The 112,333-nt window shown below is 69.3% G+C and carries 110 protein-coding genes (1 of these 110 running past the window's edge); 22 read left to right on the top strand and 88 right to left on the bottom strand.

The features are described from left to right. On the bottom strand, positions 1–671 hold the beginning of the coding sequence (gene dop, locus ACZ6WN_RS13890) for a depupylase/deamidase Dop (protein WP_465865251.1). It extends 841 nt beyond the left edge of the window; the window shows 671 of its 1,512 coding nt (coding positions 1–671); it begins with the start codon at positions 669–671; its stop codon lies off the left edge, out of view. Between the two features lie 271 nt (positions 672–942). Here dop and ACZ6WN_RS13885 point away from each other — a divergent pair, with 271 nt between their 5' ends. The 3 genes from ACZ6WN_RS13885 to ACZ6WN_RS13875 all read left to right on the top strand — a co-directional run bounded on the left by ACZ6WN_RS13885 (position 943) and on the right by ACZ6WN_RS13875 (position 2,584). After that, positions 943–1,569, top strand: coding sequence for a GNAT family N-acetyltransferase (locus tag ACZ6WN_RS13885; RefSeq protein ID WP_465865249.1), 627 nt, complete (start codon positions 943–945; stop codon positions 1,567–1,569). 6 nt (positions 1,570–1,575) lie between these two features. Next, positions 1,576–2,196 (top strand): class I SAM-dependent methyltransferase, encoded by a 621-nt coding sequence (locus ACZ6WN_RS13880; protein ID WP_465865247.1) that lies wholly within the window; start codon positions 1,576–1,578, stop codon positions 2,194–2,196. A 136-nt stretch (positions 2,197–2,332) separates the two neighbouring features. Then, positions 2,333–2,584, top strand: coding sequence for a hypothetical protein (locus ACZ6WN_RS13875; RefSeq protein ID WP_336737615.1), 252 nt, complete (start codon positions 2,333–2,335; stop codon positions 2,582–2,584). 121 nt (positions 2,585–2,705) lie between these two features. Here ACZ6WN_RS13875 and ACZ6WN_RS13870 read toward each other — a convergent pair whose 3' ends face one another. The 11 genes from ACZ6WN_RS13870 to ACZ6WN_RS13820 all read right to left on the bottom strand — a co-directional run bounded on the left by ACZ6WN_RS13870 (position 2,706) and on the right by ACZ6WN_RS13820 (position 15,113). Next, positions 2,706–3,047, bottom strand: coding sequence for a hypothetical protein (locus tag ACZ6WN_RS13870; protein ID WP_465865245.1), 342 nt, complete (start codon positions 3,045–3,047; stop codon positions 2,706–2,708). Positions 3,048–3,116: 69 nt separating this feature from the next. Next, on the bottom strand, positions 3,117–4,157 hold the full coding sequence (locus ACZ6WN_RS13865; protein WP_465865244.1) for an aldo/keto reductase: 1,041 nt from the start codon (positions 4,155–4,157) through the stop codon (positions 3,117–3,119). Between the two features lie 120 nt (positions 4,158–4,277). Further along, positions 4,278–5,525 carry an ROK family protein gene (locus tag ACZ6WN_RS13860; protein WP_465865242.1) on the bottom strand — a complete coding sequence of 416 codons (1,248 nt, stop codon included), beginning with the start codon at positions 5,523–5,525 and terminating at the stop codon, positions 4,278–4,280. A 108-nt stretch (positions 5,526–5,633) separates the two neighbouring features. Next, complete coding sequence (locus tag ACZ6WN_RS13855; protein ID WP_465865240.1) at positions 5,634–6,143, bottom strand: flavin reductase family protein; 510 nt, start codon at positions 6,141–6,143, stop codon at positions 5,634–5,636. Next, positions 6,140–6,661: an NADPH-dependent FMN reductase gene (locus tag ACZ6WN_RS13850; RefSeq protein ID WP_465865238.1), complete on the bottom strand. Its 522-nt coding sequence runs from the start codon at positions 6,659–6,661 to the stop codon at positions 6,140–6,142. The genes ACZ6WN_RS13855 and ACZ6WN_RS13850 overlap by 4 nt, the downstream gene beginning before the upstream one ends. Beyond that, on the bottom strand, positions 6,658–8,007 hold the full coding sequence (locus ACZ6WN_RS13845; RefSeq protein ID WP_465865236.1) for an LLM class flavin-dependent oxidoreductase: 1,350 nt from the start codon (positions 8,005–8,007) through the stop codon (positions 6,658–6,660). Before ACZ6WN_RS13845 ends, ACZ6WN_RS13850 begins: the two co-directional genes overlap by 4 nt. Further along, positions 8,004–8,786, bottom strand: a complete 783-nt coding sequence (locus ACZ6WN_RS13840) for an ABC transporter ATP-binding protein (RefSeq protein WP_465865234.1) — start codon at positions 8,784–8,786, stop codon at positions 8,004–8,006. Before ACZ6WN_RS13840 ends, ACZ6WN_RS13845 begins: the two co-directional genes overlap by 4 nt. After that, on the bottom strand, positions 8,762–9,652 hold the full coding sequence (locus ACZ6WN_RS13835; RefSeq protein ID WP_465865232.1) for an ABC transporter permease: 891 nt from the start codon (positions 9,650–9,652) through the stop codon (positions 8,762–8,764). Before ACZ6WN_RS13835 ends, ACZ6WN_RS13840 begins: the two co-directional genes overlap by 25 nt. A gap of 8 nt (positions 9,653–9,660) precedes the next feature. Next, the gene (locus ACZ6WN_RS13830; RefSeq protein ID WP_465865231.1) at positions 9,661–10,734 is read right to left on the bottom strand and encodes an ABC transporter substrate-binding protein; all 1,074 of its coding nucleotides are present in this window, start codon (positions 10,732–10,734) and stop codon (positions 9,661–9,663) included. A 95-nt stretch (positions 10,735–10,829) separates the two neighbouring features. Beyond that, positions 10,830–11,321, bottom strand: coding sequence for a MarR family winged helix-turn-helix transcriptional regulator (locus tag ACZ6WN_RS13825; protein WP_465865230.1), 492 nt, complete (start codon positions 11,319–11,321; stop codon positions 10,830–10,832). 9 nt (positions 11,322–11,330) lie between these two features. Beyond that, positions 11,331–15,113 (bottom strand): ABC transporter ATP-binding protein, encoded by a 3,783-nt coding sequence (locus ACZ6WN_RS13820; RefSeq protein WP_465865228.1) that lies wholly within the window; start codon positions 15,111–15,113, stop codon positions 11,331–11,333. Positions 15,114–15,279: 166 nt separating this feature from the next. On the opposite strand from ACZ6WN_RS13820, the gene ACZ6WN_RS13815 reads away from it, so the two are divergent. Together ACZ6WN_RS13815 and ACZ6WN_RS13810 are read left to right on the top strand one after the other, a co-directional pair. Continuing rightward, complete coding sequence (locus ACZ6WN_RS13815) at positions 15,280–16,449, top strand: DUF2157 domain-containing protein (protein ID WP_465865226.1); 1,170 nt, start codon at positions 15,280–15,282, stop codon at positions 16,447–16,449. After that, positions 16,446–16,907: a GDYXXLXY domain-containing protein gene (locus ACZ6WN_RS13810; protein WP_465865225.1), complete on the top strand. Its 462-nt coding sequence runs from the start codon at positions 16,446–16,448 to the stop codon at positions 16,905–16,907. The genes ACZ6WN_RS13815 and ACZ6WN_RS13810 overlap by 4 nt, the downstream gene beginning before the upstream one ends. 6 nt (positions 16,908–16,913) lie before the next feature. Here the strand turns inward: ACZ6WN_RS13810 and ACZ6WN_RS13805 are convergent, their stop codons facing one another. Further along, a complete protein-coding gene (locus ACZ6WN_RS13805; RefSeq protein ID WP_465865850.1) occupies positions 16,914–17,834 on the bottom strand; it encodes an AraC family transcriptional regulator in 921 nt (306 codons plus the stop codon). Between the two features lie 166 nt (positions 17,835–18,000). On the opposite strand from ACZ6WN_RS13805, the gene ACZ6WN_RS13800 reads away from it, so the two are divergent. Beyond that, positions 18,001–18,753 carry an SDR family NAD(P)-dependent oxidoreductase gene (locus tag ACZ6WN_RS13800; protein ID WP_465865224.1) on the top strand — a complete coding sequence of 251 codons (753 nt, stop codon included), beginning with the start codon at positions 18,001–18,003 and terminating at the stop codon, positions 18,751–18,753. Positions 18,754–18,835: 82 nt separating this feature from the next. On the opposite strand, the gene ACZ6WN_RS13795 is transcribed toward ACZ6WN_RS13800, so the two are convergent. The 9 genes from ACZ6WN_RS13795 to ACZ6WN_RS13755 all read right to left on the bottom strand — a co-directional run bounded on the left by ACZ6WN_RS13795 (position 18,836) and on the right by ACZ6WN_RS13755 (position 25,881). Then, complete coding sequence (locus ACZ6WN_RS13795; RefSeq protein ID WP_465865222.1) at positions 18,836–19,678, bottom strand: alpha/beta fold hydrolase; 843 nt, start codon at positions 19,676–19,678, stop codon at positions 18,836–18,838. Between the two features lie 108 nt (positions 19,679–19,786). Further along, positions 19,787–20,341 carry an NADPH-dependent F420 reductase gene (locus tag ACZ6WN_RS13790; RefSeq protein WP_465865221.1) on the bottom strand — a complete coding sequence of 185 codons (555 nt, stop codon included), beginning with the start codon at positions 20,339–20,341 and terminating at the stop codon, positions 19,787–19,789. Next, complete coding sequence (locus ACZ6WN_RS13785) at positions 20,338–20,589, bottom strand: (4Fe-4S)-binding protein (protein ID WP_465865220.1); 252 nt, start codon at positions 20,587–20,589, stop codon at positions 20,338–20,340. The genes ACZ6WN_RS13790 and ACZ6WN_RS13785 overlap by 4 nt, the downstream gene beginning before the upstream one ends. Before the next feature lie 2 nt (positions 20,590–20,591). After that, complete coding sequence (locus ACZ6WN_RS13780) at positions 20,592–20,909, bottom strand: GNAT family N-acetyltransferase (protein ID WP_465865219.1); 318 nt, start codon at positions 20,907–20,909, stop codon at positions 20,592–20,594. A gap of 167 nt (positions 20,910–21,076) precedes the next feature. Beyond that, on the bottom strand, positions 21,077–21,577 hold the full coding sequence (locus ACZ6WN_RS13775; RefSeq protein ID WP_465865218.1) for a MarR family winged helix-turn-helix transcriptional regulator: 501 nt from the start codon (positions 21,575–21,577) through the stop codon (positions 21,077–21,079). After that, a complete protein-coding gene (locus ACZ6WN_RS13770; RefSeq protein ID WP_465865849.1) occupies positions 21,484–21,741 on the bottom strand; it encodes an AMP-binding protein in 258 nt (85 codons plus the stop codon). Before ACZ6WN_RS13770 ends, ACZ6WN_RS13775 begins: the two co-directional genes overlap by 94 nt. Positions 21,742–21,805: 64 nt before the next feature. Next, the gene (locus tag ACZ6WN_RS13765; RefSeq protein ID WP_465865217.1) at positions 21,806–23,488 is read right to left on the bottom strand and encodes an aldehyde dehydrogenase family protein; all 1,683 of its coding nucleotides are present in this window, start codon (positions 23,486–23,488) and stop codon (positions 21,806–21,808) included. 272 nt (positions 23,489–23,760) lie between these two features. Next, positions 23,761–25,125: a flavin monoamine oxidase family protein gene (locus ACZ6WN_RS13760; protein ID WP_465865215.1), complete on the bottom strand. Its 1,365-nt coding sequence runs from the start codon at positions 25,123–25,125 to the stop codon at positions 23,761–23,763. A gap of 129 nt (positions 25,126–25,254) precedes the next feature. Then, the gene (locus ACZ6WN_RS13755) at positions 25,255–25,881 is read right to left on the bottom strand and encodes a TetR/AcrR family transcriptional regulator (protein WP_465865213.1); all 627 of its coding nucleotides are present in this window, start codon (positions 25,879–25,881) and stop codon (positions 25,255–25,257) included. A 188-nt stretch (positions 25,882–26,069) separates the two neighbouring features. On the opposite strand from ACZ6WN_RS13755, the gene ACZ6WN_RS13750 reads away from it, so the two are divergent. The 4 genes from ACZ6WN_RS13750 to ACZ6WN_RS13735 are packed head-to-tail and all read left to right on the top strand — an operon-like array spanning position 26,070 to position 30,622. After that, a complete protein-coding gene (locus ACZ6WN_RS13750) occupies positions 26,070–27,485 on the top strand; it encodes an APC family permease (RefSeq protein WP_465865211.1) in 1,416 nt (471 codons plus the stop codon). Between the two features lie 60 nt (positions 27,486–27,545). Further along, positions 27,546–28,799, top strand: a complete 1,254-nt coding sequence (locus ACZ6WN_RS13745; protein WP_465865209.1) for an acyl-CoA dehydrogenase family protein — start codon at positions 27,546–27,548, stop codon at positions 28,797–28,799. A gap of 16 nt (positions 28,800–28,815) precedes the next feature. Next, positions 28,816–30,144: a flavin monoamine oxidase family protein gene (locus tag ACZ6WN_RS13740; RefSeq protein ID WP_465865208.1), complete on the top strand. Its 1,329-nt coding sequence runs from the start codon at positions 28,816–28,818 to the stop codon at positions 30,142–30,144. 4 nt (positions 30,145–30,148) lie between these two features. Then, entirely contained in the window at positions 30,149–30,622 is a 474-nt protein-coding gene (locus tag ACZ6WN_RS13735; RefSeq protein ID WP_465865207.1) for a hypothetical protein, read from the top strand. A 134-nt stretch (positions 30,623–30,756) separates the two neighbouring features. Here the strand turns inward: ACZ6WN_RS13735 and arc are convergent, their stop codons facing one another. The 3 genes from arc to ACZ6WN_RS13720 all read right to left on the bottom strand — a co-directional run bounded on the left by arc (position 30,757) and on the right by ACZ6WN_RS13720 (position 34,892). Next, on the bottom strand, positions 30,757–32,520 hold the full coding sequence (arc, locus tag ACZ6WN_RS13730) for a proteasome ATPase (RefSeq protein ID WP_091041342.1): 1,764 nt from the start codon (positions 32,518–32,520) through the stop codon (positions 30,757–30,759). Positions 32,521–32,669: 149 nt separating this feature from the next. Further along, positions 32,670–33,671: a tRNA (adenine-N1)-methyltransferase gene (locus ACZ6WN_RS13725; protein ID WP_465865206.1), complete on the bottom strand. Its 1,002-nt coding sequence runs from the start codon at positions 33,669–33,671 to the stop codon at positions 32,670–32,672. 48 nt (positions 33,672–33,719) lie between these two features. After that, complete coding sequence (locus ACZ6WN_RS13720) at positions 33,720–34,892, bottom strand: site-2 protease family protein (RefSeq protein WP_465865204.1); 1,173 nt, start codon at positions 34,890–34,892, stop codon at positions 33,720–33,722. 78 nt (positions 34,893–34,970) lie between these two features. Between ACZ6WN_RS13720 and ACZ6WN_RS13715 the strand changes: the two genes are divergently transcribed. Next, entirely contained in the window at positions 34,971–35,852 is an 882-nt protein-coding gene (locus ACZ6WN_RS13715; protein ID WP_465865202.1) for a RecB family exonuclease, read from the top strand. Positions 35,853–35,916: 64 nt separating this feature from the next. Beyond that, positions 35,917–38,181 carry an acyltransferase family protein gene (locus ACZ6WN_RS13710; protein ID WP_465865200.1) on the top strand — a complete coding sequence of 755 codons (2,265 nt, stop codon included), beginning with the start codon at positions 35,917–35,919 and terminating at the stop codon, positions 38,179–38,181. Positions 38,182–38,184: 3 nt separating this feature from the next. On the opposite strand, the gene ligD is transcribed toward ACZ6WN_RS13710, so the two are convergent. Beyond that, on the bottom strand, positions 38,185–39,150 hold the full coding sequence (gene ligD / locus ACZ6WN_RS13705) for a non-homologous end-joining DNA ligase (protein ID WP_465865198.1): 966 nt from the start codon (positions 39,148–39,150) through the stop codon (positions 38,185–38,187). A gap of 103 nt (positions 39,151–39,253) precedes the next feature. On the opposite strand from ligD, the gene ACZ6WN_RS13700 reads away from it, so the two are divergent. Next, positions 39,254–39,769: a SigE family RNA polymerase sigma factor gene (locus tag ACZ6WN_RS13700; protein ID WP_465865196.1), complete on the top strand. Its 516-nt coding sequence runs from the start codon at positions 39,254–39,256 to the stop codon at positions 39,767–39,769. Then, positions 39,766–40,578: a hypothetical protein gene (locus ACZ6WN_RS13695; RefSeq protein WP_465865194.1), complete on the top strand. Its 813-nt coding sequence runs from the start codon at positions 39,766–39,768 to the stop codon at positions 40,576–40,578. Before ACZ6WN_RS13700 ends, ACZ6WN_RS13695 begins: the two co-directional genes overlap by 4 nt. Positions 40,579–40,585: 7 nt before the next feature. Here the strand turns inward: ACZ6WN_RS13695 and ACZ6WN_RS13690 are convergent, their stop codons facing one another. The 15 genes from ACZ6WN_RS13690 to ACZ6WN_RS13620 all read right to left on the bottom strand — a co-directional run bounded on the left by ACZ6WN_RS13690 (position 40,586) and on the right by ACZ6WN_RS13620 (position 57,993). Beyond that, positions 40,586–42,034 (bottom strand): RsmB/NOP family class I SAM-dependent RNA methyltransferase, encoded by a 1,449-nt coding sequence (locus ACZ6WN_RS13690; protein WP_465865193.1) that lies wholly within the window; start codon positions 42,032–42,034, stop codon positions 40,586–40,588. Further along, on the bottom strand, positions 42,018–42,938 hold the full coding sequence (fmt, locus tag ACZ6WN_RS13685) for a methionyl-tRNA formyltransferase (RefSeq protein ID WP_465865192.1): 921 nt from the start codon (positions 42,936–42,938) through the stop codon (positions 42,018–42,020). Before fmt ends, ACZ6WN_RS13690 begins: the two co-directional genes overlap by 17 nt. Further along, a complete protein-coding gene (gene def / locus ACZ6WN_RS13680; RefSeq protein ID WP_465865190.1) occupies positions 42,938–43,483 on the bottom strand; it encodes a peptide deformylase in 546 nt (181 codons plus the stop codon). Before def ends, fmt begins: the two co-directional genes overlap by 1 nt. A 55-nt stretch (positions 43,484–43,538) precedes the next feature. Then, the gene (locus tag ACZ6WN_RS13675; protein WP_465865189.1) at positions 43,539–45,608 is read right to left on the bottom strand and encodes a primosomal protein N'; all 2,070 of its coding nucleotides are present in this window, start codon (positions 45,606–45,608) and stop codon (positions 43,539–43,541) included. A 187-nt stretch (positions 45,609–45,795) separates the two neighbouring features. Beyond that, positions 45,796–46,995 (bottom strand): methionine adenosyltransferase, encoded by a 1,200-nt coding sequence (gene metK, locus ACZ6WN_RS13670; RefSeq protein WP_465865187.1) that lies wholly within the window; start codon positions 46,993–46,995, stop codon positions 45,796–45,798. 126 nt (positions 46,996–47,121) lie between these two features. Continuing rightward, positions 47,122–48,333 carry a bifunctional phosphopantothenoylcysteine decarboxylase/phosphopantothenate--cysteine ligase CoaBC gene (gene coaBC, locus ACZ6WN_RS13665; protein WP_465865185.1) on the bottom strand — a complete coding sequence of 404 codons (1,212 nt, stop codon included), beginning with the start codon at positions 48,331–48,333 and terminating at the stop codon, positions 47,122–47,124. A 70-nt stretch (positions 48,334–48,403) separates the two neighbouring features. Continuing rightward, entirely contained in the window at positions 48,404–48,730 is a 327-nt protein-coding gene (rpoZ, locus tag ACZ6WN_RS13660; protein WP_465865184.1) for a DNA-directed RNA polymerase subunit omega, read from the bottom strand. Positions 48,731–48,737: 7 nt separating this feature from the next. Next, the gene (gene gmk / locus ACZ6WN_RS13655) at positions 48,738–49,373 is read right to left on the bottom strand and encodes a guanylate kinase (RefSeq protein WP_465865182.1); all 636 of its coding nucleotides are present in this window, start codon (positions 49,371–49,373) and stop codon (positions 48,738–48,740) included. Then, a complete protein-coding gene (mihF, locus tag ACZ6WN_RS13650) occupies positions 49,370–49,690 on the bottom strand; it encodes an integration host factor, actinobacterial type (RefSeq protein ID WP_168381123.1) in 321 nt (106 codons plus the stop codon). Before mihF ends, gmk begins: the two co-directional genes overlap by 4 nt. A gap of 164 nt (positions 49,691–49,854) precedes the next feature. Continuing rightward, entirely contained in the window at positions 49,855–50,304 is a 450-nt protein-coding gene (locus ACZ6WN_RS13645) for a hypothetical protein (RefSeq protein WP_465865180.1), read from the bottom strand. 126 nt (positions 50,305–50,430) lie between these two features. Continuing rightward, a complete protein-coding gene (pyrF, locus tag ACZ6WN_RS13640) occupies positions 50,431–51,258 on the bottom strand; it encodes an orotidine-5'-phosphate decarboxylase (protein WP_465865179.1) in 828 nt (275 codons plus the stop codon). After that, complete coding sequence (locus tag ACZ6WN_RS13635) at positions 51,255–52,295, bottom strand: quinone-dependent dihydroorotate dehydrogenase (RefSeq protein WP_465865178.1); 1,041 nt, start codon at positions 52,293–52,295, stop codon at positions 51,255–51,257. The genes pyrF and ACZ6WN_RS13635 overlap by 4 nt, the downstream gene beginning before the upstream one ends. Before the next feature lie 79 nt (positions 52,296–52,374). Then, positions 52,375–55,710, bottom strand: a complete 3,336-nt coding sequence (carB, locus tag ACZ6WN_RS13630) for a carbamoyl-phosphate synthase large subunit (protein WP_465865177.1) — start codon at positions 55,708–55,710, stop codon at positions 52,375–52,377. A gap of 3 nt (positions 55,711–55,713) precedes the next feature. Further along, positions 55,714–56,850: a glutamine-hydrolyzing carbamoyl-phosphate synthase small subunit gene (gene carA / locus ACZ6WN_RS13625; RefSeq protein WP_465865176.1), complete on the bottom strand. Its 1,137-nt coding sequence runs from the start codon at positions 56,848–56,850 to the stop codon at positions 55,714–55,716. A 156-nt stretch (positions 56,851–57,006) separates the two neighbouring features. Continuing rightward, on the bottom strand, positions 57,007–57,993 hold the full coding sequence (locus ACZ6WN_RS13620) for an AIM24 family protein (protein ID WP_465865175.1): 987 nt from the start codon (positions 57,991–57,993) through the stop codon (positions 57,007–57,009). A gap of 109 nt (positions 57,994–58,102) precedes the next feature. Between ACZ6WN_RS13620 and ACZ6WN_RS13615 the strand changes: the two genes are divergently transcribed. Further along, positions 58,103–58,363, top strand: coding sequence for a hypothetical protein (locus tag ACZ6WN_RS13615; RefSeq protein WP_465865174.1), 261 nt, complete (start codon positions 58,103–58,105; stop codon positions 58,361–58,363). A gap of 133 nt (positions 58,364–58,496) precedes the next feature. After that, positions 58,497–59,531: a PDDEXK nuclease domain-containing protein gene (locus ACZ6WN_RS13610; RefSeq protein WP_465865173.1), complete on the top strand. Its 1,035-nt coding sequence runs from the start codon at positions 58,497–58,499 to the stop codon at positions 59,529–59,531. 3 nt (positions 59,532–59,534) lie between these two features. On the opposite strand, the gene ACZ6WN_RS13605 is transcribed toward ACZ6WN_RS13610, so the two are convergent. Then, positions 59,535–60,122, bottom strand: a complete 588-nt coding sequence (locus ACZ6WN_RS13605) for an NUDIX hydrolase (RefSeq protein WP_465865172.1) — start codon at positions 60,120–60,122, stop codon at positions 59,535–59,537. A gap of 126 nt (positions 60,123–60,248) precedes the next feature. Here ACZ6WN_RS13605 and ACZ6WN_RS13600 point away from each other — a divergent pair, with 126 nt between their 5' ends. Next, positions 60,249–60,440 (top strand): type II toxin-antitoxin system VapB family antitoxin, encoded by a 192-nt coding sequence (locus ACZ6WN_RS13600; protein WP_465865171.1) that lies wholly within the window; start codon positions 60,249–60,251, stop codon positions 60,438–60,440. Here the strand turns inward: ACZ6WN_RS13600 and ACZ6WN_RS13595 are convergent. The 12 genes from ACZ6WN_RS13595 to ACZ6WN_RS13540 all read right to left on the bottom strand — a co-directional run bounded on the left by ACZ6WN_RS13595 (position 60,424) and on the right by ACZ6WN_RS13540 (position 70,708). Continuing rightward, on the bottom strand, positions 60,424–60,747 hold the full coding sequence (locus tag ACZ6WN_RS13595) for a hypothetical protein (protein ID WP_465865170.1): 324 nt from the start codon (positions 60,745–60,747) through the stop codon (positions 60,424–60,426). The two genes, ACZ6WN_RS13600 and ACZ6WN_RS13595, sit on opposite strands and share 17 nt — an antisense overlap. 220 nt (positions 60,748–60,967) lie before the next feature. After that, a complete protein-coding gene (locus ACZ6WN_RS13590) occupies positions 60,968–62,590 on the bottom strand; it encodes an ABC-F family ATP-binding cassette domain-containing protein (RefSeq protein WP_465865169.1) in 1,623 nt (540 codons plus the stop codon). 141 nt (positions 62,591–62,731) lie between these two features. After that, positions 62,732–63,082 carry a DUF2200 domain-containing protein gene (locus tag ACZ6WN_RS13585; protein WP_465865168.1) on the bottom strand — a complete coding sequence of 117 codons (351 nt, stop codon included), beginning with the start codon at positions 63,080–63,082 and terminating at the stop codon, positions 62,732–62,734. 10 nt (positions 63,083–63,092) lie between these two features. Beyond that, positions 63,093–63,854 (bottom strand): methyltransferase domain-containing protein, encoded by a 762-nt coding sequence (locus tag ACZ6WN_RS13580; protein WP_465865167.1) that lies wholly within the window; start codon positions 63,852–63,854, stop codon positions 63,093–63,095. 11 nt (positions 63,855–63,865) lie between these two features. Beyond that, on the bottom strand, positions 63,866–65,158 hold the full coding sequence (locus ACZ6WN_RS13575; protein ID WP_465865166.1) for a dihydroorotase: 1,293 nt from the start codon (positions 65,156–65,158) through the stop codon (positions 63,866–63,868). Beyond that, on the bottom strand, positions 65,155–66,096 hold the full coding sequence (locus ACZ6WN_RS13570) for an aspartate carbamoyltransferase catalytic subunit (protein WP_465865165.1): 942 nt from the start codon (positions 66,094–66,096) through the stop codon (positions 65,155–65,157). The genes ACZ6WN_RS13575 and ACZ6WN_RS13570 overlap by 4 nt, the downstream gene beginning before the upstream one ends. Then, a complete protein-coding gene (pyrR, locus tag ACZ6WN_RS13565) occupies positions 66,093–66,668 on the bottom strand; it encodes a bifunctional pyr operon transcriptional regulator/uracil phosphoribosyltransferase PyrR (RefSeq protein WP_357339185.1) in 576 nt (191 codons plus the stop codon). Before pyrR ends, ACZ6WN_RS13570 begins: the two co-directional genes overlap by 4 nt. 63 nt (positions 66,669–66,731) lie before the next feature. Next, positions 66,732–67,742, bottom strand: a complete 1,011-nt coding sequence (locus tag ACZ6WN_RS13560) for an NADPH:quinone reductase (RefSeq protein WP_465865164.1) — start codon at positions 67,740–67,742, stop codon at positions 66,732–66,734. A gap of 24 nt (positions 67,743–67,766) precedes the next feature. Further along, positions 67,767–68,948: a MinD/ParA family ATP-binding protein gene (locus ACZ6WN_RS13555; RefSeq protein ID WP_465865163.1), complete on the bottom strand. Its 1,182-nt coding sequence runs from the start codon at positions 68,946–68,948 to the stop codon at positions 67,767–67,769. A gap of 174 nt (positions 68,949–69,122) precedes the next feature. Further along, on the bottom strand, positions 69,123–69,536 hold the full coding sequence (gene nusB, locus ACZ6WN_RS13550) for a transcription antitermination factor NusB (RefSeq protein WP_465865162.1): 414 nt from the start codon (positions 69,534–69,536) through the stop codon (positions 69,123–69,125). A 3-nt stretch (positions 69,537–69,539) separates the two neighbouring features. Further along, positions 69,540–70,106, bottom strand: a complete 567-nt coding sequence (efp, locus tag ACZ6WN_RS13545) for an elongation factor P (protein WP_160022946.1) — start codon at positions 70,104–70,106, stop codon at positions 69,540–69,542. Between the two features lie 149 nt (positions 70,107–70,255). Beyond that, positions 70,256–70,708 carry a type II 3-dehydroquinate dehydratase gene (locus ACZ6WN_RS13540; protein WP_465865161.1) on the bottom strand — a complete coding sequence of 151 codons (453 nt, stop codon included), beginning with the start codon at positions 70,706–70,708 and terminating at the stop codon, positions 70,256–70,258. A 150-nt stretch (positions 70,709–70,858) separates the two neighbouring features. Between ACZ6WN_RS13540 and ACZ6WN_RS13535 the strand changes: the two genes are divergently transcribed. From ACZ6WN_RS13535 to ACZ6WN_RS13520, 4 genes are all read left to right on the top strand, one after another. Then, positions 70,859–71,464, top strand: a complete 606-nt coding sequence (locus tag ACZ6WN_RS13535; RefSeq protein WP_465865160.1) for a TetR/AcrR family transcriptional regulator — start codon at positions 70,859–70,861, stop codon at positions 71,462–71,464. 35 nt (positions 71,465–71,499) lie between these two features. Further along, a complete protein-coding gene (locus ACZ6WN_RS13530) occupies positions 71,500–72,657 on the top strand; it encodes an acyl-CoA dehydrogenase family protein (RefSeq protein ID WP_378910651.1) in 1,158 nt (385 codons plus the stop codon). A 63-nt stretch (positions 72,658–72,720) separates the two neighbouring features. Beyond that, on the top strand, positions 72,721–73,110 hold the full coding sequence (locus ACZ6WN_RS13525) for a helix-turn-helix domain-containing protein (protein ID WP_465865159.1): 390 nt from the start codon (positions 72,721–72,723) through the stop codon (positions 73,108–73,110). Positions 73,111–73,157: 47 nt separating this feature from the next. After that, positions 73,158–73,619, top strand: a complete 462-nt coding sequence (locus ACZ6WN_RS13520) for a VOC family protein (protein ID WP_465865158.1) — start codon at positions 73,158–73,160, stop codon at positions 73,617–73,619. On the opposite strand, the gene ACZ6WN_RS13515 is transcribed toward ACZ6WN_RS13520, so the two are convergent. From ACZ6WN_RS13515 to ACZ6WN_RS13405, 23 genes are all read right to left on the bottom strand, one after another. Continuing rightward, positions 73,582–74,397, bottom strand: a complete 816-nt coding sequence (locus ACZ6WN_RS13515; RefSeq protein WP_465865157.1) for a hypothetical protein — start codon at positions 74,395–74,397, stop codon at positions 73,582–73,584. The two genes, ACZ6WN_RS13520 and ACZ6WN_RS13515, sit on opposite strands and share 38 nt — an antisense overlap. Positions 74,398–74,776: 379 nt before the next feature. Further along, positions 74,777–75,874, bottom strand: a complete 1,098-nt coding sequence (aroB, locus tag ACZ6WN_RS13510; RefSeq protein WP_465865156.1) for a 3-dehydroquinate synthase — start codon at positions 75,872–75,874, stop codon at positions 74,777–74,779. A gap of 2 nt (positions 75,875–75,876) precedes the next feature. Next, positions 75,877–76,392, bottom strand: a complete 516-nt coding sequence (locus ACZ6WN_RS13505) for a shikimate kinase (protein ID WP_465865155.1) — start codon at positions 76,390–76,392, stop codon at positions 75,877–75,879. Further along, on the bottom strand, positions 76,392–77,570 hold the full coding sequence (gene aroC, locus ACZ6WN_RS13500) for a chorismate synthase (RefSeq protein ID WP_465865154.1): 1,179 nt from the start codon (positions 77,568–77,570) through the stop codon (positions 76,392–76,394). The genes ACZ6WN_RS13505 and aroC overlap by 1 nt, the downstream gene beginning before the upstream one ends. A 46-nt stretch (positions 77,571–77,616) precedes the next feature. Then, a complete protein-coding gene (locus ACZ6WN_RS13495) occupies positions 77,617–78,294 on the bottom strand; it encodes a prepilin peptidase (protein ID WP_465865153.1) in 678 nt (225 codons plus the stop codon). Next, positions 78,291–79,139, bottom strand: coding sequence for a shikimate dehydrogenase (locus ACZ6WN_RS13490; RefSeq protein WP_465865152.1), 849 nt, complete (start codon positions 79,137–79,139; stop codon positions 78,291–78,293). Before ACZ6WN_RS13490 ends, ACZ6WN_RS13495 begins: the two co-directional genes overlap by 4 nt. Before the next feature lie 13 nt (positions 79,140–79,152). Continuing rightward, the gene (gene mltG, locus ACZ6WN_RS13485; protein ID WP_465865151.1) at positions 79,153–80,463 is read right to left on the bottom strand and encodes an endolytic transglycosylase MltG; all 1,311 of its coding nucleotides are present in this window, start codon (positions 80,461–80,463) and stop codon (positions 79,153–79,155) included. A 176-nt stretch (positions 80,464–80,639) separates the two neighbouring features. Continuing rightward, positions 80,640–81,110, bottom strand: coding sequence for a Holliday junction resolvase RuvX (gene ruvX / locus ACZ6WN_RS13480; protein ID WP_045548824.1), 471 nt, complete (start codon positions 81,108–81,110; stop codon positions 80,640–80,642). Next, complete coding sequence (alaS, locus tag ACZ6WN_RS13475; protein ID WP_465865848.1) at positions 81,110–83,794, bottom strand: alanine--tRNA ligase; 2,685 nt, start codon at positions 83,792–83,794, stop codon at positions 81,110–81,112. The genes ruvX and alaS overlap by 1 nt, the downstream gene beginning before the upstream one ends. 8 nt (positions 83,795–83,802) lie before the next feature. Further along, complete coding sequence (locus tag ACZ6WN_RS13470) at positions 83,803–84,117, bottom strand: DUF6167 family protein (RefSeq protein ID WP_465865150.1); 315 nt, start codon at positions 84,115–84,117, stop codon at positions 83,803–83,805. Then, complete coding sequence (locus ACZ6WN_RS13465; RefSeq protein WP_465865149.1) at positions 84,114–84,677, bottom strand: hypothetical protein; 564 nt, start codon at positions 84,675–84,677, stop codon at positions 84,114–84,116. Before ACZ6WN_RS13465 ends, ACZ6WN_RS13470 begins: the two co-directional genes overlap by 4 nt. 12 nt (positions 84,678–84,689) lie before the next feature. Beyond that, a complete protein-coding gene (locus ACZ6WN_RS13460; RefSeq protein ID WP_465865846.1) occupies positions 84,690–86,021 on the bottom strand; it encodes a replication-associated recombination protein A in 1,332 nt (443 codons plus the stop codon). A 50-nt stretch (positions 86,022–86,071) separates the two neighbouring features. Further along, positions 86,072–87,064: an ABC transporter permease gene (locus ACZ6WN_RS13455; RefSeq protein WP_465865148.1), complete on the bottom strand. Its 993-nt coding sequence runs from the start codon at positions 87,062–87,064 to the stop codon at positions 86,072–86,074. A 111-nt stretch (positions 87,065–87,175) separates the two neighbouring features. Then, the gene (locus ACZ6WN_RS13450) at positions 87,176–88,987 is read right to left on the bottom strand and encodes an ABC transporter substrate-binding protein (RefSeq protein ID WP_465865147.1); all 1,812 of its coding nucleotides are present in this window, start codon (positions 88,985–88,987) and stop codon (positions 87,176–87,178) included. Between the two features lie 47 nt (positions 88,988–89,034). Then, entirely contained in the window at positions 89,035–90,036 is a 1,002-nt protein-coding gene (locus ACZ6WN_RS13445; RefSeq protein WP_465865146.1) for an ABC transporter permease, read from the bottom strand. A 231-nt stretch (positions 90,037–90,267) separates the two neighbouring features. Continuing rightward, the gene (locus ACZ6WN_RS13440; RefSeq protein ID WP_465865145.1) at positions 90,268–91,455 is read right to left on the bottom strand and encodes an ABC transporter ATP-binding protein; all 1,188 of its coding nucleotides are present in this window, start codon (positions 91,453–91,455) and stop codon (positions 90,268–90,270) included. After that, a complete protein-coding gene (locus ACZ6WN_RS13435; protein WP_465865144.1) occupies positions 91,455–92,540 on the bottom strand; it encodes an ABC transporter ATP-binding protein in 1,086 nt (361 codons plus the stop codon). Before ACZ6WN_RS13435 ends, ACZ6WN_RS13440 begins: the two co-directional genes overlap by 1 nt. Before the next feature lie 15 nt (positions 92,541–92,555). After that, positions 92,556–93,572: an ABC transporter permease gene (locus tag ACZ6WN_RS13430; RefSeq protein ID WP_465865143.1), complete on the bottom strand. Its 1,017-nt coding sequence runs from the start codon at positions 93,570–93,572 to the stop codon at positions 92,556–92,558. 163 nt (positions 93,573–93,735) lie between these two features. After that, the gene (locus ACZ6WN_RS13425) at positions 93,736–95,442 is read right to left on the bottom strand and encodes an ABC transporter substrate-binding protein (RefSeq protein WP_465865142.1); all 1,707 of its coding nucleotides are present in this window, start codon (positions 95,440–95,442) and stop codon (positions 93,736–93,738) included. A 96-nt stretch (positions 95,443–95,538) separates the two neighbouring features. Continuing rightward, positions 95,539–96,552, bottom strand: a complete 1,014-nt coding sequence (locus tag ACZ6WN_RS13420; RefSeq protein WP_465865141.1) for an ABC transporter permease — start codon at positions 96,550–96,552, stop codon at positions 95,539–95,541. 244 nt (positions 96,553–96,796) lie between these two features. Then, a complete protein-coding gene (gene aspS, locus ACZ6WN_RS13415; protein WP_465865140.1) occupies positions 96,797–98,581 on the bottom strand; it encodes an aspartate--tRNA ligase in 1,785 nt (594 codons plus the stop codon). After that, positions 98,578–99,927 (bottom strand): histidine--tRNA ligase, encoded by a 1,350-nt coding sequence (gene hisS, locus ACZ6WN_RS13410; RefSeq protein ID WP_465865139.1) that lies wholly within the window; start codon positions 99,925–99,927, stop codon positions 98,578–98,580. The genes aspS and hisS overlap by 4 nt, the downstream gene beginning before the upstream one ends. Beyond that, entirely contained in the window at positions 99,924–100,619 is a 696-nt protein-coding gene (locus ACZ6WN_RS13405) for an MBL fold metallo-hydrolase (RefSeq protein WP_465865138.1), read from the bottom strand. Before ACZ6WN_RS13405 ends, hisS begins: the two co-directional genes overlap by 4 nt. A gap of 188 nt (positions 100,620–100,807) precedes the next feature. Between ACZ6WN_RS13405 and ACZ6WN_RS13400 the strand changes: the two genes are divergently transcribed. After that, a complete protein-coding gene (locus tag ACZ6WN_RS13400) occupies positions 100,808–102,046 on the top strand; it encodes a DUF349 domain-containing protein (protein ID WP_465865137.1) in 1,239 nt (412 codons plus the stop codon). Positions 102,047–102,151: 105 nt separating this feature from the next. Here ACZ6WN_RS13400 and ACZ6WN_RS13395 read toward each other — a convergent pair whose 3' ends face one another. The 11 genes from ACZ6WN_RS13395 to ACZ6WN_RS13345 all read right to left on the bottom strand — a co-directional run bounded on the left by ACZ6WN_RS13395 (position 102,152) and on the right by ACZ6WN_RS13345 (position 112,260). After that, positions 102,152–102,313 (bottom strand): hypothetical protein, encoded by a 162-nt coding sequence (locus ACZ6WN_RS13395; protein WP_465865136.1) that lies wholly within the window; start codon positions 102,311–102,313, stop codon positions 102,152–102,154. Positions 102,314–102,414: 101 nt separating this feature from the next. Then, the gene (locus ACZ6WN_RS13390) at positions 102,415–104,730 is read right to left on the bottom strand and encodes a RelA/SpoT family protein (RefSeq protein ID WP_465865135.1); all 2,316 of its coding nucleotides are present in this window, start codon (positions 104,728–104,730) and stop codon (positions 102,415–102,417) included. A gap of 62 nt (positions 104,731–104,792) precedes the next feature. Continuing rightward, positions 104,793–105,359: an adenine phosphoribosyltransferase gene (locus ACZ6WN_RS13385; protein WP_465865134.1), complete on the bottom strand. Its 567-nt coding sequence runs from the start codon at positions 105,357–105,359 to the stop codon at positions 104,793–104,795. Then, positions 105,356–106,588 carry a protein translocase subunit SecF gene (gene secF / locus ACZ6WN_RS13380; RefSeq protein WP_465865133.1) on the bottom strand — a complete coding sequence of 411 codons (1,233 nt, stop codon included), beginning with the start codon at positions 106,586–106,588 and terminating at the stop codon, positions 105,356–105,358. The genes ACZ6WN_RS13385 and secF overlap by 4 nt, the downstream gene beginning before the upstream one ends. Then, positions 106,588–108,291, bottom strand: coding sequence for a protein translocase subunit SecD (secD, locus tag ACZ6WN_RS13375; protein ID WP_465865132.1), 1,704 nt, complete (start codon positions 108,289–108,291; stop codon positions 106,588–106,590). The genes secF and secD overlap by 1 nt, the downstream gene beginning before the upstream one ends. A gap of 7 nt (positions 108,292–108,298) precedes the next feature. Then, on the bottom strand, positions 108,299–108,667 hold the full coding sequence (yajC, locus tag ACZ6WN_RS13370) for a preprotein translocase subunit YajC (protein ID WP_465865131.1): 369 nt from the start codon (positions 108,665–108,667) through the stop codon (positions 108,299–108,301). A gap of 87 nt (positions 108,668–108,754) precedes the next feature. Then, entirely contained in the window at positions 108,755–109,837 is a 1,083-nt protein-coding gene (gene ruvB, locus ACZ6WN_RS13365) for a Holliday junction branch migration DNA helicase RuvB (RefSeq protein WP_465865130.1), read from the bottom strand. Between the two features lie 6 nt (positions 109,838–109,843). Continuing rightward, complete coding sequence (gene ruvA, locus ACZ6WN_RS13360; protein WP_465865129.1) at positions 109,844–110,446, bottom strand: Holliday junction branch migration protein RuvA; 603 nt, start codon at positions 110,444–110,446, stop codon at positions 109,844–109,846. Beyond that, positions 110,447–110,977: a crossover junction endodeoxyribonuclease RuvC gene (gene ruvC / locus ACZ6WN_RS13355; protein WP_465865128.1), complete on the bottom strand. Its 531-nt coding sequence runs from the start codon at positions 110,975–110,977 to the stop codon at positions 110,447–110,449. A 147-nt stretch (positions 110,978–111,124) separates the two neighbouring features. Beyond that, the gene (locus tag ACZ6WN_RS13350) at positions 111,125–111,367 is read right to left on the bottom strand and encodes a DUF6458 family protein (RefSeq protein ID WP_465865127.1); all 243 of its coding nucleotides are present in this window, start codon (positions 111,365–111,367) and stop codon (positions 111,125–111,127) included. Between the two features lie 125 nt (positions 111,368–111,492). Next, positions 111,493–112,260: a YebC/PmpR family DNA-binding transcriptional regulator gene (locus ACZ6WN_RS13345; RefSeq protein ID WP_465865126.1), complete on the bottom strand. Its 768-nt coding sequence runs from the start codon at positions 112,258–112,260 to the stop codon at positions 111,493–111,495. Positions 112,261–112,333 lie beyond the last annotated feature (73 nt).

The following is a 112,333-nucleotide window of genomic DNA, read 5'->3' as shown; positions in this document are numbered from 1 at the left end:
ATCGGCCGCTTGAGCGTGGTCTCCAGCCCGACCTCGACCTCGAAGAAGTCGGCGCGCTGGGAGATCTGGAAGCCGTGCTTGGGGCGCTCCTGGCCGATCCCGACCCGGCCGGCGCCGGCGAAGACCTGCCGGGAGACGAAGAACGGGGTCAGATGCTTGACGATGTCGGCGAACGCGGTCGAGCGGCGCATGAGGAAGTTCTCGTGCGCCCCGTAGGAGACACCCTTGTTGTCGGTGTTGTTCTTGTAGAGATGGATCTGCGGGTTGCCCGGCAGCCGCGCGGCGGCACGGGAGGCGTCGAGCATCACCTGCTCGCCGGCCTTGTCCCAGCGCACCGCGTCCAGCGGGTTGGTCACCTCGGGGCAGGAGAACTCCGGGTGGGCGTGGTCGACGTAGAGCCGCGCGCCGTTGGTGAGGATGACGTTGGCGAGCCCGAGATCCTCGTCGGTGAGCTGGCTGGGGTCGGCCACCTGCCTCGACATGTCGAACCCGCGCGCGTCGCGCAGCGGCGACTCCTCCTCGAAGTCCCAGCGCGCTCTCCTCGCCTTCAGGGTCGAGGATGCGTACGCATTGACGACCTGCGAGGACGCCACCATCGGGTTGGCCTGGGGCTGTCCGGCCACGGAAATTCCGTATTCGACCTCCGTGCCCATCACCCGTCGTACGCTCATCCCGCCACCTCCGTAGCGCAAGCGCAAGAATACGGACGTGGCGGCATGAGGCCGATTGTCGCTCGCTGACGCTCGCTCATGCCTGCAAGGCTACCGGCCACGTGCACGAAGGCACGTGAGCATCCACACGCCACGCTGAGGTTGACGGAAGTTGTTCGGCTGGACGGAACCAGGAGGATTCCCGCACGTGAGATGCTATGCCTGCTCGGCCTCCTCCCGCGGTGGTGGAGGCGGCGCAGACGGCGGAGACGGGTCATGGTGAGGTTGGACCATGGGCACTCCTGAGATCCGGCGGGCCACCGCCGACGACCTCGACGACATCTTCTCGATCTGCCTGCTCACCGGCGCATCGGGCGAGGACGCCACCGAGTTCTACGACGACCCGCGGCTGCCGGGAAACATCTACGCCGCTCCCTACATCGTGCTGCGCCTCGGGCTCGGGTTCGTGGCGGTCGACTCCGAGGGCGTGGTGGGCTACGTCGTCGGCACCCCGTTCACCCGCGCCTTCGAGAAGGAGTGCGAGGAGGACTGGTGGCCCGCCCTGCGGGTGGTCAACCCGGATCCCGGTCCCGACCACGACCGCACCGACTGGAACGCCCGGCTGCGCTCCCTGATCCATCGGCCGGTGCGTACGCCCGGCGAACTGTTGAGCGAGTTCCCGGCACACCTGCACATCAACCTGCTCCCCCGCGCCCAGGGCCAGGGAGTCGGCAAGGAGCTGATCGGGATGATGCTCGGCGCCTTCCACGTCGCGGGCGTACGCGGCGCGCACCTCGGCGTCAGCACCGCCAACACCCGCGCCGTCGGGTTCTACCGGCGCGTGGGGTTCACGACGATCGCCGAAACCGAGGACACTCTGCTCCTCGGGGTGCAGTGGACCGGGGAGATGGAAGAGTGAGCTTCCATGGGACTCTGGGAAGCGCGGGTGGTGCCGCACATCGTGGATCGCGCCTGCGGGATCGCTCAGCTCGACCCGCTGCGCGAGAGGGCCTGTGACGGTCTCCGCGGCCAGGTCGTCGAGATCGGCTTCGGCAGCGGGAGCAACATCGGCCTCTATCCGGCCGAGGTCACCGAGATCGTCGCCGTCGAGCCCTCCGACGTCGCCTGGCAGCTCTCCTCCTCGCGACGCTCGGCATCATCGGTCCCGGTGACCCGCGTCGGCCTCGACGGCGCCCGGCTCCCGCTCGCCGACGCCTCGGTCGACACCGGGCTGGTCACCTTCTCGCTGTGCACCATCCCCGACGTCGCGGGAGCGCTCGCTGAGCTGCGCCGGGTTCTGCGTCCCGGCGGCACCATCGGCTTCGCCGAGCACGGTCTCTCCCCCGACCCCGGCGTCGCCCGCTGGCAGCATCGCCTCGACGGCCTCCAGCAGCGCCTCTTCGGCGGCTGCCACCTCACCCGCGACATCCCGAAACTATTGGCCGACCAGGGATTTCAGGTCGATCTCCTACAGCAGGACTACCTCCCTGGACCGGCCGCCTCCAAGCCGTGGGGATACGTGTCCGCGGGTCGCGCTTCAGCGTGACGCGGCGCACATTCGCGTCACTTTGACGATACCCTGCCGCAGCCGTCAAGATTTCTACCAAGCGAATCTTCGCCGCAACTCGGGACCAGCGAACCCGGGCCACCGCATGCACGTTTGAGAAAGCCTTCGCACCCTCGTGACCGATCTTTGGTCCTACGCCCTGACCCTTCTCGGAGTCGCCGGAACGGCGCTCGTCGGCAGAAAGGTCTGGTGGGCGCAGCACTTCCTGCTCATCACCCAGATCCCCTGGACCGCCTTCGCCCTCGTCACCGGGCAGTTCGGCTTCCTGCTCGGCGTGGTTCTCAACTCCGCCATCTACGTGACCAGCGCACGTGAGTGGCAGCAGCAGCGACCTCAGCGGGCCCCGGCCCCCACCACGGCGCCCTGAGGGTCGCTCGGGCGGGCTGTCTGTTCGGCAAGGTATGCAGCCGAGCCAGCACCCCCCTAGCGGAGTTCCGCACGGGGAGTGCCGTGTTTCCTGCATACCTCGACGAACAGACCCACCGACCTCAGCGCTTGCGCGTACGCAGCGCGTGGGCGACGTTGACGCCGACGAGCCCGACCCAGGAGATCACCAGGGCGCCGAGGTTGTCGGTGACGCCGAGGGTGATGCTGATCGGGATGCCGGCCACGGCCGAGCCGGCGCCGAGCACGAACTGGAAGACCGAGGTGCGCGACTCGTTGCGCTCGGCGAGCGTGCGGGCGGCGGCGGTGGCGCCGACCCGGTCCTGGACGGTCTTCTCGATCCGGTCGGCGAAGCCGGCGACCAGCTCTGCGTCGAACGCATCGCCCAGCTCATGGCGGGCCTCCAAGCCCGCCTCGACGTCCTTGCGACCCATCTCATCTGCCACGTCTGCGACGATACCGCCGTACGGCATGCCCGCGACGCCGAATATCGGAGCGCTCCACCGGGACCTCGGTCACGATCTGCGCCGCTGGGAGCTGTCGGCCAAGGCGGGGGGACGGTAGCCCCGGTCCGCCTCGTTGACCGTGGTTCCGGGCGGCACGATCTCATCGATGCGGTCCAGGATGTCGGCACTCAGCGACACCTTCCCCACATCGAGCTGAGACTGCAGCTGCTCCAGGGTGCGCGGGCCGATGATCACCGAGGAGATGACCGGGTGCTGGAGCACGAAGGCCAGCGCCAGGTGGATCAGGGAGATGCCGGCTTCGTCGGCGAGCTCCTGCAGCTGCTGGACCTTCTGCAGCTTGAGCGCGTTCTCGGGGAGAGTCGGATCATGACGAGCAGGCTGACGCCGCGCTCGGCTGGACACGACCGGGGCGTCCCCGCCGTGCCGACCCGAGAGCCAGCCGCCGGCCAGCGGGCTCCACGGCAGCTGGCCGAGGCCGTAGCGCTGCAGAGTGGGGAACAGGTCCCGCTCGTTGTGGCGCACCAGCAGCGAGTAGGGAGACTGGTCGCTCACCGGCCGCTCCCGGTTGCGCCTCTCGGCGGTCCACTGCGCCTCCACGATCTGGGACGGCAGGAAGGTGGTCGTACCGAAGTATCGGATCTTTCCCTGGTGCACGAGGTCGGAGAGTGCCGAGAGGGTCTCGTCGATGTCGGTCTCGGGACGCGGCCGGTGGATCTGGTAGAGGTCGATGTGATCGGTCCGGAGCCGGCGCAGCGAGCTCTCGACCTCACGGATGATCCAGCGGCGCGAGTTGCCCTGCTGGTTGGGGTCGGTGTCCGACATCGACCCGTGGAACTTGGTGGCGAGGAAGACGTCGTCGCGGCGCCCGGCGAGGGCCTTGCCGACGATCTCCTCCGACTCGCCCCGTGAGTAGACGTCCGCGGTGTCGACGATGTTGATCCCGGCGCCCAGGGCGGTGTGGATGACCCGGATCGAGTCGTCGTGGTCGGGGTTGCCGTTGGCCCCGAACATCATGGTCCCCAAGGTGAGCGGGCTGACCCTGACGCCGGTACGTCCCAGCAGACGGTAGCTGGAGGTCTCGATGGTCATGTGTTCTCCTCATTCCTGCGACAGCGGAAGCTGGTGCGCACGCCTGAACATGATTCAATGCACTGAATTACTCGACAACTATGCGGACCGTTGAAGTAACCGTCGGCCCGGTGACTCCCGTCACGTCCCAGGCTCGGCCAGCGGCGCGGCGTACACACGCTCGAGCGCCGTGGCGCCCCCGGCCATCGACAGGACCCGTCCCGGAAAGCTGGTCGCGACCACCGAGCGAACCGGGTCCTCGCAGGTCAGAGAGCGGACGGCGACCTCCGAACGCAGCAGATCGAGGAGCCCCGGAACCCTGTTCACACCGGCCTCGACGACCGTGAGCACCTCAGGGTTGAGCAGGTCGACGAGGGTCGCGGCCATCCGGCCGACCGTACGCACCCGCTCCTCGAAGAGCCGTGCCACGGCGGCGTCGCCCTCTCCGGCCAGCCTCACGAGCTCCCGGAAGTCGGGATCCTCGGTCAACCCCGCCGCCCGGGCGCGGCGCACGAGGGTCTCCTCGGACACCTCTGCCTGGAAGCAGCCCGTACGCCCGCACCGGCACGGCTCGGTGCTGCCGTCGACGGCGACATGGGCGATCGCACCCGCCGCCGAGCGAGCTCCCTGGTGCAGCGTGCCGCCGCTCGCGAAGGCGATGTCGACGACGTTGCCCACGAAGAGGTGGACGATGCTGGACCTGGCCCGCTGAGCATGCTCGCCGAACAGCTGCTCGGCATGGACCAGCGCGCGGGAGTGACCGTCGACGGCGACCCGTAGCCCGGTCCCCCGCGCCAGCATCTCCCCCAGGCGTACGTCGCGCCAGCCGAGCAGGCGATGCTCGACCACTCGCCCGGCGTCGGCGTCGACCCACCCTCCGGCAGCCACCCCCAGGCCGAGTACGTCGCGTCCGCCCGCCTCGCGGGCGACGACGTCGTTGACGAGGTCCACGAGCCCGGCCAGCACCACGTCCGCGGACCGGTCAAGATGCTCGACCTGACGCTGGACGACCAGTCGACCGCGCAGGTCGTGAAGCGAGACCGTCAGCCGATGCACCGCGATGTGGGCGCCGACCACGACGGCGCTCCCGGTGTCGATGTCGACGGGGATGTGCGGCCGGCCGACACCCGGCGGACCCGCGGCCTCGGGCGCCTCGCGCAGCATCCCTCGCTCGATCAGCTGCCCCGCGAGGCCGGTGATGGACGCCGCGGAGAGCCCGGTCAACCGCGCGATCGAGCTGCGGGCGACCGGTCCGTGGTCGAGCACCGCGCGCAGCACGGCACCGGCGCTGCCCGATGCCCGCCGGTCGGCACGTAGGGGCAGGTCCACCCGGCGCGTGGACCGGCGCCGCACCGGGGCCGGTCGATCAGCGCTCGGCTCGGACGACACGACTTCACCACCTATTTCGACCTACTTACTTGACTAACAATCCTCCTCGAAACCTCGGACGTCGGTTCGGTCATCCATCATGCGGACCGGCCACCAGCGGCGTGGGGCTCAGGCAGGCGTCGCGAGGCGCCCGAACGCGGAGCGGTGGAACACGAGCGGCTGCCCGGCGTCCGGATGCTCGATCGCCTTGACCTCGAGCAGCACGATGATGTGGTCACCGGCCTCGACCTCCCGGTGGATCTCCGTGTCGAAACGGGCGATGCCGTCCTCGACGACCAGGGCTCCCGCGTCGGAGGTCGAGGTGAGGATCCCGTCGAAGCGGCGCTCGGGCTCGCCGCTGAGCTGCCGGGCGACGGCACCGTGATGCTCGGCCAGGACGGTCACCCCGAGCCGGCCGGCCCGGCGCAGGTCCGGCCACGTCTTCGAGGTGGCGGCGATCGAGAAGGACACCAGCGGCGGATCCAGACTCTCCGAGCGGAACGAGGAGGCCGCCAGCCCCACCGGAACACCGTCCACGACGGCAGCCACGGCGACCACACCCGAGGGGAAGATGCCGAACGCCCTGCGCAGCTGCGCAGCGTCGAGGTCCTGGTTGGTCGGGAACGGTGCCTGGCTCATCCGCGGACCTCCAGCAGCGCCTCGATCGTCGGCCGGGTGGCGTCGAGCCAGCCGGCATAGGCGGCCGGGTCGTCATGGTCGGCGTCGATCACGTAGACGCCCCGTCCGGGCACGGTGGCACCGAGCTCGGTGAGGACGGGGCGGAGCGTGAGCTCCGGCGCGAGCGCGTGAGCGGGTCCGGCCCCCAGCATCAGTGGCACCGCCAGCCCGGTCAGGCCGGTGCCGCCCGCGAACCGGTCCAGGAACACCTTGAGCAGACCGGTGTAGGCGGACTTGTACGTGGGTGAGGCGACGATCACGAGGTCGGCCTCACCCACCTGCTTCACCAGGTCGGCGACCGCGGAGCTGCTCCAGTCGAGGATCTCCGCACCGAGGTCGGCGAGGTCGACGACGATGTCGGCGTCGCGACCGAGGAGCTCCCGGTGCAGCAGGACCGCCGCGGCCAGCGTACGGCTGGCGGGTCTGGGGTTGCCGACCACGACAGCCGTGGTGGGGGCCGGCCGGACGCTCCCGGTCATGCCGTCGCCTGCTGCTCGCTGTGGACCCGGTTGGCCGGACGGGCCAGGCCGTAGCGGTCGCGCAGGGTCTCGCCCTCGTACTCGGTGCGGAACAGACCACGGTCCTGGAGGATCGGGACGACCGTGTCCACGAACTTCTCCAGGCCGCTGGGAAGCACCGCCGGCATGATGTTGAAGCCGTCGGCGGCTCCGTTCTCGAAGTAGTGCTGGATGGTGTCGGCCACCTGGACCGGCGTACCCGTGAACGTACGGTGGCCGCGGCCGCCACCGAGGCGGGCGATGAGCTCGCGCAGCGTGAGGTTCTCCCTCCTCGCCAGATCGACGATCAGCGTGTAGCGGCTCTTGGCGCCCTCGATCTCGTCCTCCTTGGGCAGGAGGTCGAGCGGGAGCGGCTTGTCGAGGTCGAGCGTGTCGGGGTCGAGGTTGAACCGGCTCGCCAGATTCCGCTTCTGGTGCTCGGGGTTGATCAGCCGCTCGAGCTCTTCCTCCAGCTCCCGTGCCTCGGCCTCGGTGTCGCCGATCACCGGCACGATCCCGGGAAGGATCTTGATGCTCTCGGCGTCACGACCGTGGCCGACGGTGCGGGCCTTGAGGTCGGCGTAGAAGGCCTGGGAGTCCTCCAGGGTCTGCTGAGCGGTGAAGACCGCTTCCGCCCAGGCCGCGGCCAGCTCCTTGCCGTCCTCGCTGGAGCCGGCCTGGACGAGCACCGGCCAGCCCTGGGGTGGACGCGGAGAGTTGAGCGGGCCGTCGACCCTGAAGAAGCGACCCCGGTGGTTGATCGCCCGGACCCTCTCCTTGAGCGTGTGGACGCCGGCCTCCTTGTCGGCCACGGTCGCATCGTCGGCCCAGCTGTCCCAGAGCTTGGTGACCACGTCGATGAACTCGTCGGCGCGGGCGTAGCGCTCCGCGTGGGCCGGCACGTCGTCGAGGCCGAAGTTGCGGGCGGCGTCGGCACCGGCGGTCGTCACGATGTTCCAGCCGACCCGGCCGGCGGAGGCGATGTCGACGCTCGCGAAGCGGCGCGCGAGGTTGAACGGCTCGTTGTAGGAGGTCGACGCGGTCGCGATCAGACCGATGTGCTCGGTCGCGCCGGCGATGGCCGTGAGCAGGACCGTCGGCTCGAGCTTTCCCGGTGGCCGCCGAGACGGGTCGTTGCTCTGCACCGGGCCGTCGGCAAAGAAGATCGAGTCGAGCTTTCCGCGCTCGGCGATCTGCGCGACCTTCTTGTAGTAGGCCACGTCCCAGATCGCGTACGGGTCGGACTCGGGCAGCCGCCAGGCCGCCTCGTGGTGACCGACGTCCATGATGAAGGCGTTGAGGTGGAGCTTCTTCTCGGGCGTGCTCATGCGGGGGTCTCCTCGTGGATGGTTTCGGGTGCGCCGTCCTCGCTGACGCCCAGGGCGGTCAGCAGCTGCGCGCGGTACTCCTGGAAGCGGGGATGACCTGCCGGGTGACCGTCGGGCAGGTCGATGGTCAGATCGAGCGAGAAGCGGCCCTCGTCGATGACCAGCACGCGGTCGGCGAGGTGGATGGCCTCGTCGACGTCGTGGGTGACCAGCAGGACGGCCGGGCTGTGCTTGCCGAGCAGCTCACGGAGCAGGCCGTGCATCTTGATCCGGGTCAGCGCGTCGAGCGCACCGAACGGCTCGTCGGCGAGCAGCAGGTCGGGCTCGCTGACCAGCGACCGCGCCAGCGCGGCCCGCTGCTGCTCACCACCGGAGAGCTCGTGCGGCCACGCCTTCTCGCGTCCGGCGAGACCGACCTCGGCAAGCATCTGGCGGCCCCGCTGCTTGATGCCCGCGCCACGACGACCGAGCGTCACGTTGTCGAGGATCCGCGCCCACGGCAGCAGCCGGGAGTCCTGGAAGACCAGCGAGACCTCCTGCGGTGTCCACAGCTCGCCCGAGCCGTCGACGTCGTAGTCGAGGCCCGCGACGGCACGCAGCAGCGTGGACTTCCCCGAGCCGCTGCGCCCGATCAACGCCACGAACTCGCCCCGCGCGATGGTCAGGTCGACGTGGTCGAGGATCGTGCGGTCGCCGAACGCCCTGACCAGCCCCTCGACCCGGACAGCCACATCGGCCGTGACCGCACCGGTGGTCACTTCTGCAGCGTGTGTCGCCACGACAGCACCTTCCCTTCGAGGAGACGCACGAGCGCGTCGGAGGTGAAGCCGAAGATGCCGTAGACCACCAGACCGACGAGGATGATGTCGGACTGCGCGTACTGCTGGGCCTGGGACATCATGTAGCCGACCCCGGAGGTCGCGTTGATGGTCTCCACGACGATCAGCGCCATCCACGAGCCCACCACGGCGAGCCGGAAGCCGATGAAGAAGCCGGGGAGGGCGCCCGGGATCAGCACCTTCCGGATGTAGAGGAGCTTGGACAGGCGCTGGGCTTCGGCGAGCTCGACGAGCCTGCTGTCGATGCCGACCAGCGCTCCGTAGGTGTTGATGTAGATCGGGATCAGGACGCCGAGCGCGACGACGGTGACCTTGAACTCCTCGCCGATGCCCAGCCACAGGATGAGCAGCGGGATGAGCGCCAGGTTGGGGATGGCCCGCTTGACCTGAAGAGTGCCGTCGACGAACGCCTCGCCGACCCGGGTCAGACCGCCGACGACCGCGAGGACGACACCCGCCGTGGTCCCCAGGAAGAGTCCCAGGAGCGCACGGTGCAACGACGCCGCCACGTTCTCCTGGAGCCGCCCGCTCTGGAGGAGCTCCCAGGCCGTACGTGCGACCACGTCCGGGCCGGTGAGCAGGCGGGGGTCGAGCAGACCGGCCGAGGCCGCCGCCTGCCAGACGGCGACGACCAGCAGCGGGCCGAGCAGCCGCGCTCCCGGGACGGACTTCGCCCGTCCGAGGCGGGACTTCCTGGCGCGGTCCTTGACCTGGACCAGGCCGGCCTCGTTCGGCACCTCCGACGGGCGCCGACCGACGGGTCGGGCGAGGCTTGCGACGGAGCGTACGAGTGCAGTGTTGGACATCTCCTACCTCATCTCGTGTACTCGGCGTCGACGAACTGGGCGGGCAGACCTTCGAAGCGGAAGTCGAAGAGCTCCTTGGCGTCGAAGGTCTTGATGAACTCGCCCTTCGCCAGCAGCTCGATGGTCTGCTGACCCCAGGTCACCGCGTCGTCCCACTTCTTGGGGAACAGCGGCTTGTTGGTGTCCTTCCAGATCAGGTCCGCCTCCGCCGGGCTCACGCCCTGGTCCTCGACGTAGAAGGCCTTCTTCCAGGCCTCCGCGTTCTCCCAGGCCCAGACCTGCGCCTGGGACCAGGCTCGGACGTAGTCCTGGACGGCGAGCAGGTTCTCCTCCTTCGCGAGCACCTCGGTCGGCGACCAGAGCACGGTCAGCAGGTCGACCTCCTCGGCCTTGATCGCCCGGGCGCCGTCCCGCTCGTAGTCGGCGAGGTACTTGGCGGCGTCGGCACCTCCGGTGACCGCCACATCGACCTGCTTCGCCTGGAGCGCCGTGAGGAAGCCGGTGCTCGGGAGCGCGACCAGCTCGACCTCGTCGTAGCCGATCCCCGCGGTGTCGAGCGTGCGCAGCAGTACGACGCCCTGGGCCTGGCCCTGGGAGAAGGCGAGCTTCTTGCCCCTGAAGTCGGCGAACTCCTTGATGTCGGTGCCCGGGGCGGTCGCGAAGACGTAGGTGGGCTTCGGCTTCTCCGCCAAGGCGACGACCTTGGCGTCGAAGTCGATGTCGTGGGCCTGGATCGGCGGGATCAGCGCGTTGCTGGCGAGGTCGACGGCACGGGCACGGAAGGCCTGGATGACGTCAGGCCCCGCGCTGGCGTTGACCCACTCCTCGACCTTGAACCGGAGTGGGTCGACGGCGGCTCCGGCCACCTCGAGCTGGAGCTGGGTCGACCGGCCCGCGATCTTGAGGCTGGTTGCGGCAGCCGGAGCGCCGCTGGGCAGAGGCTTGGTCAGCGCGCTGGTCGCCACGCCGGCTTCGCTGGAGGGGCCGCAGGCGCTCAGCACCGTGGTGCCGAGCACCGCTCCTCCGACGAGTCCGAGGAAGCTCCTGCGGCCGAGCGAGTGATGTGGAGTAGGGGTGATCATGCAAATATGATCAACTCACTCGACTTAAGCGACAACAATGCGCCTTTTTGAAATATGTCGAACGCGAGTGATCTACATCACACCGTTTCCTTCGACTAGGCGCGTTCCTTCCCGCGAGCGACGTCGGCGATCGCCTCCAGCGCCGGAAGCGCCGCACGAAGAGAGGCCAGCGAGTCGGCAGGGAGGTCGGCGAGGAGCTCGGCGAAGATCTGTGCCCGCCGGTCGCGCTGCTGCCGGGCGACCGCACGGCCGGCATCGGTGACCTCGGCGTGCACGACCCGGCGATCCTCGGCGTCGGGGACCCGGCGCACCAGGCCCCCCGCCTCGAGCTTGCCGAGCACCCGCGAGAGCATCGTGGGATTGATCCCCTCGAACTCGGCCAGCTCGGCGAGCGGGATGGAGCCCTTGCGGGCGATGGTGAACAGCACCATCATCTGCGTGCGCGGCACGTCGTCGCGGTTGGTACGCCGGTCCAGAGCTCGTACGGTGCGGTGCAGCGCCACCCGCAACCGGGTCACGCTCTCCTCGTCGAACCCGTCGAACCCGTCGAATCCCTGGACCCCGTCGATCCGCTCGGCGCCGGACACCGCACCCACCTATCCCTTCATCACCGCGGCCTGCCCGACCACGGTGTGCTGCGCCATCGCTGCCCACAGGTCGGCGTACCGGCCGCCGGCGGCGAGCAGGTCCTCGTGGGTGCCATCCTCCACGATGGCACCGTCGTCGACCACCAGGATGCGGTGCGCCGCTCGAGCCGTCTGCAGCCGGTGCGCGATCAGGATCGTCGTACGCCCGCTGGAGACCAGGCCCATCGCCCGCTGGACCCCTGCCTCGGTGGCCAGGTCGAGGTTGGCGGTCGCCTCGTCGAGCAGCAGGATCGCGGGATCGACGAGCAGGGCCCGGGCCAGCGAGAGCAGCTGCCGCTGTCCCGCCGAGAGCGACCGGCCCTGTTCGGAGACGGGGGTGAGATACCCCTGCGGCAGGTTCGCCACGAACTCGTGCGCACCCACCTCCCTGGCGGCCCGCTCGACCTCCAGGTCGGTCGCCTCGGGCCGGCCGTAGGCGATGTTCGACCGGATCGTGCCGGAGAACAGGAACGGCTCCTGCGGCACGAAGCCGAGCTGGTGACGGTAGGCGGGCAGGTCCAGCCGGCGCAGCGGTGTCCCGTCGATCGAGACCACTCCCTCCGTGGCGTCGTGGAAGCGGGCGACCAGCTTCATCAGCGTCGACTTGCCGGCACCGGTGGTGCCCACCAGCGCGACGACCTGCCCCGCCGGGATGGTCAGCGAGACGTGGTCCATCGCGGTGAGGCCTGTGGAGGCGTAGGCGAAGCTGACGTCGTCGAGGGAGATCTCCCCGCGGATCCGCGAGGGTGTGACCGGGTGCTCGGCCTCCGGCGTCTGGCTCGGTGTGCTCAGCAGATCGTCGAGCTGGCGCACGGCCACCTGGGCCTGCAGCCATTGGTCGAAGACGGTGGAGAGCTGCCGCATCGGCGCGAAGAACTGGTCGAGATAGAGCAGGAAGGCGATCAGCACCCCGGAGGTGAGGTCGCCGCCGGCGATCTGGTGCGCGCCCACGGCCAGCGCGACCGCCTTGGCGATGCCGGCGAGGAAGTCGACGAACGGAAAGAACCGCGCCATCAGCTCGAAGGAACGGGCCCGCGCCTCGAAGTAGCGCTGCGAGAGCCGCCCGAACCTGGCCTCGTTGGCCGACTGCTGGCCGTACGCCTGGCTCACCGTCACGCCGGAGAGGCTCTCCTGCATGTCGGCGTAGAGGATCGAGATCCGCTCCCGGGCGACCAGGTACGCCCGCGAGGACGCCTTCTGGAAGAGCCACCCGGTGATCACCAGCGGGATGAGGACGGGCGCCACCGCCAGCGCGAGACCGGGGTCGAAGAGGGCCAGCACGATGGCGATACCGAGGCAGCTGACCAGGCTGACCAGCGCGGTGACCAGGCCCTGCTGCAGAAGATTCGAGAACGCCTCCACGTCGGAGGTCATCCGGGTCATGATCTTGCCGGCCTGGTTGCGCTCGTAGTAGTCCAGCGAGAGCCGCTGCAGATGGGCGAACGTACGCACCCTCAGCCCGAAGAGCATCCGCTCGGCGGTGCGCTGGGTGAAGTAGGTCATGAACCGCTGGTTGCCCCAGATCACCCCTTGGAGGACCAGCAGCACACCGCTGATCAGCCACAGCGTCCTGACCGAGTCGGCGACGACGCCGTGGTCGACACCGAACCGGATCAGCGCCGGCGCCGCCAGCCCGCTGACCGCGTCGAGCAGCACCAACCCCGCGGCGAGAGCCAGCGGTTTCCGGTACGGCGCGAAGACGTGCCACATCGAGAACGACTTCACGGGCGCCTGCATCGCGGCCACGTCGACCTCCGGGTCTCCGGCCAGCGCAGGCAGGTCATCGACCCTGGCGAGCAGCTGCGGGGACACGGTGGCCAGCGAGGCGAGCCGGGCGGAGGAGTCGGTCCCCGGCCCTCCGGCGGTGCCGCTGCTGCTCGCCGACGCGGCGCTCGCGAAGACGCTGACCTTCGCCGCGCCGTCCCGGGCGACCCCTGCCGGCCACGCGCGCGGGTCGATGTCCTCCACCGGCGCCTCGTCCGGCGTCACGTCCTCCGCGTCCGGTCCGGCGAGCAGCTCTCGGAAGAGCTCCGAGCGCTCCAGCAGGTCCTCGGTGGAGCCTTGGTCGACGACCCTGCCCCGGTCGAGCACGACGACCCGGTCGGCGAGCTGCAGGGTCGAGGGCCGCTTGGCGATCAGGATCGTCGTACGCCGCGAGAGCACCGCGTCGAGGGAGTCATGGATCGCGTGCTCGGTGCGTGCGTCGATCGCCGAGGTCGCGTCGTCGAGCACCAGCACCCGCGGGTTGGCCAGCGCGGCCCGGGCCAGGGCGATCCGCTGCCGCTGACCACCCGAGAGCGTGAAGCCACGCTCACCGACGACCGTGTCGTACCCGTCGGGCAGCCCGGCGATGAAGCCGTGCGCGTGTGCGGCGACCGCCGCACGCTCGATCTCCTCCGCGCTCGCGCCGGGCCGGCCGAACGCGATGTTCTCCCCGATGGTGGTGGAGAACAGGAAGCCCTCCTCGAAGACCATGCCGACATTGCTGCGCAGCGAGTCGAGCCTCAGGTCACGCAGGTCGGTGCCGTCGAGCGTGATCGCGCCGGCGACCGGGTCGTAGAAGCGCGCCAGCAGCAGGGCCAGCGTCGACTTCCCCGAACCCGAGGCCCCGACCAGGGCGACCCGCTCCCCCGGTTCGATGCGGAGCGTGACGTCGCGGAGCACCGGATCGCCGCCCGGGTAGGCGAAGTCGACGTGGTCGAGTGCGATCCGGCCCTCGGCGACCTCGAGCGCCACCGCGGACGGGTGGTCCCGCACGGCCGAGGTCGACTCCAGCAGCTCCATCACCCGCGCCGCGCCCGCCCGCGCCTGCTGGGAGGTGGCCATGATCGTCGAGAGGAAGCGGACCGGCGTGACCAGCTGCACGACGTAGCTCGCGAAGGCCGTGAAGACCCCCAGGGTGACCTGTCCCTGCATCACCAGCCAGCCGCCGAAGGCGAGGATCGCGATCTGGGTCAGGCCCGGGAAGACGTCCATGGTCGCGCTGAAGCGGGCGGTCATCCGCGCGGTTCGGATCCGCGAGCGGAACAGGGTCGTCGCCTCCTCCTGGAGGGCCTCCTGCTCCTGGGCCTCCTGGCCGAACGCCTTGACCACGCGTACGCCGGTGACCGCCTCCTCCACGACGCCGGCGACGGCACCCTTGTAGAGCTGATCGGTCCAGCTCGCCGGGAAGAGCCTGTCACGGAACCGGATCGTGACCAGCAGGAACAGCGGCACCGCGACCACCATCACGACGGTCAGCAACGGCGAGAGCAGCAGCATGCCGAGCAGCGCGACGGCCAGGAGCGTGATGTTGCCCCAGAGCATGCCGGTGTGCTGGATGTACATCTGGATCAGGGTCAGGTCGCTGGTCGCCCGAGACATCACGTCACCGGTGCGGAACCGGTCCCGACCGGTGCCGTCGAGGTGCTGGAGGTGGTGGTGCACCGCACGCTGAAGATCCCGCTGGCTGCGCGCCGCGGTGATGAAGCCGAGCCTGCGCCGCAGATACTGGAGCCCGAAGCCGACGGTCACCGCGACGACCAGGATCGCGATCCACAGCGTCAGCGACCGCTCCTGACTCAGGATCGCGTCGTCCACGATCACGCTCTGGATCACCGGGATGACCCCCAGCATGGTCTGGGCGATCACCGAGACGGCGATCGCCGCCCGGATGCGGATCAGGTTGTCACCGAGGTACGGAGCGAGCAGCTTCAACGTACCGACCCGGTCGGACGCCCCGGCGGGGCGCTGGTCGGGATTCCTGCGGACCATCTGGTCACCACCTAATATTTGCCTATCGGCAAGCATATGGCTCGCAGGCACTCGCGGTAAATAAAGTCGAGCGACTTAGTTTTCTTTTGCCCGAGACGCAACGCCTCCGACGAGTTGAGTACGTGGGCTCACGCGACGCACCCCCGCGGGCCGCTGCAATGGTCCTATGGACACCGGAGCAAGACCCGTCGCGCCCAGGCGGCTCGACTGGCTGAACGACGAGACCGCCCGCTGGGTGGACGAGGGCATCCTCGCCGAGGAGGCCGCGGACATGATCCGAGGACAGTACGTCGCCTCGAACACCGGCTCGCTGACGCGGATCATCTCCTACCTGGGCGGAGCGTTCCTGGGCGTCGGGCTGCTGTGGCTCGTGGCGACCAATCTCGACGCGCTCTCGCCGCTGGTGCGGTTCGTCGGGATCGTCGTCGTCTGGCTCGCGTTCACGGTCGCCGCCGAGACGCTCCCTCTCCCCCGACCGCTGCGCGGCGCGTTCCGCGGCATCGCGGCGATGAGCTTCGGCGGTGTCGTCCTCCAGGCCGAGCAGAGCCTCCAGGTGCCGGCGTACGAGCCCTCCCTGGTGGGGTTGTGGGGGCTCGGGGCGCTGCTCTACGCCTACGCGAGCAACGCTCTGGCGCCGCTGGTCGTCGGCATCGTGACGACGATGGTCTGGTTCGACTGGCAGGTGGTGGCGAGCAGCGAGAGCGTGTTCGCCGGGGTCTTCGCGGTGCTGGTCGGGGGCGTGGTCGCGACGGCGCTGGCCGCGCTGCACGATCGACGCAGGGAGCCGTTCGCGCAGGTGTGGCGGCTGGCCGGAAGCGTACTCGTCCTGGGTGGCCTCTTCGTCGCCGCCGTCCCGCAGATCGGCGATCACGACCTGGCGTGGAGCCCGACCCTCCTCGTGGCGCTGGTGGCCGCCGTGCTCCTCGTCGTCGTCGCGGCGGTGCGTACGGACGGGCTGTCCAGGTGGGAGGTGCTGGCTTCGGCCCTCATCGTGCCGATCGGGCTGGCACTGGTCGCCTGGGACCCGCAGGTCGACGACCTCGGCTCCGTGTCGGGCCAGGCGTGGCTGTCCGCGTTCGTCAGCATCGCGGTGTACGTCGTCGTGGCCGGTGCGGTCGCCGTCGACGGCTCGGTGCGCAGCCGGACGCTGCTCGTCGTGCTCGCCACCGGCGCGCTGGTCGTCTTCACGACCATGCAGAGCTTCGCGGTCTTCGCCCCGATCATGTCCGGCGCGACGCTCTTCCTGATGCTCGGCGTGCTCCTGCTCGTCACCGGCTTCGTCTTCGACCGCGCCCGCCGAGGCGTGGCCGCCAACCTCAGTGAGGCCCTCTCATGAACGCTCGCACCCGGGTGGCGCTCGTCTGCGCCCTCAACCTCGGCCTCGTCGGCCTCGCCGTCGCCGGCCAGCTCTCCGCCCGTGTCACCGGCGAGGAGATCCGGCTCCGCGTCGAGCCGGTCGACCCGATCGACCCGTTCCGCGGCGCCTACGTGGACCTCTCCTATGCCGGGATCAGCGCGCGTACGACGAAGGAGACCGGCGATGCGTACGTCTCGCTGGCACGACGTGGCCAGGTCTGGGAGGCCACCGGCGTCACCACCGCCCGGCCCAGCGAGGGGCCGTTCCTGAAGTGCCACGACGACGGCTGGCGGCTCAGCTGCGGTATCGAGAGCCTCTTCCTCCCCCAGGACCGCGCCCAGGAGATCGAGACCGAGGTCAACGGCGGCGACGCCGTCGCGGTGGTGAAGGTCGACTCGCGCGGCCACGCGGCCCTCATCGCGGTCCGGACGCCCTGACGATCCTCACCCTCCGACCTCGGCCGACCTGCGCGCCTGGGCACGGAACTGCGTGGGCGATGAGCCGACCACCCGGCGGAACGCGGTGCTGAAGGCACTCTCGGACCGATAGCCGGTGGCTCGTGCGAGCTCGGAGATCGACAGCGCATCGCGGGAAAGAGCGTCGCGGGCCAGGCTCATCCGCCACTGGATCAGGTACTCCAGCGGTGGGACCCCGACGTGGCTCTTGAAGGCCTGGGCGAACGCGGAGCGTGACATGTGGCTGATCTCGGCGAGCTCGTTGAGGTCCCAGGGGTAGGCCACGTCCGCGTGCACCGCGCGAAGGGCGGCGCCGATGCCGTCCTCGTTCAGGGCGCCGAGCCAGCCGGTCGGCCGGTCTGTCTGCCCGGCGTGCGCACGCAGCATGTGCACGAGCAGGATCTGGGCGAGGTGGTTCTGGACCAGCGGGCCGCCTGGAGCGGTGAGGCCGACCTCGGTGGCCAGCAGGTCGATCAGCTGACCGAGGCGGTTGCCATGCGGATCGCCGGCGCGCACGATCACCAGCGGCGGCAGGAGATCGGTCAGGAGGGCCGCATTCTGGTGATCGAACTCGATGTGCCCGACGCAGAGATAGAGATCGTCCTCGGAGGCCGGGCCGATGCGGACGAACCCCTCCTCGGCACTCGCCCACACCTGCTCCGCGGGGCGCGGGCTGGCATCGGGCGTGCTGGCCAGCACGTACGGCGGCGGGTTGCCCAGCATGAAGGTGTCGCCCTCCTCCAGGAGCACCGGTTCATGCCCTTCGAGGATCAGCCAGCAGGTGCCGCGTACGAGACCACCGATCCGTACGTGCAGGAACGTGTCGAAGCTCAAGGCCCACTCCCCCGTCGCCTGAAGGCTGGGGCCGACCACCGTGCGGGGCCTGAGCAGTCCGATCGCGTCGGCCACTGGATCTCGGAAACCGAGCACTACCACCACCTCCTGGACGATGCGTAAAGAATACCGGACTCTGACTTATGGATCTTCCAGCAAAGCGGCTGCACTATCGATGTCGTAGGTAGATCACCTGCACACGAGTACGCCCTGCACGGGGCGAGTGATGGAGAAGACTCACATGGGACAGCTGGACGGCAAGACGGCAGTGGTCACCGGTGCGAGCAGCGGGATCGGCCTCGCCACCGCGGTGAGACTGGCCGACGAGGGCGCGTACGTGTTCGTCACCGGGCGGCGCGAGACCGAGCTGGAGGCCGCCGTCAAGACCATCGGACCGGATCGTGCAACGGGGGTCACGGGCGACATCTCCGAGCCGGCCGACCTGGACCGGCTCTACGATGCGGTCCACGCCCGCGGCACGGGGGTGGACGTGCTGGTGGCGAACGCCGCGGTCGGCACGTTCGTGACGTTGGAGCAGACCACCGAGGAGCACTTCGACCAGACCTTCGGGGTCAACACCCGAGGCACCCTGTTCACCGTGCAGAAGGCGCTGCCGCTGCTCAACGACGGCGCCTCGGTCATCCTGGTCGGCTCCACGGCGGCCGATCGTGGCATGGAGGCGTTCGGAGCGTACGCCGCGTCGAAGGCTGCGGTCAGGTCTTTCGCACGGACATGGTCGGCCGAGCTCAAGCACCGCGGCATCCGGGTCAACGTGGTCTCCCCGGCATGGATCGAGACCCCTGGAGGCACCGCGGCCTTCGGCGACGAGGAGACCGCCCGCGCCATGAAGGAGCACGTCGCCGCGACCGTGGCCAAGGGCCGCATGGGCCGGCCCGAGGAGGCTGCGGCTGCCATCGCGTTCCTCGCCTCGGAGCAGAGCAGCTACATCGTCGGCTCGAACCTCTACGTCGACGGCGGAGCGAACCAGACCTGAGCACGGACCCGAGCCCGCTTTCCGAGGTCGTGGAGGGCAGCCGTCCCGCTGCCCTCCACGATCGGTCCACACCAGGTGATGCTCACTTACGGAGGAACTCCGCGAGCGCTGCGTTGACCTCGTCGGCGTGGGTCCACAGCAGGCCGTGGGGAGCGCCCTCGACCTCGACGTAGTCGGCCCCGGGGACGGCGGCGTGGAAGCGGCGTCCGGTGGCGTCGATGGGCAGGATGTTGTCCTTGGTGCCGTGCAGGATCAGTGTCGGCTTGCCGGCTTCGCGAACCGCTTCGACGTCGCTGCGGAAGTCCTCGATCCACGAAGAGACGACCGCGTACGCGGCCACCGGAGCACTACCGACGGCGACGTTCCAGCTGCCGGTGACGGCTTCCTGGCTGATCCGAGAGCCGAGGTTCTCGTCCAGGTTGTAGAAGTCGTTGAAGAACTGGGTGTACCAGGCGTAGCGGTCGTTCTTCGCGGCCGCGGCGATCCCGTCGAACACGTCCTGCGGTACGCCTTCGGGGTTGTCGTCACGCTGCACGAGGAACGGCTCGAGGGACGCGAGGAAGGCGAGCTTCGCGACCCGCTCGTGTCCGTACCTGGCGATGTACCGCGCAAGCTCACCGGTGCCCATCGAGAAGCCGACGAGCACGACATCCCTCAGGTCGAGCGTCTCGAGGACCGTGTTCAGGTCGGCGGCGAACGTGTCGTAGTCGTACCCGCTGTCGACCTTGGACGAGTTCCCGAAGCCGCGCCGATCGTAGGTGATCACGCGGTAGCCGGCAGCGAGCAGCTCGCGCGTCTGCTTCTCCCAGCTGTGACCGTTGAGCGGATACCCGTGGATGAGCACCACCGGCTGGCCGGTTCCCTGATCCTCGTAGTACAGCTCGATCGGCGCGCTGTTCTCCTGACCCACCGTGATGAAAGCCATCATCTCCCCTTCCTGTACGACCAGCGCGAGGCTGGCAGCTCGTTGACCTCATGGACAGTGTGCCTCCAGGCGAGCGATCCCGATGGGGGTTCCGCCCGCGGCTGGAGCTCAGAGGTCTTCGGGCGGGGCCATGCGGTAGACGAACTCGCCGAGACCTGACTGCGCGATCGCGAAGAGCGTGCCGGCGAGACCCTCCTGGGTGGCGGCCATGCTCAGGTCGCCCAGGCGGACCGCCTCGAACCCCGCATCGTGGCTGAGCCGGGCGACGACATCGTGGGCCTGGTCGTCACCGGCCCACAGGCCGCTCGGGCGTACGCGGGCGTCGGCGACCCGGCCGAAAAGAGAGGCGAAGTTGGTGCTGAACGCCTTGGCCGTCGGTCCGCCGGTGACCGACTTGACGTACTCGGCGTTGGAGGAGAAACCGGCCGGGGGCCGCACACCGCCGTAGAGGTTGGTGGCGTCGAGCACGGTCTTGCCCTCGAGCCCGGTGACGGATGACAGCGCCGCTTCGACAGCGGCGCCGGGGACGGCGAGCAGGACGGCGTCGGAGGCACTGGCGTCACCGCCGCCACGCCCCAGCCTCGTCACCTGGTGACCGGCACGTTCCCACAGATCCGCCAGGCCACCGCCGATGTTGCCGCGTCCGATCACCGTGATCTTCATGCTCGCCACTCCTTGTCCTGGTCGCCCTGGTGCTCGTGGAGGCGGAGCGCGCCCGAGGGGCAGCGGCCGATCACGTCCCGCAAGGTCTGTGCGGTCTCCGCCGAATCAGCGTGGGTGGGGTCGATCCACGGCCGTGCGGCCGTGTCGAAGACGCTGGGCATGCCGCGTACGCACTCGGCGGCGTGCCGGCACACATCTGCGTCGAAGGAGACGTCGACCACGGGGCCGGTGTAGGTCTTGCGCGCCATCCTCAGTCCGTCGCCGTCGATGCGGGGACACGCTTCACGAGGGAGATGTACTCGGGGTGGCGGCCGATCCAGCCCTTGATGAACGGGCACAGCGGCATCACCTTGCGCTGGCTCGTGTCACGTACGTCGTCGAGCGCGAACCGGGCGATCGCCGCGCCGACACCCTTCCCCTCGAAGGCGGGGTCGACCTCGGTGTGGGTGAACACGATCAGGTCGGTGGCGAGGATGTACTCGGCGAACCCCACCACGGATCCGCCCACACGCGCTTCGTAGCGCAGGCGCTCGGGGGCATGGGCGACCTCAACATCGATTTCCGTCATCTCTTGTCCTTGCTCGGGGGCCTGCATGCTTCGTGCGCCATCGGGACAGCACCTGTATCTGTTTGCACAAGCAATGATATGAGGAAGGTGAGGCAAATCAAGGAGCGTCACGACGGTGTCGCTGCGCGGCGGCGACCGAGAGAGGCGACGCCGGGATGCGCCCGGTGTCAGCGACCTCGGCGGCGAACCGGCGGCCCGACCTCGGCCTGGGCGATCGGCGCGAGCGCATCGGCCAAGGCGAGCAGATCGAGACTCTGAAGGTGGTCCATGACGTGCCGGCGGACGCTCTCGAGGTGCGCGGGCCAGGCCTGCTTCAAACACTTCAGACCGGCCGGGGTCAGGCATGCGAGCTGGCCGCGACCGTCTGCCACCGAACGCATCCGCTCGACCAGACCGCCCCGCTCCAGCCGCTCCACCACCCGGGTCAGCCCGCTCACCGAGATCGCCACATAGTTGGCGAGCTCACTCATGCGCAACGAACGCTCGGGAGCCTCGGACAGGTTCATCAGCACGGTGTACTCGGTGAGGGTCAGCCCCTCTGCCTGCATGAGGTCGGCATCGAGCACCCGCGGAATCACCACAACCGCACGCGCCAGAGCGCGCCAGGCCGCCTCCTCCTCCGGCGAGAACGGGGCAACCTTTCCAGCCGTCGTACGCCGATCGTCCATACCGTCGAGGCTAGCGTGCAGTTGCTTGACGTGGGCTGGACACCGCGCGCCGTGAGCAGGTTGGCCACCTGGTTGGCGGCATGATGCAGCTCCAAGTGGGTCATGCTCGCAGGGCCGCACACCAGAGCGATGCGATCTGGGTACGCCGCGGCGCTCCGTTCCATCAACGTGGCGAGGTTGTACGGGGGCATGTCTCGTCAGTCTCCTGGGTTCGGTTGGTTACGACGTCTAGCCGCGGAGGGCCGAGGCGAAGATCGCCGGGAGCTTGCCCCAGCTGGGCTTGGCTGCGAAGTAGGTCAGCCGCCGGGCCGTCACTGCGGCGGTGCGGTTGGTGACGAACCACGGTGGCCGCGGCGAGATCGCCATGACCCCGGTGAACACCGAGCGTGGGAACGGTCGGAACGGCCCTCGTACGACGGTGCGTTCGGTGTGTGCGAGCAGCAGGGCGTTGTGGACGATGCCGATGCCGCTCTGCGCGTCCTCGAGCGTGTGACCGGGGAAGGCTCCCCAGGTCGCGCGGGCGGTCAGGTAGCCGACGCCGGTCCAGGCGTTGATCGCGACGGTGCCGTACCGGAGCTCGGCCACTGCTCGGGTCAAGGTCTGTCCCAGCTGCCGGATCGTGCGCGGGTGGATGACGATGTTGGCGCCCAGGGTGCCCGCCAGCTGGTTGTTGGCGAAGTCGACGGCCGTGCCGAGGAACTCCTCGGCGTCACCGGGCAGGTGGGTGATCGCCAGCACCGGTCCGAAGTATTCGGTAGTGAAGGCCGCGTCACCGGCGGCCGGGACGTTATTCAACAGGATCCGCCGGCCGTCGCGGACCTCGGTGGCGTCAGGGTGCTCCTGGACGGCCGCGGCGCACCGCTCGTCGCTCCCCGGGTAGTAGGCCGCACGGCCGGACGCCTTCGCATAGGCCTGGTGGAGCGCCGCGAGGAAGTCGTCCTTCTGCGGCCAGTCCGCGCTCAGCACGAGCACCTGCGAGGCGATGCAGTTGTAGCCGTTGTTGTGGAGCTTCTGGGTGACGATGTGCTCGGCCTGGAACTCGAGGTCGCGCCGGGACCAGCGGCCGGGCACCACGATGGTCGGAGAGACCCCGCCGAGCTCGCTGGTGATCGGCTTGTCGAGCTGGACATTGCCACGCGCTTGGCGCGCCCGTCCCTCCTCACCGGGGCCGAACACGATTGCGTCGTGCGAATTCACGCTGCCCGTGATGTGCACGTGGTCGATGCCGGTGTGCGCCACGGCAGCGGACCCGACCTCGACGCCGCCGGTGATGATCCGCACCAGACCGAGCTCGATGAACCGGGCGAACACGTTCTCCAGGACCGGCAGCAGCGGGTCGGTGATCGGGTTGAGCTTGAGCAGGACGACGCGGTTGTGGGCGTAGAGCTCGTAGAGGGTGTCCAACGGGGCGATCGAGAAGATGTTGCCGGCGCCGAGGACGACGCCCACACCACCGCTCTCCCCCGGGGTCAGCTGCCCGAGCCCGGCCGCCTGCTCCAGCGTCTCCCTGCGTACGCCGGGGCGCGACCAGACCTCGGCGCTGAACCCGTTGAGGAGAAGTCGGTCGAACACGCTGTGGGGCAGCACTCGGACCGCCGTACGATCGCCCGGGGCCGGTGATGTGTGGAAGCCGTCGAGGGGGCTGTGACCCGACTCGAGTGCCGATAAGGAGGCTGACAGCGCGCCGATGCCGCTGAGCAGGGCGTAGGGGCCACTGAGCCACTCCTCCCCGGCAAGAGGTGAGCCGGCGGGCAGGCCCTTGATGTCGCAGGCGACGTCGATCCACTCCTGAGCGTGCCGCCGCGCGGCCTCACCGGTGGCGTCCAGGAGGTCACGGCGCTCGCGCAGGCTCAGGGTGGTCCACGTGTGGGCCCCGTGCCGGAGCTCCTCGACGAGGCTGTCGAGGGACATTCCGGAACCAGTTTCAGTAATCATCTTCAGACTTACCCTTCAATCGATCGAGCACTTCGATGTCCCTGCGCCTGCCCGGTAGGGCTGCGCTCAGGATCGTCATCCACTGGCGGCCGCCATGAGCTCGTCAAGACGTTCGGCGGGGAAACCAGGGCTCCGGTGTCTGTTGCGGCCGATCATCGTCGTGCTGGCGGCCAGCACATCGCCGCCACCGACCACGTCGGCTCATCGGCGTCCATCCTCATCGTCGCTGCTTCCTTCGGTCGTCGTGCCTAGGACCCGTCGGGCCGCTCCGCCAGGATCTCGTCGGCGGTCCGACGTCCCGATCGCACAGCGCCTTCCATGTAGCCGCTCCACTCGGTGGCGTACTCGGCACCGGCCCAGTGGATCCGGCCGATCGACTCACGGAGCACGGGTCCGTAGCTCGTCCAGACGCCGGGCCCGAAGCCGGCGCCGTAGCAGCCTCGGGTGAACTCCTCGGCGCTCCAGTCCTTCTCCAGGTAGTTGTCGGGCTTCAGGGCCTCCGCGCCGAAGTACCGCGCGAAGCACTTCAGCACCGCGTCTCGACGCTGTGGGGCGGACAGGCGCTGCCACCGTCGCGCCTCGCCTCCCTCGACGAAACCGAGCAGGACGCCGATCTCGGCCTCCGGCGGAGACACATCGAAGGTCACCTTGATCGGGCCGTTGTCGGAGATTGCCTGGCCGTTGAGGCCCTTGTCGCGCCAGAACGGCGTGGCGAAGCTCGCGAAACACTTGACCACGGTCCCCGCAGGGACACGCTGAGTCAGCTGATCGCGCCAAGCCGGGAGGACGGGGTCGTACTCCAGCCGCCCTGCCAGCGTCGGCGGAAGGGCGACGATGATGCGTCGTCCCGAGTAGACCTGGCCGTCCCTGGACGTCGCGGTCACGCCGTGGTCATGCTGGCCGACTCGGGCGACAGGCACCCCGAGGCGAACATCAAGGTCTGCGGCGAGGCGTTGCGAGACGAGCACCGACCCGCCGACGACCCTGTCCTTCTGCGCTCCCTTGTCGGTGGAGGCCAGGGTCTCCAGGTCGCCGTTGCTCGCGGTGTAGAAGAGCGTGTGGAGCAAGGACAGATCGGTCGAGTCCGCCGAGTAGAGGGCCTCGGCGAGGACGCGGAAGTACGAACGGCCGGACGACGTCCTCAGGTTGCGACGGACCCAGGACTCATACGTCTGGCCGTCGAGCTCGTCTGCTCTGGGGTGTGCCCAGGGCCGCTCCGGATCGACGCCACGAGCGAGCTTCTCGTACCGGGCGAGGCCCTGCGCCAGGTCGACGAGCGCGATCGGGTTCAGCTTCGGCGTCGCACCTTTCCTAGGAGGTAGGCGCGACTGCTTACCGCCGAGCTCCAGGACCAGTGTCCCGGCATCGTTCCAGGTCGGAAAGGTCGCCAGCCCCAGCTCCGAGACCAGCTTGTACATCTCGGTGTGGCCTTCACCCAGCCAGGTGCCGCCAAGTTCGATCGGGTGCCCATCCATGGTCCCGCCCTCGGTCCGGCCACCAACCCGATCCCGGGCTTCAAGGACCACGACGGACTTGCCGGCGGCGGTCAGCTTTCGGGCCGCACTCAAGCCGGCCAGTCCTGCTCCCACCACGATCACGTCAACATCGGACACCGCTTCACTCCTCGTATTCATTCAGTCGTATGACTGAGTTCAGACGATAGAACCGATTCCGGACTTGCACAAGGGGCGGCTACGACCCCACACGTACCCAGCGCACCCTCGCCTGGCAGCGCGTGTCGGTCAGGCGCGGTGGACTCCCGGCTGCCCGCCACCTATGCCCGCGACGGTGACCAGCATGTCGATCATTCCGGCCAGATCCTCCTGCGACCGAGCAGCATTGGGATCACAAACGTGCTGAAGGATAAGTCCGTCGATTCCGGCGACCACGAGCCGCGCAAGACGCGCGAAAGGCATCGCACACGTCTCCCCTGCGTTGCTGGCCGCCTGCTGACACCACTCAGCAACGACATTGGCGTAGCGCTCGTACTGCCACCGCGCCAAGCCTTCCTGCCCGGCCGCCCGGAGCGCGTAGGTCGTCAGCTCGTACTGCATGAGCTGCAGTCCGGTGTGCCCGGCCACAAGGCGGGACCAGAAGGTGCGGAGTCCGACTCGGATCGCGTTCTCGAGCCCGCCATGCAGATCCGCCGAGTCCTTGAGCACCTCGGCGATCTCTTCGACGACATCCTCGATGACTGCACGGAGCAGCGACTCCTTGTTGGGAAAGACGTACTGCATCGTCCCCAGGGGCACGCCGGCCTCCGCCGCGACCGCACGCAGCGACGTCTTCGCGACTCCATGCTGGGACAGCGCGATGCGGGCGGCTGCGATCAGCTGCCGTCGTCGGACTTCAGCTTCGAGATAGACCACTGGTTCCCTTCCTCTCAGTCAACTGACCGAAACTTTGCCACAGTCCCTTGCGGGATTGCTTCCTCGGTGCCTACGGTAACCACCTCACAGTCAGTCGCATGACTGAATTGGTCCCGTCGCGGAAGGAACCAGCGATGCCATCTCCGGAATCCACGAATTCTCGGAACCGACACCTCGATGAAGGTGCGATGGGCACGGCGGACATCGTGTTCTTCGTCTTGGCCGGCGTCTCCCCCATGGGCGTCGTCGTCGCCGTGCTCACGATCTCGGTGGCTCTGGGCAACGGCGCGGGCGTTCCGGGCGCCTACCTCGTCGCAGGGGTGATCCTGGCGCTCTTCAGCGCGGGATACGTGCGGATGAGCCGGCGCATCATCAACGTCGGTGGCTTCTACACCTTCGCTCGCGAAGGCTTGGGCGATCGCATCGGCGGCAGCACCGCATACGTCGCGCTCCTGGCCTACAACACGATCACGGTCGGTATCTTCGGAGCGCTCGTGTACTTCGGCGCCGAGGTGATGACCGAGCTCCTGGGCCTCACCGTCCCGTGGCAGGCCTTCGCAGTGGTCGCCTGCCTGGCCGTGGCGGCCCTGGCCTACTTCGAGGTCACCCTCAGTGCCAAGGTCCTCGGTGTCGCGCTCGGCCTTGAGGTGCTGGTGCTGCTCGGCTTCGACATCGCGGTCCTCCTCGAGAAGGGATTCCACGGCTTCTCCCTCGACGTCTTCAGCCCAGGCGTTGTCTTCGGTAGCGGATTCGGGATCAGCCTGATGCTCGCGTTCGGGTCGTACGTCGGATTCGAGGCCACCGCGCTGTACGGCGAAGAAGCGCGCAGTCCCCGACGCACCGTCCCGCGAGCGACGTACATCTCCTTGGGCCTGATCACCGTCTTCTACCTGATCACCACCTGGGCATCGATCTCGGCGTGGGGCGCTGATCAGGCGCAGTCAGCCGCCTTGGCCGCTGCGGGCGCCGGCACGCCGGAGACGTATCTCCTCGACAAGAGCACCGACCTCCTGGGTCAGGGCTATACCGACATCATCGGGATTCTGGTGATGACCAGTCTCTTCGCGGCCTTCCTCGCCTTCCACTGCAACACCGCTCGCTACCACGTGGCGCTGGCCCGCGACGGCCTTCTCCCGCGGGCCCTGGCCCGGACCCATCCCAGGTACGGATCTCCCGTCACCGCCAGCGGAGCGCAGCTGCTCCTGGTCGCCGTCGTCACCTTCGCCTTCACCCTCTCCGGCCAGCATCCCTATCTCGGCATGGGGCTCACCCTCTACGGGCTCGGCGTGCTCGGCATCGTCGCCCTCCAGGGCATCGCTGCCTTCTCGATCACGGGATTCTTCCTCCGTGAGCGCCAAGGCGAGTCGGTCGCCGGCGCGATCGTCGCCCCGGCCGTCGGTGGCCTCGGGCTGCTCGCGGGCCTGGTCCTGATGATCCGCAACTACCCGACTCTCACCGGCCTAGATCTCGCTTGGGTCAACGCACTGCCCTGGACGCTGCTCGTCGCGGCGGTGATCGGCGCGCTGGCCGCAGGCCGCCTGTCAAGAACGCGGGTAGGTGCTGAAGACCACGCATCCCAGGCAAGTGCCCGTTCCCGAAGCTGACGTCGGCACGCGTTGCCACCGACCCGTCACCCACCCCAACCACTCAGAGGAGATCCTCGCGTGACCATCACGACCACTCCGCCCAGCGTGACCACGACTCCGGTCGCACGCCAGGCCGACGAGCTCTACACCGACGTCCTGAGCCCGGCCGACGTACGCGAGGTTCGTGCTCGCGTACGCGAGATGGCCGACCAGGTGGTCGCCCCTGCGGCCCACGCCATAGCGGAGGGCGACGAACAGGTCGAGGGCTTCCCGCGCGATGTCTTCGACGAGCTCGCCCGGCGTGGTCTGTATCGGATCCCGTTCGGCGAGGAGGTCGGCGGAGACGGGCTGGCTCACCCCGCGGCCGCGACGGCGGTCGCGGTCGAGGAGCTCGCCTACCACTCCAACAGCATCGCGGCGGTCTTCGACGTGCACTGCATCCTCGCCGGGAACGCGCTGCGGCACGGGACCGAGGCGCAGCAGCAGCGCTGGCTCCGCCCCCTGGTCTCCGGCGAGATCGTCGGCGCGTTCGCCACCAGCGAGCCCGCGGCGTCCAGCGACCTGTCACCGAGCGCGATCCAGACCCGAGCGTTCTGGGCGGGGGACGAGTGGATCCTGAACGGCACCAAGCGCTGGATCTCCAACTCCCCGGTCGCCGCCTTCATCGTCGTTCTCGCCGCGACCGAGGACGGCCTGACCACCTTCATCGTCCCCACCGACGCGCCGGGCGTGCACGTGGGCACTCCGGACCGCAAGATCGGCAACCGCGGACAGCTGACCGCCGACGTCACCCTCACCGACGTACGTCTCGACGACTCGGCCGTCCTCGGTGGACACAACCAGGGTCTACGGATCGCGCTGCAGACCCTGACGTACGGGCGGATCGGCATCGGCGCCGCCGGCGTCGGCATGGCCCAAGCGGCGTTCGACCAGATGGTCTGGCAGCTGCAGAACCGTCACGCCTTCGGCAAGCCGCTCGGCGCCAACCAGCACTGGCAGTTCCAGGTCGCCGAGTACGCGACACAGCTCGAGGTCGCCCGCACCACCTACCTCAAGGCGGCTCTCCGCTTCGACAGCGGCGTCGCGTTCCCAGAGCCCGAGGCGGCCATGGCGAAGCTGCTCGGCACGCGGCTCTCGGTGGACATCGCCAGGGATGCCGTGCAGATCTTCGGCGGCGCCGGGTTCACCCGGGAGCGCGGCGCGGACGGCGCCACCTCGGTCGTGTCCGCGATCTACCGCGACAGCAAGATCGGCGAGATCTACGAGGGCGCCAACGAGATCCAGAAGTGGGTCATCGCCCGTCGGGTCCTCGGCCGCGACATCACCGGTTGAGAGGGAGAACAACACCATGACGCAGCAGCCAGAGGACTTCCGGACCGCCACGGTCGCCGTGGTCGGCGCCGGGATGTCAGGTCTCATCGCCGCCCGCGCGCTCTATCGTCAGGGAGTCGAGGTCGTCGTCCTCGAGGCCGCCGATCGTGTCGGCGGCCGCATGTGGGCCGAGACCACCGCGCTGGGATCGCGCCTCGACATCGGCGGCCAGTGGGTGGGCCATGGTCACCACCGGTTCGAGGCACTCGCCGAGGAGCTGGGCGTGACCCTGTTCCAGATGGACACCCCCAAGCAGCCCGACTTCGTCCACGGTCACGCACGCATCGCGCCGCTGGCTCTGCCGCTGCTCGCATCGGCCGCCGCGCTCCTGCGCTGGGAGCTGGCCGCACGCGGGCGGAGCACGCCCCGTCGCTGGTCGAGCCTGACCTTGGCCGGCTGGCTGGACGAGAAGGTGCCGTCAGGCACCGCCAGGCGCGCGCTCGAGGTCATCGTCGCTGCCTCGACCTGCGCCGACACCGACACCTATTCCCTACGCTCCTTCATCGACGTGATCCGCTACCAGGGCGGGCTCACCGGAATGACGAAGACCAGAGGAGGCGCGCAGGACAGTCTCGTCGTAGAAGGCGCAGGCACCCTGACGGATCGGCTCGCCCAGGAGCTCGGCCCGCGGGTGCTCACCGACAGCAGGGTCACGCACATCCACCATGACGACGACGGCGCGACCATCCGTACGTCCGCCGGAGTCGTGCGCGCCGACAAGGTAATCGTCACGGTGCCACCGCCGATGACCGCCTCGATCACCTTCGAACCAGCGCTTCCCACCGCTCGCCGACAGCTCGTCGAGAACACGGTCATGGGCACGGTCTACAAGGCGATCGCGGTCTACGAACGGCCCTTCTGGCGCGACCGGCGACAGCACACCGAGTTCATCGTCCTCGACGAACCGGGCGCCGCGGTGTTCGACACCTCACCTCCGGACGGCCCAGGCCACCTCTGCATGCTCGTCCCTGGACGCGAGGCCCGCACATTCGACGCGCTCAGCGAGGACCAGCGGAGATCCACACTCCTCGAGACGCTCCGGCACCACCTCGGCGATCAGGTACTCCGGCCGGTGGGCTGGCACGAGAAGGCGTGGCACCTCGACGAGCACGTCGGTGGCGGCTACGCCGTGCTGCCGAAACCCGGGACCGAGGATGCGACCTTCCCGTTCCTCCACGCTCCCGTCGGTCCGCTCCACTGGGGCGGCACCGAGACCGCCTCCGAGCACGCCGGCTACATCGAGGGCGCCATCGAGTCCGGCGAGCGGGTCGCGAACGAAGTCCACATGGCTCTCAGGGGAGCGTGACGAGATGAAGTTCTCCGACTTCCGCGACGGTTTCCGCGCGGAGCTCGCGAACCGCGAGTTCGCACGGCGCGCCATGGCGATCCTCGCCTCTCGCACGGGTCACCTCGAGTCGAGCCCGTTCTGGCAGGCCTACCACCGGCTCGAGGAGCACAACGCTCCCCGCTTCCGCGATGCCGCAGAGCGCATGCACATCCGGATCACCAGTCATCGGCTCGCTCGCACCCGCGGCTGGGTGGTGGGACACCTCCCCACCCCGCTCCTCCCCGAGTTGCTGCGGTTCGCCTACCCCCGCACCATCGAGTACGCCGAAGATCTGCGGCGGCTCAGCGAGGCGGGCCCCGCGGCCGAGCGCGAATTCCTCGACTACATGGTCCGGCAGGAAGACCTTCAGGTGCAGATGATGCATGCCTCGTTGCGCAGGGAGTACGCCCAGATCACAGAAATGATCGACTCTTTCCTGGCGCGTGAAGGCCGATAACGCCGTCCGCACAGAGCACGAACTCTGTGTTCGACCATCGAGGACGCCACCGCAGACGCTCGCGCAGCTGCAGGCCAGACAAACATCCGCCCGTGACCAGAAGAAGGTCACGGGCGGATGCTCGGATGATCCGTCTACAGGTACTGACCCGTGTTGGAGACCTGCTCGATCGAACGGCCGGGCTCGGTGCCCTGCTTGCCGGTGATGAGCGTGCGGATGAAGACGATCCGCTCGCCCTTCTTGCCGGAGATGCGGGCCCAGTCGTCGGGGTTGGTGGTGTTGGGGAGGTCCTCGTTCTCCTTGAACTCGTCCACGCAGGCCTGGAGCAGGTGCTGCACCCGCAGGCCCTTCTGGCCGGAGTCCTCGCCGGAGTCCAGGAAGGACTTGATGGCCATCTTCTTGGCCCGGTCGACGATGTTCTGGATCATCGCGCCGGAGTTGAAGTCCTTGAAGTAGAGGATCTCCTTGTCACCGTTGGCGTAGGTGACCTCCAGGAAGCGGTTCTCCTCGGACTCCGTGTACATCCGCTCGACGACCGTGCGGATCAGCTCGTCGACGGTGGCCTGCTTGTCGCCGTTGAACTCGCCCACGTCGGTCGGGTGCAGCGGCAGGTCGGGGACCAGGTACTTCGAGAAGATGTCACGAGCACCCTCGGCGTCGGGGCGCTCGATCTTGATCTTCACGTCCAGACGGCCCGGGCGCAGGATCGCCGGGTCGATCATGTCCTCACGGTTGGAGGCACCGATCACCAGCACGTTCTCCAGAGCCTCGACACCGTCGATCTCGGAGAGGAGCTGCGGGACGATGGTGTTCTCCACGTCGGAGGAGACACCGGTGCCGCGCGTACGGAACAGCGAGTCCATCTCGTCGAAGAAGACGATCACCGGGGTGCCGGCCGCGGCCTTCTCACGAGCCCGCTGGAAGACCAGGCGGATGTGGCGCTCGGTCTCACCGACGTACTTGTTGAGGAGCTCGGGACCCTTGATGTTCAGGAAGTAGGACTTGCCGTCCGCTCCCGTCTTCGCGGCGACCTTCTTCGCGAGGCTGTTGGCCACAGCCTTCGCGATCAGGGTCTTGCCACAGCCCGGAGGACCGTAGAGCAGCACACCCTTGGGCGGCTTGAGCTGGTGCTCGATGAAGAGGTCGGGGTAGAGGTAGGGCAGCTCGACCGCGTCCTGGATCTGCTCGATCTGGCCGGCGAGGCCACCGATCGACTCGTAGGAGATGTCGGGCACCTCCTCCAGCACGAGCTCCTCGACCTCGGACTTCGGCACCTTCTCGTAGACATAGCCCGATCGTGGTTCGAGCAGCAACGAGTCACCCGCGCGGATCGCGTCCTGCAGGAGCGGCTCGGCGAGGCGCACGACCCGCTCCTCGTCGGCGTTGGCGATCACCAGGGCGCGCTCACCGTCGGCGAGCAGCTCCTTGAACATCACCACTTCGCCGACCTTCTCGAACTCCATCGCGGCCACGACGTTGAGCGCCTCGTTGAGCATGACCTCCTGGCCATAGCGCAGCTCGTCGAGGTCGACGTTGGGCGATGCGGTCACCCGGAGCTTGCGCCCACCGGTGAAGACATCGATCGAGTCGTCCTCGTTGCGCTCGATGAAGGTGCCGAAACCAGCGGGCGGCTGTGCCAGCCGGTCGACCTCCTCCTTGAGCTTGATGATCTGGTCACGGGCATCCCGAAGCGTCACGGTGAGTCGCTCGTTCTGCGACGTCACGGCGGCCAGGGAGCGCTGCGCGTCAGCGAGCCGCGCCTCCAGGCCACGCGAAGATCCGGGCATCTCGGTCAGTCTGTGCCGCAGGTCGGTCACCTCAGCTTCGAGGAAACGGACATGACTCTCGAGCTCCTCGGGGCTGCGCCCCTCGGAATGGAATCCATCGGATGTCGACATCAGCACACCTCCTCTACTCCCACGACCCTACAAGGGTGAGGGGCAGGAGCGGAGAAGGATTTACCGGTGTTGGACACTATTCGGTCGACTTCGGCCGAGTTCGTGTCGACCCGTGGCACGCCGGAAACACACAGTGCCGCGGAGCACGCTCAGTCCAGCTCGGCGCCGTCCTCCGGCGCGGCGCCGGGAACGACCTCAGCGACGGGCTCGGGGGCCGGCATGTCGGCCGGCCGCGGACCCGTGTAGTCAGGTCCGTACGCCCCGGGGGCAGGTCGACGCGTCTTGCGCGGCGCGCGCTCGCCCGGTGCCAGCCGCCGGGCCGTCACCAGGAAGGCGGTGTGGCCGATCATCTTGTGGCCTGGCCGGACCGCGAGGCCCTCGACGTGCCAGTCGCGCACCAGCGACTCCCACGCCTGCGGCTCGGTGAACCCGCCGTGGGCGCGGACCGTCTCGACGAAGCGGGACAGCTGGGTGGTGGTCGCGACGTAGGCGCAGACCATGCCGCCGGGGTAGAGCGCCTCGGCCGCCGCGTCGACGCACTCCCACGGAGCGAGCATGTCGAGGATCAGCCGGTCGCAGCGGATCTGCTGGCGCGGCAGCTCCTCCTGGAGGTCTCCCAGGTTGAGCGACCAGCTCGGGTGGGACTCCCCTGCCGGCGTACCGAAGAACTGGTCGACGTTCTTGCGGGCGACCTCGGCGAACTCCTCGCGGCGCTCGAAGGAGGTGACCTTGCCGAACGGGCCGACCGCGCGCAGGAGCGAGCAGGTCAGGGCGCCGGAGCCGACCCCGGCCTCCACCACGGAGGCACCCGGGAAGATGTCGGCCATCGCGACGATCTGGGCGGCGTCCTTGGGGTAGACCACCGCGGCACCGCGCGGCATCGAGACCACGAACTCCGACAGGAGCGGGCGGAAGACCAGGTACTCCCCGCCGGTCGAGGCGGTGACCGTGAAGCCCTCCTCGCGGCCGATCAGCTCGTCGTGGTCGATGTGGCCCTTGTTGGAGAAGAAGCGCTTGCCGGCGACGAGCTCGAAGTTGTGGCGGCGACCCTTGGTGTCGGTCAGCCGCACCCACTCGCCCTCGCGAAGCGGCCCGCGGTGAACGCCCGCTCGGGCCTCGGCCGGAATGTCTGGAATATCAGCGCTTGACACCCGCCGAGGCTACCCGTTCTCCCGGCCAACCCGGCAAACCGCGATCGCTCACGCCCCCGCGCGGAACGCCGCGTCGACGTCGGAGGTGACCAGGACGCCGTAGATCGAGCCGTCGGGCTCGACCAGGAGGTATTCGGGTGCCGGGGTCTTCGAGATCGCCTGGATCAGGGCCTCCCCGTCGATGTCGGCCGGCAGGGTGAGGCCGTCCTCGAGCCGACGGGTGACCGTCGAGGTCGCCATCCACGGGCGGCGGTCCTCCGGGGTCGCCAGCAGCGCGCCCTCGTGGACCAGGCCGATCGGCTCGCCGCCGCTGGTCACGGTGACGATGCTGCCGGCCTCGGCCTCCTGGGCGCGGCGCACGGCCTCGGCCAGGGGCAGGTCGGCGGGCACGGCCAGGGTGCGGCGGGCCAGGTCGCGGGCGACGAGGAGCGGGAGCCGCATGCGCGCCCTGGCCGACATGATCGCCGCGGAGGCACCGCTCCAGAGGAAGACACCGAGGATGACCGCCACGATGTAGCTCGTGAGGCGGGGCTCGACACCGAGGATCTGGCCCTGGATGAAGGGCCACAGCAGCACGACGACCGCGAGCACCCGGCCGGCCCAGCCGGCGACGATGCTGCCGCGGTTGATGTTGCCGGTCGCGCTCCACACGCCCGCCTTCAGCAACCGGCCACCATCGAGGGGCAGGCCGGGGACGAGGTTGAGCACCCCCACGAAGAGGTTGGTGATCCACAGCCCGGTGACGAACATCCCGATCAGGCCGCCGGGGGTGAGGAAGGAGACACCGAACGCGGCCGCGGCGACGGCGAGCGAGGCCAGCGGCCCGACCACGGCGATCCAGAACTCGTGAGCGGGCTTCTTCGCCTCGCTCTCCACCGCGGTCGCTCCTCCGAGGAAGTGGAGCATGATCACGCCCACGGGGTAGCCCAGACGCTTGGCGACCACCGCGTGGGCCGCCTCGTGCAGCAGCACCGCGCCGTAGAGGACGATCGCGAAGGCGAAGCCCGCGACGTACGCCAACCAGCCCAGGCCCGGCTCCACGGTCTCGATCTCCGGCGCCATCCACCAGGCGATCAGCGCCGCGATGAGGAACCAGGACGGGGTCACCAGGACGTCACTGCCAGCGACGGAGCCGACCTTGATCGTGCCCGGGACCCGGGAGGTGGGCGCCGGCTCTTCGACCGGCTTGTCGCCGCCGGGGCGTGGGTCAGGGTCAGCCACATCCCGAGCGTACTTGAGCGGCGGTTGTCAGGTGGTGCCGACCCGGATTGTCGGTGCTTGCGAATAGTCTCGACATCCATGAGCACCTCACCTGCCGAATCGCTGTCGACACCGGTCGACGGCGTCAACGTGCTGGGGTCGCTCTCACCGAGCCGCGCGAGCGACTTCACCTCGTGCCCGCTGCTCTACCGGTTCCGCACGATCGACCGGCTGCCCGAGCCGCCCTCGGAGGCGGCCGCCCGCGGCACCGTGGTGCACAAGGTGCTCGAGGACCTCTTCGACCTGCCCGCGCCCGAGCGCACGCCGCGGCAGGCGAGGTCGATGGTGGAGCAGGCGTGGGAGGACGTACGCAGCCTGGACCCGGCGCTGGCGACGCTGTTCACCTCCGAGGCCGACGAGGCGCAGGAGAGCTGGCTGGAGTCGTGCCGGCAGGTGCTGCGGCGCTACTTCGACCTGGAGGACCCGCGCCGGCTGGAGCCTGCCGAGCGCGAGCACTACGTCGAGGCGCTGCTCGACTCCAAGCTGCTGCTGCGAGGGTTCATCGACCGTGTCGACGTCGCCGCCGACGGCCGGATCCGGGTGGTCGACTACAAGAGCGGCCGCGTGCCGAGTGAGGCGTACGAGGCGAAGGCGCTGTTCCAGCTCAAGTTCTACGCCCTGGTGATCTGGCGGACCCGAGGCGTGGTGCCGGCGATGCTGCAGCTGATCTATCTCGGCTCGGGCGACATCCTGCGCTACGTGCCCGACGAGGCCGACCTGCTGGCGACCGAGCGCAAGGCCGAGGCGATCTGGCGAGCCATCCGCACCGCCCAGGAGACCGGGGAGTGGCAGCCGAGCCCGGGGAAGCTGTGCGGCTGGTGTGCCCACAAGTCGCTGTGCCCCGCCTTCGGCGGCACTCCTCCCCCGCTTCCGGCGACCTCGGGCCCCGTCGCGGCGGGCGACGACCTCGATCTCGACTAGGGTCCTAGGCGCGTCTACCAGGATCGGCCGGTTGCGGGAGTTATCGTCGCGACGAATGTGACGGATGCGCTCGGCTGAGGAGGTGCGGCTGCTCGTGGGCTCGACGGACTCGACCAGCGCGAGCGCGACCTCGTCTCGGCACCGTCCCGACATCCAGGGGCTGCGCGCCATCGCGGTGCTCGCGGTCGTCGCGCTGCACGTCGGCTTCGGGTCGCTGACCGGTGGTTTCGTCGGGGTCGACGTCTTCTTCGCGATCTCGGGCTTCCTGATCACCCAGCAGCTGATGCGCCAGGTCCGCACCGAGGGCCGGGTCAGCCTGCTCGGCTTCTACGCGCGCAGGGCCCGCCGGATCCTGCCGGCCGCGACCCTGGTGCTGCTCGCCACGGTCGTCTACGCGGCCTTCTTCCTCGGTTTCGTACGCACCCGGGAGATCGCTCTCGACGCGCTGTGGTCGGCGGCGTTCGCCGCCAACTTCCGGTTCGCGTCGCTGGAGACCGACTACTTCTCGGCAGCGCTGCCGCCCTCGCCGCTGCAGCACTTCTGGTCGCTCGCGGTCGAGGAGCAGTTCTACCTGGTCTGGCCGCTGATGATCCTGGGCTGCCTGTGGGCGATGAAGTGGCGCGGCCGGAGGGCCCCGACGGAAGCCCCTGCCAACCCCGATCTCCGTGGACGCCGACGGGTGCTGGTCATCGCGCTCGGCGTCGTCATCGTGGCCTCGCTGCTGGCCTCGGCGGTGCTGACCCGGACCAGCCCGGAGGCGGCGTACTTCTCCCCGTTCACCCGTGCCTGGGAGCTCGGGCTGGGCGCGATCGCGGCGATCGCGTTCCGTGACGACGGGCCACAGGACGCCACCGCGCGGTGGCGGGCGCAGGTGCTCTCCGCGTTCGGGATGTTCTTCATCGTCTGCGCCTGCCTGCAGTTCAACGACGCGACCCCGTTCCCGGGCACCCCGGCGCTGGTGCCGGTCCTCGGCAGCGTCTTCATCATCGTGGCCGGCACGCTGTGGCACGGCCCGACGGTGGTCGGCCGGCTGCTGTCGGTGCCGCCGCTGCAGGTCGTCGGCAACTGGTCCTACTCGCTCTACCTGTGGCACTTCCCGGTGCTCGTCCTGGCCGAGCTGCAGCTCGGCCGCGAGCTGCACTGGTGGGAGCAGGTGCTCCTGGTGGCGCTGGCGTTGGTGCTGGCGGGACTCTCCTACCACTACGTCGAGCAGCCGTTCCGGCGCGGCATCCTGTGGCGGCGCCCGGCGTTCGGTCGAGCCGCCACGCTGGGGCCGGTGGCGCTCTACCCGCTGAGCATCACCCTGGTCGCGGTGACCTGCTTCGGCGCCAACACCTACGCCACCGGGACCGCGCGCGACGGCTACCAGCCGGCGATCACGCTGGCCGAGGCCGACTCCTCCGGGTCCGCCGGACCGCCCAAGCAACCCGACCGGCCCGCGTCCAGCGCAGCACCACCTGCCGCCAAGGCACAGGAGCCCGACCCGCTCCCGGCGCTGCTGAAGGCCTCGGTGCTCGCGGCCCGCAAGAACCAGGCGATCCCCACCAACCTCAAGCCGGGTCTGACCAGCCTCTCCGACGACGTCGAGTCGGTCGGTGAGTGCAACTACTACGCCACGAACGTGCGCAAGCTCTGCCCTCGCGGTGACGAGGACGCCGAGAAGACGATCGTGGTCATCGGCGACTCCCACGCCCGCCACTGGACGCCCGCGGTCGAGGAGATCGCCGAGCGCTCCGGCTACCGCGCCTACATGCTGGCGATGCCGCAGTGCACCGTCTCGCTGGTCACGCCCGACAAGATCGACAGCACCGAGCCGATGACATCGTGCGACGACTTCCACGACTTCATGCTCTCCTCGGTCAAGAAGCTCCGCCCCGACCTGCTGCTCATCTCCTCGCGCCCGATCAGTGCCGCCTACCACGACTCCTCGGGACGGCACACCGACCGCACCGACGTACGCCGCGCCGTCTACCGCGGCTACCAGCGGCTGCTGGCCCAGGTGAAGCCCGCCGCCAAGCGCACGGTGTGGCTGCGCGACGTACCGGCGCTCGAGTTCGACCCGGCCACGTGCCTGAGCAGCAACAAGACGCTCGCGCCCTGCACCTACAAGCCGCTCGAGAGCCAGCAGGACGGCGCCGACCTGCAGATGCAGGCGGCCAAGTCGGCGCGCGTCGAGACCGTCGACCTGGACGACCTCTTCTGTGACAGCGTCGGCATCTGCACCACCGTCGTCGGCGACACGATCACCCACCGCGACGGCCACCACCTCACCGCGACCTACTCCAAGGAGCTCGGTCGCACCCTGGGCGAGCGCCTCGAGGTCTGGTGAGGCTCACCCGGCGTCGGGCTCCGGTGGTGCTTCCGCGCCGTCGCGCTCGTCCCGGTCGGCCCACTCCAGCAGCGGCTCGATCGAGAACGGATGGTCGTCGATGTCGGCGTGCAGGTCACCGATCTCCGCGAACCGGGCCGGCACCGTACGCATCGTGAACTCGCGCGGGTCGACGTCCTTGGTCTCCTCCCAGGTGATCGGGGTGGAGACCCGGCCGTCGGCGACGCCGCGGATCGAGTAGGCGCAGGCGATGGTGTGGTCCCTGGTGTTCTGGTTGAAGTCGACGAAGAGCTGCGCCGGGTCTCGGTCCTTGCGCCACCAGGCGGTGGTGACCAGCTTCGGTGCCCGGCGCTCGACCTCACGGGCGAAGGCGTGCGCGGCGCGGCGTACGTCACCGAAGCCGTGCTCGGCCGGGATCCGCACATATACGTGCATCCCCGAGCCGCCGCTCGTCTTCGGGTAGCCGACCGCGCCCAGCTCGTCGAGGAGCTCGCGGACGACGCCTGCCACCGTCTGCACGGTCGAGAACGGGCACTCGGGACCGGGATCGAGGTCGATGCGCCACTCGTCGGGCTTCTCGGTGTCCTCGCGGCGGCTGTTCCAGGGGTGGAACTCGACCGTCGACATCTGCACGGCCCAGATCACCGCGCCAAGCTCGGTCACGCAGAGCTCGTCGGCGGTGCGACCCCAGCGCGGGAAGTAGAGGCGTACGGTCTCGACCCAGTCGGGAGCGCCCTGGGGCAGCCGCTTCTGGTGCACCTTCGGGCCCGCCAGACCCTTGGGGAACCGGTGCAGCATGCACGGCCGCTCCCACAGCGCGTTGACGATGCCCGGACCGACGGCGAGGTAGTACTGCGCCACGTCGAGCTTGGTCGCACCCGTCTGTGGGAAGTAGACCCGGTCGGGGTTGGAGATCCTGACGACGCGGTTGTCGACCTCTATCTCCACCGACGGCGATGCCTTGGCCATGCCCGCCAGCGTAGGCGCTGAGATGATGTGGTGAAACGAAACTCGCTCATCCGGATCCTCACGGGGGTGTCACGTGGACCTCGCGCCGAGGCGTCGAAGGGATGTGAGCACATCGACCGCGAGGACTTCCACCGAGGAATTCGCCGACTTCGTCCATGCGACGGGCGGCGCGCTCTACCGCACCGCGCTGCTGCTGACGGGTGACCATCACCTGGCCGAGGACCTGACCCAGACGACGTACGCCCGGGTCTTCGCGTCCTGGCGGCGGGTCAGCAGGGCGGACAACCCGGTGGCCTACGCACGACGTGTGCTCCTCAACGGATTCATCTCCCACCGACGGCTGCGGCGCAACGCCGAGACGCCGACCTCGACGCTGCCGGACGATCCGGGCAGCGATGCCGACCCCAGCGCCCGGATCGACCTGCTTGCCGCCCTGCAGCGGCTGTCGCCGACCGACCGGGCTGTGCTCGTCGCGCGCTACTGGGAGGACCGATCCGTGTCCCAGACCGCTGCCGACCTCGGGCTGACCGAGACGGCGGTCCGCACCCGCTCGAAGCGTGCCCTGGAACGGCTGCGCCCGCTGGTTGCGGACATCTTCCCGGAGAGGACCACCCGATGAACGACCCGATGGACAACCCAGGGACCGGCTTCCGTACGGCGCTGCACGAGCGTGTCGGCGGCCAGCACCCCGACTATGCCCGGCTCTCGGCCGGCGCGATCAGCGCGGGCTCCCGCATCCGACGCCGGCGACGCGTTGCCGTCAGCGTCGGCGCTGCCGCCGCCGTCGGTGCCTTCGCCGCGGGCGGGCTCGGGCTCTCCCAGCTCCTGAGCACGACCGCGGTCGACCAGGCACCGCTCGGCGCGGCCGGCGCGCCGTCGGCCTCGCCGTCGACGGCTCCGCTCGCCTCCGGGCAGAGCCTCGACCTCAGGGAGGGTGTCACGGGACAGGTCGTCACCAACGAGGAGGCGATGACGATGGACATCACGGTGCAGGCGGTCAGCGGTCCACGGGGTTCCGGGGACGGCTTCACCATCGTCCTCTCCGGGCCGGCCGACGCGGTCGAGCAGACCTGGAGCGACGACACGCTTCTCGAGGACTACCCGGGCGTGAGGATCGCCACCCACGGTTCGCGCCAGGGGCTCGTCGACACGGCTCCGCTCGAGCCGCCGGCCGGTTGGACGTGCGAGTGGTACCTGCCCGACGACAAGGCCTCCTGCACGTCCGAGGACGGCGGGGTGGCCGGCCTGGTGATCCGCCCGGCGAAGGAGCACCAGGAGTGGAGCACGAACCCCGAGAAGGCCGGTCCCGGCTCGGGCGCCTACCTCACCGAGGTCCACGGCGACATCTTCATCACCGTGCAGAGCGGGCAGGGCACGACCGACGCCGAGCTCCAGGCGCTCGCCGGATCGCTCCGCTGGGTCGACTGAGCGGCCTCTACGGGGTGCGTCGCAGCAGCGCCAGGAACATCGCGTCGGTGCCGTGGCGGTGCGGCCACAGCTGCACGGTGCCGTCGATCGGTCCGGCGCTGTCGGGTACGTCGCCGACCGTGGCCGAGAGGGGCTCGAGGGTGACGTCGGACCGGCCCTCGAGCACGGCCTGCACCACCCCCTTCGTCTCGGCGAGCACGGGTGAGCAGGTCGCGTAGAGCACCACCCCTCCCGGCCGGGTCAGGTCGATCGCCCGGTCGAGGAGGGAGCGCTGCAGGCCGACGAGTACGTCGAGGTCCGCCGTCGCCCGGCGCCACCGTGCCTCCGGCCTGCGGCGCAGTGCGCCCAGGCCGGTGCACGGGGCGTCGACGAGGACCCGGTCGAACGTCGCGTCCTTGAACGGCGGCCTGGTGCCGTCGCCGGCCACGACTCCTGCGGACCCGTCCACCTGCGAGCCCGAAGACCGCTCGGTCAGGTTGGCGAGGACGAGTCCGGCGCGGTGCGGCTGACGCTCGTTGGCAACCAGCGCGGCACCCCGCTGTGCGGCGAGAGCGGCCAGCAGCGCCGACTTCCCACCCGGGCCGGCACACAGGTCCAGCCACGACTCCGCCCGGTCGTCGGAAGAGTCGACGTCCGCTTCGGCCAGCGCGATGGCGACCAGCTGCGATCCCTCGTCCTGCACGCCGGCGCGCCCCTCGGCGACGGCGGTGATCCCGGCCGGTGAGCCGGAGTCGAGCGTGACCCCGTAGGGCGAGAAGGGCGTGGGCACGCCACCGAGCTCGTCGACCGTCGCCCGCCCCGGACGGGCGACCAGCGTGACCGACGGCGGCACGTTGTCGGCTTCGAGCAGCGCGTCGACCTGGTCGCGACCGACCGCCTCGGCGAGCCGCTCGACCACCCAGCGCGGGTGGCTGAAGGCGACCGCGGCCCAGCCGTCGTGGTCCTTCTCGCGCGCGGGGGCCACCTCGGCGACCCACTCCTCGAGCGGCTTGCGGGTGACCTTGCGCAGGACCGCGTTCACGAACCCCGCCGGCCCCTGGCCGACCTTGGCGCGGGTCAGGTCGACGCTGGTCGAGATCGCGGCATGGTCGGGCACCCGCATGGAGAGCACCTGGTGAGCCCCCAGCCGCAGCACGTCGAGCACCTTCGCCTCGACCTTGGCCAGCGGCCGGTCGATGCAGGCGGCCAGCACGGCGTCGTAGGTCCCCTGCTGCCGCAGCGTCCCCGAGGCCAGCTCGGTGGCGAAGGCCGCGTCGCGACCTTCCAGCCCGAGACGGCCGAGGACGTGGGGCAGCACCAGGTTGGCGTACGCCTCGTCGACCCGCACCGCCTTGAGCACCTCGAACGCGGCGAGCCGAGCCGGATCGACGGGCTTGGTGGCGCCCCGCGGCTTCCCCTGCGGTCGCCGGCCGGCCCCGGGACGCCTGCCCGGCTGTGCCCTATTCGAAGGCGACACCGGACTCCAGACGTACGCCGCGGGCCCAGTCCGCGGCCGGCATCTCCTTCTTGCCGAAGGCCTTGACCCGGCCGAGCCGGACGGCCGTGGTGCCGGTGCCGACCAGGACCTCGTTCTTGCGGACGACCAGCTCGCCGGGAGCCACCTCGTCCTCGGTCACCGTGACCGGGCCGACCTTGAACCGCTCTGCGTCGAGCAAGGTCCAGGCGCCCGGCGCCGGGGTGCAGGCACGGACCTGCCGGTCGATCGCCACGGCGTTCTGCGTCCAGTCGATCCGGGCGTCCTCGACCGTGATCTTGTCGGCGTAGGAGACTCCCTCGGCGGGCTGCTCGCGCGCCTCCAGGGAGCCGTCCTCGATCCCGTCGAGCGTGGAGACCAGCAGCTTGGCCCCACCCTCGGTGAGCTTCTCGAAGAGCGACCCGGCCGTCTCGTCCGGCGCCAGTGCCTGGGTCATGGTGCCGAAGACCGGGCCGGCGTCCATCGCCTTCACGATCCGGAAGGTGGTGGCTCCGGAGATCTCCTCGCCGGCCCAGACCGCGCGCTGCACCGGGGCGGCGCCGCGGTAGGCGGGCAGGAGCGAGAAGTGCAGGTTGACCCAGCCGTGGGTCGGGATGTCGAGGGCCGACTGCGGCAGCATCGCGCCGTAGGCGACCACCGGGCAGCACTCGGGCTCCAGCGCCTTGAGGGCGGCCTGGAAATCGGGCTCGCGGGGGTGCTCCGGCTTGAGCACCGGCACCCCCAGCTCCTCGGCCCGCTGGGCCACCGGCGAGGGCACCAGCCGCTTGCTGCGCCCCTGGGCGGCATCGGGGCGGGTGACGACGCCGACCAGCTCATGACGGGACGCGGCGATCGCGTCCAGGGAGGGGACGGCGACCTCGGGCGTACCGGCGAAGACGACCCTCATCAGAACCCGAACCCGTTCGTCGCGTGCGGCGAGATCTTCACGGTCGGCTTCTCCAGGCCGAACCACTCCGACTCCCGGATCTCCTTCATCGCCGCCTTGCGCGCGGCCTCGTCGAGCCGGTCGATGAAGAGGATGCCGTCGAGGTGGTCGGTCTCGTGCTGGATGGCGCGGGCGAGCAGCTCGGAGCCCTCGATCGTGACCGGCTCACCGTGCATGTCGAAGCCCCTGGCCACCACCGTCAGCGCGCGGCGGCAGTCGAAGGTGATGTCGGGCAGCGACAGGCAGCCCTCTCCCCCGTCCTGGGTCTCCTCCGACAGCGTCAGGTCGGGGTTGATCAGGTGACCCACCTGGCCGTCGACGTACCAGGTGAAGACCCGCAGGCTCACGCCGATCTGGGGAGCGGCCAGCCCGGCGCCGGGCGCCTCCAGCATGGTGTCGGTCAGGTCGGCAACGAGCTTGTGCAGCTCCTTGTCGAAGTCGACGACCTCGATCGCTGGCTTGCGCAGCACGGGGTCGCCGAAGAGTCGGATGGGCTGGACTGCCACTGTTCTCCTAGGTGGTCGAGCTTGTCGGGACCACAATACGTGGGCTGAGCCCGGGTCAGAGCGTCGGCGGATCCACCTGGACCCGCACCGGGTCGAGCTTGCGCGCCGACCGCACCCGCTGCAGCTCGCCGAGCGCCTCGGTGAGCTTGGTGCCGAGGGATCTCGGCACGCGCACGACCGCGCGCAGCCGCGGCTCCCCGGTCGAGGTGGGATCGGCCGGGACCGGACCGAGCACTTCGGCTCCCGGCGGCAGCGCCAGCAGCGTCAGCGCGTCGTCGAGGGCTCCGGGGGTGCCGGTGATGGTCGCCAGCCGCGAGGCCGGTGGGAGGTGAGCCTCCTGCCGCGCGGCCGCCTCGCGCTGGGCGAACCCGGGCTGATCCCAGCGCACCAGCGCCTGCAGCACCGGCAACGCCGGGTCGCCGACGACCAGCACCCGCCCACCGGGCCGCACCAGTCCGGCGGCGTTGCTCCAGCGGCGCAGCGCCTCCTCGTCCGTACGCAGATCCGGCCGCCCCAGCAGCAGCCAGGTGTCGAGGAGCAGCACCGCGGCATAGCCGCCGTCGGCGACCGGCTCCGCACCGATGGTCGCGACCACGATCGCCGGCGTGCCCGGCACCGTCTGCCTGACCGCACCCGCCGAGGAGGTCACCACCCGCACCCCGGCGAAGGAGCGGCCCATCTCCTCGGCCGTGCGCGCCTCCCCGATGATCGGCGCCCTCAGCCCGAACCCGCCGCAGGATCCGCACGACCACGCCGCCTCGACGTCACCGCACCAGCCGCAGGTCGGTGGCGCGGCCGGTCCGCCGAGCTGCAGCGGCCCCTGGCAGGCCGAGCACCTGGCCGGCGTACGGCATCGGTCGCAGGCCAGCGAGGCGGCATATCCGCGGCGTGGCGTCTGCAGCAGGACAGGGCCGGTGGCGAGCGCGGCCCGGATGATCTCGTGGGCCTCGCGCGGCACCCGGGAGGCGCGGGTGAGCGGGTCCTTCTCGAGGTCGAAGTCGGTGTCACCGGTGATCTCGATGCTCACCCGCTCACGGGCCAGGGCCCGGGTCGGGCGGATCTCCTGCGCCCAGCCGGTCTCGGCGAGGAACCCGGCCTCCACCGTCCGCGCGAAGCCACCCACGAGCGCGGCCGCCTGCTCCTGCTCGGCCCGCAGCAGCAGTACGTCACGGGCATGGGGATAGGGCGAGCGCTGCTCGGCGAGCAGGTCGTCGCCGTCGTCCCAGACCACCACGAGCCCCAGGTCGTGCACCGGCGCGAAGGCCGCGGCCCGGGTGCCGATCGCCACCTTCACCGCGCCCCGAGCCACCCGCAGGAACTCCCGGTAGCGCGAGGCCGGCCCGGCGTCGGCGGCCAGCACGGCATGCTGTCCCTCCCCCAGCACCTTCGTCATCGCGGTGTCGAGGCGGGCGAGGTCCTTCCAGTCGGGCACCACGACCAGCGCGCCCCGTCCGGAGGCCAGCGTCGCCGCGGTGGCGTGAGCGATCAGGTCGGCGTGGTCGGTGCCGGCCGCGGCGTGCCAGACCGCGCGCGGCCCGCCGCCGGAGGCGAGGTGTCGTAGGAACGCGGCCGCCGGCTCATGACCGGCCCAGGCCGCCGTCGCGGCAGCGGCGTCGAACGGCCGCCGGACCGGGGCGGGTGCCGAGGGCTCCTTCTCGGTGGATGCGTGCCGGGGCGGGATCGCCAGCCGCAGCACATCGGCGCGGGCTCCCGCGTAGCGCCGGGCGACCGACTCGCTCAGCGCGGCCACCTGCGGGGTCAGCACCGCCTCGGGGCTGACGACCCGCTTGAGCGGCTGCAGGTTCGCGTGCTCGGAGGCCTCCGCCCGCGCCACGACGAAGCCGTCGACATCCTTGGGGCCGAACCGCACCTTCACCCGGACCCCGGGCTGTGCCTCCTCGGCCATCGCGGCCGGGACCGCATAGTCGAAGGGCCGGTCCAGGTGGGCCATCGGCAGGTCGACCAGGACCTTGGCGACAGGGTCGACCTCGGCGATCGAGGCCTCCGCGGCCTTCCGCGCCCGCGTGGCCGCGGCCTTCGCCCGGCCTTCCTTGACCCGGTCACGAACCAGCCCGGGCAGCTCCAGCTCGGCTGCCCCGGCTGCCTCCTGCGGTCCCCGGCTCACAACCGATATTCCTACCAGCCCGCGCCCACATCCGAGCCTCGCCCGGCGCTTGCGCCGGGCGAACGCGAGGAGATCGAGCGAGCGAAGCGGGTCGAGATCGACATGGACGCCGGCTCGTCCTGACCACAAACCACGCCGAGTCGGCGCGTTTTAACGCGCCGACTCGGCAAATGGAAGGTGCGGTCCCTCAGGCGCCGGCGGCCGCCTTGAGGGCGTCGGCGCGGTCGGTGCGCTCCCAGGTGAACTCGGGGAGCTCGCGGCCGAAGTGACCGTACGCAGCGGTCTTGGCGTAGATCGGGCGGAGCAGGTCGAGGTCGCGAAGGATCGCGGCCGGGCGGAGGTCGAAGACCTCCAGGACGGCCTTCTGGATGTTGGCCTCGGGCACCGTGTGGGTGCCGAAGGTCTCCACGAAGACACCCACGGGCTGGGCCTTGCCGATGGCGTAGGCGACCTGGACCTCGGCGCGACGGGCCAGGCCCGCGGCGACGATGTTCTTGGCCACCCAGCGCATGGCGTACGCAGCCGACCGGTCGACCTTCGAGGGGTCCTTGCCCGAGAAGGCGCCGCCGCCGTGGCGGGCCATGCCGCCGTAGGTGTCGACGATGATCTTGCGGCCGGTCAGACCTGCGTCGCCCATCGGGCCACCGACGACGAAGCGGCCGGTCGGGTTGATGTGGAGCTTGTAGCCGTCGAAGGGAACCGACGACTTGAACTGCTCGAGCACCGGCTCGATGACGTACTTCTTGATGTCGGCGTGCAGCTGCTCCTGGCTGGTCTCCTCGGAGTGCTGGGTCGAGAGGACGACGGTGTCCACGCGGACGGCCTTGTTCTCGTCGTCGTACTCGATGGTGACCTGGGTCTTGCCGTCGGGACGCAGGTAGTCCAGCGTGCCGTCCTTGCGGACCGCGGTCAGCCGCTCGGCCAGCGTCTGCGCCATCTTGATCGGCAGCGGGAACAGCTCGGGCGTGTCGTCGCAGGCGTAGCCGAACATCAGGCCCTGGTCGCCGGCACCCTGCAGGTCGAGCTCGTCGACCGAGCTCTCCAGCCGGTGCTCCTCGGCGGTGTCGACGCCCTGGGCGATGTCCTGGCTCTGGGCGCCGATGGCGACCTGGACACCGCAGGAGTGACCGTCGAAGCCCTTGAGGGAGGAGTCGTAGCCGATGTCGAGGATCTTCTGGCGCACGAGCTGGGCGACCGGCGCGTAGGCGTCGGTGGTCACCTCGCCGGCCACGACGACCAGACCGGTGGTGAGCAGGGTCTCGACGGCAACCCGGCTCTTGGGGTCGTGCTCGAGCAGGTAGTCGAGCACGGTGTCGCTGATCTGGTCGGCGATCTTGTCCGGGTGCCCCTCGGTCACCGACTCCGACGTGAAGAGACGTCCGGTCACGTGTAGCTCCGTTTCACAGGTTCTTGGGTGTTCAGGTGGATAAACGTCAATCGTTCTGGTCGACAAACATAGACCCCGAACCCCAGGACCGCAGGCGTGGTCCTCATCGTGGCGCGTGGCGTGTCGTCAGTTCGTACGTTGTTCATCCCAGCGTAAGGAGATCTGGTCCCAGATCACCTCTGCCAGAGCGGATTTCGCCCCTTCGGCCACGTCGACGTGGCCGCCGTCGGCGCCCAGGATGACGGCCTTGTTGACCTCGCTGCCGAAGACCGCACCCCCGCTGACGTCGTTGACGACGAGCAGGTCGCAACCCTTCCGCTTCAGTTTGGCCGTGGCGAGCTCGAGCACCGAGCCGGTCGCGTCGCCCGTCTCGGCCGCGAATCCCACGATCACCTGACCCGGCTTGGTCCGGTGGTGGGAGATCTCGGCCAGGATGTCGGGGTTCTGCATCAGCTCCAGCGTCGGCGCCGAGCCGTCGGCGGCCTTCTTGATCTTGGCCTCGCTCACCCCGGTCGGCCGGAAGTCGGCGGGGGCGGCAGCCATGACGACCGCGTCGGCGCCGCCGGCCGCGGAGACCACCGCGTCACGCAGCTCGGCGGTCGTGCCGACACGGACGACCTTCAGACCGGCCGGATCGGGCAGGGTCACGTTGGCGGCGACCAGGGTGACCTCGGCACCGCGGGCGGCCGCGGCCCGGGCGATGGCGTAGCCCTGGAGTCCGGAGGAGCGGTTGCCGAGGTAGCGGACCGGGTCCAGATACTCCCGGGTGCCTCCGGCCGAGACGACGACGTGACGACCCACGAGGTCGGCACGCCCGCCATGGGTGAGCACGGCACGGGAGAGCTCGAAGATCTCGGCCGGCTCGGGCAGCCGGCCCTTGCCGGTGTCCTTGCCGGTGAGCCGGCCCTCGGCGGGCTCGATGACGATGTTGCCGCGCTCGCGCAGGGTCGCGACGTTGGCCTGCGTCGCCGGGTGCTCCCACATCTCGGTGTGCATCGCCGGGGCGAACACGACCGGGCAGCGGGCGGTGAGCAGTACGTTGCTGAGCAGATCGTCCGCGAGCCCGTGGGCCGCGCGGGCGAGCGTGTTGGCGGTCGCGGGCGCGACCACGACGAGGTCGGCCTGCTGCCCGATGCGTACGTGCGGGACCTCGGTGATGTTCTCGAAGACGCCGGTGGCGATCTCCTTGCCCGACAGCGCCGCCCAGGTGGGGGCACCGACGAACTCGAGGGCGGCGGCCGTGGGGACCACGGTCACGTCATGGCCGGACTCGGTGAACCGGCGTAGCAGCTCGGCCGCCTTGTAGGCGGCGATGCCGCCGGCGACCCCTAAGACCACGCGCGGCCGCTCCCCCTCGAGGGGAGCGGCCGAAGTGGTGCTGTTGGTGGACAGCGGAAGACCTGGACGATCAGACGTCGGCGGCAGGCGCCTCGGCGGCGGCAGCCTGAGCCGCAGCCTGGGCGGCCAGCTCGGCCGGGTCGATGTCCTCGCAGGTCAGCAGGTCCTCGTTGATCTCGCGCAGCGCGATCGAGAGGGGCTTCTCCTGAACGTGGGTGTCGACCAGGGGGCCGACGTACTCGAGAAGGCCTTCACCGAGCTGGGAGTAGTAGGCGTTGATCTGGCGAGCCCGCTGGGCGCTGTAGAGAACCAGCTTGTACTTGCTGTCGGTCTTCGTCAGCAGGTCGTCGATCGAGGGGTTGGTCACGCCCTGGGCGTCGATCTGAGGGGCAGCCACGTGAGCCTCACTTGTCGGCTTGGTCGGATTTCTTGCTCGGAAGCCCGAGCGTCATCAAGGTTACCAACTCATCGGCTGCCTGATGAACTTCGTGGTTCACGATCGTGACGTCGAACTCCTTCTCCGCCGCCAGCTCGACCCGCGCGGTCTCCAGGCGGCGCTCCCGCTCGGCCTCGGTCTCGGTGCCTCGACCGACCAGCCGGCGTACGAGCTCCTCCCAGCTCGGCGGGGCGAGGAAGACGAAGATCGCCTCGGGCATGGTCTCGCGCACGAGCCGGGCGCCCTGCAGGTCGATCTCGAGCATCGCCGGACGCCCCTCGGCCAGCGCCTTGTCGACGGGACCCCGAGGGGTGCCGTAGCGCGCCATGTTGTGGACGGTCGCCCACTCCAGCAGCTCGCCACCGGCGATCATCGCGTCGAACTCCTCGTCGGAGACGAACAGGTAGTGCACCCCGTGGACCTCGCCAACGCGGGGCTTGCGGGTCGTCGCCGAGACGGACAAGAAGACCTCGGGGTGGTCGTCGCGCACCGCCGCTGCGACGGTGCCCTTGCCGACCGCGGTCGGACCGGCCAGGACGACCAGTCGCTTCTCGTGGCCCTCGCCGGCGCCGGCCGGGGTCTTCTCGTCCGTCATCAGACTCATCGGCGAGCGAACTCCTCGACCAGCGCGGCCACCTGCTTGGGGCCGAGGCCCTGCACACGGCGGCTCATCGCGATGCCGAGACGCTCCATCATCTGGGTTGCCCGCACCTCACCGAGGCCGGGGTGGGAGGTCAGCAGGTCGATGACCTTCATCTTGCCGACGACCTCGTTCTTCTTCCCTTCCTCGATGACCTCGAGGACGGACATGCCGCCAGTGCGGACCTTGTTCTTGACAGCAGCCCTCTCCTGGCGCGAGGCCGCGGCTTTGACGAGCGCGGCAGCGCGCTGTTCAGGGGTGATGTCCGGAGGCAGAGCCACGAAGACTCCCTTTCACGATCAAATGTGTAGTCGACAGGGCAACCGGGTCGCGCGGTACAGGGATCGTGCCCCCCGGCTGAGCGCTGAAAGTAAGCGCTCGCGCCAATCTAGCCATTACGTTGCCGGGGCGGCAATCGGGGTCGCCTAACTGGTGTCCAATCGGTTCACAGGGTCAAAGATGTGTGACACACGTCCCGGGCCTGCTGCTGCACACGGACGGACGCCTCCTGCGTCTTCGTGCTACTCACCTTCGTGGCCGCGTCGGCGATCTTCTTCGCCTCGGCGTCGCTGAGGCCCTCGGGCGGCTCACCGTTCTCGAAGTCGTCGGCTGAGACGCCGGCCTCCTCCAGCGCCGCGCTGAGCCCCGAGATCGCCCCTGTGAGCGTCTTCCAGTCCTTGGCGATGTCGTCGGGCGCGTTGCGCTCGAGGTCCTCGAAGACCGGCAGGGCGGCGACCAGCCCGTCGGTGCCGCCCTCCCCCAGGGTGTTCGTGAGCTCCTCCTGGTGGCCCTTCAGCGACGCGCAGTAGTCGTCGATCGGGTCACCGCAGGAGCTCAGCGTGGTGGCGAGGATCGGCAGGACGAGGAGGCGGGCGGCCATCCGGAGACTGGTCATCGGGCCAGTGTGTCAGGCACGGGGGCGGGCGGTTGGTCTAGGTATGCAGCGGAACCGTCGCTTCCCAAGCGGAACTCCGCACGGGAAGCGACGGTTCGTCTGCGTACCTTGACGAGCCGGCGGCGGTCAGTCGAGCTCGTCGCGCAGCCGCAGCGCCTCGTCGCGCAGCGCGGCCGCGTCTGGGCCCTTGCGCAGCAAGCCACGGCTGGTGCTCGCGACCACGTTGGCGTTGGCGGGGCCGAAGATCCGGGCGAGGTCGCCCGGGGTGCCGCCCTGCTCGCCGAAGCCCGGCGCCAGGATGGGACCGTTGAACCCGAAGTCGTACGCCACCCCAGCACCGTCCGAGCCGTCGATCGTCGCCCCGACGACCGCCCCGAAGGAGCCCAGCGGGCTCTCGGCGTCGTTCAGCCGGCGCAGGTGGTCGAGCATGACCCGGCCGACGCTGCGGCCGTCCTCGACGGTCGCGTGCTGCACCTCGGGGCCCTCCTTGTTGGAGGTCAAGGCGAGCACGAACAGGCCGGCGTCGAACTTCGTGGCCGTCTCGACGAACGGCGTCAGCGAGCCGAAGCCCAGGTAGGGGCTCACGGTCACCGCGTCGCTGCCGAGCGGGCTGGCGGGATCGAGGTAGGCGTCGGCGTACGCCTGGCTGGTGGAGCCGATGTCGCCACGCTTGATGTCGAGGAGCACCAGCGCACCGGCGGCCTTCGACTCCGCGATGACCCGCTCCAGCACCGCGATGCCACGGGAGCCGAAACGCTCGTAGAAGGCGCTCTGCGGCTTGACGACCGGAACGTGGGGGGCCAGGCCCTCGACCGCGGTCAGGGCGAACCTCTCCAGGCCGGCGACGTCGTCGTTCAGGCCCCAGTCGAGGAGCAGCGAGGCGTGCGGGTCGATCCCGGCACAGAGCCGACCCCGCTCGGCGAGAGCGGCGGTGTAGCGGGCGCCGAAGGTCATCGAGCCACTCCGTTCGCGATCCGGCGGGCGTAGCCGGGACCTTCGTAGATGAACCCGGTGTAGCCCTGGAGCAGATCGGCACCGGCGGCGAGGCGCTCGCGGGCGTCCTCGACAGTCTCGATGCCACCCACTCCGACGAGCGTCATCTCGGGGCTGACCCGGCTGCGGAGCAGCCGAATAACGTCGAGTGCGCGCGCCTTCAGCGGGGCGCCGGAGAGTCCGCCGGCACCGGCCGCGGTGATCTCGGCGGGCGCCGAGGCGAGGTGCTCGCGGCCGATGGTGGTGTTGGTCGCGATGATCCCGTCCAGGCCGATCGCGCCGGCCAGGTCGGCGACCTCGACGACGTCGGAGTCGGCCAGGTCGGGGGCGATCTTGACCAGCAGCGGGACCCGGTGCTTGGTGACCTGGTCGGCGATGGAGCGAACATGCTCCAGCAGCGGCTGCAGCTTCTCCACCGACTGCAGGCTGCGCAGACCGGGCGTGTTGGGCGAGGAGACGTTGACCACCAGGTAGTCGGCGTAGGGAGCCAGCAGCCGCGCCGACTTGGCGTAGTCGGCCTCGACGGCCGCCTGGTCGTCCTCCGGGACGAGCTTCGTCTTGCCGATGTTGATGCCGAGGATCGGCCCGCCGGTCGCCGTGCCACGACGCTCCAGACGGCTCGCGAGCCGGGCGGCGACCGCCTCGGCTCCCTCGTTGTTGAAGCCCATCCGGTTGATCACGGCCCGGTCGGCGGGCAGCCGGAACAGGCGCGGCGCGGGGTTGCCCGGCTGTCCCTCCCCGGTGACCGTGCCGATCTCGACGTGCCCGAAGCCGAGCCCGCCCAGCGCGTCGATCCCGACCGCGTTCTTGTCGAAGCCCGCGGCCAGGCCGATCACGTTCGGGAAGGTGAGCCCCATCGCGTGCACGGGAGCGCCCGGCGTACGTGTCCTGGACAGTGCCGGCCCGGCGGCCCGGATCGCGGCGAACGCCTGCTGGTGGGCACGCTCCGGATCCGTCTTCGTCAGGACCTTGTCGAACAGTGTCCGGTAAGGCCTCATGCCGCCACCTCCGTAGAGGAGGAGCAACGATACGGATGCGGCGGCATCTTGTTCTGATTGTTCGCTCGCTTGCGCTCGCTCACCGGGCCGACACCCCGCCGTCGTGGTGACCGACGACGTCGCGCCACTCCTGCAGGCTGCGTACGTCGATCTCACCGCGTCGCAGCGCCTCGATGCCCTGCACGGCGGCGCCGAGACCCTGGACCGTGGTGATGCAGGCGATGTTGGCCATCACCGCGGCGGTGCGGATCTCGTAGCCGTCCATCCGGGCGGACTTGGCGTTGGACGTGCCGTTGGGCGTGTTGATGACCAGGTCGACCTCGCCGTCGAGGATCCGCTGCACGGTCGTCTTCTCGCCGTCGGGACCGGTGCCCTCGGAGTGCTTGCGCATCAGCCGCGAGGGCACGCCGTTGCGGCGCAGCACCTCGGCGGTGCCCTCGGTCGCGAAGATCTCGAAGCCGTGGTCGGCGAGCACCTTGATCGGGAAGATCATGGTGCGCTTGTCGCGGTTGGCCATGCTCACGAAGATCCGCCCGGACGTGGGCAGCGGGCCGAACGCGCCGGCCTGGCTCTTGGCGAAGGCGCGGCCGAAGTCGGAGTCGAGCCCCATCACCTCGCCGGTCGACTTCATCTCCGGACCGAGCACGGTGTCGACCTGCTGACCCTCCGGGGTGCGGAACCGGTTGAACGGCATGACCGCTTCCTTGACCGCGATCGGCTGGTTGGGAGGCAGCGCGCCCCCGTCCCCGGTCGCCGGCAGCACGCCGGCCGCGCGGAGCTCCGCGATCGACTCGCCGAGCATCACCCGCGCCGCGGCCTTGGCCAGCGGGGTCGCGGTCGCCTTGGACACGAACGGGACGGTGCGGGAGGCGCGCGGGTTGGCCTCGATGACGTAGAGCACGTCGGAGCCGAGGGCGTACTGGATGTTGAGCAGGCCACGGACGCCGACGCCTTCGGCGATCGCGAGGGTGGCGGTGCGGATCCGCTCGACCTCGGCGGCACCGAGGGTGATCGGCGGCAGCGCGCAGGAGGAGTCGCCCGAGTGGATCCCGGCCTCCTCGATGTGCTCCATGACGCCGCCGAGGAACAGGTCGGTGCCGTCGTAGAGGGCGTCGACGTCGATCTCGACCGCGTCGTCGACGAACTTGTCGACCATCACCGGCTTGTCGGGGGTGACCTCGGTCGCGGCCTCGATGTAGGAGCGCAGCGCCTCGTCGTCGTAGACGATCTGCATGCCGCGACCGCCGAGGACGTAGCTCGGGCGCACCAGGACCGGGTAGCCGATCTCGGCGGCGATCTCGCGGGCCTCGTTGAACGTGGTGGCCATGCCGTGCTTCGGCGCGACCAGGCCGGCCTTGTGGAGCACTCGGCCGAAGGCACCGCGCTCCTCGGCGAGGTGGATGGCCTCGGGGCTGGTGCCCACGATCGGCACCCCGTTGTCCTTGAGCGCCTGGGCCAGGCCGAGCGGGGTCTGGCCGCCGAGCTGGCAGATGACTCCGACCACGGGGCCGGCCTGCTGCTCGGCGTGGACGATCTCGAGCACGTCCTCCAGGGTGAGCGGCTCGAAGTAGAGCCGGTCGGAGGTGTCGTAGTCGGTCGAGACCGTCTCCGGGTTGCAGTTGACCATCACGGTCTCGTAGCCGGCCTCGCTCAGCGCGAGGGAGGCGTGCACGCAGGAGTAGTCGAACTCGATCCCCTGCCCGATCCGGTTGGGACCGGAACCGAGGATGATGACGGCCTCCTTCTCCCGGGGCGCGACCTCGCTCTCCTCGTCGTAGGAGGAGTAGTGGTAGGGCGTACGCGCCTCGAACTCGGCCGCACAGGTGTCGACCGTCTTGTAGACCGGGCGGATGTTGAGCGCGTGGCGTACGCCTCGGACCACGTCCGCGGTCATGCCGCGCATCTTGCCGAGCTGGTAGTCGGAGAAGCCGTGGCGCTTGGCGTAGCGGAGCACGTCGGCGGTCAGCTCGGGGGCCGCGATGATCTCCTGGGCGATCTCGTTGATCAGGAAGAGCTGGTCGACGAACCAGGGGTCGATCTTGGTGCTCTCGAAGATCTCCTCCGGGGTCGCACCGGAGCGGATCGCGTCCATGACCCGCTTGAGCCGGCCGTCGGTGGGGACCTTGATCTCCTCCAGCAGCGCCGGCTTGTCGAGCTCGACGACCTCCTGGGTCCAGTCGAAGACCGCCTCGGGCTTCTCCAGGGAGCGCAGCGCCTTCTGGAGCGCCTCGGTGAAGTTGCGGCCGATCGCCATCGCCTCGCCCACGCTCTTCATGTGGGTGGTCAGGGTCGTGTCGGCGCCCGGGAACTTCTCGAAGGCGAAGCGCGGGACCTTGACCACGACGTAGTCGAGGGTCGGCTCGAAGCTCGCCGCGGTCGAGCCGTTCGGCCCAGCGGTGATGTCGTTCTCGATCTCGTCGAGGGTGTAGCCGATGGCGACCTTCGCGGCGATCTTGGCGATCGGGTAGCCGGTCGCCTTCGAGGCCAGCGCGCTCGAGCGGGAGACGCGGGGGTTCATCTCGATGACGATGATCCGGCCGTCTGCCGGGTTGACGGCGTACTGGATGTTGCAGCCGCCGGTGTCCACGCCGACGGCGCGGATGATGCCGATCGCCAGGTCGCGCAGCTTCTGGTACTCGCGGTCGGTCAGCGTCAACGCCGGGGCGACGGTGATCGAGTCGCCGGTGTGCACGCCCATCGGGTCGAGGTTCTCGATCGAGCAGACGATGACCGAGTTGTCCTTGCGGTCGCGCATGACCTCGAGCTCGTACTCCTTCCAGCCGAGGATGGACTCCTCCAGGAGCACCTCGGTGGTGGGGCTGGCCGCGAGGCCGGCGCCGCCCAGGCGGCGCAGCTCGGTCTCGTTGTACGCGAAGCCTGAGCCCGAGCCACCCATGGTGAAGCTCGGCCGGATGACGACCGGGTAACCGAGCTCCTCGGCACCGGCGAGCAGGTCGTCCATCGAGTGGCAGATGACGGACTTGGCGCTCTCGCCGCCGAGCTCGGCGACGATCTGCTTGAACTGCTCGCGATTCTCACCGCGCTGGATCGCGTCGATGCTCGCGCCGATCAGCTCGACGTCGTACTTCTCCAGGATCCCGCGCTCGTCCAGCGCCACCGCGCAGTTGAGCGCGGTCTGGCCGCCGAGGGTGGCCAGGAGCGCGTCGGGGCGCTCCTTGGCGATGACCTTCTCCACGAACTCCGGGGTGATCGGCTCGACGTAGGTGGCGTCGGCGAACTCCGGGTCGGTCATGATCGTGGCCGGGTTGGAGTTGACCAGGACGACCCGGATCCCCTCCTCGCGCAGCACGCGACAGGCCTGGGTGCCGGAGTAGTCGAACTCGCAGGCCTGGCCGATGACGATCGGGCCGGAGCCGATCACGAGCACGGACTTGATGTCCTCGCGCTTGGGCATCGCTCAGACCTCCTTCGCCATGAGAGAGATGAACCGGTCGAAGAGGTAGGCGGCATCGTGCGGGCCGGCCGCTGCCTCCGGGTGGTACTGGACGGAGAAGCCCTTGAGCTTCCCGGTCTCGGCGTCCTTGAGCTCGAGGCCCTCGACGCAGTCGTCGTTGAGGTTGACATGGGAGACGGTCGCGATGCCGAACTCGGTCTTCGTCTCCTCCCCGATCGGGGCGTCCACGGCGAAGCCGTGGTTGTGGGCGGTCACCTCCACCTTGCGGGTAGTGAGGTCCATGACCGGCTGGTTGATCCCGCGGTGGCCGTACTTGAGCTTGTACGTCCCGAAGCCGAGCGCGCGGCCGAAGAGCTGGTTGCCGAAGCAGATGCCGAAGTAGGGGATGTTCTGGCCGAGCGCCTGCTTGAGGAGCTCGACCTGGCCGGTCGTCGCCGCCGGGTCGCCGGGGCCGTTGGAGTAGAAGAGCCCGTCAGGGTTCGTGGCCAGGACGTCCTCGAGGGTCGCGGTCGCCGGGAGCACGTGCACCTCGATGCCGCGCTCGGCCATCCGCTCCGGGGTCATCTCCTTGATGCCGAGGTCGAGGGCCGCGACGGTGAACCGCTTCTCGCCCTGCGCCGGGACGACGTACGCCTCCTGGGTGCTGACCGCGTCGGAGAGGTTCGCACCGCTCATCTCGGCGGAGGCGAGCACCTTCTCGAGCAGGACCTCGGGGTCGGTCTCGATAGTGGAGATCCCGACGCGCATGGCGCCGCGCTCGCGCAGGTGGCGGGTCAGGGCGCGGGTGTCGATGCCCGCGATGCCCACGACGGACTGATCGCGGAGCTCGTCGTCGAGGGTGCGCTGGGCGCGCCAGTTGGAGGGGACCCGGGCTGGGTCGCGGACGACGTATCCGGCAACCCAGATGCGGCGCGACTCGGGGTCCTCGTCGTTCACGCCGGTGTTGCCGACGTGCGGTGTCGTCATCACCACCACCTGCTGGTGGTAGCTCGGGTCGGTCAGCGTCTCCTGGTAGCCCGTCATACCGGTGGAGAAGACCGCCTCGCCGAAGGTCTCACCCTCGGCACCGAACGACTCCCCCCGGAACGATCGACCATCCTCGAGTACGAGGAGTGCTTCTTTGTGGGCATGCAGCGGCACGCCGTACCTCCTTCTCCGCCTCACAGGACGGTGCTTAAAGGATGTCGGTCAACTTGCTGGTGACAGTATCAAGCAGAGGCCGGTTGACGGCAGTTGGCGTCCGCCGCGTACGCCAGCACTGTGACGTACGCGGCATTCGGCCGGCTGAGACCGGGCTCAGCTGTGCGAGTGGGGCGGGACGACCCCGCCCTCGGACGGCTGGACGATGACGAAGCCCGCGCCGTGGAAGGCGACCTGGAACGCCTCGCCGCTGCCGCGGCCGATGAGCGCGCCCGCGGTGAAGGACTTCTGCAGGCTGGTCTGCAGGCCGAGCGACCAGCCGACGACCGCGTTGGTGTCGGCGAAGGTCGGGGCGTCGCCCGCGTTGAGGACCACCGGGTCGCCCTCGGTGGTGACCGCGATCCAGCCGGTGCCGCGCAGGGTCGTGTTGAAGAGGCCGCCGGTCAGCATCCCGGCGCCCTGGACCCGCTCGATGTTCCACTGCAGGCTGTTGGAGAAGGCGAGCACGTGGTCGCCGTTGATCGAGATGCCGGAGTTGTTCAGCTGGAGGATGTGGACCTCCTTGGCCGCGTCGGCCAGGAAGACATCGCCCTGACCCTCGACACCCATCAGGCTGAGGCCCTCACCGGTGACGGCCTTCTTGAGGAACTTCCCCACGCCGCCGCCCTGGTACTTGAACTGCACGTTGCCCTGGTAGGCCACCATCGAGCCCTGGCGCGCCTGGAACGGCTCCCCCACGCGTACGCGCAGGAGGCGCTTGTTCTGCAGCACCGCGCCCTGGCCCTCGATCTCGGCGAAGCGGCCGTCGATGAGGTCGCCCGAGATCCCGGCGAACGGGTCACCCGTGGGCTGCTGGGCCTGGACGGCCTGGTGACCGTAGTCGGCCGCCGCGGCCTGCTGCCCGTACTGACCCGCCGCAGCCTGGGCCGGCTGCGCCTGCGCGCTCTCGCCGTACGCAGCCTGCACCGCCTGCGCCGACCCGACCTGCGTCGGCGCCTCCTGCTCCACAGTGGCCTGAGGCGGCGTCAGGGGCGCCGTCGACTGCTGCCCGCCCGTGGACACGTGCTCGGTCCACTGGCTCCCGTCGTAGTAGCGAAGCTCGGCCTGTCCGGTCGGGTCCGGGTACCACGCTGCGTCCGTCATCTCTAACCCTTGCGTTCACGGACCCACGTCGGTCCTTCTCGCCTCCATCCTGGCATGTGCCTGATGCGCGACTCACCGGTGTTCCACACGCTCGCCCTATTCTGTGACCGTGGTGACGAGGTTCGGAGCGGCTGACGCCCACTACCCACCATCCGGCGGGGGGCATGCCGCCCTGGTGGTGAGTCACGACCCCGAGCTCGGCGCCATCATCGAACAACGTACGGCGTGGCTCGACGAGGTCGCCGACTACGCCCCGGGCAGGTTCTACGAGCGCGAGCTGCCCCTGCTGACGACGCTCGTGGGCGAAGCCGCGCCAGTCGACGTGCTCGTCGCCGCGCCTCCTGGCTCGGGCGAGGAAGAGATGATCTAATCGGCGCAACTCAGGCGATCACTCCGAAGTACCGGGCCAGCCAGGTCTGCGAGAAGGGGCCGCCAGTCGCGAGGGTAAGTAATAGCGCCACAGGCGCCTCCAGGAGCGGCGAACTTCCCGCCTGCAATCGCAGGTGGTGATTCGCACACCTCAAAGGAGAACGCCCATGTCCGACGCCTCTGTGCTGCCCGAGGGATACACCGAATGGCTCGGTGACCTCAAGAAGCAGATCCGCACCGCACGCCAGCGCGCCGCGCTCGCCGTCAACACCGAGCTCGTACAGCTCTACTGGCACATCGGCAACCAGATCGTCGACCGCCAGTCCGCTCAGGGCTGGGGCGCGAAGGTGATCGCCCAGGTTGCGCATGACCTGCGATCGGAGTTTCCCGACATGACCGGGCTCTCAGCTCGGAACCTCAGATACATGCGGGCATTCGCCGCAGCCTGGCACTCATCGGCAATTGTGCAAGCACCGCTTGCACAATTGCCCTGGTATCACCAGATCGCCCTGCTCGAGAAGCTCGACACCGCCGAAGAGCGTCTCGGATACGCTCACGCTGCAGTTGAGCACGGCTGGTCACGCAACGTCCTGGTGCTCCGGATCGAAGCCCGCACCCTGGAGCGCTCGGGCCAGGCGGTGACAAACTTCGAGCGAACGCTCCCGCCCGCGACCTCCGATCTCGCTCGAGAGATCGTCAAGGACCCCTACAACTTCGAGTTTCTCGGCGTCGGAAGCGAAGCCATGGAGCGCGAGATCGAGAAGGCTCTCGTGGACCATGTCACAGCGTTCCTCGTCGAGCTCGGTGTCGGGTTCGCGTACGTCGGACGACAGGTGCCGCTCGCGATCGGCGGTGAGGACTTCTTCATCGACCTGCTCTTCTATCACCTCAAGCTCCGCTGCTACGTCGTCATCGAGCTCAAGGCAGGGAGGTTCAAGCCCGAGCATGTCGGGCAGCTCAACTTCTACCTGGCGGCCGTCGACGGAGAGATGGCGCATCCCGACGATGCCCCGACGATCGGGATCCTGTTGTGCCAGAGCCGCAATCAGGTCGTCGCCGAATACTCGCTACGCGGCTCGACGCTGCCGCTCGGGGTCGCCGAGTATCAGCTGCAGGCCAGCCTGCCGAGCGTCGAGCGGCTGCAGCAGGAGCTGAGCGGGCCCGCGTGAGGCTCAGGCTCCGAGCGTCTTCAGCTTGTCGAGCATCCGACCCATGTGCGGGTCGAAGGAGCTCGGGTCGGCGGCACGGATCTCGGAGGGCGTCCACCAGCGCACGCCGGCGTACTCCCGCTCGTCGGGCACCAGTGGCACACGATGGTCGTGGGCGAGGACGAACCAGAGGCTGACGTCGGTGTGGGGGTCCGGGCGGTCAGATCGGGTGTTCGTGATCGTGACCAGGAGCGGCCTCGGGCCGAGGGCCGGGTGGAACCGTGCCTCCACACCGAGCTCCTCGACGCACTCGCGGCGAACAGTCTCGGCGGGGTTCTCCCCGGGCTCGACATGACCTCCCGAAGGCAGCCAGAGCCCCGACTTGCGGTGGTCGCCCAGCAGGATGTGGCCGCTCACCGGGTCGACGAGCAGGAAGTAGGAGACCAGGTGCTTGGCGGGCTCGGTCGGCGCGGTGCTGCGCCGGAACACGTCGTTGGTGACGCACAACCAGGCCGACGCGTCGGCGATGTGGCCGCTCTCCACGGCGTCCATCGGCTCCAGCGAGTCCACCATGATCGTGATGTCGGTCAGCAGTCGATCCTCCGGGCTCATGGCCGTGAACCATAGAGGCCGGGTGAGTGCGACACGGTGTGACGGTTGTCGCAGGTCATTGCGTTGCATGGTTGTGCACCGCTAGCGTTTCGATGTTTCATCCAAGTTTCCGTGCGGGGGTACGCAATGACCGAGACGTCGATCAGCATCGATGAAGAGCTGTTGGCCGAGGCGAGGAAGGTCGCCGGAACGACGACCAACCAGGCTGCGATCGACCACGCGCTGCGCGACCTCGTCGAACGTGACGCTGCCTCGGCGGAGTTCGACCGCATCGTCTCCCGCGAGCTCGGCGACACGAAGGTCACGCTGGAGTTCTGAGCTCGCCGAGAGCATCCAGCGGGACCGGCCAGAACTCCTGGTCGGTCGCGAGGTGGATGACGTCGATCGGCACGCCGGCCACGGCGCACGCTCCGTAGAGCTCGGCGGCGTTCTTCCGGTCCGATCGGTTCGGTGGGCCACCGCCCGGCCGGCACAGCAGGAACGCGACCCGGTCGAAGCCCATGTCGTCGATCAGGTCATGCACCATGGTGGCGACGTTGGTAGCGCCGTCATCGCCGATCTCCACCGGCATCTGCTCGATCTGGCACAGCTGCGGGAACGGGATCCCGTCGGCTCCGACGAACATGAGCCACAGCCGTGGCTCGGGTCAGCCGAGCGGGTTGATCAGGTGTCGCCAGGCGGCCTCGACGTCGGCCTGGGTGCGGAGGACTGGAGCGTACGGAATCTTGTCGGTCATGGGTCAACGGCACCATGGCCCGTCGAGGAGGACAACGACGATCTCGGCGCCTGTGGACAACGCTGCTCATCCACAGGGTTTCGCCCGCAACTGGCCCGCCGGTGAAACCTCAGGGCACGAGGCGGTGCTCCGGACCCGACCAGCGCCGTCGTAGCCAGCGATCATGGGAGGCGACGACGATGGTGCCCGCAGTGGCTCCGATCGCCTCCTCCAGCTCGCCTGCCAGGGTGAGCGAGATGTGGTTGGTGGGCTCATCGAGAAGCAGCAGGTCAGGACCGGTGGCGATGGCGATCGCCAGATCCAGCCGACGACGCTGGCCGACGCTCAGCGCACCGACGGGCCGGTTCAGGTCGCGCGGATGGACCAGACCCAGGTCCCGTAGCGGCGCCTGGGCCGCCAGCGCCTCCCCCACCGACTCCAGGTAGACGTCCGCGACCTTGCGGCGCAGGTCCCCGAACTGGGGGTCCTGGGTGAGCTCCTCGACATGCCGAGCACTGACCTGCACCTCCCCCGTGGTCGGTTTCACCCGGCCCGAGATCACCCCGAGCAGCGTGGACTTGCCGCTGCCGTTGGGTCCGGTGATCAGCAGGTGCTCCCCCGCCATGACGTCCAGAACGGGCAGGCTGACCCGCTCCTCGACCACCAGGTCGCGTACGACGACCATTCGCCCGCTCGCGCCGGCGGTCGAGAGCGCGGCGTTGAGCCGCAGCGGCGGCGGTGGCTTGCGTACCTGCGTCTCCTCGGCCTCCTCCAGCCGCCGGTTGGCGTCCTTCTTGCGGCGCGCGACGGTGCGCTCGACGTTGCTGCCCTTGAACTTGTAGATGAACTTGTCGTTGTCGGTCGGGCCGCGGTTGTGGGCGATCGCGTCGTTGCCGATCCTGGTCGCGGTGCGCAGACGCTTGAGCTCGTCCTGCTGCTCGGCGTAGGTCTGCTCCCACCGCTCGCGAGCGGCCCGCCGCGCCTCCTCGTAGTCGCTCCAGCCACCACCGAAGAGCCGGCCGCCGGCACCGTCGGTGCCGAAGGCGGTCGGGTCCAGGTCGAAGAGCCCGGTGGCGACCTCGTCGAGGAAGACCCGGTCATGGGAGGCCATCAGGACGACACCGGGGAGGTCGCGCAGGAACTCCCCCAGCACCGCGACCGCCTCGTCGTCGAGGTGGTTGGTCGGCTCGTCGAGCAGCAGCGCGTCGGGACGCCGGGTGATCGCGGTCGCCAGCGCCAGCCTGGTCCGCTGCCCGCCGGAGAGCGTGCTGATCGGACGCTCCCGGTCCAGGCCGCTGAGGCCGAGCCGCTCGGCGGCCAGGATGGCCCGCCTGTCGGCGTCCCACGCGTCGTGGGCCACCGCGAAGTCGAGGGCGCTCGCGTACGTCTCGGCGACCTCGGGGTCGTCGAGACGGTCGGCGAGCGTCTCGACCGTCGTGACGGCCTCACGCAGCGGGCGCAGGGTGGTGGCGAGCACGTCCTCGATGCTCGCGGCATCGCGGAACGGCGGCTCCTGCGGCAGCCAGACGAGGTCGTCCGGCGCCTCGACCACGCCCGTGCGTTGGGCGGTAGGCGGAAGCCGGCGTGCGATAGCGCGGAGCAACGTGGACTTGCCGGCACCGTTCTCCCCCACGAGCGCGATCCGCTCGCCCGGGGAGACGGTGAGGTCGATCCCGGCGAGGACGGAGCCGCTGCGGAAGGAGACGGAGAGGTCGCGGACGAGGATCGGTCCGGAAACGATGGAAGATGACATGCGAGCGCTGGCCTTCGGGTTCGAGGACGACCCGCCGGGCAGATGCCTCGGGCGCGGGTCGGAGGTCAGCGCGAGATCTTCATGATGAGAACAGCGTACGCGGCCGGCGGCTGCGCCGTCCAACCGATTAACCGAACACGACTACGCCCGCAGGATCTTCTCCATGGCCTTGCCCTTGGCCAGCTCGTCGACGAGCTTGTCGAGGTAGCGCACCTGGCGCATGACCGGGTCCTCGATCTCCTGGACGCGCACGCCGCAGACCACACCGGTGATCAGCTCCGAGCTGGGGTTGAGGTCGGCCGCGGCGAAGAACTCCTCGAAGCTCGTCCCCGCCTCGATGTGCTTGGCGATCGCGTCGTCGTCGAAACCCGTCAGCCAGGTGATCACCTGGTGCAGCTCGGCCGTGGTGCGGCCCTTCTTCTCCACCTTGGTCACATAGTGCGGGTAGACGGAGCCGAAGGGCATCTTGTAGACGCGCTCGAGGTTATCCACGCTCCCGAGCCTAACCTGGCCGTTCCGCGACGAGCTGGTACATCCCGGCGACCCGGACGAACGGCTCCTGGTCGCACAGGGCTCGTTCGAGCTCCAGGAGACGGTCGAAGTAGGCAGGGTCGCCCTTGGCGACGTCATCGGTGAGCAGGTCGTTGGCGATCCTGGTGCCGAAGCGGCCGGTGAGCCGCAGGCCCGCGGCGGCGAGCTCGGCCTCCAGGTCGGCCATCGGGATCTTGCGTACGTCATGGCCGAAGGTCACGGCCCGCTTGGTGTCCGCGCGCAGCTCGGTGAGCGCGGCCTCGGGGCCGCCCGTGACCAGCTGGCGCAGCACCATGCTCGCCGGGTTGGGGACCATCACCGACAACCGTCCGCCCGGGCGGAGGGCCGCGGCCAGGCGGCGTACGTCTCCGGCCTCGGCCGGCCGGTACTGGAGCACGAAGTGGTACAGCACGAGGTCCCACTCACCCGCGGGCAGGTTCTCGACACCGCCGACGAGCGCCGTCAACGATGCGCCTGCCTCCGCCGCCCGCCCTTTCGCCTCGGCCAGCCAGGACTCGGAGGGGTCGAGGATGGTGACGTCGTGGCCGGCCAGGGCCAGCGGCAGCGCGTCCATCCCGTCCCCGCCGCCGACGTCGAGGATCCTCAGACCCTCTCCCAGCTCCGCGCACTGGCGCCGCAGGATCTCCTCGACCACCGTGTAGCGGATCCGGCCCCACGGCGTCGTGGTGTAGGTGCGCCACTGCGCGAGCTTGTCGGGGAAGACGTCGGTCACGGCGATGGAGCCTAACCGGCGTAGGTCTGCTTCCCGCGCAGGTAGGTGGAGACGACGCGACCGGTGAGCTTGCGGTCGTGCCAGGGGTTGTTGCGGGAGAGCGAGAGCGAGCGGTCGCGATCCACGACGTAGGTCGCGGCCGGGTCGACCAGGGCCAGGTTGGCCGGCTCACCGACCGCGATCGGGCGGCCGTGACCCTCGAGACCGGCGATCCGGGCCGGGGTGGTGGACATGACCCGGGCGACACCAGCCCAGTCGAGCAGCCCGGAGGAGACCATGACGGTCGAGACGACCGAGAGCGCCTCCTCGAGCCCGAGCATCCCGAAGGCCGCGTCGACGAAGGCGTGCTCCTTGTCCTGGCGCGCGTGCGGGGCGTGGTCGGTGGCGACCGCGTCGATGGTGCCGTCGGCCAGCGCCGCACGCAGCGCCTCGACGTCCTCGGCGGGGCGCAGCGGCGGGTTGACCTTGAAGGTCGGGTCGTAGCCGGAGAGCAGGTCGGTGGTCAGCAGCAGGTGGTGGGGAGTGACCTCCGCGGTGACCGCCCAGCTGCCGTCCTTCTCCGCCTGCGCCTTCGCCCAGCGCAGCACCTCGACGGTGCCGGCGGTGGAGGCGTGGGCGACGTGGACGCGCGAGCCGGTGTGCCGGGCGAGCATCACGTCGCGGGCGACGATGACCTCCTCGGCGACTCCTGGCCAGCCGGGCAGACCGAGCCGCCCCGACAGCTCACCCTCGTGGCAGCAGGCCGACCCGTAGGGCGCGAGCGAGGGGTCCTGGGAGTGCTGGGAGATCACGCCGCCGAAGGCCTTGACGTACTCCAGCGCCCGCCGCATCACGCGCGGGTCGGAGACGCAGCGGCCGTCGTCGGAGAAGACCGTGACACCTGCGCGCGATCGGTTCATCAACGCGAGCTCGGCCAGCTCCTCGCCGCCCAGGCCCTTGGTCACCGCACCGACCGGGAACACGTCGGCCAGCCCTGCCTCGCGGCCGAACTCCCACACCGAGACCGCGGCCTCGGCGGTGTCGGTGACCGGGGAGGTGTTGGCCATCGCCAGGACGGCGGTGTAGCCGCCGGCAGCAGCGGCCGCCGCACCGGAGGCGACCGTCTCGGCGTCCTCGCGGCCCGGCTGGCGCAGGTGGGTGTGCAGGTCGACCAGCCCCGGCAGCAGCACGAGGCCGGAGGCGTCGACCACCTCGTCCGCGGATGCGGAGGAGGACGCGACGATCTCCCGAATCACTCCCCCGTCGACGTACACATCGGTCGGCTCGGCCCCGAGGACGGAGACTCCCTTGATCAACAGGCTCATGCGGACTCCTCGCCGGCAAGCAGGTGGTAGAGGACGGACATCCGGATCGCGACCCCGGCCGAGACCTGGTCGAGGATCCGGGAGGAGGCGGCGTCGGCGGCCTCGGGAGAGATCTCCAGGCCACGGTTCATCGGCCCGGGGTGCAGGATCGGCGCGCCCTCACGCAGCATGCCGAGCCGCTGACGGGTGAGCCCGTAGCCGACGGTGTACTCCCTCGAGGTCGGGAAGTAGCCGCCGCTCATCCGCTCCCGCTGGACGCGCAGCATCATCACCGCGTCGGCCTCCGGCAGCACCTCGTCGAGCGAGTAGGAGGTGGCGAAGCCGTCGGCCTTGGCCCACTCGGCGATGCCCGAGGGCATCAGCGTGGGCGGAGCGACGGCGACCACGGAGGCGCCGAGCTTGCTCAGCGACTTCACGTTGGACCGGAACACCCGGGAGTGGGTCAGGTCGCCGACGATCGCGATCCGCTTGCCCTCCAGGGATCCGGGCCCGCCGAGCTGACGCTGGAGCGTGTAGCCGTCGAGCAGGGCCTGGGTCGGGTGCTCGTGCATCCCGTCGCCGGCGTTGATCACGGGGATGTCGAGCCAGCCCGCGACCTGATGGGCCGCGCCGGAGGCCGAGTGACGCATCACCAGGCCGTCGACGCCCATCGCGGTCACGGTCAGCACGGTGTCGCGCAGCGACTCGCCCTTCGAGGTCGAGGAGCCCTTCGCCGACAGGTTGATCACGTCGGCCGAGAGCCACTTGCCCGCGATCTCGAAGGAGGACCGGGTGCGGGTGGAGTCCTCGAAGAAGAGGTTGATCACCGTGCGCCCGCGCAGCGCCGGGAGCTTCTTGACCTCGCGCTTCTGGACGTCGTGCATCTCGGCGGCGGTCGCGAAGAGCCGCTGGATCTCCTCGGCGCTGACGTCGTCGATGGACAGCAGATGCCTCGTCATGCCGGAACCCCCTCGAGCTCCACGATGCGTACCTCGTCGATGCCGTCGGTCTCCTCCAGGCGCAGACCGACCCGTTCGGAGCGGGCCGTCGGGAGGTTCTTGCCGACGTGGTCGGCGCGGATCGGCAGCTGCCGGTGGCCACGGTCGACGAGCACGGCCAGCCGTACGACGGCGGGGCGGCCGTAGTCGGCCAGGGCGTCGAGCGCGGCGCGGACGGTGCGGCCCGAGAAGAGCACGTCGTCGACCAGCACGACGGTCTTGCCGTCGATGCCACCCGGCGGGATCTCGGTGTGGTGCGGCGCGCGGGTCGGATGGGTGCGCAGGTCGTCGCGGTACATCGTCACGTCGAGCGCGCCGTGGGCCACCGGGTGACCCTCGGCCGCCTCGATCCGCGCGGCGATCCGCTTGGCCAGCGGCACCCCGCGGGTGTGCAGACCCAGCAGCACCAGGTCCTCCGCGTCGCGGTTGCGCTCCAGGATCTCGTGGGAGATCCGGGTCAGCGCCCGGGAGATGTCACGGGCATCGAGCACGACACGACCATCGGTCGAGGGCTCACGGTCAACATCAGACAAGGGTGGTGGTCTCCTTCTCCGCCTCACGGGACGGCTCGTTAAAGGATCAGCCCAACCCTATCCTCACTCCAGGTCGATCAGCACTTTCCCGACCGCACCCGCCTCGACCGCGTCATGCGCGGCGGCGGTCTCCTCCAGCTGGTAGTGGTGAAGGGGTACGCCGGCCTCCTGGCCCACGCGCAGCGCCCCCGCCGCCACGGCGGCGGTGACGTCCTCGGCCGCGGCCCGGATCTGCGCCTCCTCGACGCCGTAGAGCTGGATGAACTGGTAGCGCAGGTTGAGCGAGAAGGTCGCGCGCAGCGGCATGGTGAGCTCGTCGCCGCCGTTGTTGGCGTAGATCGCGATCGTGCCGCGTTGGGCGATGACCGCTCGGTCGAGGTCGTTGTTGACCGCAGGGGCGACCTCGACGATCTGGTCGACGCCGTCGGGCGCGATCTCCCGGATGGCCGCGGCCGGGTCGCCCTCGCGGTAGTTGACGACGTGGTGCGCCCCGGCCGCCTTCGCCAGCCCCGCCTTCTCCGCCGAGCTGATCGTGGTGATCACCTTCGCCCCCGCCCACACGGCGAGCTGGATCGCGGCGTTGCCGACCGCTCCGGCACCGCCCTGGACCAGGATGGTCAGGCCGTCGAACGACCCGGGCGCGACGCGCTCCACCGTCCCCGAGGTGAGCGCGCGGTGGGCGGTCATCGCCGGGACCCCGAGCGAGGCGCCGAGGTCGTAGGAGGCGCCCGCGGGCAGCTCGACGGCCTTGTGGGCCGGGACGGTGACGTACTCCGCCGCGGTGCCCCACGGCTGCCCGTGCTGGGCCATGTAGAGCCAGACCGGCTGACCGACGACGTGGGTGCTGACCCTCTCGCCGATCGCCTCGACCACGCCCGCGCCGTCCTGGCCCGGGGTCGCCTCAGGAGTCGCGAGGGTCGCGCTCAGGCCCGCGCGTACCTTCCAGTCGGTGGGGTTGACCCCCGCCCGCACCAGCCTGACCAGGACCTCGCCCGGGCCGGGCTTCGGCACCGGGCGATCGGTCAGGCGCATGGTGGAGGAGGGACCGTTCTCGGAGTAGACGACTGCACGCATGCCCACGACGCTACCGCTCGGTCGCTACAGCGCGTGCGCCATCCCGGCACAGGCCTTGAGCCACGACATCCTGGTGTCCTCCGAGAGCTGGGAGTACTGCACCGTCGACCCGGCGACGAGCACCGGGTCGAACGGGACCCGGTAGACCCCGCGGGTGCGCTGCTGGTAGACCTCGGTCAGATCACGGGCCAGGTTGGTGTCGACCTTCGGGGACGGGTCGGAGAGCACCGTGATCGTCTTCAGCTTGAGGTCGGCGTAGCCCGACTCCTGGAGCGCGTCGAGCATCCACAGGCCGCTGTAGCCGGTGTCCTCGCGCACCGTCGAGGTGACCACGAGCAGGTCGGCGGTGTCGGCGGCGGCCAGCCAGTTCTCGGCGCGCATGTTGTTGCCGGTGTCGACCAGGATGACCTTGTAGAAGCGCTCCAGCAGCTGGTGCACCTGCGCGAAGTCGTCGGCGTGGATCTGGCCGGTGACATCGGGACGCTCGTCGGAGGCGAGCACGTCGAAGTGGGCATCGCCCTGGGAGCGTACGAACGCACCCAGGTCACCGATGCGCGACTGGTGGACGTTGTTGAACGCGGCCAGGTTGTCGAGCAGCTCGCGGGTGGTGTTGCGGTGGGTGCTCCGCATGCCACGGATGCCGAGGGTGCCGCGGGTCTCGTTGTTGTCCCAGGCCACGATTCCGCCACCGCGCACGGTGCCGAAGGTGTAGCCCGCCGCGAGCACGCCGGTGGTCTTGGCGGCGCCGCCCTTGGGGTTGATGAAGACGATCGTGCGCGGGCCGTCGAAGTCGCGCTGGATCATCGCCCGGTCCTGCTCGTAGGCGACCTCGGCCTGCCCCATCTTCGGGCTGATCAGCCCGCCGGACATCTTGCGGATCGCGCCTCGCCAGCCCCAGGTCGCGGGGCCGAACCCGGCCGACTCCGCGCGCCGGTCGAGGAAGTCGGTCGCGCTGGGGACCTCCTGCCCGTGGATGCTCGGGGGTGGCGGCGTCACCGCCACCGGAGCGGGCGGTGCGGGCGTCGTGGTGACCTGTGGGTGGGTGATGCGAGTCGCCTCCTGACTCGGGTCCGGGCGGGGCTGGGTGGGCGGCGGCGCCGGCCGTCCCGCCGTGTTCGGCGGGGGCGGTGTCACCCAGTGCGAGGGGGTGCCGGCCGGCCGGGTGCGCGAGTCCGGCTCGTCGTAGGGGTTGTTCTCCTGCGTCATGCGCTCTCCGAATGCGGGTGCTGGTTTACGGCCTCCATCACAGCCTTGGGTCCAAACATACGGTCCCGACCGAAGCAATCGTCGATAACCGGAAAACACACGCGTCGTGGCGCACCCTGAAATGACATCACGCCTGCCCGGAGCGATCCCGGACAGGCGTACGTCTCATGCCGATCAGGCCTTGGCGAGGTCCTTCGCGACCGCGGCGAGCACGCCGTTGACGAAGGACGGCGAGTCGTCGGTCGACAGCTCGGTCACCAGGGCGGTCGCCTCGCTGATCGCGACCTCGGCGGCGACGTCGCCGTCGAGGAGCTCCCAGACTCCGATCCGGAGCACGTTGCGGTCGACCGCGGGCATCCGGGTCAGGGTCCAGTCCTTGGCGAAGGCCGAGATCAGGGCGTCGATCCGCTCCGACTCTGCGACCACGCCACGGACGAGCTTGACCGTGAACGGGTTGTTGGGCACCTCACCCTCCCGGATCTGCTGGTCGAGCAGATCACCGGCGGAGAGTCCACGGGCCTCGGCGGCGAAGAGCAGGTCGAGCGCGCGCTTACGGGCCTTGGTGCGGGCGGTGGCGACGTGAGCCACAGGTCAGCCCTTGACGCGGGAGAGGTAGGAACCGCCCTCGCGGGTGTCGACCTTGATCTTCTCGCCCTGCTCGATGAAGAGCGGCACCTGGATCTCGGCGCCGGTCTCCAGGGTGGCGGGCTTGGTGCGGCCGGTGGCCGAGTCACCCATGACACCGGGCTCGGTGTAGGAGATCACGAGCTCGACCGAGGGCGGGAGCTCGACGAAGAGCACGCGGCCCTCGTTGGTGGCCAGGATGACTTCCTGGTTCTCCAGGAGGAACCCGGCGCTGTCGCCGATGATCTCCGGGCCGACCTCGACCTGGTCGAAGTCCGCGACGTCCATGAAGACGAAGTTGCTGCCGTCGTTGTAGAGGTACTGGAACGAGCGGCGGTCCACCGTGGCGGTCTCGACCTTGGTGCCGGCGTTGAAGGTCTTGTCGACGTTCTTGCCCGACTCGACGTTCTTCAGCTTGGTGCGGACGAAGGCCGGACCCTTGCCCGGCTTCACGTGCTGGAACTCGACCACCTGCCAGAGCTGGCCCTCGATCTTCAGCACCATGCCGTTCTTGAGGTCGTTCGTCGTCGCCATAACCGTCTGTCAGCCTTCGTCTCTGTCGTCCTGCAGCGATGCAGGCCTCGTTGTCAATGTTCGCAGGGCCCGAGGGCCACGGAGAATCCTAGTCAACCAGACGTACGCCGACCCAATCCGTCACGCCACCGGCGTGCTGGACCGATGGCTCACCCGCCGACCTCGGCGGCGATGACCGAGAGTGCCTCGTGGTAGCCGTCGATGCCCTTGCCCGCCACGACCGCGGTCGCGTGGGGGGTGATGACGCTGGTGTGCCGGAAGACCTCGGGCCGCTCGAGGGGCTCGGAGATGTGCACCTCGACCAGCGGCGCGGTCAGCTGCGCGCAGGCGTCGTAGATGGCGTAGGAGTAGTGGGTCCAGGCGGCGGCGTTGAGCACGACCGGGATGTCCTTGTCGGCGGCGGCGTTGAGCCAGTCGACCATGTCGCCCTCGTGGTTGGTCTGACGTACGTCCACGGCGAAGCCGAGCGCATGGCCCCAGTCGACGCACATCGCGGCGAGCTCGTCATGGGTGGTGTGCCCGTAGATCTCGGGCTGGCGCTTCCCGAGACGTCCGAGGTTGGGGCCGTTGAGGACCAGGACCGGCTGCAGCTTCTTGCTCACCCGGTCATCCTGTCATGGGCTCCGGGCCGTCTCCGGTGTGTCTCGACACGGGTGACCGCGGTCCCAATCTAAGCGGTCACTTATATTGTGCGACACTGGATTCGACCACCAGGAGACTCCGACCCCGAGACTCCGCAACGAGGAGAGCCGATGAACGAGCTCCGCACCAGCACCCAGGCGCGCGGCGACCGCAGCCGTGCCCGTCTGCTCGACGCGGCGGTCCAGGCCTTCTCCGCCAAGGGGTTCCACGGCACCAGCACCCGTGACATCGCCACGGCGGCCGGACTGAGCCCGGCCGCGGTCTACGTCCACCACCGCTCCAAGGAGGAGCTCCTGCACGCGATCGCGGTGCGGGGCCACGAGGTGATCCTCGAGGCGGTCACCGACGCGGCCCGCGCCGACGCCACGCCCGCCGAGCGGGTCGCCGCGGCCGTACGCACCTATGTGCTCTTCCACGCCCGCTCCCACACGATGGCCCGCGTCATCAACTACGAGCTCGCGGCGCTGACCGAGGAGCACTTCAAGGAGATCGCCGGGCTGCGCCGCGCCATCGACACCGTCATGCGTGAGGTCGTCGAAGAAGGCGTACGCAGCGGCGACTTCGACACCCCCGACCCCGCCAAGGCCGCCACCGCCCTGCTCTCGCTCGGCATCGACCTGGCCCGGTGGTACCGCGACGACGGCTCCTGGACACCCGAGGCCCTCGCCGACTTCTACGCCGACCTCGCCGTGCGCGTGGTCGGCGCCCGCCCCTGACCCCTACGAGAAGCACCCGAGGAGATAGCACCGTCATGCGCCGCACCATCTACACCGAGGACCACCAGTCCTTCCGCGAGACCATCCGCTCGTTCATCGAGAAGGAGGTCACCCCCGTCTACGACGAGTGGTACGAGGCCGGGATCGTCCCCCACGACTTCTACCTCAAGCTCGGTGAGCTCGGCGTGTGGGGCATCCAGGTGCCCGAGGAGTACGGCGGCGCCGGCATCGAGTCGTTCAAGTACTCCGCCGTCATCACCGAGGAGCTCGCCCGCGCCGGGGTCTCCTTCGGCGGCTCGAGCACCCACGTCGGGCTCTGCCTGCCCTACCTGCTCAAGCTCGGCACCAAGGAGCAGATGGAGCGCTGGATGCCCGGCTTCGTCTCCGGCGAGGAGATGTGGGCGATCGCGATGACCGAGCCCGGCACCGGCTCCGACCTCGCGGGCATGACCACCAACGCCAAGCTCACCGAGGACGGCAAGCACTACGTCCTCAACGGCGCCAAGACCTTCATCACCGGCGGCGTCAACGCCGACCGGGTGATCGTCTGTGCCCGCACCGCGCCGGCCACCCCCGAGGACCGCCGTGGCGGGATCACCCTGCTCGCCGTGGACACGTCGCTGCCGGGCTACGAGGTCGGCCGCAAGCTCGACAAGCTCGGCCTCAAGGTCTCCGACACCGCCGAGCTCTCCTTCACCGACGTCCAGGTCCCGGTCGAGGACGTCCTCGGCGAGGTCGGCAAGGGCTTCTCCTACCTCGGCCAGAACCTCCCGGTCGAGCGCCTCGGCATCGCCGTCGGCGCCTACGCCCAGGCCGCTGCCGCCGTCGAGTTCGCCAAGGCGTACGTCCATGACCGCAAGGTCTTCGGCACCGCCGTCGCCTCCTTCCAGAACACCAAGTTCGAGCTGGCCGCGTGCAAGGCCGAGGTCGACGCCGCCGAGGCCGTGGTCGACCGCGCCATCGAGGCCGAGGACGCCGGCACCCTGACCGCCGCCGAGGCCGCCTCGGCCAAGCTGTTCTGCACCGAGGTCGCCCACCGCGTCATCGACCGCTGCCTCCAGCTCCACGGCGGGTACGGCTACATGAACGAGTACCCCATCGCCCGCCTCTACGCCGACAACCGCGTCAACCGCATCTACGGCGGCACCTCCGAGGTCATGAAGCTCATCATCGCCAAGGACATGGGTCTGTGACCTGCTAGACCCCTAGCCGAGTCGGCTCGTCATGACGAGCCGACTCGGCATACGCTCGGGCACATGACGCCGCGCGAGGACGAGAACCGTCGCCTGCTGCGGGCTCGTGATGTCATGGACCGGCACTACGCCGAGCCGCTGGACGTCGCGGCGATCGCCCGGGTCGCGCATGTCTCGCCGGCGCACTTCAGCCGCCGGTTCAAGGCGGTCTTCGGGGAGACGCCGCACCGCTACCTGCAGCGGCGCCGGATCGAGCGGTCGATGGCGCTGCTGCGCGACACCGCCACCCCGGTCACCGACGTCGCCCTGAGGGTCGGCTTCTCCAGCCTCGGCACCTTCAGCCGTACGTTCCGCGACATCGTCGGCGCCTCGCCCAGCGACTACCGCGCCCGTGCGGATAGCCCGGCCGTGCCCGGGTGCGTGGCCCGCGCCTGGATGCGGCCGGCGAGCTGAGCAGTTTTGGAGAAGCGTACGGATTCCGCGGCACGCAGACTGGTCGCATGCTGACCAACATCAACATCACCGGGATCTATGTGCTCGACCAGGACGAGGCGCTCGACTTCTACGTCGGCACGCTCGGCCTCGAGGTCGGCAGCGACGTCGACATGGGCTTCATGCGCTGGCTCACCGTCCACCTCCCCGGCGACCCCGACCACCAGCTGCTGCTCGAGGTGCCCGGCGGCTCCCCCGCCCACAGCGCCGAGACCGCCGCCCAGCTGCGCGACCTGGTCACCAAGGGCGCGATGGGCGCGGTCGTCATCTTCAACACCGACGACTGCGACAAGCTCTATGAGGAGCTCTCCGCCAAGGGGGTCGAGTTCACCCAGGAGCCCGTCCGGCAGCCCTACGGCATCGACTGCGCGCTGCGCGATCCCTTCGGCAACCACATCCGGGTCACCGAGCGTGTCGAGGGCCCGGTCGAGGTCACGGACGAGGACATCGCTCGCTGGTCGGGGAAGTGAGCCGATCCTCCGCGGGTGCGTTCGATCCACCGGAGAACCACTCCAGGACCGGGCGCGAGTGAAGCAGCACGACCGAGGCCAGCGCGGCCAGCGCCACCATCCCGAGGACGGTCGCGACGAGCGGGTCTGACGGCAACACGGATCCGGCAGCGTGGCGCACGTAACCGATGGCGACAGCGGCGGACAACACCAGCAGCGCAGGCGCGAACCCCACCCGCCGGAACGACGCCAGTGCGGCAACGAAGGCTGGCAAGGAGAGCGCGACCATCTCGAGGCCAAGGAGCAGCGCGATGTCGCCGCCGATGAGGAACGGGAAGAGCGGCTCGAACCACGGCTGCGCCGCCTTGTAGGACCAGTCCAACCTGGCGACGATGAAGATCGACACGACCAGGAGCGGGAGCGACCAAGCCAGCGCTATCGAGGCACCGACCGTGACCTGCGGAGGGCAGCACGGCTCGCGAGCGTTCCCCGGCGTCGGCTCCAGCCAACGGTTCACCCCAGGCAGGTGGACCAGCACGATCACGGCCACCGAGATCATCGTCGGAAGGACGACTCCCCCGAGCCCGTACATGTCGGGAGACAGCGAAAGGAACGTCACGACAAAGCCAGCCATGCACGCGGCGGTCAGGACGGCTCGAGCTGCCGCCGAACGGCGTAGCAGCAACGCCGCAGCAACGACCTCGACGACGCTGCGAGCAACCACCACGACCATCACCGTCGCGAGGCTGGCCTCATCGACGACGGGGTCGATCCCGGGTTCCGCGCCGAGCAGCATCACCGGAATCAGCTTGAACGGTAGCCCGAGGCCCGAGGTGATGAAGACCGTGATCGCGGCGATGACGACAGGGACCGGGATCCCCGTACGAGCTCCAGGCGGGGCGGCGGGCTGCGGAGTCATGCGCGAACCCTAGGGGACATCGATCGCCGCTGCGCACCGATCCGTTCGATCTCTCGGCTCGCCAGCGGCTACACCAGTGGACCGGACCTTGCGAAACGTTCGCAAGGTCCGGTCCACTGGTGTAGCCGACGCCATCGCTTCATCCCGCTGGTCGAGCCCTGCTCGCGTCAGCAGGTGCCAGCGTCGCGACCGAAACGTTCGCCGGCCGCGCCCGACGGGACCGTCTTCGGTCTCGCGCCGAGCAACGATCGAGCCCGCGCTATCCGCCGACGACCGCGTACGCCTCGCGCAGCTGCTCCTCGGAGGGCCCGGTGAGGATGCGCGGGACGGCGAGGTCGTGGAGGACGAGGAAGCGGAGGACGGAGCCGCGGGCCTTCTTGTCGACCCGCATGGCGCCGATGAGGTCGTCGAAGCCGGCCTCGACGCCGAGCTCCTTGACGGTGGTCGGGAGGCCGACCTTCGCGAAGGTCGGCGCGTGGCGGGCGGCGACGTCGTCGGAGAGGACGCCGGCGAGGCGGGCGAGCTCGGCGGCGTACACGCAGCCGACGGCGACCGCGTCACCGTGGCGGATCGAGAAGCCGGAGTGCTTCTCGAGCGCGTGGGCGAGGGTGTGGCCGTAGTTGAGGGTCTCGCGGCCGGGGTGGCCGTCGGTCCCGCCGGTCTCCTTCAGGTCGGCGGCGACGACCTCGGCCTTGACCCGGATCGCGCGCTCGATCAGCTCGGCGAGAACCGGCGAGGAGGCGGTGATCTTGTCAGTCTCCTCGACCAGACGCAGGATCTCGGGGTCGGCGATGAAGCCGCACTTGACGACCTCACCGAGGCCGGCGATCAGGTCAGCCTCCGGCAGCGTCGCGAGCAGCGCGAGGTCGCACAGCACGCCGGCGGGCTCGTGGAACGCGCCGACGAGGTTCTTCCCGGCACCGGTGTTGACGCCGGTCTTGCCGCCGACCGCGGCATCGACCATGGCGAGCACCGTGGTGGGCACGTGCACGACGCGTACGCCGCGCAGCCAGCCGGCCGCGACGAACCCACCCAGATCCGTGGTGGCGCCGCCACCGAAGGTGACGACGGCGTCGGAGCGGGTGAAGCCCCGCTCCCCCAGCGCCTCCCAGCAGTCGTTGGCGACCGCGACGGTCTTCTGGTCCTCGCCGCTGGGCAGCCCGAGCCCGAGCACGTCGTAGTGCTTGAGCAGCTCCTCGAGCACCGGCTCGGCGTACTCGGCCAGCTCGGCGGCGTAGAGGAACGCCACCCGCTCGACGCTCTCGCCCAGGAGCCCCTGGAGTCGGTCGGCGAGGCCGGAGCCGATGACGACGTCGTACGCCGCGGCGCTCTCGACCCTGATGACGGTTCCGGTCACTTCTACTCCGTGGTGTTCAGCGCGGTGAGGGCGGTGGCGAGCTCGTCGGCGACGTCGGCGGCCGAGCGGCTGTCGGTGTCGACGACCAGCGTCGCGACCGACTCATAGATCGGGGCGCGCTCCTCCAGGAGCGTCTTGATGCGGCCGCGTACGTTGCCGAGCAGCATCGGGCGGCCCGAGCCGAGGCCGACCCGCTTGACCGCGTCCGCGACGCCGACCCGCAGGTAGACGACGGTGTGCTCCTTGAGCAGGATCTGGGTCCGGTCGGCCAGGACGGCGCCGCCCCCGAGGGAGACCACGCCGTCGTGCTCGGCGAGCGCGGCGGCGACGGCGTCGGCCTCGACCGCACGGAAGTGGGCCTCGCCCTCGTCGACGAAGATGTCCTGCACGCTCTTGCCGGCCGCCGCCGCGATGTCCTCGTCGGTGTCGCGCAGGGCGACCCCGAGCCGCGAGGCGAGCAGCGCCCCGACCGTCGACTTCCCGGCGCCCATCGGGCCGACCAGCACCACTGCGGACATCAGGAGTACCTCAGGTTCTCGAGGTAGGCCTTCGCGTTGCGGGCCGTCTCGGCGACCGAGTCGCCACCGAACTTCTCCAGCGCGGCCTCGGCCAGCACGAGCGCGACCATCGCCTCGGCGACGACACCGGCGGCGGGCACCGCGCAGACGTCGGAGCGCTGGTGGTGCGCGACGGCCTCCTCGCCGGTGGCGACGTCGACGGTGCGCAGCGCGCGGGGCACGGTCGCGATCGGCTTCATCGCGGCGCGTACGCGCAGGATCTCGCCGGTCGACATGCCGCCCTCGGTGCCGCCGGAGCGCCCGGAGGCGCGCCGGATGCCGTCGGCGGAGGGGACGATCTCGTCGTGGGCCTTGGAGCCGGGGGTCGCGGCGAGCTCGAACCCGTCGCCGACCTCGACACCCTTGATCGCCTGGATGCCCATCAGCGCACCGGCCAGGCGCGCGTCGAGGCGCCGGTCCCAGTGGACGTGGGACCCGAGGCCCGGCGGCAGCCCGTGGACGACGACCTCGACGACGCCGCCGAGGGTGTCGCCGTCCTTGTGGGCCTCGTCGATCCGGGCGACCATCTGCTTGGAGCCGTCGGGGTCGAGCACCCGCACCGGGTCCTCGTCGAGCCGGGAGACATCCTCGGGCGCGGGGACCTCGCGGCCCGGCGTACGGACGCCGCCGATCTCCAGGACGTGGGAGACCAGGCGGACGCCGAGCGCCTGCTCGAGGAAGGCCGAGGCGACGGCGCCGAGCGCGACCCGGGCCGCGGTCTCGCGGGCCGAGGCACGCTCCAGGATCGGGCGGGCGTCGTCGAAGTCGTACTTCTGCATCCCGACCAGGTCGGCGTGGCCGGGCCGCGGCCGGGTCAGCGGCGCGTTGCGGGCCTGGCCGGCCAGCACGTCGGGGTCGACCGGGTCGGAGGACATCACGGTCTCCCACTTGGGCCACTCGGTGTTGCCGACCTCGATCGCGACGGGACCGCCCTGCGACTCCCCGTGGCGTACGCCGCCGGTGATCCGCACCTGGTCCTTCTCGAACTTCATCCGGGCACCGCGGCCATAGCCGAGCCGGCGCCGGGCCAGGGCATCAGCGATGTCGTCAGAGGTGATCCGGACGTGGGCGGGCAGACCCTCCATCACGGCCGTCAGGGACGGACCATGGGACTCGCCCGCAGTGAGCCAACGCAACATGGGAGTCAGTCTTTCATCCCGCTCACGCAACCTCGTGCACCCGGCCTCAAAGCGAGACGGCGAGCACACCGACGAGCATGCCCAGAATCATGAACGGCCCGTACGCCAACGGCTCACGCATCGCCGTGCGCGAGCGTTGCGCGAGGGCACGACCGATGCCCCAGACACCGAAGATCGCCAGCCCGGCCCACAGGCCGAGGGCCAGCTGCTCCCAGCCGAGGCGCCCGAGGACCAGGCCGACGAGCGCCGCGAGGCGCACGTCCCCGAAGCCCATCGCGTGCGGCACCAGCCGCCACAGCAGCCAGAAGACCGAGCGGGCGATCACCAGCCCGGCAAGGGCGGCGAGGGCCGTCGCGGTCTCCCGCGTCCAGAGCCACTCGGCGCAGAGCAGCCCGACGCCCACCGCGGTCGCTACCAGGATCGGCACCTTCGGCAGCCGCTGGACGCGCCAGTCGACGTAGGCGAGCAGCACGAACACGGGGGTGAGCGGCACCAGCGCCACCATCAGCCGCGAGGGCTCCACCCGCCAGGCGAGCAGCCCGGCGAGCACAGCGGAGACGACCACCGCGAGAGGCAGCAGCGGCCACCGTCCGGCCAGCGTCGCATAGGACACCGCCGGCGGATCGTCGACCGGCTCGGGGAGCCGGCGAAGCAGCGCGGGCACGCCGAGCGCGAGCAGACCGGCGACGGCCGCACTCACCAGCACGACCGCCGCGGGACTCATGCCGGTGACGGCTCCATACTGGACTCCCTGATGCCCAGCGCCTTCTCCCCCGCCGCCCGCATCGCCTCGAGAGGCGCGGGCCGGCCGGTGAAGAGCTCGAACTGCAGCACCGCCTGGTGCACGAGCAGGTCCAGACCGCTCACCGCGACACCGGGCGCCACCGAGAGCAGCGGCGAGGGCCACGGGTCGTAGACCACGTCGAAGACGACCGGCGTCGGCGCCCAGCGGTCGATGAGCTCCGGGGTCTGGGCCTTCGCCGGAACCGTGGAGACGACCGTGTCGACGCCGTCGACCGCCGAACCCAGCGGAAGCACCGAGACCACCGGCTTGCCCGGGTGACGCGAGATCATCTCGATCGTCTCCCCCGCCGCGCCCGGGTTGCGGGCCAGCAGCGTGATCCGGGAGGCACCCAGCTCGGCGAGCGCGAGGCCGGTCGAGGCGGCCGTGGCGCCGGCGCCGAGGACGGCACCGTGCGAGCAGGCGAAGCCGTCACCGGCGCGCTCCCGGATCGCCGCGACGGCACCGGGCAGATCGGTGTTGTCCCCCACCCAGCCGTGCGAGGAGCGCACCAGCGTGTTGACCGCCCCGACGAGCCGAGCCCGCGGCGACATCGACCGCGCCAGCTCGTACGCCTCCCGCTTGAGCGGCATCGTCACCGACAGCCCACGCCACCGGCTCGGCGGCCAGTCACCACCGAGGTCGGCGACGTACTTCGCCAGCCCACCGGCCTCCACGCGGGTGGACGTGTAGGACCAGTCGGACATCTCCAGCTCGGCGTACGCGGCCTGGTGGAGGATCGGGGAGAGCGAGTGACCGATCGGGTCACCCAGGACAGCACACTTCACTCTGGTCTCTTCCTCAGCAGCTCTTGGACTCGTTGGCGCAGTAGTCCTTGTACTCCGCCTTGAACTTCAGGAACTGGTCGTAGCTCTTGGCGAACTTCGTCTCACCGGTCTTCAGGTTGACGGTCACGTAGTAGTACCAGTCGCCCTCGGCCGGGTTGAGCGCGGCCTGGATCGCGTCGTCACCCGGCGCACCGATCGGCCCCGGGGGCAGACCCTTGTTGGTGTAGGTGTTGTAGGGCGAGTCGACGGACTGCACGTCGACGCCACCGAGCTCGGTGCTTCCGGACTTCCCGAGCGCATAGTTGACCGTCGCGTCGATCTGCAGGAAGCCCGCCTGGCCGGCGGTGCCGGGGTTCTCGACCCGGTTGTAGATCACCCGGGCGATCTTGGCCATGTCGTCACCGCGGCCCTCGGCCTCGACGAGCGAGGCCACGGTCATGATCTGCTCGGGCGTGCACGCCTTGCCGCCGCCGCACTTCAGCTGCTTGGCGCGCGCCTCGATGTCGTTGTCGCCCAGGGCCTGCTCCCACCGGTCGACCATCATCGCCAGCATCTCGGTCGGCGTCGCGTCGGGCGGGAAGGCGTACGTCGCCGGGAACAGGTAACCCTCGACGTTGCCCTTGGCGTAGTCGGGCAGACCGATCGCCTCGGTGTCCTGGGCGGCCTTCTTGAACTCGGCCGGCTTCTGCCCGGTCTTCTCGGCGAGCACCTTGTAGATCGCCTTGGCGCGCGACCCTTCGGTGATGGTGACGTTGACCGTGTCGATGTTCTCCGGGTTGGCGAGGATCTCGACGACGTCGGCGGCTTTCATCTGCTTCTTCAGCGGGTAGAAGCCGACCTGGACGGTCAGACCCTCGGTGTTGGCCGCGTCGATGAAGGCATCGACCGACTCCACCACGCCGATCTCCTTCAGGTTGCGGCCGACGGCGGAGACCGAGTCACCCTCGTGCACCTCGAAGGAGACCGGGTCGGTGCCGGGTCCGGGATAGTCGGCCGGCGGCGCGACCATGTCCTTGACGTAGTCGATGGCCCGGTCGCCCACGACGTAGAAGCCACCGAGGACCACCGCCATCGCCACCAGCACGGCCAGACAGCCACCGAAGCGTCGTCTGCGCTTGGGCGGCTCCTCGTCGAAGTAGGGATCGTGGTCGGGTCGACCGCCCTCGAAGAAGGCCGGCTGCTGCTGGTAGGTCGGCCCGCCGTAGCCGGGCTGCCGCTGCTGCGGGGGCTCCTGGCGGCCGTAGCCCGGCGGGGGTCCGCCGGCGCCGGGCACCGGACGAGGGCCCTGGCGCCGACCCGGCTGTCCCGGCTGCTGCGGAGGCATCTGGCCCGGCATCTGACCGGGCATCTGACCGGGCATCTGCGGCGGCATCCGGCGCGGGTCCCGGGGATCCTGCGGAGGCTGCTGCCGTGGCGGGTGGCCACCGCGCGGATCGCGACCGTATGACCCCTGGCCGGAGCGACGCGGGTCGCGTGGGTCCGGGGGGTAGTAGCGCTCACTCAATGACCGACCTCAACGATCTCTCCAGGCGCGGCCCCCGAAGCGCGCTCACTGTCCAATGCGTGTTGCAGGATCACAACCGCCGCGGCCATGTCCACCACGGCTCGGCGGTCCTGGCCCTTGCGACCTCGGTCTCGGAGCATAGCCTCCGCGGAAACTGTGGTGAGTCGTTCGTCGACGAGGCGAACCGGGACCGGAGCCACTCGCCGCGCCAAGGACGCGGCGAAGTCCCGGACCTTAGCAGTCGCCGGGTTCTCCCCTCCCTTGAGGGACCGGGGCAGCCCGACGACCACCTCGAGCATCGTCGACTCCTCAGCGATCTCGGCGACGATCGCCTGGAGCCGGGCGAGGTCGCCGCGGCCCTTCTTGACCGTCTCCAGCGGCGTCGCCAGGAAACCCGTGGGGTCACTCCTGGCGACGCCGATCCGGGCGTCGCCAGGATCGAGCCCGAGGCGTACGCCGTGCCGCATCAGGCTCCGGCCACCAGGGACTTCACCTTGGCGACGGCCTCGTCGATCCGGCCGACCTCGGTGCCACCACCCTGGGCGAAGTCGGGCTTGCCGCCACCGCGACCGCCGACGATCGGAGCGAGCTCCTTGATCAGGTCACCGGCCTTGACGCCCCGGGCGATGCCGGAGGGGTTGACCGCGGCCACGACCGCCACCTTGTCGTCGGCGTCACCGAAGAGCACGACAGCCGCCGGAGCCTCACCGAGCCGGGAGCGCACGTCCTGGGCGAGCGTGCGCGCGTCGCCGCCGCCCACACCCGGGACCCGCTGGGCGACGAGCTGGACGCCGTTGACGTCGACCGCGGAGGCCGCGATCGAGCCACCGGAGGCGAGCAGCTGTGCCGTACGCGCCCGGGCGATCTCCTTCTCGGCGGCCTTGAGCCGCTCCATCAGGTCGGAGACCCTGCCGACGACGTCGTCGGACTTCGACTTCAGCAGCAGGTTGAGCTCGGAGACGACGTCGCGCTCGCGGGCGAGGTAGTTGAACCCCTCGACGCCCGTGTAGGCCTCGATGCGCCGGTTGCCGGAGCCGACCGAGGCCTCCGAGGTGACCACGATCGTGCCGACCTGGGAGGAGTGGTCCACGTGGGTGCCACCGCACAGCTCGCGCGACCAGGGACCGCCGATCTCCACGACCCGCACCTTGGTGTCGTCGTAGGTCTCGCCGAAGAGCGCGATCGCGCCCCACTCCTTGGCCTCGGAGAGCGTCATGTAGTCCCAGGAGACCGGCAGGTCGGCCCGCAGCGCGTTGTTGGAGACCTCCTCGATCTCGTGCATCTGCGCAGGCGTCAGGCCCTTGGTCCAGCCGTAGTCGAGACGCAGGTAGCCGGGGCGGTTGAACGAGCCCGACTGCAGCGCGGTCGGGCCGAGCACCTCACGCAGCGCCGCGTGCACGACGTGGGTGCCCGAGTGGGCCTGGCGGGCGCCGAGACGCCACTCGGGGTCGACCTGGGCGTGCACGAGCGACTCGCCGGCGCCGCGGGCGGAGAACTCGCCGTCGACGACCCGGACCTGGTGGACGACCAAGCCCTTGACGGGCCGCTGCACGTCGACGACCTCGAGCCGGCCGCCGTCGAACTCGATGATGCCGGCGTCGGCGGACTGACCACCGGACTCGGCGTAGAACGGGGTGCGGTCCAGGATGATCTCACCGATGTCCTCGGGGCCGAGCACGTCGACCGGCTTGCCCTCCTTGAGGAGGGCGATCGGCTTCGACTCGGTGTCGAGGGTCGTGTAGGCCTGCCAGTCGGTCGGACCGTTGGCATCGAGGATGCCGCGGTAGACCGACAGGTCGGCGTGCTGACCCTTCTTGGCGCGCGCGTCGGCCTTGGCCCGCTCACGCTGCTCGGTCATCAGGCCGCGGAAGCCCGGCTCGTCGACCTCGAGGCCCGCCTCGGCGGCCATCTCGAGGGTCAGGTCGATCGGGAAGCCGTACGTGTCGTGGAGCTGGAACGCCTTGGCACCGGTGAACGTGGTGGAGCCGCTCGACTTCACCTCGGTCGCGGCCAGGTCGAAGATCTGGGTGCCGGCCGCGAGGGTCTTGCGGAAGGCCTCCTCCTCGGCGTCGGCGACCCGCTTGATGCGGTCCCAGCCGGTGTGCAGGTCGGTGTAGGTCTCCCCCATCTTGTCGCGGGAGACCGGCAGCAGCTCGGGCATCGCCGGGTCCTCGTAGCCCAGCAGGCGCATGTTGCGGATCGCGCGGCGCATCAGCCGGCGCAGGACGTAGCCGCGGCCCTCGTTGCCGGGGGTGACGCCGTCGCTGATCAGCATCAGCGAGGAGCGCACGTGGTCGGCGACCACGCGGAAGCGGACGTCGTCCTCGTAGGAGGCGCCGTACTTCTTCCCGGTCAGCTCCATCGCCTTCTCGATGACGGGGAAGACGACGTCGGTCTCGTACATGTTCGCCTTGCCCTGCATCAGATAGGCGACACGCTCGAGGCCGAGGCCGGTGTCGATGCTCTTCTGCGGCAGCGCGCCGTCGATGTCGACGTCGTACTTGGACCGCGCCGCGACGACGTTGTCCTGCATGAAGACGAGGTTCCAGAACTCCAGGTAGCGGTCGCCGGCGTCCCAGTCACGGTCGGCGCCGAACTCAGGGCCGCGGTCGATCAGGATCTCCGAGCACGGACCACCCGGCCCGGGCACGCCCATCGACCAGTAGTTCTCGCTCGGGGGCAGCCGGACGATGCGGTCGTCGGGCAGGCCGGAGATCTTCTTCCAGAGCGCAACCGCCTCCTCGTCGCCGTTGAGCACGGACGGGTAGAGGGCCGACTCGTCGAAGCCGAAGCCGCCGTCGGCGACCGACTTGGTGACCAGCTCCCAGGCGAGCGTGATCGCGCCCTCCTTGAAGTAGTCGCCGAAGGAGAAGTTGCCGCACATCTCGAAGAAGGTGCCGTGCCGGGTGGTCTTGCCCACCTCTTCGATGTCGGGGGTACGGATGCACTTCTGCACCGAGGTCGCCCGGTCGAACGGCGGCGTCGCCTGTCCCAGGAAGTAGGGCTTGAAGGGCACCATGCCTGCGTTGACGAAGAGCAGGTTGGGGTCATCGAGCAGAAGCGATGCCGAGGGCACCACCGTGTGCTCGCCGACACTCGTGTTCTCGGCGAAATGCGCCGTGAAACGGCGGCGGATCTCCGCCGTGCTCAACCACTCCATCAGGGGGTACTACCTTCCGTGTTCTGCCTCGGGTCCTCGGTTGGCCCGGTCAATCCAAGTGTCTGCTGCTCGGCACCAGCGGCGCCAATCTGTTTCGGTCCTGCGGTGCGTGCCTCGATCCACTCCCGCAGCTCGAGCTCCTTCTCGGCCTTGCCGGTGGCCAGCTCCTCGCGGAAGATCCGCGCGCCGACCCCGAGTGCCTGGGCCCGGTCGCGCAGGCCGTCGGCGGTGAAGGCCTCGGCGGCGCGACGCCCCTTGACCATCGCGTACACGCCGGCACCCGCACCGACCACGAACCAGATCGCGCCCCTCATCGGGAGTCCTCCATACGTACGTCCTCGTCAACTGCCGCGCGCTGGCGCGCACGGTATTCGCGCAGCGCCTCGCGCATCTCGCTCTTCCGGTCCTTGCGTGCCCGCTTGACCTCGCGGTGCATCTCATAGCGGATCTTGAACCGCACCTCCGGCGAGAGCGCCCGCCGCACCCCGTGGACCAGCGCGGCGCCGTGCACCACGGTCTCGCGGAACACCGCGTCCGCGAAGGCCGGTGCGGTCAACGTACGCTGCACCACCTGCTCCACCTCGGCAGGCTCGCCGTCGTCCCCGAGGGAGGTGATCACGTACTCCTTCTCGGCAGCCTTCTCGTCCCGGCGCCGTCGCCGGGTGGTCGGATCTGGCTGCGCCAGCCGCTTCTCCAGCGCCTCCAGCCGCTCGCGCAGCTCGGCCTCGCTGGCCTCGGCCTCCTCGAGCCGTCGCCGCGCGCGGCGACGCATGCCGAGCGCGAGCAGCACGGCGACCAGCGAGATGAGGACCAGGACCCCCACCGCGGTCAGCGTCGCGACCAGCGCCCACGCGGGCATGCTCGAGTTCGTCATGGTGCGCCTACCCTATCCATCCTGTCCGCGCACGATTTTCCGGACACGCTCCCAACGTTCCTTCACTCCGGCCTCGGCTCCGTGGGTGGTCGGCTGGTAGTACTCCGCGTCGGCGACCGCGTCGGGTGCGTACTGCTGGGTCGCGATGCCGAACGGCTCGTCGTGCGCGTACTTGTACGCCTCGCCGTGCCCGATCTTCTTCGCACCCTCGTAGTGGGCGTCGCGCAGGTGGGGCGGGACGTTGCCGATCTTCCCGGCCGCGACATCGGCGCGCGCGGCGAAGATGGCGTTGGTGACCGCGTTGGACTTCGGCGCGACGGCGAGCGCGATCGTCGCGTGCGCCAAGGTGAGCTGGGCCTCCGGCATCCCGATCAGCTGCACGGTCTGGGCCGCGGCGACCGCGGTCTGCAGCGCCGTGGAGTCGGCCAGCCCGATGTCCTCGGAGGCGAGGATCATCAGCCGGCGGGCGATGAACCGGGGGTCCTCCCCCGCCTCGATCATCCGCGCCAGGTAGTGCAGCGCGGCGTCGGCGTCCGACCCGCGCACCGACTTGATGAAGGCGCTGACCACGTCGTAGTGCTGGTCGCCCTGCCGGTCGTAGCGCACCGCCGCCTGGTCCACGGCCCGCTCGGCGGCCTCGAGCGTGATCTCCCCGGCGCTCGCCGCGCCCGCGGCCGCCTCCAGGTAGGTCAGCGACCGGCGGGCGTCGCCGCCGGCGAGACGTACGAGATGGTCGAGCGCGTCCTCGGAGATGGTCACCGAGCCACCGAGGCCGCGCTCGTCCTCGATCGCCTTCACCAGCACGCCTCGGATGTCGTCGTCGGTCAGCGACTCCAGCCGCAGCAGCAGCGAGCGGGACAGCAGCGGCGAGATCACCGAGAAGAAGGGGTTCTCCGTGGTCGCGGCGACCAGCGTGACCCAGCGGTTCTCCACGCCCGGCAGCAGCGCGTCCTGCTGCGCCTTGCTGAACCGGTGGACCTCGTCGACGAAGAGGACGGTCTCCTTGCCGGTCGCGACCAGCTCGGCGCGGGCCGCGTCGATCGCCGCGCGGACCTCCTTGACCCCGGCCGAGACCGCGGAGACCTCGACGAAGCGCCGGTCGGTGGAGCGGCTCACGATCGAGGCGATGGTCGTCTTCCCGGTGCCCGGCGGCCCCCACAGCAGCAGCGAGAGCGACTGGCCGCCCTCCACCACCTGGTGCAGCGGCGAGCCGGGAGCACGCAGCGAGCTCTGCCCGACCAGCTCCTCGAGCGTACGCGGCCGCATCCGCACCGCCAGCGGCGCGGCCGCATGGTCGCTGTGGCTCAGCGACCCGCCGCGCGAGGCGCCGGTAGCAGCCCCCATCTCAAACAACCCGTCCACACGCCAACCCTAGTGGCCGGCACCGACAGGACTCAGGTGAGGCGTACGCGTGGGTCGAGCACGCTGTAGAAGAGGTCGACCAGGAGGTTGGTGATGACGATGATCAGGGCGGAGATCAGGGTGGTCGCCTCGATCACCGGGAGGTCGCTCTGGCTGACGGCGTTGAGCGCGCGGAGGCCGAGGCCGGGGATGCCGAAGATCAGCTCGGTGAAGATGGTGCCTGTCAGCAGCGCTCCGAAGTCGATGCCGAAGATCGTCACGATCGGCACGACGGCCGCCCGCAGCGCGTGCTTGTTGACGATCCTGCGCTCCGGAAGACCCTTGGCACGCGCCGTCCGGACGTAGTCCTCGTTGAACGCCTCGATCATCGACCCGCGGGTGAACCGGCCGTACTTGGAGGAGTTCACCAGGCCGAGCGCGAGCCAGGGCAGCAACAGGCCCCAGGCCCACTTCAGCGGTGAGTCGGTCAGCGGCGTGTAGCCCTCCTGCGGGAAGATCCCGGCGCTGACCGCGAGATAGAGGAAGGCGAGCAGGACGAACAGGTAGTACGGGATCGACTCGATCACCAGCGTCGCGCCGATGACGGCCTTGTCCGCCGAGGTCCCCCGGCGTCTGGCCGCAAACATCCCGATCGGCACGCCGATCAGCAGGATCGTGACGCCGGCCCCGACCGCGACCGAGACCGTCGGCCCGATCCGGTCCTTGATGTCGTCCCAGACGTTGACCCGGTAGATGAAGCTGACCCCGAAGCACGGGGCGTCGCAGTCGTACGCCTCGGAGCCGAACGCGATCTCGCGGCCGTTGACGATTCCGGACATGTACTCGACGTACTGGACGTGGAGCGGCGCGTCCAGGTTGAGCGCCTCCCGGATCGCGTCCTGCCGCTCGGCGGTGCACTTGGGCTCCGGGCACATCGCGTCCGCCGGGTCGCTCGGGCCATAGGTGAAGAGCGCGACGACCGCCACCGAGATCACGAACAGCACGAGAAGTGCCGAGATCAACCGGCGTACGACAAAACCGATCATGGGACGGAGGTCTCGCTTCCTGGAAAGGTGTTCTCGGGCAGGGCCCGGAGCTGCGGTGTTCTAGCGGTGGGTCCGACCGGCGTGGGGTGCGCCCACGCCGGCCGGATCACCTCACTTGAGGTACATGATGGAGAAGCTCGGCATGCCCTTGACCGGGTCGTTGACGACCCCGCCGACCAGCGAGCCCTTGATGAAGGCGTTCGCGTCGTAGCCGGCGTTGATCTCGACCATGTAGGTCTCCTGCATCCACTTGTCGAACTCGCCCCAGGCTGCGGGGACCTCGTCGGCGTCCAGCTTCAGGATCTCGGCCTGCTTCGCGTCGGCGTCGGCCTCCTTGAAGTTGGTCGGGTTCGGCATGCCCGGCTTGTTGGCGTTCGAGCCGATCCACTGCGCCGGGAACCACGAGCCGCCCGAGGGCCAGTCGGAGCACCAGCCGCCGTAGCGGAGGTTGACCGGAGCGTCCAGGTTGCTCTCGTCGTCACGGTAGGTCTCGTCGGTCGAGGCGACCGGGGTCGCCTTGAAGCCGGCCGCTTCGAAGCCCTTGACCATCTGGTCCTTCTTGGCGACCGAGTTCTCGTCGTCACGCTGGTAGTGCCACTTCAGCTCGAAGCCCTCGGCCCCGGCCTCCTTCAGCAGCGCCTTGGCCTTCTCCGGGTCGGTGGTCTGACCGTCCTGACCCTTCGGGTACTGGTACTCGACGCGACCCGCGGTGCCCGGCGGCAGGAGCGAGGTGCCGGGCTCGATGGTGACACCGACGATCTCTCCGGACGCCTTCCAGGCAGCCTGGTACGGGTAGGCCCAGCTGATCGCCTCACGGACCTTCTTGTCCGTGATCTTGGTCTGGTCCGGCCGGTACATGTACGTGCACGGCGAGGTGCCCTCGATCAGGTTGTCCGGTGCACCCTCCTTGATCGACTTGTAGGTCGGCGGCGTGACGTCGTCGTAGGTCATCATCGACTGGGCCGCGCCCTTGTCGCCGAGGATCTGGTTCTCGAGCTTCGCGGTGTCCTGGGCGAACTTGAAGTCGAAGGCGTCGGCGGCCTGGAAGCGGCCGGGGTCGGTGTCGGGGTCCCACTGGTCGTTCTTGACGAGCGTCAGCGAGGCGCCGGGCTTGTAGGTCTCGAACTTGTAGGGGCCGGTCGCGATCGGGTGGCTCTCGTAGGCCAGCGGGTCCTTGTCCTTGGCCTTCGGGATCGGCGAGAAGACCGGGAACGAGGCGTAGTAGTCCAGCTCGGGGAACGGCTGGGTGAGGTGGATGATCACCTTGTTGCCGTCGGCCTCGACGCCGTCGTAGTCCTCACCGCCGTACCAGCCGGCGCTGGCGTCGTAGTCGGGGAGCTTCTTGAGCTCGGCGTCGGTGTCCGCGAACGGACCCTTGTACTTGTCGCCGTCCTTGAAGAACGTCAGCTGGTACGTCGGGCCGTCGGTCAGCGTGTCGACCGCGAAGGAGCGCTTGATGCCGTAGACGACGTCCTCGGCGGTGACGTCGGTGCCGTCCTCGTACTTGATCCCGTCCTTGAGCTCGAAGGTCCAGGTCAGGCCGTCCTCGGAGACCTGACCGAGGTCGGTGGCGAGGTCGGGGACGAGCACGGAGTCGCCGGTCTTCTCGTCGTAGACGTACTGCGTCAGCGAGCGGGTCACCAGACCGGACATGATCGCACCGGAGTCGGTGTAGTAGGTCCGGGTCGGGTCGAGGGTGTGGGGGGCGTTGTTCGACAGCACGGTGATCGTGCCGCCCTTCTTCGCGTCGCTCGGGATCTCCAGCGGCCCCTCGGCCGTGGCGTCCTTGCCGGCACCGGCGCCGCCGCCGGCCTTGAACTCACCGGCCGGGTCCTCGCCACCGCCACCCCCGCCACCACACGCAGCGGTGAGCGTCAGCGCAGCGATCGCGCTGGCCGCGATCACTGTTCTCTTCAATTGCATCGTAGATTTCCACCTTCCATGGTTGATGCCTCTCTCCGACGACGTGCTCACCGGAAAGACTTGGGGTCGAAGGCGTCGCGGATGGCGTCTCCGAGCAGGTTGAGCGCGAAGACCAGGACCACGATCCCGACGATCGGCGCGTAGAGGTACAAGGGGTATTCGTCGAACCAGCTCTGGGCCCGCAGGATCGTCTGTCCCCAGGACGGGCGCCCGGTGACGCCGACGCCGAGGTAGGCCAGCGTCGCCTCCGCGGCGATCGTGGCCGGCAGGCTCAGCGAGAACGAGACGACGATCGGCGCCACCAGGTTGGGCAGCAGCTCCTTGAACAGGATCCGATGGGTCGGCATCCCGAGGACGTAGGCGGCCTCGATGAACTCGCGCTCACGCAGCGAGATCACCTCGCCGCGGATCAGCCGGGCCAGGCCCATCCACCCGAAGATCGAGAGGATCACGATGAGCGCGATCAGCGAGGCGTTGTCGAGCATCGTCGGGTTCTCCCGCCAGCGCTCCACGAGCATCGGCGAGATCGCGATCGCGACCAGCAGGAACGGCAGCGTCAGGAAGAGGTCGATCACGAACGTGATCACCCGGTCACCCCAGCCGCGGCTGTAGCCCGCGATCAGGCCGAGCACCACACCGACGACGGTGGAGACGATCGTGGCGATCGTGGCGACCAGCAGGGACGTACGCGCGCCGTAGAACCACTCGGCGAGCAGGTCGTTGCCGGAGTTGGGCTCCAGGCCGAGCGGCGCCTCCCAGGTGAACCCATAGTTGGGCGGGCCGATGACCGGGTAGTTGAACGAGTCGGTGTCGGCGACCGGGTCGCCGGCACGCACCTCGACGCCGAACAGCTTGCACAGCAGCGGGGCGAAGATGGCGATCAGGACGAAGAGCAGCACGATCCCGGCACAGATCATCGCGACCTTGTCCGAGAGCAGGCGGTCCATGGCGATGCGCATCGGCGAACGGCCCGCGACGTCGCCGGTCCTCGGTTCCGGACTGATCTCAGGATCCTCAGCACCCTGGATCAACACTTCGGACACAGTCATACGCTCGGATCTCCGTTCGATGCCAAGGCTCGGTACGCCCAAGACCAGACCACTTCGCGCGGGCCCGAGCCAACGCGGTGCCTCAAGTTATGCCAAGTTGCAGCGCTTCGGGCGGGACTACAGATAACGGTTCGATACCGACGGTGACGCGTGACACATACGAAACAAAGACGGCCCGCAGCCATAGGCTGCGGACCGTCTTTCGTAATCTCGCCGAGATACGGGAGATCCTCAGGCACGACCTCGCGAGTTGTTCGCCAGGTCGTACCAGGTGTCGGCATAGCCCGGTCCCTCGCCCGGGACCTCGGCCGGGCTGGCGCCCGGGTCCGGCGCGCCGAACTCGTCGACGCCCAGGAGCGGCGCGGTGACCGGCTTCTCCGGGTGCTGGTGGATCTCACCCGGGAAGTGGCAGGCGACCTTGTGCTTCTTGCCGATCTGCAGCAGCGGCGGCTCGACCACGGAGCAGATGTCCTTGGCGATGGAGCAGCGGGTGCGGAAGTGGCAGCCCGAGGGCGGGTTGATCGGCGAAGGTACGTCGCCCTCCAGCCGGATCCGCTCACGACGGCCGCCGATCGCGGCCTGCTTCACGTCGGGCACGGCGGAGAGCAGCGCCTGGGTGTAGGGGTGGTGAGCGTGCTCGTAGATCGACTCGCGGTCACCGATCTCCACGATCTTGCCGAGGTACATCACCGCGACCTCGGGGCAGAAGTGACGAACGATGGCGAGGTCGTGAGCGATGAACAGGAAGGAGATGTCGAACTCCTTCTGCAGATCCTGGAGCAGGTTGATCACCTGGGCCTGGATCGAGACGTCCAGCGCCGAGACCGGCTCGTCGGCGACGAGCAGCTTCGGCTGCAGGGTCAACGCCCGGGCGATGCCGATGCGCTGGCGCTGGCCGCCGGAGAACTCGTGCGGGTAGCGGTTGTAGTGCTCGGGGTTGAGACCGACGATCTCGAGCAGCTCCTGGACCCGGCTGAGCACCTTGTTCTTCGGCACCATGTTGTGGATCCGCAGCGGCGCGCCGATGATCGAGCCGACCGTGTGACGCGGGTTCAGCGACGTCGACGGGTCCTGGAAGATCATCTGGATCTCCCGGCGCATCGGGTGCAGCTGCCGACCGGAGTAGTTGGCGATGTCGGTGCCCTCGAAGTCGATCTTGCCTTCGGTGGGCTTGTAGAGCCGGGTGACCATCCGGCCGGTCGTGGACTTGCCACAACCGGACTCGCCGACGAGGCCCAGGGCGCTGCCCTTGGCCACCTCGAAGGAGACCCCGTCGACGGCCTTGACGTGCCCGACCGTACGTCGGATCACGCCACTGCCCTTGACCGGGAAGTGCATCTTCAGGTTCTCGACCGAGAGCACGGCCTCCGTGCTCTCGGGCGCGACCGAGGCCGCGGGGGCGGTCGTGGTGTCGCTCATCAGTCCTCCACCAGGTCAGGTGCGATCTCGGGCAGGATCTCTGCCTCGTAGACCTCGTCGGCGTTCTTGATGTGGCACCGCTTGGTGTGGTTGCCACCGCTGTTGGCCGGGGTGAGCGCGGGAAGGGTCGTCCGGCACAGGTCGCCGCCCACCTTCGCAACGTGGTCACAGCGCGGTTCGAAGGCGCATCCCGGCGGCGGGTTGAGCAGCGAGGGCGGGTTGCCCCGGATCGGGATCAGCTTCGCCTCGGTCGACGCGGTCAGGTCCGGCACGCTGGAGAGCAGCCCCCAGGTGTAGGGCATCTCCGGGTTGGTGAGGATCTCCTTGCACGGACCGTACTCGACCGCACGGCCCGCGTACATCACGAGTACGTCATCGGCCATCTCCGCCACGACGCCGAGGTCGTGGGTGATGATGATGATCGCCGCGTCGAAGTCGCGCTGCAGGTCCTGGAGCAGGTCGAGGATCTGCGCCTGGACGGTCACGTCCAGGGCGGTGGTCGGCTCGTCGGCGATCAGCAGGCTGGGGTTGTTGATCAGCCCCATCGCGATCATCGCGCGCTGGCGCATACCACCGGAGAACTGGTGCGGGTAGTCGTCCACGCGACGGTCGGGCTGCGGGATGCCGACGCGGTCGAGCATCTCGATGGCGCGCTTGCGCGCCTCCCTCTTGGTCACGTTGTTGTGGACCTGGTAGGCCTCCATGATCTGGTTGCCCACCGTGTAGTACGGGTGCATCGCGGAGAGCGGGTCCTGGAAGATCATCGCCACGTCGCGACCGCGGCGCCTGCGCATGTCCTCGTTGCTGACCTTGAGCAGGTCGACACCGTCGAGCATGATCTGGCCGCTGAGGATGGCGTTGGTGCCGCGGTGCAGCCCCATGATCGCCGAGCTGGAGACCGACTTGCCGGAGCCGGACTCGCCCACGATGCCGAGCGTCTTGCCGCGCTCGAGCTCGAAGGAGAGGCCGTCGGTCGCCTTGACGATGCCGTCGGAGGTGGCGAAGTGAACCTTCAGGTCCTGCACCGAGAGGAACGCGCCATCGTTGGCCGGCGTCGTCTCGGGCGTCTTGGAGAGGTCAGTCATGGATCAACTCCCGGGTCAGGCGACGCGCACGCGCGGGTCGATGAAGGCGTACAGGACGTCGACGACGATGTTGGCGATGATCACCAGAGCGCCGAGGAGCAGCACCAGGCCCACGATGGTGGGCAGGTCGTAGGTCTCGTTCGCGGTCACCGCGAGCTTTCCGAGACCGTAGTAGTTGAAGACGTCCTCGGTGATGATCGCGCCGCCGAGGACCGCAGCGACGTCGAGACCGAACATCGTCACCAGCGGGGTCAGCGCGGCGCGCAGCGCGTGCTTGAACAGCACCTTGTTGCCCCTGAGGCCCTTGGACTTCGCGGTGCGGATGTAGTCCTCGCTCATCGACTCGAGGACGAACGCCCGGGTCATGCGTACGTAGCCCGCCATGTAGACCGCCGCGAGAGTGAACCCGGGGAGCATGAGCTGGAGCAGCCATTCCCCGACGCCACCCTCGGCGATAGGCACGTATCCCGGCGCGGGGAAGATCCCCCATTTGATGGCGACGAAGTTGATCAGCAAGGCACCCACGAAGAAGGTCGGAAACGCGTACAGGGACAGCGTGGCTCCGACGACTCCGCGGTCCACGAGGGACCCCTTGAAGACCGCGGCGAGCACTCCGAACAGCACACCGAAGACGACCCAGATGGTGACCGCGACCAGGGCGATCGAGATCGAGATCGGAGCTGCCTCCGCGATCTCCTCGTTGACCGTCATCTGCAGCTGCTGGGAGTAGCCCAGGCAGGGCGCCGCGCACTCGGTGACCAGCTCGGGGTTGGCCTCGCGCATCGCCTCGTCGGCGGGGTACTCACGGCCGACGACGACGCCCTTGGCGAAGTTGCCCCACTGGACCAGCAGCGGCTGGTCGTAGCCGAGGGCCTGACGGGTCTCCTCGATGCGGTCCGGGGGGCAGTTCTTGCCGCAGGAGAACTGAGCCGGGTCGACCGGGTTCTTCATGAACAGTGCGAAGACGATGAAGCTCATCGCCACCAGCATGAGCAAACCGACGATCACGCGCCGGATGATGTAGGCGACCATCGGTGGGTCTCACCTTCATTGGGATCGGCCGGACCACCGTCGTGGGGTGTCGTCCGGGGGGAATCGTGTCCAGGTACATGGGGGGAGGCGGGGCTCTGGCGAGCCCCGCCTCCAAGGTCGGAACGGCTCAGGGCCGTCCGAACGGTGTTGCGGAGCTGAAGGATCAGTCCTCGACGTCGATGGTCGCCAGGTCCGGGTAGGACGAGGAGGCATCGGTGGTGACGAAGTTCTTCACCTTGGAGCCGTGGACCCAGTTGAAGGTCGCGATCTCCAGCGGGATGTAGGCGACGTCCTCACCCATGACCGCGTCGGCCTCCTGGAGGAACTTGTTCTGCTCCTCGATGGTGGCGGAGTTGGCGGCCTGGTCGAACAGCTTGTCGACCGCCGGGTTCTTGTAGTTGCCGTAGTTCTGGCCGTTGGTCGACTTCTCGATCTGACGGCTGTCGAACAGCGCCGCGGTGACGGTCATCGCGGAGCCCCAGTCGGCACCCCAACCGCCCCACATCACGTCGGCCTTGTTGGAAGGCTTCTGGATGTTGGAGTAGTAGACGTCGCCCAGCGGGTCGAGCGTGACCTTGAAGCCGGCGGCCTCCCAGCCCTGGACCAGCGCGGCGGCCTGCTTGTCAGCGGTGTCGCTCTGCGGGTAGGTGAAGGTGATCGGGTACGGCGTCTTGACACCGGCGTCGGCCAGGGTCTTCTTCGCCGCGGCCGGGTCGCCCTTGAGGTTGCGGTCCTTGTACGCCGGGTTGGCGACGTAGCCCGGAACAGCCGGGTTCACGATCGAGTCGGCCGGGGTGTAGGCCTTCTCGCCACCGCCGGCGGCGATCCAGGACTCGACGTCGGTCGCCTGGGCCAGAGCCTTGCGAACGTTCGGGTCCTTCATCTGGTTCTGGTTCGGCACCAGGTAGTCGACGTAGGGCGACTGGACCTGGACGTAGCGGTCCTTGACGCCGGCCTCGGTGAGACGCGGGTAGAACTCCGGCGGGACGCGCGAGCCGCTGACGATGGTCGCCTGCGAGTCGGGGCTGTCGGAGAACAGCTTCTCGTAGGTGGTCGTCGCCTTCTCACCGAACTTGAAGACGACCTTGTCCGGAAGCGCCTCGCGGAGCGACTTGTCGTCGGTCTCCGGGTCGTACTCGTCGTTGCGCACCAGGGTGCCGCCCTTCTGGGCGTTCCAGGTGTCGACCTTGTACGGGCCGTTGGAGAAGATCTTGTCGTCGTTCTTGGCACCCTTGTCGAAGGACTTCTTGTAGGGGTCCATCATGTGCAGCGACGAGATCGCCAGCGGGAAGTCGGGCCACGGCGACTTGAACTTGTAGGTGATGGTCTTGCCATCGCAGGTCACGGCCTGGTCGAAGTCGGCCTGCTGCTCCGGGGTCGCGGTGTACGGGCCCGGGTACTCACCCTTGAGGGCGAGCTTCGCGGTCAGGTAGAAGCCCGGACCACCGGTGAGCTCGTCGGCGGCGAAGTTGCGCGAGGCGCCGTAGGCGAAGTCCTCACACGTGATGTCGGAGCCGTCCTCCCACTTCACGCCGTCCTTGATGGTGAACGACCAGGTCTTGGCGCCCTCGGTCGAGGTGCCCTCGTCGGTCGCCAGGTCGGGGATCGGCTTGCTCGAGACCTTGGGGTCGGTCGAGGACGGGTTCGAGAGCAGCTTGCGGTAGACCAGACGCGTGGTGTGCGAGATGGTCTCGCCGACGTAGATACGCTGCGGGTCCAGGTGGTCGATCGGGTCCTCAGCGACGATGGTCAGCGTGTTTGCCGAGCTCGAGCCACCGCCGTCCCCGCCGCCACAGGCAGCCAGGCCCAGCGAAAGACCGAGCACGCCAGCGGCACTGACCGCTACGTACTTAGCTCGCTTCTTGAGCATTCGTTTCTCCTTGGTGTGGTCGCCGTCAGCCTCTGACAACTGACGCCGTATCGGTGTCCCGGGCGGGTCACCTGTGTGTGGACGGAGCCCCGAGGCTCACCTGTCACCCTTGGGGTCAAGGGCGTCTCGCAACCCGTCCCCGAGAAGGTTGAACGAGATCACGATCGTCGCGATGATGATCGCGGGCATGAAGAAGTAGAACGGGTCCACCTGCGCGTACTTCAACGAGTCGGTGAGCACGTTGCCGAGGGTGGGTGTCGGCGGCTTCACACCGACCTGGAGGTAGCTCAGCGCCGCCTCGGCCGAGATGTAGGCCGGCATCATCAGGGTGACCAGGACCAGCAGCGGAGCCCACAGGTTCGGCAGGATCTCCTTGAAGTAGATCCGGGACTTGGAGGCACCCAGGACGATCGCCGCCTCGACGAACTCTCGTTGTTTGATCGAGAGGACCTGTCCTCGGACCACGCGGGCGGTGCTGGTCCAGCCGAAGATCGCGAGCACCACGGTGCAGTAGATCCCCTGGACAAGTGGGCCGTTGGGTAGTCCCGTCACCATCTGGATGAGCTCGAGGCCGAGCGCCGAGAGCGCCAGCAGCATCATCGTCGAGGGGAACGAGAGCGTCAGGTCGGTGAAGCGGCTCAGGCCCGCGTCGACCCAGCCACCGCTGAACCCGGAGATGATCCCGATGATCGCGCCGATGACCACCGACAAGATGGCGGCGGTGAGGGCGATGATCAGCGAGAAGGTGATGCCGTACCAGAACCGGGACAGCGCGTCGCGGCCGGTGCCGGGCTCCACGCCGAGCGGGTGCTCGAGGCTCGCGCCGCTGAACCGGCCCTCGGGAATGGTGTTCGCGTCGAGCAGGTCCTGGTTGTAGCTGAACGGGTCCAGCACGCCCATCCTGACGAGAAGGGGGGCCAGGATGGCAGCCAGGACCACCAGGATGACCACCGTCAACGACACCATCGTCAGCTTGTCCTTGCGAAGCCGCATCCATGCCAGCTTCATCGGCGACTTGCCGGCGATCTTCTTCGCCTCCTCAGGCGAAGCAGAAGGTGTCGATCCACCCGAGAGTTCTTCACCTTCGAACACGGTGGCCGATTCGCTCATGGTTCCTCTGTCTAGTCGTATTTGTGGGTGCCGCCGTCGCACGGCAGCGTCCGACCCACGAGGTCGACGGATGGAACTCTATGTGATCCCTTTGCCAGGATGGACCCCGGACCGGTAACGATCCGATTTCAACCAGTGATACGGCAGATCGGGACGCCTTCTCGCAATTCCTTGGAGAACGCCAAGAGTCTCCGGGACCGGTGGACCGGTCCCGGAGACTCTGTTGGATTTGACTGAGGTGCGCTCAGTTCGCCGATTCGCCCTCGGCGGACGCCGCAGGAGCGGGCCGTGCATCGACGCCCGCCTCCTTGCGCTGCTCCGGGGTGATCGGCGCCGGGGCGGCGGTGAGCGGGTCGTAACCCGCACCCGTCTTCGGGAAGGCGATGACGTCGCGGATCGAGTCGGTGCCGGCCAGAAGGGCGACGACACGGTCCCAGCCGAAGGCGATGCCGCCGTGAGGCGGGGCGCCGAACTTGAAGGCGTCGAGCAGGAAGCCGAACTTCTCCTCGGCCGCCTCCTCGCCGATCCCCATCAGGTCGAAGACCCGCTTCTGGACGTCCTCGCGGTGGATACGGATCGATCCGCCGCCGATCTCGTTGCCGTTGCAGACGATGTCGTAGGCCCAGGCGAGGGCGTTGCCCGGGTCCTTGTCGAAGCCTTCGACGTCCTGCGGGCTGGTGAAGGCGTGGTGGACCGCGGTCCACTCCCCCGCACCGACCGCGACGTCACCGGACTCGACGGCCTCGGAGGCCGGCTCGAGCAGCGGCGCGTCGACGACCCACAGGAAGCTCCACTCGCCGTCCTTGCGCAGGTCGAGGCGGTTGCCGATCTCCAGCCGGGCCGCGCCGAGCAGGGAGCGGCTCGACTTGGGCGCCCCGGCAGCGAAGAAGATGCAGTCGCCCGGGTTGGCGCCGACGTGAGCGGCCAGACCGGCGGCCTCGGTCTCGGAGAGGTTCTTGGCGACCGGACCGGTCAGCGAGCCGTCCTCCTGCACCAGGACGTACGCCAGGCCCCTGGCGCCGCGCTGCTTGGCCCAGTCCTGCCAGCCGTCGAGCTGACGCCGCGGCTGGCTCGCGCCGCCCGGCATCACCACGGCGCCGACGTAGGGCGCCTGGAAGACGCGGAAGGTCGTCTCGGAGAAGTAGTCGGTGCACTCGGTGATCTCGATGCCGAAGCGCAGGTCGGGCTTGTCCGAGCCGTACTTCGCCATCGCGTCGGCGTAGGTCATCCGCGGCAGCGGGAGCGGCACGTCGTAGCCGATCAGCTTCCACAGCGCCGCGACGATCTCCTCGCCGAGGGCGATCACGTCGTCCTGCTCGACGAAGCTCATCTCGATGTCGAGCTGGGTGAACTCCGGCTGCCGGTCGGCGCGGAAGTCCTCGTCACGGTAGGCACGGGCGAGCTGGTAGTAGCGCTCCATGCCGCCGACCATGAGCAGCTGCTTGAAGAGCTGCGGGGACTGCGGCAGGGCGTACCACGAGCCCGGCTGCAGGCGCGCCGGGACCAGGAAGTCACGCGCGCCCTCGGGGGTCGAGCGGGTCAGCGTCGGGGTCTCGATCTCGACGAAGTCGTGGCCGGCGAGCACGTCGCGGGCGGCCTTGTTGGCCTTCGAGCGCAACCGGATGGCGTTGCCGGGGGCGGTGCGGCGCAGGTCGAGATAGCGGTGCTTGTAGCGGACGTCCTCGCCGACCTCGACGTGATCGTCGATGGGGAACGGGAGGGGTGCCGCGGCGGAGAGGACCTCGAGGTCCTTGGCGACGACCTCGACCTCGCCGGTGGCGAGGTTGGGGTTGCGGTTCTCCTCGGTGCGCGCGACGACCTCGCCGGTGACCTTGATGCAGTATTCGTTGCGGAGGGCGTGGGCGATCTCCTCGTCGCGGACGACGACCTGGACCACACCGCTGGCCTCACGCAGATCGAGGAACGCGACCCCGCCGTGATCGCGTCGACGGCCTACCCAGCCGGCGAGGGTCACGGTCTGGCCGACGTGCTCGGCACGCAGGGTGCCGGCGTCGTGGGTGCGGATCACTTCTTCTCCTCGGTGTTCGCGACGACCTGGGGCTTCAGGTCGCTCTCGTTCTGGGGCGTCCAGGTGGCCGGGTCGGCCGCGACCTGGTCGCCGGTGCGGATGTCCTTGATCTCGTAGCCGCCTTCGGTCGCGAAGAGGACGTACGGGATGCCGCGGCGCTCCGCGAAGCGGATCTGCTTGCCGAACTTGGCGGCGTTGGGCGAGACCTCGCAGGCAACATTGTGGGCGCGCAGGAGCTGGGCCGCCGAATCGGCCTCGGCCCGGCTCTCCTCGTCGGCGACCGCGACCAGCACCGTGCTCGGGACCTTGCGGTCGCCGTCGAGCACGCCCTTGGCCACCAGCGGCACCAGGACGCGGCTCACGCCGAGCGAGATCCCGACGCCCGGGTAGGTGGTCTTGCCGTCGCTGGCGAGCGCGTCGTAGCGGCCGCCCGAGCAGATGCTGCCCAGGGACTCATAGCCGTCGAGACGGGTCTCGAAGACGGTGCCGGTGTAGTAGTCCAGGCCGCGGGCGATGCTGAGGTCGGCCACGACGCGTACGGAATCGGTGTTCAGCGGCGCGGTGGCATTGATCAGGGTGGCGAGCTCGCTCAGGCCCTCCTCGAGCAGCTCGCTCTCCACGCCGAGCGCGCGGACCTTCTCCACGAAGGAGTCGTCGGTGGCGGTGATCGTGGCGAGCTCGAGGCACTTGGCGGCCTGCCCGTCGCTCAGCCCGGCCTCGGCGACCAGCAGCTTGCCGACCTCGGTGGCCGGCAGCTTGTCGAGCTTGTCGATGAGCCGCATGGTCTCCTCGACGTCGGGGGCGCCCAGACCGGCGTAGAAGCCCTGGATCAGCTTGCGGTTGTTGACCTGGAGCGTGAAGCCCGGCAGGAACGTCAGCCTGCCGAGCGCTTCCAGCATGACCCGGGCGACCTCGACGTCGTGGTGGAACGGCAGCGTGTCGCGCCCGACGATGTCGATGTCGGCCTGCGCGAACTCGCGGAAGCGACCCTCCTGCGGGCGCTCGCCTCGCCAGACCTTCTGGATCTGGTAGCGACGGAAGGGGAACTCCAGCTTGCCGGCGTTCTCGAGCACGTAGCGGGCGAAGGGGACGGTGAGGTCGAAGTGGAGACCCATACCTTTGTCACGGGACTCGTCCTGCTCCTGGAGCCGCTTGAGGACGTACACCTCCTTGCTGGTGTCGCCCTTGCGCAGCAGCTGGTCCATCGGCTCGACGGCGCGGGTCTCGATGTTGCCGAAGCCGTGCAGCTCGAAGGTGCGGCTCAGGGTCGCGATGACCTCGCGCTCGACGGTGCGCTGGCTCGGCAGGAACTCCGGGAACCCGGAGAGCGGTGTTGGCTTGTTCATGAGGTGGTAATCAGGTCCTGAAGAAACGGGTTGGTGGCGCGCTCGCGCCCGATCGAGGTCTGTTCGCCATGGCCGGGGAGCACCACGATGTCGTCGGCGAGGGGCAGCACCTTGGTGGTCAGGGACTGCAGCATCGTGGCGTGGTCACCGCCGGGGAGGTCCGTACGCCCGATGCTGCCCGCGAAGAGCAGGTCGCCGGAGAACATCACGTCACTGACCTCGGCGTGGTCGGGGTAGGGAGTCCGGAAGGTGACCGACCCCTCGGTATGCCCGGGCGTATGGTCGATCAGGAAGCTCATCCCGGCCAGGTCGATGGTCATCTCGTCGGTGAGCTCACGGACGTCGTCGGGCTCCACGAAGTCATAGGTCCCCTGCGGCATGCCGAGCAGCATCTGCGCCGACTCCGGCGAGATCCCCTGGAGCGGGTCGGCCAGCAGGTGGCGGTCGTTGGGGTGGATCCAGGCAGTGGAGTCGTACGTCTTGCTCACCGGGGTCACCGACCACATGTGGTCGACGTGGCCGTGGGTGAGGAGCACGGCGACCGGCTTGAGGCGCTGCTCCCGGACGATCTCCTCGATGCCCTTCGCGGCGTCCTTCCCGGGATCGATCACGACACACTCGGTGCCCGGACCGGTCGCGGCGACGTAGCAGTTGGTGCCCCACGGACCGGCGGGAAAGCCTGCGATCAACACAAGAAACACCCTATCCAGCGGTACAGTGCAGCGCCGCATCGTGGCGTCTGACTACGATGGGCATCCCGAGGTGTGCCGGGACACCATGGGGAGCTGCAAGTTGAGCCGACCGGGACTGTGACGAGCACGGTGTCCGGCGGGGGAGATTTCATAAGAGGTTAGCGCCTCATGCGAAGAGTAGGGACATTGTGACCAGCGAGCAGTGGGGTCGGGTCGAGGAAGACGGAACGGTCTACGTGAAGACCGCTGAGGGCGAGCGTTCCGTGGGGCAATACCCGGAAGGCACGCCGGAGGAGGCGCTTGCCTTCTTCACCAACCGGTTCGACCAGCTCGCCTTCGAGGTCGAGCAGCTCGAGCGGCGCGTGCATGCGGGTAAGACGTCGCCCGACGAGGCGACGGCGGCGGTCAAGACCGTCGTGGAGAAGGTGACCGACGCCAACGCGGTCGGTGATCTGGCCTCGCTGGTGGCGCGACTGGACGCTCTGGCGCCGGTCATCGCCACCCAGCGTGAGGCCCGTAAGGCCGAGCGGGCCGCGAAGGCGGCCGAGGCGAAGGTCGCCAAGGAGGCTCTCGTCGCCGAGGCCGAGAAGCTGGCCCAGAGCAACGACTGGCGCAACGGCGCCAACCGGCTGCGTGAGCTGCTCGACCAGTGGAAGGCGCTCCCCCGCATCGACCGCGGCTCCGACGACGCGCTGTGGCGGCGCTTCTCGACCGCACGCACCGCCTACACGCGTCGCCGCAAGGCTCACTTCGCCGAGCTCAATGCCCGGCGCGAGGACGCCAAGGTGATCAAGGAGCGGATCATCGCCGAGGCCGAGCAGCTCTCCGGCTCGACCGACTGGGGCCCCACCGCCGGGCGCTACCGCGACCTGATGCGCGACTGGAAGGCTGCCGGTCCGGCTCCCAAGGACGTCGACGACAAGCTCTGGAAGCAGTTCCGGGCCGCCCAGGACGTCTTCTTCGGTGCCCGTGATGCCGCCAACGCGGCGCTCGACGCCGAGTTCGCCCAGAACGCGGTGGTCAAGGAGGGCCTGCTCGCCGAGGCACAGGAGCTGCTCCCGCTGCTGGAGAAGGGCGACGACCTCGACGCGGTCAAGCGGTCCTTCCGCGACATCGCCGAGCGCTGGGACGAGGCCGGCAAGGTCCCGCGCGACCGGATCAAGGAGCTCGAGGGCGCGATGCGCAAGGTCGAGCAGGCCATCAAGTCCGCCGAGGACGACCAGTGGCGCAAGTCCGACCCGGAGAAGTCCGCTCGTGCCGACGACATGATCGCCAAGCTCGAGGAGGCCATCGCCCAGGTCGAGCAGGACCTCGACAAGGCCCAGTCCTCGGGTGACGCCCGCAAGATCAAGAGCCTCGAGGAGAACCTCGAGTCGCGCCGCCAGTTCCTGGAGATGGCCAAGCGAGCCAGCGCCGACTTCTCCTGACCCGACGCCGAGTCGGCTCATCGTGACCAGAAACCCCGCCGAGTCGGCTCGTCATAACGAGCCGACTCGGCGGGTTTGTGCGTCAATTTGCGCCGACTCGACGGCTCACAGGCCGGCGCCGCCGTGGTAGTCGCCCCTGGCCGCGTTGTCACGCTTGATGTTGCGTACGTGCTCGGCATCGACACCCTTGGGAGCCATGCCGATCGTGGTCCAGGCCAGGCCCAGGAAGAGGAGTACGCCGCCGATGATGAGAATCCAGGTGAACATGTTGTGCTCCCTCGCTCAGGCGCCCGAGTCGACGCGTTCGCTTTACCATAGGACGAACGCGGCGGCGCTGTCGTTCCCAATGACAGCTACGCCCACCTCGGCTACTGGGTGACGCGGTAGGCGTCGAAGACGCCGGGGACGGTGCGTACCTGCTTCAAGACGGTGTCGAGGTGCTTGGAGTCGGCCATCTCGAAGGAGAACCGGGACTTCGCGACGCGGTCGCGGGTGGTGGTGAGCTGGGCGCTGAGGATGTTCACGTGGGCGTCGGAGAGCGCCATCGTGATGTCGGACAGGAGCCGGGCCCGGTCCAGCGCCTCGACCTGGATGTTGACCAGGAAGACCGAGTTGGAGGTGGAGCCCCACTCGACCTCGAGCAGGCGCTCGGGGTGGGACCGGAGCTCGGCGGCGTTGGTGCAGTCGGTGCGGTGCACCGAGACTCCCCCGCCCTTGGTCACGAAGCCGAGGATGTCGTCGCCGGGCACCGGTGTGCAGCACTTGGCGAGCTTGACCCAGACGTCGGGGGAACCCTTGACGATGACCCCGGCATCGGAGTTGGCGGTGGAGACCTTGCCGCTGCGCCTGCGGCCGACGTTGATGGCCTCGGCGAGATCCTCGGCGGCACCGTCGTCGCCGCCGTGGTCCTCGATGACGCGGCGTACGACTGCTTGGGCGGAGAGGTGGCTCTCGCCGACCGCGGCGTAGAGCGCGTCGACGTCGGCCAGGTCGAAGTGGTCGGCGGCCTGCATGAGCGACTCGCGTGACATCAGTCGCTTGAGGGGCAGGCCCTCCTTGCGCATGAGCCGGGCGATCGCGTCCTGGCCCTTCTCGATGGCCTCGTCGCGACGCTCGCGGGTGTGCCACTGCCGGATCTTGGCCTTGGCCCGGTTGGACTTGACGAAGGAGGCCCAGTCCCGCGACGGACCGGCGTTGGGCGACTTGGAGGTGAAGACCTCGACGACGTCGCCGCTCTCCAGGGTCGACTCCAACGGAACCAGACGGCCGTTGACCCGGGCACCGATGGTCTTGTTGCCGACCTCGGTGTGGACGGCGTAGGCGAAGTCGACCGGGGTCGCGTCGGCGGGCAGCGCGATCACGTCGCCCTTGGGCGTGAAGACGTAGACCTCGGTGCGCTTCATCTCGAAGCGCAGCGACTCCAGGAACTCCCCCGGGTCGTTGACCTCCGACTGCCAGTCCATGAGCTGCTTGACCCAGCTCATGTCGTTGTCCATCGGCCGGTCGGTGTCGACACCGGCGCGGCCGTCCTCCTTGTACTTCCAGTGGGCGGCCACACCGAACTCGGCGCGGCGGTGCATCGCGAAGGTGCGGATCTGCAGCTCGACCGGCTTGCCCTGCGGGCCGATGACGGTGGTGTGCAGCGACTGGTACATGTTGAACTTCGGCATCGCGATGTAGTCCTTGAAGCGCCCCAGGACGGGGTTCCACCGCGAGTGCAGGATGCCGAGGACGGAGTAGCAGTCGCGCTCGTCCTCGACCAGGATCCGGATGCCGACCAGGTCGTTGATGTCGGAGAAGTCCTTACCGCCGACGATCATCTTCTGGTAGATCGAGTAGTAGTGCTTCGGCCGGCCGGTGACGGTCGCCTTGATCCGGGCCTCGTGCAGGTCGCGCTCGACCTGGTCGATGACCTGGGCCAGGAACTTCTCCCGCGAGGGGTTGCGGTCGGCGACGAGGCGGACGAGCTCGTCGTACATCTTCGGGTAGAGGGTCGCGAAGGCGAGGTCCTCGAGCTCGAACTTGATGGTGTTCATGCCGAGCCGGTGGGCCAGCGGCGCATAGATGTCGAGGGTCTCGCGAGCGCTGCGCTCCTGGCTCTTCTGCGGGACATAGCGCAGCGTACGCATGTTGTGCAGGCGGTCGGCCAGCTTGATCACCAGCACCCGGATGTCTCGCGACATCGCCACGACCATCTTGCGGATCGTCTCGGCCTGCGCGGAGTCGCCGTAGGTGACCTTGTCGAGCTTGGTGACGCCGTCGACGAGGTGGGCGACCTCCTCACCGAAGTCGCGGGTCAGCTCCTTGAGCGTGTAGGGCGTGTCCTCGACGGTGTCGTGGAGCAGGGCCGCCACCAGGGTCGGCTCGGTCATGCCGAGCTCGGCGAGGATCGTGGTCACCGCGAGCGGGTGGGTGATGTAGGGGTCGCCGCTCTTGCGCATCTGGGTGCCGTGCAGACGCTCGGCGGTGACGTAGGCCCGCTCCAGCAGGGCCAGGTCGGCCTTCGGGTGGTTGGACCTCACCGCACGGAACAGCGGCTCCAGCACAGGATTGCCGGGCGTGCCACGTCCACCGATCCGAGCCAGGCGCGCACGGACGCTGCGGCCCGACGGGGCCGGGCCACTGCTCTCCCGCGCCTCGATGTTGTGCGCACGAGGCTGCGCGACGATGCGATCCTCTGCCATGTCCCGAGTCTACCGGCCGCACCCGGAGCATTGGCTAGGAAGGCACCTGCATGATGGACCTGTCAACTGACCAACAGGGAATGCACCGACGTGCCGGGCAGCTTGCCGCGCGGGTCGAGGAAACCGAGCTCGAGCAGCACCGAGACGCCCGCGACGACACCGCCGCAGCGCTGGACGAGCTCGATCGTGGCCGCCGCGGTGCCCCCGGTCGCGAGGACGTCGTCGATGACCAGCACCCGCTCCCCCGGCGCGACCGCGTCGGTGTGGATCTCCAGGGTGGCCTCGCCGTACTCCAGCGAGTAGGAGACCGCATGGGTCTCGCGGGGCAGCTTGCCGGCCTTGCGGACGGGCACGAAGCCGACGCCGAGGTGCAGCGCCGCGGGAGCACCGAGGATGAAGCCTCGCGACTCCATGCCGAGCACCTTGGTGACGCTCACGGTGCCGTCGGCGTCGCGCGCCGGAGCGGCGAGCGCCTCGACCACCTGGGTGAAGCCCGCGTGGTCGGCCAGCAGCGGGGTGATGTCCTTGAACCCGACGCCCGGCTCCGGGAAGTCGGGGACGTCGGCGACCAGCCGCTCGAGGGTCTCCTCGAGCGACCGGCCACCAGCGGCAGTCTCGGAGACCGTCACTTGCGCTTCGACCTCGACTCGCGCTTCGGCTGCGGACGCCCGGAGGCGCCGCTGTCGGAGACCTCACGGTGATGGTCGGGTACGTTGCGGCCCCGGCCGGTCGCGGAGCGGTTGGGGCTGGTGCCCCGGCTCACGCCGGCCTCGTGGAGGTCCTCGGAGTCCCGGAGCTCGTCGGGCTCCTCGTCGGCGACCGCCATGCCTTCGTCGAAGACCGGAACCGCGGCGTACTTGTCGGCTTCCTTCATCCGCGCGGCGGCGCGCTTCTCGGCGTCGACGACGTCCTTCTCCTTCGACTTCAGGTGCACCAGCAGCGGGGTGGCGATGAAGATCGAGGAGTAGGTGCCGACGGCCATACCGATGAAGAGGACCAGCGAGATGTCCTTCAGCGAGGAGGTGCCGAGCTGGACGGTGCTGACGTAGAGGATGGCGACGACGGGCAGCAGACCGATGATCGAGGTGTTGATCGACCGCACCAGGGTCTGGTTGACCGCCAGGTTGGCCGCGGCGGCGTAGGTCTGCTTCTTCTGCGACAGGTTGCGGGTGTTCTCCTTGACCTTGTCGAAGACCACCACGGTGTCGTAGAGCGAGTAGCCGAGGATCGTCAGGAAGCCGGTGACCGTTGCCGGGGTCACCTCGAAGCCGACGATCGCGTAGACGCCGACCGTGATCACCACGTCGTGGAGCAGCGCGACGACGGCCGCGACCGACATCTTCCACTCTCGGAAGTAGATCCAGATGAACAGGACCACGCCGACGAGGAAGATGCCCAGCGCGAGGCCCGCCTTGGCAGCGACCCGCTGGCCCCAGCTGGGGCCGATGCCGGTGCGGCTGACGTCGTCGTCGGCCACGTCGGCGGTCTTGGTGATCGCCTCCATGATCGAGTTGTCCGCCTCGGAGCCGTCGGCGATCGCCTTGGTCTCGATGACGATCGACTTGCCACCGGCCGTGCGCACGGTGGCGCCGTCGGCGGCCTCGACCGCGGTGTCACCCACGGCGGTGCGCAGGTCGTCGGCGAGCTCCTGGTCGGCCTGCGCGACGGTCACGGTGTAGCGCGTGCCGCCGGTGAAGTCGATGCCGAGGTTGATGCCCTGGAGCCAGACACCGAGGATCACCGCGACGAGGACGACCGCGGAGATGGCGTACCAGAGCATCCGGCGACCGACGAAGTCGAACGACTTCTCGCCGGTGTAGAGCTCCTTGCCGAGCCGGGAGAAGGAGAACTTGCTCATCAGGCCTTGCCTCCGACCAGAGTGGTGCCCGTGGGGGCGTCGACGGTGCCGATCGCGCGCTTGTCCATGCCGGAGAGCACGTGGCCCTTGTTGAAGAAGCCCCAGCCGGCCATCAGCTTGGTCATCGGGTGGGTGAACCAGAAGAACACCAGCACGTCGATGATCGTGGTCAGGCCGAGCATGAAGGCGAAGCCCTTGACCTCGTTGGTCGCGAAGACGTAGAGCACGAACGCGGCCAGGAACGAGACGCCGTCGGAGGCCAGGCAGGTGTTGCGCGCCCGGACCCAGGCCGTGTCGACAGCCACCCGCATCGAGCGGCCATCACGCATGTCGTCACGCATCCTCTCGTAGAGGATGATGAAGGAGTCGGCGGTGATGCCGATACCGACGATCAGACCGGCCACGCCCGGAAGGTCCAGGGTGACGCCGGCGGTCTCGCTGAGCAGCAGGATCATGCCGTACGTCAGAGCACCCGCCACCAGCAGCGAGCCGATCACCACGATGCTCATCGCGCGGTAGTAGAGGATCGAGAAGATCACCACGAGGATCAGACCGACCAGGCCGGCCCAGAGTCCGGCGGTGAGCTGGTTGCCGGCCAGGGTCGGGCCGATGACCCGGGTCTGGATGCCGTCCTCGGGGAAGTCGAGCGGCAGCGAGCCGTACTTGAGGTTGTTGGCCAGCGCGGCGGCGCTCTCCTGGGTGAAGTCGCCGCTGATCTGGGCGCCTCCGCTGATCCGGGAGTCGGCGGTCGGGGCCGAGATCACCTTGGCGTCCAGGACGATCGCGAACTGCTCGCCGGTGCCGGCGATGGCGCCGGTGGTGTCGGCGAAGGCCTTGTTGCCGTCGGACTTGAAGTCCAGGGTGACCACGTAGTTGGCCTGCTGCTGCGGGATGCCGTAGGAGGCCTCGTTGATCTCGGTGCCCTCGATCACGGCAGGCGTCAGGAGGTAGGGGACGCCGTCCTCGTCACAGGTCAGCAGCGGTTTGCCGGGGATGTCCTCGGCAGGCGCGGCGCCCGGTGCGGGGCAGGTGAAGGAGTTGTAGGCGGTCGCCCACTCCTGCGGCACGTTGCGCATGAACTCGACGGCGTCGTCGACCTTGACGACCTTGTTGTCGTTCTGCTTCTTGGGCTCGGCGCTCGCCGAGGCCGAGGGGCTGGCGCTCGGGTCGGCGCTCTCGGAGGCCTTCTCCGACGCGCTCGCGGTCTCGGAGGCGCTGGCGGTCTCGCCACCGAACGCCGCGCGCGGGGAGGTGCCCGGCACGGTGCCGGTCGAGGGGTCCTCGACCATCGAGCCGCCGCCGGGGTCGGCGGCGCCGCACTGCTTCTGCGGGCTGCAGGCGACCAGGCGGAAGCGGAGCTTCGCGGTCTGACGGACGCGCTCGGCGGTCTCCTGCTGCACCTTGCCGGTGCCGGGGATGGAGACCTTGATGACGTCGTTGCCCTCGGTGGTCACCCGGCCGCCGGTGATGCCGGAGCCGTTGACGCGCTGGTCGATGATCGACTTCGCCTCGTCGAGGCTCTCCCTCGGGACCGATCCGCCCTCGGTGTTCTTCGCGGTCATCGAGATCTCGGTGCCGCCGCGCAGGTCGAGCCCGAGCTCGGGCTTCCAGGTGCCGGCGAACGCGATGCCGCCGAACATGATCGCAATGGCCAAGAAGAGCAGTGCGAGTGTCCGGCCGGGGCGCGCTGTCTTGCGTGCCATGTGTTGGTCAGTCCTTCTTGTCGAGGTCCACGATGACGTTCTCGGCGCCCTCAGGGGTCTCGTCGGCCTTGGCCTCGACCTCGGGCTCCTCGGCGGCGTCCTCATCAATCTCCTCGGCAGGGGCCTCGGTGACCTTCTGGGCCACGGCCTGGCGCACGACCTGGATGACGACGCCGTCGGCGATCTCGACCTTGATGTTCGTCGTGGTCTCCTCGACCTCCGTCACCGTGCCGAAGAGCCCGGCGGTCAGCATCACCCGGTCGCCCGGCTGGAGGTTGAGCTGGAGCTCACGAGCCTGCTTCGCACGCTTCTGCTGCGGCCTGATCAACAGGAAGTAGAACAGGACGATGATGACGATAAAAGGAAGGAATTCCACGGGGGTTCGGCTCCGACAGTCTGAGTGGTCACCGGCAGGCGCACGGCGACGTGCAAGTCTAACCAGGCACCTGGTTGAGACTGTGAATCAGGCCTCATCCCAGAGCGTTTCCCTGGACCAGGCGGCAGCCTCGGCACTGGCCGGTACGGGCAGCCCGAGGTGCTCCCACGCGGCCGGGGTCGCGACCCGGCCTCGCGGCGTACGGGCGAGGAAGCCGGTGCGTACGAGGAACGGCTCGGCCACCTCCTCGACCGTCTCGCGCTCCTCCCCCACCGCGACGGCGAGGGTGGAGATGCCCACGGGACCGCCGCCGAACCTGCGGCACAGGGCGTCGAGGACGGCCAGGTCGAGGCGGTCCAGGCCGAGCGGGTCGACCTCGTAGAGGTCGAGCGCCTTCTCGGCGATCTGCTGGGTGACCGTGCCGTCGGCCTTGACCTGGGCATAGTCGCGTACGCGGCGCAGCAGCCGGTTGGCGATCCGTGGGGTGCCTCGGGAGCGGCCGGCGATCTCGGCGGCACCGTCGTCCATGAGGGTGACGTCGAGCAGGCCGGCGGAGCGGCGCACGATCAGCTCGAGGTCCTGGGGGTCGTAGAGCTCCAGATGGCCGGTGAAGCCGAACCGGTCCCGGAGCGGGCCGGGGAGGAGCCCGGCGCGGGTGGTCGCGCCGACCAGCGTGAACGGCGGCAGGTCGATCGGGATCGCGGTCGCGCCCGGGCCCTTGCCGATGACCACGTCGACCCGGAAGTCCTCCATCGCCAGGTAGAGCATCTCCTCGGCGGGCCGGCTCATCCGGTGGATCTCGTCGACGAAGAGCACCTCGCCCTCGTTGAGACCGCTCAGGATCGCGGCGAGGTCGCCGGCGTGGGTGATCGCGGGACCGGAGGTGATCCGCAGGGGGGCCGACATCTCGGCGGCGATGATCATCGCGAGGGTGGTCTTGCCGAGGCCCGGCGGCCCGGACAGGAGTACGTGGTCGGGTGCCCGCTCACGCTGCCGCGCCGCCTCCAGGACGAGACCGAGCTGCTCGCGGACCCGTTGCTGGCCGATCAGCTCGTCGAGGGTCCGGGGGCGCAGCGCGGCCTCGACGGCCCGGTCGTCCCCGTCGGCCTCGGCGATGGTCAGCGACGAGAAGTAGTCCTCCTCGGCCCGGTCCAGGTCGTCCTCGTGCATGGGTCCTTATGCCTTCGAGAGGGTGCGCAGCGCCGCCCGGAGCAGCAGCGAGATGTTGGCCTGGTCGCCGGCCTCGGGCTCGATCGCGGTGACCGCCTTGTCGGCGTCCCGGGCGTTGTAGCCCAGGCCGAGGAGGGCCTCGGTCACCTGGTCGCGCCACGGCGCCGCGCCCTGCTGGACGGCGGCCGGGGCGGAGGCGGTGCCGGTGGGTGCGCCGATCCTGTCCTTGAGCTCCAGGATGATCCGCTGGGCGCCCTTCTGGCCGATGCCGGGGACCTTGGTCAGCGTCTTGGCGTCCTCGCCTGCGATGGCCAGGCGGATGCCGTCGGGCGAGAGCACGGCCAGCATCGCCTGGGCGAGCTTCGGGCCGACGCCGGAGGCGGTCTGGAGGAGCTCGAAGAGGGTGCGCTCGTCGGTGTCGGTGAACCCGAAGAGGGTCAGCGAGTCCTCGCGCACGACCAGGCTGGTCGGCAGGTGCGCCTCCTCACCGGTGCGGAGCGTGGCCAGCGTGTTGGGCGTGCAGAGCAGCTCGATGCCGATCCCGCCGACCTCGACGACGGCGGTGGAGAGACTGACGGCGGCGACCTTGCCGCGCACGGACGCGATCATCTAGCGGACCCTTCTGGTGAGCGCAGCCGCGGCGACCGCGGCCTCGATGCGGTTCTGGGCGCCTCCGCGCCACTGGTGGGTGATGGCCAGCGCCAGCGCGTCGGCGGCATCGGCAGGCTTCGGCGGCGTCGAGAGCCGCAGGATGCGGGTCACCATGGCCGTCACCTGGGCCTTGTCGGCCCGGCCGTTGCCGGAGACGGCGGCCTTGACCTCCGAGGGCGTGTGCAGGGCGACCGGCAGACCGCGCCGGGCGGCGCAGACCATGGCGAGGCCGCTGGCCTGGGCCGTACCCATGATCGTGGAGACGTTCGAGCGCGCGAAGATCCGCTCGATCGCGACCGCGTCCGGCCGGTGCTCCTCGATCCAGGCGTCGATCCCCTTCTCGATGCTCACCAGCCGCTCCCAGACGGGAAGGTCGGAGGACGTACGGATCACACCGACGTCCACCATCGACAGCGGCCGGCCGAGCGACCCGTCGACCACGCCCATCCCGCACCGGGTCAGGCCGGGGTCGATCCCAAGCACGCGCACTGGAGCACCTCTTCCACAACGACCGAGCCGGCCGGGTGTCGAACGTCTGTTCGTAGACTACCGGTCGGCTGCTGCCTCCGGGCTCGCGACACCCTCATTCAGGAGGATGCGACGTGCTCGGAGGTCCCGCGGTCGAGGCCCCCGTGCTCACAGGGTGTCGGTGCGTCGCTCCTCGACGGTCTCCGTACCGTCGGCATGCCTCCGCCTCGCGACCGTGCGTGAGCGACCTCCGGTGTTCAGGGTCACAGCGGTCAGGATCAGCACCACGGCTCCGACAGCGGCCAGGATCCAGCCGATCAGGGTCAGATCGACCCCGCTGACCGAGACGTGCACAGCCAACGCCAGGACAAGTCCGACGACGAGCAGAATCGCTCCTGCGCCGTATCCCATCGCGTACTCCTTCCAGTGCGAACCCGCCCTCGTGGCGGTTCGTGACCTTCCGGGTACCCAGCATCCGGCCCGAGAATGAGCCGGTTCGCCGTACGGCCCAGCTCGCCTCTCGACCAGCGGAGCGATCAGGCGTCGACCGTCTCCATGACCTCGTCGGGGATGTCGGCGTTGGAGAAGACGTTCTGGACGTCGTCGAGGTCGTCGACGGCGTCGATGAGCTTGAAGACCTTCTCGGCGGAGGCGGCGTCGGCGACCGGGATGTCCATGCTCGCGACGAACTGGACCTCGGCGGAGTCGTAGTCGATCCCGGCGTCCTGCAGCGCGGTGCGGACCGCGACGACGTCGGAGGGGTCGGAGACGATCTCGAAGGACTCACCGAGGTCGTTGACGTCCTCGGCACCGGCGTCGAGGGTGGCCTCGAGGAGGTCGTCCTCGGAGATCTCCTTGCCCTCCTGGGCCTTGGCCACCACGACGACGCCCTTGCGGTCGAAGAGCCGCGAGACCGAGCCCGGGTCGGCCATCGTGCCGCCGTTGCGGGTGACCGCGGTGCGTACCTCCATGGCCGCCCGGTTGCGGTTGTCGGTCAGACACTCGATGAGGAGAGCGACGCCCTGGGGGCCGTAGACCTCGTACATGATCGTGTCGTAGCTGACCCCGCCGCCGTCGAGCCCACCGCCGCGCTTGACCGCGCGGTCGATGTTGTCGTTGGGGACCGACTGCTTCTTGGCCTTCTGGATCGCGTCGTAGAGGGTCGGGTTTCCGGCCGGGTCGGGACCGCCGGTCTTGGCCGCGATCTCGATCGTCTTGATGAGCTTGGCGAAGAGCTTGCCGCGCTTGGCGTCGATCGCCGCCTTCTTGTGCTTGGTCGTTGCCCACTTGGAGTGGCCGCTCATCTGAAAACCGTCCTTTGCCCCGCGTCGTCGCTGTGCTTGTCGAGCCGCCTCCGGAGTCGTCACAGGGCAGCAG

The sequence above is a fragment of the Nocardioides sp. NPDC054178 genome (genome assembly GCF_055585005.1).
This window is presented reverse-complemented; position numbering and strand designations above follow the sequence as displayed.

What these genes read in the sequence shown, in the direction of transcription:
- ACZ6WN_RS13810 (WP_465865225.1), top strand. Translation starts at nt 16,446, where the DNA reads ATGAACGCTCGCACCCGGGTGGCGCTCGTCTGCGCCCTCAACCTCGGC.
- aroC (WP_465865154.1), bottom strand. Translation starts at nt 77,570, where the DNA reads ATGTTGCGTTGGCTCACTGCGGGCGAGTCCCATGGTCCGTCCCTGACG.
- ACZ6WN_RS13430 (WP_465865143.1), bottom strand. Translation starts at nt 93,572, where the DNA reads ATGGTCGCCTACATCATCCGGCGCGTGATCGTCGGTTTGCTCATGCTG.
- ACZ6WN_RS13555 (WP_465865163.1), bottom strand. Translation starts at nt 68,948, where the DNA reads ATGACGCAGGAGAACAACCCCTACGACGAGCCGGACTCGCGCACCCGG.
- ACZ6WN_RS13645 (WP_465865180.1), bottom strand. Translation starts at nt 50,304, where the DNA reads ATGACCAGTCTCCGGATGGCCGCCCGCCTCCTCGTCCTGCCGATCCTC.
- ruvB (WP_465865130.1), bottom strand. Translation starts at nt 109,837, where the DNA reads ATGCACGAGGACGACCTGGACCGGGCCGAGGAGGACTACTTCTCGTCG.
- ACZ6WN_RS13845 (WP_465865236.1), bottom strand. Translation starts at nt 8,007, where the DNA reads ATGAGCACGCCCGAGAAGAAGCTCCACCTCAACGCCTTCATCATGGAC.
- ACZ6WN_RS13465 (WP_465865149.1), bottom strand. Translation starts at nt 84,677, where the DNA reads ATGACGAACTCGAGCATGCCCGCGTGGGCGCTGGTCGCGACGCTGACC.
- ACZ6WN_RS13495 (WP_465865153.1), bottom strand. Translation starts at nt 78,294, where the DNA reads ATGAGTCCCGCGGCGGTCGTGCTGGTGAGTGCGGCCGTCGCCGGTCTG.
- ACZ6WN_RS13715 (WP_465865202.1), top strand. Translation starts at nt 34,971, where the DNA reads ATGAGCACCTCACCTGCCGAATCGCTGTCGACACCGGTCGACGGCGTC.
- ACZ6WN_RS13450 (WP_465865147.1), bottom strand. Translation starts at nt 88,987, where the DNA reads ATGCAATTGAAGAGAACAGTGATCGCGGCCAGCGCGATCGCTGCGCTG.
- ACZ6WN_RS13470 (WP_465865150.1), bottom strand. Translation starts at nt 84,117, where the DNA reads ATGAGGGGCGCGATCTGGTTCGTGGTCGGTGCGGGTGCCGGCGTGTAC.
- pyrF (WP_465865179.1), bottom strand. Translation starts at nt 51,258, where the DNA reads ATGACCTTCGGCGCCCGCTACACCGCCGCTCTCGCCGAGCGGGGTCGG.
- gmk (WP_465865182.1), bottom strand. Translation starts at nt 49,373, where the DNA reads ATGAGTCTGATGACGGACGAGAAGACCCCGGCCGGCGCCGGCGAGGGC.
- ACZ6WN_RS13830 (WP_465865231.1), bottom strand. Translation starts at nt 10,734, where the DNA reads ATGATCACCCCTACTCCACATCACTCGCTCGGCCGCAGGAGCTTCCTC.
- ACZ6WN_RS13520 (WP_465865158.1), top strand. Translation starts at nt 73,158, where the DNA reads ATGCTGACCAACATCAACATCACCGGGATCTATGTGCTCGACCAGGAC.
- ACZ6WN_RS13455 (WP_465865148.1), bottom strand. Translation starts at nt 87,064, where the DNA reads ATGATCGGTTTTGTCGTACGCCGGTTGATCTCGGCACTTCTCGTGCTG.
- ACZ6WN_RS13885 (WP_465865249.1), top strand. Translation starts at nt 943, where the DNA reads ATGGGCACTCCTGAGATCCGGCGGGCCACCGCCGACGACCTCGACGAC.
- ACZ6WN_RS13535 (WP_465865160.1), top strand. Translation starts at nt 70,859, where the DNA reads ATGAACGAGCTCCGCACCAGCACCCAGGCGCGCGGCGACCGCAGCCGT.
- ACZ6WN_RS13820 (WP_465865228.1), bottom strand. Translation starts at nt 15,113, where the DNA reads ATGGTCCGCAGGAATCCCGACCAGCGCCCCGCCGGGGCGTCCGACCGG.
- ACZ6WN_RS13350 (WP_465865127.1), bottom strand. Translation starts at nt 111,367, where the DNA reads ATGGGATACGGCGCAGGAGCGATTCTGCTCGTCGTCGGACTTGTCCTG.
- ligD (WP_465865198.1), bottom strand. Translation starts at nt 39,150, where the DNA reads ATGGCCAAGGCATCGCCGTCGGTGGAGATAGAGGTCGACAACCGCGTC.
- ACZ6WN_RS13775 (WP_465865218.1), bottom strand. Translation starts at nt 21,577, where the DNA reads ATGGACGATCGGCGTACGACGGCTGGAAAGGTTGCCCCGTTCTCGCCG.
- ACZ6WN_RS13765 (WP_465865217.1), bottom strand. Translation starts at nt 23,488, where the DNA reads ATGTCCCTCGACAGCCTCGTCGAGGAGCTCCGGCACGGGGCCCACACG.
- ruvX (WP_045548824.1), bottom strand. Translation starts at nt 81,110, where the DNA reads ATGCGGCACGGCGTACGCCTCGGGCTCGATCCTGGCGACGCCCGGATC.
- ACZ6WN_RS13620 (WP_465865175.1), bottom strand. Translation starts at nt 57,993, where the DNA reads ATGACGGACGCAGCGTGGTACCCGGACCCGACCGGACAGGCCGAGCTT.
- ACZ6WN_RS13735 (WP_465865207.1), top strand. Translation starts at nt 30,149, where the DNA reads ATGAAGTTCTCCGACTTCCGCGACGGTTTCCGCGCGGAGCTCGCGAAC.
- ACZ6WN_RS13795 (WP_465865222.1), bottom strand. Translation starts at nt 19,678, where the DNA reads ATGGCTTTCATCACGGTGGGTCAGGAGAACAGCGCGCCGATCGAGCTG.
- ACZ6WN_RS13435 (WP_465865144.1), bottom strand. Translation starts at nt 92,540, where the DNA reads ATGACTGACCTCTCCAAGACGCCCGAGACGACGCCGGCCAACGATGGC.
- ACZ6WN_RS13460 (WP_465865846.1), bottom strand. Translation starts at nt 86,021, where the DNA reads ATGGGGGCTGCTACCGGCGCCTCGCGCGGCGGGTCGCTGAGCCACAGC.
- secF (WP_465865133.1), bottom strand. Translation starts at nt 106,588, where the DNA reads ATGAGCAAGTTCTCCTTCTCCCGGCTCGGCAAGGAGCTCTACACCGGC.
- ACZ6WN_RS13835 (WP_465865232.1), bottom strand. Translation starts at nt 9,652, where the DNA reads ATGTCCAACACTGCACTCGTACGCTCCGTCGCAAGCCTCGCCCGACCC.
- ACZ6WN_RS13420 (WP_465865141.1), bottom strand. Translation starts at nt 96,552, where the DNA reads ATGAGCGAATCGGCCACCGTGTTCGAAGGTGAAGAACTCTCGGGTGGA.
- ACZ6WN_RS13750 (WP_465865211.1), top strand. Translation starts at nt 26,070, where the DNA reads ATGGGCACGGCGGACATCGTGTTCTTCGTCTTGGCCGGCGTCTCCCCC.
- ACZ6WN_RS13800 (WP_465865224.1), top strand. Translation starts at nt 18,001, where the DNA reads ATGGGACAGCTGGACGGCAAGACGGCAGTGGTCACCGGTGCGAGCAGC.
- ACZ6WN_RS13575 (WP_465865166.1), bottom strand. Translation starts at nt 65,158, where the DNA reads ATGAGCCTGTTGATCAAGGGAGTCTCCGTCCTCGGGGCCGAGCCGACC.
- efp (WP_160022946.1), bottom strand. Translation starts at nt 70,106, where the DNA reads ATGGCGACGACGAACGACCTCAAGAACGGCATGGTGCTGAAGATCGAG.
- ACZ6WN_RS13530 (WP_378910651.1), top strand. Translation starts at nt 71,500, where the DNA reads ATGCGCCGCACCATCTACACCGAGGACCACCAGTCCTTCCGCGAGACC.
- ACZ6WN_RS13345 (WP_465865126.1), bottom strand. Translation starts at nt 112,260, where the DNA reads ATGAGCGGCCACTCCAAGTGGGCAACGACCAAGCACAAGAAGGCGGCG.
- ACZ6WN_RS13590 (WP_465865169.1), bottom strand. Translation starts at nt 62,590, where the DNA reads ATGTCATCTTCCATCGTTTCCGGACCGATCCTCGTCCGCGACCTCTCC.
- ACZ6WN_RS13605 (WP_465865172.1), bottom strand. Translation starts at nt 60,122, where the DNA reads ATGAGCCCGGAGGATCGACTGCTGACCGACATCACGATCATGGTGGAC.
- ACZ6WN_RS13570 (WP_465865165.1), bottom strand. Translation starts at nt 66,096, where the DNA reads ATGACGAGGCATCTGCTGTCCATCGACGACGTCAGCGCCGAGGAGATC.
- ACZ6WN_RS13425 (WP_465865142.1), bottom strand. Translation starts at nt 95,442, where the DNA reads ATGCTCAAGAAGCGAGCTAAGTACGTAGCGGTCAGTGCCGCTGGCGTG.
- fmt (WP_465865192.1), bottom strand. Translation starts at nt 42,938, where the DNA reads ATGAGGGTCGTCTTCGCCGGTACGCCCGAGGTCGCCGTCCCCTCCCTG.
- hisS (WP_465865139.1), bottom strand. Translation starts at nt 99,927, where the DNA reads ATGAACAAGCCAACACCGCTCTCCGGGTTCCCGGAGTTCCTGCCGAGC.
- carB (WP_465865177.1), bottom strand. Translation starts at nt 55,710, where the DNA reads ATGCCCAAGCGCGAGGACATCAAGTCCGTGCTCGTGATCGGCTCCGGC.
- ACZ6WN_RS13865 (WP_465865244.1), bottom strand. Translation starts at nt 4,157, where the DNA reads ATGACCATCGAGACCTCCAGCTACCGTCTGCTGGGACGTACCGGCGTC.
- ACZ6WN_RS13850 (WP_465865238.1), bottom strand. Translation starts at nt 6,661, where the DNA reads ATGACCGGGAGCGTCCGGCCGGCCCCCACCACGGCTGTCGTGGTCGGC.
- ACZ6WN_RS13740 (WP_465865208.1), top strand. Translation starts at nt 28,816, where the DNA reads ATGACGCAGCAGCCAGAGGACTTCCGGACCGCCACGGTCGCCGTGGTC.
- ACZ6WN_RS13505 (WP_465865155.1), bottom strand. Translation starts at nt 76,392, where the DNA reads ATGTCCGCAGTGGTGCTGGTCGGCCCGATGGGCGCCGGGAAGTCGACG.
- ACZ6WN_RS13595 (WP_465865170.1), bottom strand. Translation starts at nt 60,747, where the DNA reads ATGTTCGTCGGAGCCGACGGGATCCCGTTCCCGCAGCTGTGCCAGATC.
- ACZ6WN_RS13525 (WP_465865159.1), top strand. Translation starts at nt 72,721, where the DNA reads ATGACGCCGCGCGAGGACGAGAACCGTCGCCTGCTGCGGGCTCGTGAT.
- ACZ6WN_RS13635 (WP_465865178.1), bottom strand. Translation starts at nt 52,295, where the DNA reads ATGAGGCCTTACCGGACACTGTTCGACAAGGTCCTGACGAAGACGGAT.
- ACZ6WN_RS13880 (WP_465865247.1), top strand. Translation starts at nt 1,576, where the DNA reads ATGGGACTCTGGGAAGCGCGGGTGGTGCCGCACATCGTGGATCGCGCC.
- ACZ6WN_RS13710 (WP_465865200.1), top strand. Translation starts at nt 35,917, where the DNA reads ATGCGCTCGGCTGAGGAGGTGCGGCTGCTCGTGGGCTCGACGGACTCG.
- mltG (WP_465865151.1), bottom strand. Translation starts at nt 80,463, where the DNA reads ATGCCTCCGCAGCAGCCGGGACAGCCGGGTCGGCGCCAGGGCCCTCGT.
- ACZ6WN_RS13815 (WP_465865226.1), top strand. Translation starts at nt 15,280, where the DNA reads ATGGACACCGGAGCAAGACCCGTCGCGCCCAGGCGGCTCGACTGGCTG.
- ACZ6WN_RS13445 (WP_465865146.1), bottom strand. Translation starts at nt 90,036, where the DNA reads ATGACTGTGTCCGAAGTGTTGATCCAGGGTGCTGAGGATCCTGAGATC.
- ACZ6WN_RS13790 (WP_465865221.1), bottom strand. Translation starts at nt 20,341, where the DNA reads ATGAAGATCACGGTGATCGGACGCGGCAACATCGGCGGTGGCCTGGCG.
- ACZ6WN_RS13785 (WP_465865220.1), bottom strand. Translation starts at nt 20,589, where the DNA reads ATGGCGCGCAAGACCTACACCGGCCCCGTGGTCGACGTCTCCTTCGAC.
- ACZ6WN_RS13395 (WP_465865136.1), bottom strand. Translation starts at nt 102,313, where the DNA reads ATGTTCACCTGGATTCTCATCATCGGCGGCGTACTCCTCTTCCTGGGC.
- ACZ6WN_RS13855 (WP_465865240.1), bottom strand. Translation starts at nt 6,143, where the DNA reads ATGAGCCAGGCACCGTTCCCGACCAACCAGGACCTCGACGCTGCGCAG.
- ACZ6WN_RS13600 (WP_465865171.1), top strand. Translation starts at nt 60,249, where the DNA reads ATGACCGAGACGTCGATCAGCATCGATGAAGAGCTGTTGGCCGAGGCG.
- ACZ6WN_RS13695 (WP_465865194.1), top strand. Translation starts at nt 39,766, where the DNA reads ATGAACGACCCGATGGACAACCCAGGGACCGGCTTCCGTACGGCGCTG.
- ACZ6WN_RS13440 (WP_465865145.1), bottom strand. Translation starts at nt 91,455, where the DNA reads ATGAGCGACACCACGACCGCCCCCGCGGCCTCGGTCGCGCCCGAGAGC.
- ACZ6WN_RS13780 (WP_465865219.1), bottom strand. Translation starts at nt 20,909, where the DNA reads ATGACGGAAATCGATGTTGAGGTCGCCCATGCCCCCGAGCGCCTGCGC.
- ACZ6WN_RS13770 (WP_465865849.1), bottom strand. Translation starts at nt 21,741, where the DNA reads ATGGAACGGAGCGCCGCGGCGTACCCAGATCGCATCGCTCTGGTGTGC.
- secD (WP_465865132.1), bottom strand. Translation starts at nt 108,291, where the DNA reads ATGGCACGCAAGACAGCGCGCCCCGGCCGGACACTCGCACTGCTCTTC.
- ACZ6WN_RS13390 (WP_465865135.1), bottom strand. Translation starts at nt 104,730, where the DNA reads ATGGCAGAGGATCGCATCGTCGCGCAGCCTCGTGCGCACAACATCGAG.
- arc (WP_091041342.1), bottom strand. Translation starts at nt 32,520, where the DNA reads ATGTCGACATCCGATGGATTCCATTCCGAGGGGCGCAGCCCCGAGGAG.
- ruvA (WP_465865129.1), bottom strand. Translation starts at nt 110,446, where the DNA reads ATGATCGCGTCCGTGCGCGGCAAGGTCGCCGCCGTCAGTCTCTCCACC.
- ACZ6WN_RS13560 (WP_465865164.1), bottom strand. Translation starts at nt 67,742, where the DNA reads ATGCGTGCAGTCGTCTACTCCGAGAACGGTCCCTCCTCCACCATGCGC.